General features: G+C 64.7%; 121 protein-coding genes and 2 pseudogenes (2 of these 123 cut by a window edge). 54 read left to right on the forward strand and 69 right to left on the reverse strand.

Features of this window, described 5'->3' with window-relative positions; all coding sequences use genetic code 11:
• The 4 genes from EI171_RS44945 to EI171_RS26490 form a co-directional block, all read right to left on the reverse strand.
• Nucleotides 1–7, reverse strand: partial view of a hypothetical protein gene (locus EI171_RS44945; protein WP_202633018.1) — the 5' portion only. The gene continues 140 nt to the left of window position 1, outside the view; 7 of the gene's 147 nt are visible here — the first part of the coding sequence; it begins with the start codon at nucleotides 5–7; its stop codon lies off the left edge, out of view.
• Between the two features lie 328 nt (nucleotides 8–335).
• Nucleotides 336–584 carry a hypothetical protein gene (locus tag EI171_RS26480; RefSeq protein ID WP_161535093.1) on the reverse strand — a complete coding sequence of 83 codons (249 nt, stop codon included), beginning with the start codon at nucleotides 582–584 and terminating at the stop codon, nucleotides 336–338.
• 171 nt (nucleotides 585–755) lie between these two features.
• On the reverse strand, nucleotides 756–959 hold the full coding sequence (locus EI171_RS26485; RefSeq protein ID WP_028171201.1) for a hypothetical protein: 204 nt from the start codon (nucleotides 957–959) through the stop codon (nucleotides 756–758).
• Between the two features lie 163 nt (nucleotides 960–1122).
• Nucleotides 1123–1287, reverse strand: coding sequence for a Flp family type IVb pilin (locus EI171_RS26490; RefSeq protein WP_202633019.1), 165 nt, complete (start codon nucleotides 1285–1287; stop codon nucleotides 1123–1125).
• A gap of 330 nt (nucleotides 1288–1617) precedes the next feature.
• On the opposite strand from EI171_RS26490, the gene EI171_RS26495 reads away from it, so the two are divergent.
• The gene (locus tag EI171_RS26495; protein WP_161535095.1) at nucleotides 1618–2907 is read left to right on the forward strand and encodes a hypothetical protein; all 1290 of its coding nucleotides are present in this window, start codon (nucleotides 1618–1620) and stop codon (nucleotides 2905–2907) included.
• Between the two features lie 4 nt (nucleotides 2908–2911).
• Here EI171_RS26495 and pdxY read toward each other — a convergent pair whose 3' ends face one another.
• The 3 genes from pdxY to EI171_RS26510 all read right to left on the reverse strand — a co-directional run bounded on the left by pdxY (nucleotide 2912) and on the right by EI171_RS26510 (nucleotide 5238).
• Nucleotides 2912–3724 (reverse strand): pyridoxal kinase, encoded by an 813-nt coding sequence (gene pdxY / locus EI171_RS26500; protein WP_161535096.1) that lies wholly within the window; start codon nucleotides 3722–3724, stop codon nucleotides 2912–2914.
• 135 nt (nucleotides 3725–3859) lie between these two features.
• Nucleotides 3860–4501 (reverse strand): FMN-binding negative transcriptional regulator, encoded by a 642-nt coding sequence (locus tag EI171_RS26505; protein ID WP_161535097.1) that lies wholly within the window; start codon nucleotides 4499–4501, stop codon nucleotides 3860–3862.
• A gap of 92 nt (nucleotides 4502–4593) precedes the next feature.
• Nucleotides 4594–5238, reverse strand: a complete 645-nt coding sequence (locus tag EI171_RS26510) for a TetR family transcriptional regulator (protein ID WP_161535098.1) — start codon at nucleotides 5236–5238, stop codon at nucleotides 4594–4596.
• A gap of 97 nt (nucleotides 5239–5335) precedes the next feature.
• Between EI171_RS26510 and EI171_RS26515 the strand changes: the two genes are divergently transcribed.
• From EI171_RS26515 to EI171_RS26525, 3 genes are all read left to right on the forward strand, one after another.
• Complete coding sequence (locus tag EI171_RS26515) at nucleotides 5336–6001, forward strand: O-methyltransferase (RefSeq protein WP_161535099.1); 666 nt, start codon at nucleotides 5336–5338, stop codon at nucleotides 5999–6001.
• 214 nt (nucleotides 6002–6215) lie between these two features.
• Nucleotides 6216–6560 (forward strand): multidrug efflux SMR transporter, encoded by a 345-nt coding sequence (locus tag EI171_RS26520; protein ID WP_011087001.1) that lies wholly within the window; start codon nucleotides 6216–6218, stop codon nucleotides 6558–6560.
• A complete protein-coding gene (locus EI171_RS26525; RefSeq protein WP_028171195.1) occupies nucleotides 6560–7129 on the forward strand; it encodes a TetR/AcrR family transcriptional regulator in 570 nt (189 codons plus the stop codon). Before EI171_RS26520 ends, EI171_RS26525 begins: the two co-directional genes overlap by 1 nt.
• Nucleotides 7130–7150: 21 nt before the next feature.
• Here the strand turns inward: EI171_RS26525 and EI171_RS26530 are convergent, their stop codons facing one another.
• The 5 genes from EI171_RS26530 to EI171_RS26545 all read right to left on the reverse strand — a co-directional run bounded on the left by EI171_RS26530 (nucleotide 7151) and on the right by EI171_RS26545 (nucleotide 11451).
• Complete coding sequence (locus EI171_RS26530; protein WP_161535100.1) at nucleotides 7151–7471, reverse strand: hypothetical protein; 321 nt, start codon at nucleotides 7469–7471, stop codon at nucleotides 7151–7153.
• 72 nt (nucleotides 7472–7543) lie between these two features.
• A complete protein-coding gene (locus tag EI171_RS44950) occupies nucleotides 7544–7723 on the reverse strand; it encodes a hypothetical protein (RefSeq protein WP_028171193.1) in 180 nt (59 codons plus the stop codon).
• Between the two features lie 217 nt (nucleotides 7724–7940).
• Entirely contained in the window at nucleotides 7941–8219 is a 279-nt protein-coding gene (locus EI171_RS26535) for a hypothetical protein (protein WP_028171192.1), read from the reverse strand.
• Nucleotides 8220–8381: 162 nt separating this feature from the next.
• Nucleotides 8382–9383 carry an SH3 domain-containing protein gene (locus EI171_RS26540; protein WP_161535101.1) on the reverse strand — a complete coding sequence of 334 codons (1002 nt, stop codon included), beginning with the start codon at nucleotides 9381–9383 and terminating at the stop codon, nucleotides 8382–8384.
• A 145-nt stretch (nucleotides 9384–9528) separates the two neighbouring features.
• Nucleotides 9529–11451: an FAD-binding monooxygenase gene (locus EI171_RS26545; protein WP_161535102.1), complete on the reverse strand. Its 1923-nt coding sequence runs from the start codon at nucleotides 11449–11451 to the stop codon at nucleotides 9529–9531.
• Between the two features lie 103 nt (nucleotides 11452–11554).
• Here EI171_RS26545 and EI171_RS26550 point away from each other — a divergent pair, with 103 nt between their 5' ends.
• The gene (locus EI171_RS26550) at nucleotides 11555–12019 is read left to right on the forward strand and encodes a MarR family winged helix-turn-helix transcriptional regulator (protein WP_011086994.1); all 465 of its coding nucleotides are present in this window, start codon (nucleotides 11555–11557) and stop codon (nucleotides 12017–12019) included.
• A gap of 119 nt (nucleotides 12020–12138) precedes the next feature.
• Entirely contained in the window at nucleotides 12139–12573 is a 435-nt protein-coding gene (locus EI171_RS26555) for a hypothetical protein (RefSeq protein WP_028171189.1), read from the forward strand.
• Nucleotides 12574–12603: 30 nt separating this feature from the next.
• Here EI171_RS26555 and EI171_RS26560 read toward each other — a convergent pair whose 3' ends face one another.
• On the reverse strand, nucleotides 12604–13257 hold the full coding sequence (locus EI171_RS26560) for a L,D-transpeptidase (RefSeq protein ID WP_161535103.1): 654 nt from the start codon (nucleotides 13255–13257) through the stop codon (nucleotides 12604–12606).
• A gap of 274 nt (nucleotides 13258–13531) precedes the next feature.
• On the opposite strand from EI171_RS26560, the gene EI171_RS26565 reads away from it, so the two are divergent.
• Together EI171_RS26565 and EI171_RS26570 are read left to right on the forward strand one after the other, a co-directional pair.
• Complete coding sequence (locus EI171_RS26565) at nucleotides 13532–14533, forward strand: hypothetical protein (protein ID WP_161535104.1); 1002 nt, start codon at nucleotides 13532–13534, stop codon at nucleotides 14531–14533.
• Between the two features lie 533 nt (nucleotides 14534–15066).
• Entirely contained in the window at nucleotides 15067–15297 is a 231-nt protein-coding gene (locus EI171_RS26570; RefSeq protein WP_028171187.1) for a hypothetical protein, read from the forward strand.
• A 1-nt stretch (nucleotide 15298) separates the two neighbouring features.
• Here EI171_RS26570 and EI171_RS26575 read toward each other — a convergent pair whose 3' ends face one another.
• The gene (locus tag EI171_RS26575) at nucleotides 15299–16081 is read right to left on the reverse strand and encodes an SDR family NAD(P)-dependent oxidoreductase (RefSeq protein ID WP_161535105.1); all 783 of its coding nucleotides are present in this window, start codon (nucleotides 16079–16081) and stop codon (nucleotides 15299–15301) included.
• Nucleotides 16082–16209: 128 nt separating this feature from the next.
• Here EI171_RS26575 and EI171_RS26580 point away from each other — a divergent pair, with 128 nt between their 5' ends.
• Both EI171_RS26580 and EI171_RS26585 read left to right on the forward strand, forming a co-directional pair.
• On the forward strand, nucleotides 16210–16602 hold the full coding sequence (locus EI171_RS26580) for a hypothetical protein (RefSeq protein ID WP_011086989.1): 393 nt from the start codon (nucleotides 16210–16212) through the stop codon (nucleotides 16600–16602).
• 92 nt (nucleotides 16603–16694) lie between these two features.
• Complete coding sequence (locus EI171_RS26585; protein ID WP_028171185.1) at nucleotides 16695–16946, forward strand: hypothetical protein; 252 nt, start codon at nucleotides 16695–16697, stop codon at nucleotides 16944–16946.
• Between the two features lie 19 nt (nucleotides 16947–16965).
• Here EI171_RS26585 and EI171_RS26590 read toward each other — a convergent pair whose 3' ends face one another.
• From EI171_RS26590 to EI171_RS26610, 5 genes are all read right to left on the reverse strand, one after another.
• Nucleotides 16966–17151: a hypothetical protein gene (locus tag EI171_RS26590; protein ID WP_161535106.1), complete on the reverse strand. Its 186-nt coding sequence runs from the start codon at nucleotides 17149–17151 to the stop codon at nucleotides 16966–16968.
• 178 nt (nucleotides 17152–17329) lie between these two features.
• On the reverse strand, nucleotides 17330–17611 hold the full coding sequence (gene minE, locus EI171_RS26595; protein WP_011086986.1) for a cell division topological specificity factor MinE: 282 nt from the start codon (nucleotides 17609–17611) through the stop codon (nucleotides 17330–17332).
• Nucleotides 17608–18423, reverse strand: a complete 816-nt coding sequence (minD, locus tag EI171_RS26600) for a septum site-determining protein MinD (protein WP_011086985.1) — start codon at nucleotides 18421–18423, stop codon at nucleotides 17608–17610. Before minD ends, minE begins: the two co-directional genes overlap by 4 nt.
• Nucleotides 18424–18444: 21 nt before the next feature.
• Nucleotides 18445–19140 carry a septum site-determining protein MinC gene (minC, locus tag EI171_RS26605; RefSeq protein ID WP_011086984.1) on the reverse strand — a complete coding sequence of 232 codons (696 nt, stop codon included), beginning with the start codon at nucleotides 19138–19140 and terminating at the stop codon, nucleotides 18445–18447.
• A gap of 313 nt (nucleotides 19141–19453) precedes the next feature.
• Nucleotides 19454–20458: an ABC transporter substrate-binding protein gene (locus EI171_RS26610; protein ID WP_161535107.1), complete on the reverse strand. Its 1005-nt coding sequence runs from the start codon at nucleotides 20456–20458 to the stop codon at nucleotides 19454–19456.
• 100 nt (nucleotides 20459–20558) lie between these two features.
• Here EI171_RS26610 and EI171_RS26615 point away from each other — a divergent pair, with 100 nt between their 5' ends.
• The 6 genes from EI171_RS26615 to EI171_RS26640 all read left to right on the forward strand — a co-directional run bounded on the left by EI171_RS26615 (nucleotide 20559) and on the right by EI171_RS26640 (nucleotide 25786).
• Nucleotides 20559–21206: a TetR/AcrR family transcriptional regulator gene (locus tag EI171_RS26615; protein ID WP_011086982.1), complete on the forward strand. Its 648-nt coding sequence runs from the start codon at nucleotides 20559–20561 to the stop codon at nucleotides 21204–21206.
• Between the two features lie 83 nt (nucleotides 21207–21289).
• Nucleotides 21290–22060 (forward strand): ABC transporter permease, encoded by a 771-nt coding sequence (locus tag EI171_RS26620; protein ID WP_161535108.1) that lies wholly within the window; start codon nucleotides 21290–21292, stop codon nucleotides 22058–22060.
• Nucleotides 22061–22108: 48 nt separating this feature from the next.
• Nucleotides 22109–23146, forward strand: a complete 1038-nt coding sequence (locus EI171_RS26625; protein WP_161535109.1) for an NAD(P)-dependent oxidoreductase — start codon at nucleotides 22109–22111, stop codon at nucleotides 23144–23146.
• Nucleotides 23133–23954 (forward strand): GNAT family N-acetyltransferase, encoded by an 822-nt coding sequence (locus tag EI171_RS26630; RefSeq protein ID WP_161535110.1) that lies wholly within the window; start codon nucleotides 23133–23135, stop codon nucleotides 23952–23954. Before EI171_RS26625 ends, EI171_RS26630 begins: the two co-directional genes overlap by 14 nt.
• Nucleotides 23955–23960: 6 nt before the next feature.
• Nucleotides 23961–25016: a dihydrodipicolinate synthase family protein gene (locus EI171_RS26635; RefSeq protein WP_161535111.1), complete on the forward strand. Its 1056-nt coding sequence runs from the start codon at nucleotides 23961–23963 to the stop codon at nucleotides 25014–25016.
• Nucleotides 25004–25786, forward strand: coding sequence for an ABC transporter ATP-binding protein (locus EI171_RS26640; protein ID WP_161535112.1), 783 nt, complete (start codon nucleotides 25004–25006; stop codon nucleotides 25784–25786). Before EI171_RS26635 ends, EI171_RS26640 begins: the two co-directional genes overlap by 13 nt.
• A gap of 189 nt (nucleotides 25787–25975) precedes the next feature.
• Here the strand turns inward: EI171_RS26640 and EI171_RS26645 are convergent, their stop codons facing one another.
• Both EI171_RS26645 and EI171_RS26650 read right to left on the reverse strand, forming a co-directional pair.
• On the reverse strand, nucleotides 25976–27067 hold the full coding sequence (locus EI171_RS26645; RefSeq protein ID WP_011086976.1) for a TRAP transporter substrate-binding protein: 1092 nt from the start codon (nucleotides 27065–27067) through the stop codon (nucleotides 25976–25978).
• 102 nt (nucleotides 27068–27169) lie between these two features.
• The gene (locus EI171_RS26650; RefSeq protein WP_028171175.1) at nucleotides 27170–27724 is read right to left on the reverse strand and encodes a MarR family winged helix-turn-helix transcriptional regulator; all 555 of its coding nucleotides are present in this window, start codon (nucleotides 27722–27724) and stop codon (nucleotides 27170–27172) included.
• A 244-nt stretch (nucleotides 27725–27968) separates the two neighbouring features.
• On the opposite strand from EI171_RS26650, the gene EI171_RS26655 reads away from it, so the two are divergent.
• Together EI171_RS26655 and EI171_RS26660 are read left to right on the forward strand one after the other, a co-directional pair.
• Entirely contained in the window at nucleotides 27969–28226 is a 258-nt protein-coding gene (locus EI171_RS26655) for a hypothetical protein (protein WP_028171174.1), read from the forward strand.
• Nucleotides 28223–30079: a tannase/feruloyl esterase family alpha/beta hydrolase gene (locus EI171_RS26660; RefSeq protein ID WP_161535113.1), complete on the forward strand. Its 1857-nt coding sequence runs from the start codon at nucleotides 28223–28225 to the stop codon at nucleotides 30077–30079. Before EI171_RS26655 ends, EI171_RS26660 begins: the two co-directional genes overlap by 4 nt.
• A gap of 185 nt (nucleotides 30080–30264) precedes the next feature.
• Here EI171_RS26660 and EI171_RS26665 read toward each other — a convergent pair whose 3' ends face one another.
• The 3 genes from EI171_RS26665 to EI171_RS26675 all read right to left on the reverse strand — a co-directional run bounded on the left by EI171_RS26665 (nucleotide 30265) and on the right by EI171_RS26675 (nucleotide 32134).
• A complete protein-coding gene (locus EI171_RS26665; RefSeq protein WP_161535114.1) occupies nucleotides 30265–30768 on the reverse strand; it encodes an SMI1/KNR4 family protein in 504 nt (167 codons plus the stop codon).
• Between the two features lie 91 nt (nucleotides 30769–30859).
• Nucleotides 30860–31117 carry a hypothetical protein gene (locus EI171_RS26670; RefSeq protein WP_028171171.1) on the reverse strand — a complete coding sequence of 86 codons (258 nt, stop codon included), beginning with the start codon at nucleotides 31115–31117 and terminating at the stop codon, nucleotides 30860–30862.
• Nucleotides 31118–31183: 66 nt separating this feature from the next.
• Nucleotides 31184–32134, reverse strand: a complete 951-nt coding sequence (locus tag EI171_RS26675) for a DUF2778 domain-containing protein (RefSeq protein WP_161537080.1) — start codon at nucleotides 32132–32134, stop codon at nucleotides 31184–31186.
• 192 nt (nucleotides 32135–32326) lie between these two features.
• Here EI171_RS26675 and EI171_RS26680 point away from each other — a divergent pair, with 192 nt between their 5' ends.
• Both EI171_RS26680 and EI171_RS26685 read left to right on the forward strand, forming a co-directional pair.
• A complete protein-coding gene (locus EI171_RS26680) occupies nucleotides 32327–32767 on the forward strand; it encodes a DUF1810 domain-containing protein (RefSeq protein ID WP_161535115.1) in 441 nt (146 codons plus the stop codon).
• Between the two features lie 96 nt (nucleotides 32768–32863).
• A complete protein-coding gene (locus EI171_RS26685; RefSeq protein ID WP_161535116.1) occupies nucleotides 32864–34945 on the forward strand; it encodes a methyl-accepting chemotaxis protein in 2082 nt (693 codons plus the stop codon).
• A 19-nt stretch (nucleotides 34946–34964) separates the two neighbouring features.
• Here EI171_RS26685 and EI171_RS26690 read toward each other — a convergent pair whose 3' ends face one another.
• On the reverse strand, nucleotides 34965–35555 hold the full coding sequence (locus tag EI171_RS26690) for an NADPH-dependent FMN reductase (RefSeq protein ID WP_161535117.1): 591 nt from the start codon (nucleotides 35553–35555) through the stop codon (nucleotides 34965–34967).
• Nucleotides 35556–35605: 50 nt separating this feature from the next.
• Entirely contained in the window at nucleotides 35606–36553 is a 948-nt protein-coding gene (locus EI171_RS26695; protein WP_060911788.1) for a helix-turn-helix domain-containing protein, read from the reverse strand.
• A gap of 301 nt (nucleotides 36554–36854) precedes the next feature.
• Here EI171_RS26695 and EI171_RS26700 point away from each other — a divergent pair, with 301 nt between their 5' ends.
• Genes EI171_RS26700 through EI171_RS26710 form a run of 3 tightly spaced genes read left to right on the forward strand, consistent with a single transcriptional unit; the run spans nucleotide 36855 to nucleotide 39476 of the window.
• Complete coding sequence (locus EI171_RS26700) at nucleotides 36855–37976, forward strand: DUF2336 domain-containing protein (RefSeq protein ID WP_161535118.1); 1122 nt, start codon at nucleotides 36855–36857, stop codon at nucleotides 37974–37976.
• A complete protein-coding gene (locus EI171_RS26705; RefSeq protein WP_028171164.1) occupies nucleotides 37973–38305 on the forward strand; it encodes a PilZ domain-containing protein in 333 nt (110 codons plus the stop codon). The genes EI171_RS26700 and EI171_RS26705 overlap by 4 nt, the downstream gene beginning before the upstream one ends.
• A gap of 49 nt (nucleotides 38306–38354) precedes the next feature.
• Nucleotides 38355–39476, forward strand: a complete 1122-nt coding sequence (locus EI171_RS26710; RefSeq protein ID WP_161535119.1) for an HD-GYP domain-containing protein — start codon at nucleotides 38355–38357, stop codon at nucleotides 39474–39476.
• Between the two features lie 59 nt (nucleotides 39477–39535).
• Here EI171_RS26710 and EI171_RS26715 read toward each other — a convergent pair whose 3' ends face one another.
• The 3 genes from EI171_RS26715 to EI171_RS26725 all read right to left on the reverse strand — a co-directional run bounded on the left by EI171_RS26715 (nucleotide 39536) and on the right by EI171_RS26725 (nucleotide 42827).
• The gene (locus EI171_RS26715; protein WP_161535120.1) at nucleotides 39536–39739 is read right to left on the reverse strand and encodes a hypothetical protein; all 204 of its coding nucleotides are present in this window, start codon (nucleotides 39737–39739) and stop codon (nucleotides 39536–39538) included.
• A 123-nt stretch (nucleotides 39740–39862) separates the two neighbouring features.
• The gene (locus EI171_RS26720; RefSeq protein ID WP_161535121.1) at nucleotides 39863–41878 is read right to left on the reverse strand and encodes an FIST N-terminal domain-containing protein; all 2016 of its coding nucleotides are present in this window, start codon (nucleotides 41876–41878) and stop codon (nucleotides 39863–39865) included.
• A 271-nt stretch (nucleotides 41879–42149) separates the two neighbouring features.
• Nucleotides 42150–42827, reverse strand: coding sequence for a nitroreductase (locus EI171_RS26725; protein ID WP_161535122.1), 678 nt, complete (start codon nucleotides 42825–42827; stop codon nucleotides 42150–42152).
• Nucleotides 42828–42928: 101 nt separating this feature from the next.
• Between EI171_RS26725 and EI171_RS26730 the strand changes: the two genes are divergently transcribed.
• Nucleotides 42929–43891 (forward strand): alpha/beta hydrolase, encoded by a 963-nt coding sequence (locus EI171_RS26730; protein WP_161535123.1) that lies wholly within the window; start codon nucleotides 42929–42931, stop codon nucleotides 43889–43891.
• A gap of 7 nt (nucleotides 43892–43898) precedes the next feature.
• Here the strand turns inward: EI171_RS26730 and EI171_RS26735 are convergent, their stop codons facing one another.
• The gene (locus EI171_RS26735) at nucleotides 43899–44357 is read right to left on the reverse strand and encodes a cupin domain-containing protein (protein ID WP_161535124.1); all 459 of its coding nucleotides are present in this window, start codon (nucleotides 44355–44357) and stop codon (nucleotides 43899–43901) included.
• Between the two features lie 249 nt (nucleotides 44358–44606).
• Between EI171_RS26735 and EI171_RS26740 the strand changes: the two genes are divergently transcribed.
• Nucleotides 44607–44855, forward strand: a complete 249-nt coding sequence (locus EI171_RS26740; RefSeq protein ID WP_161535125.1) for a hypothetical protein — start codon at nucleotides 44607–44609, stop codon at nucleotides 44853–44855.
• 186 nt (nucleotides 44856–45041) lie between these two features.
• On the opposite strand, the gene EI171_RS26745 is transcribed toward EI171_RS26740, so the two are convergent.
• Nucleotides 45042–45917, reverse strand: coding sequence for an MBL fold metallo-hydrolase (locus EI171_RS26745; protein ID WP_161535126.1), 876 nt, complete (start codon nucleotides 45915–45917; stop codon nucleotides 45042–45044).
• 352 nt (nucleotides 45918–46269) lie between these two features.
• Here EI171_RS26745 and EI171_RS26750 point away from each other — a divergent pair, with 352 nt between their 5' ends.
• The gene (locus EI171_RS26750) at nucleotides 46270–46503 is read left to right on the forward strand and encodes a hypothetical protein (RefSeq protein ID WP_161535127.1); all 234 of its coding nucleotides are present in this window, start codon (nucleotides 46270–46272) and stop codon (nucleotides 46501–46503) included.
• Nucleotides 46504–46572: 69 nt separating this feature from the next.
• On the opposite strand, the gene EI171_RS26755 is transcribed toward EI171_RS26750, so the two are convergent.
• The 5 genes and pseudogenes from EI171_RS26755 to EI171_RS26775 form a co-directional block, all read right to left on the reverse strand.
• Nucleotides 46573–48195, reverse strand: coding sequence for an ABC-F family ATP-binding cassette domain-containing protein (locus tag EI171_RS26755; protein ID WP_011086957.1), 1623 nt, complete (start codon nucleotides 48193–48195; stop codon nucleotides 46573–46575).
• Between the two features lie 168 nt (nucleotides 48196–48363).
• A complete protein-coding gene (locus EI171_RS26760) occupies nucleotides 48364–49125 on the reverse strand; it encodes an SDR family NAD(P)-dependent oxidoreductase (RefSeq protein ID WP_161535128.1) in 762 nt (253 codons plus the stop codon).
• A 150-nt stretch (nucleotides 49126–49275) separates the two neighbouring features.
• Nucleotides 49276–52110, reverse strand: a complete 2835-nt coding sequence (locus EI171_RS26765) for a winged helix-turn-helix domain-containing protein (protein WP_161535129.1) — start codon at nucleotides 52108–52110, stop codon at nucleotides 49276–49278.
• A 176-nt stretch (nucleotides 52111–52286) separates the two neighbouring features.
• A pseudogene (locus EI171_RS26770) lies at nucleotides 52287–52493 on the reverse strand (hypothetical protein); the annotation flags it as partial.
• 86 nt (nucleotides 52494–52579) lie between these two features.
• Entirely contained in the window at nucleotides 52580–52981 is a 402-nt protein-coding gene (locus EI171_RS26775) for a heme-binding protein (RefSeq protein ID WP_231166706.1), read from the reverse strand.
• Between EI171_RS26775 and EI171_RS26780 the strand changes: the two genes are divergently transcribed.
• Nucleotides 52946–54064, forward strand: coding sequence for a LysR family transcriptional regulator (locus EI171_RS26780; protein WP_231166705.1), 1119 nt, complete (start codon nucleotides 52946–52948; stop codon nucleotides 54062–54064). The two genes, EI171_RS26775 and EI171_RS26780, sit on opposite strands and share 36 nt — an antisense overlap.
• Nucleotides 54065–54168: 104 nt before the next feature.
• Here EI171_RS26780 and EI171_RS26785 read toward each other — a convergent pair whose 3' ends face one another.
• Together EI171_RS26785 and EI171_RS26790 are read right to left on the reverse strand one after the other, a co-directional pair.
• Complete coding sequence (locus EI171_RS26785; RefSeq protein WP_028171152.1) at nucleotides 54169–54663, reverse strand: DUF302 domain-containing protein; 495 nt, start codon at nucleotides 54661–54663, stop codon at nucleotides 54169–54171.
• Between the two features lie 192 nt (nucleotides 54664–54855).
• Complete coding sequence (locus tag EI171_RS26790; protein WP_161535130.1) at nucleotides 54856–55626, reverse strand: alpha/beta hydrolase; 771 nt, start codon at nucleotides 55624–55626, stop codon at nucleotides 54856–54858.
• Nucleotides 55627–55841: 215 nt separating this feature from the next.
• Here EI171_RS26790 and EI171_RS26795 point away from each other — a divergent pair, with 215 nt between their 5' ends.
• The 3 genes from EI171_RS26795 to EI171_RS26805 all read left to right on the forward strand — a co-directional run bounded on the left by EI171_RS26795 (nucleotide 55842) and on the right by EI171_RS26805 (nucleotide 58966).
• Nucleotides 55842–56804 (forward strand): AraC family transcriptional regulator, encoded by a 963-nt coding sequence (locus EI171_RS26795; protein WP_028171150.1) that lies wholly within the window; start codon nucleotides 55842–55844, stop codon nucleotides 56802–56804.
• Between the two features lie 1276 nt (nucleotides 56805–58080).
• Nucleotides 58081–58314, forward strand: coding sequence for a DUF3551 domain-containing protein (locus EI171_RS26800; RefSeq protein WP_074077712.1), 234 nt, complete (start codon nucleotides 58081–58083; stop codon nucleotides 58312–58314).
• A 124-nt stretch (nucleotides 58315–58438) separates the two neighbouring features.
• On the forward strand, nucleotides 58439–58966 hold the full coding sequence (locus tag EI171_RS26805) for a hypothetical protein (RefSeq protein ID WP_039184394.1): 528 nt from the start codon (nucleotides 58439–58441) through the stop codon (nucleotides 58964–58966).
• A 161-nt stretch (nucleotides 58967–59127) separates the two neighbouring features.
• Here EI171_RS26805 and EI171_RS26810 read toward each other — a convergent pair whose 3' ends face one another.
• The 3 genes from EI171_RS26810 to EI171_RS26815 all read right to left on the reverse strand — a co-directional run bounded on the left by EI171_RS26810 (nucleotide 59128) and on the right by EI171_RS26815 (nucleotide 60777).
• Entirely contained in the window at nucleotides 59128–59832 is a 705-nt protein-coding gene (locus tag EI171_RS26810) for a hypothetical protein (RefSeq protein ID WP_028171147.1), read from the reverse strand.
• A 267-nt stretch (nucleotides 59833–60099) separates the two neighbouring features.
• The gene (locus tag EI171_RS44955; protein WP_007609497.1) at nucleotides 60100–60249 is read right to left on the reverse strand and encodes a hypothetical protein; all 150 of its coding nucleotides are present in this window, start codon (nucleotides 60247–60249) and stop codon (nucleotides 60100–60102) included.
• 57 nt (nucleotides 60250–60306) lie between these two features.
• Nucleotides 60307–60777, reverse strand: a complete 471-nt coding sequence (locus tag EI171_RS26815; RefSeq protein WP_161535131.1) for a hypothetical protein — start codon at nucleotides 60775–60777, stop codon at nucleotides 60307–60309.
• Nucleotides 60778–60891: 114 nt separating this feature from the next.
• Between EI171_RS26815 and EI171_RS26820 the strand changes: the two genes are divergently transcribed.
• Nucleotides 60892–61350 carry a hypothetical protein gene (locus EI171_RS26820; protein WP_028171146.1) on the forward strand — a complete coding sequence of 153 codons (459 nt, stop codon included), beginning with the start codon at nucleotides 60892–60894 and terminating at the stop codon, nucleotides 61348–61350.
• A gap of 89 nt (nucleotides 61351–61439) precedes the next feature.
• Here the strand turns inward: EI171_RS26820 and EI171_RS26825 are convergent, their stop codons facing one another.
• The 4 genes from EI171_RS26825 to EI171_RS26840 all read right to left on the reverse strand — a co-directional run bounded on the left by EI171_RS26825 (nucleotide 61440) and on the right by EI171_RS26840 (nucleotide 64931).
• A complete protein-coding gene (locus EI171_RS26825; RefSeq protein WP_161535132.1) occupies nucleotides 61440–62261 on the reverse strand; it encodes a tetratricopeptide repeat protein in 822 nt (273 codons plus the stop codon).
• A gap of 32 nt (nucleotides 62262–62293) precedes the next feature.
• The gene (locus tag EI171_RS26830) at nucleotides 62294–62980 is read right to left on the reverse strand and encodes a substrate-binding domain-containing protein (protein ID WP_161535133.1); all 687 of its coding nucleotides are present in this window, start codon (nucleotides 62978–62980) and stop codon (nucleotides 62294–62296) included.
• Nucleotides 62981–62998: 18 nt separating this feature from the next.
• Entirely contained in the window at nucleotides 62999–63700 is a 702-nt protein-coding gene (locus EI171_RS26835) for a GrlR family regulatory protein (RefSeq protein ID WP_161535134.1), read from the reverse strand.
• Nucleotides 63701–63896: 196 nt separating this feature from the next.
• The gene (locus tag EI171_RS26840) at nucleotides 63897–64931 is read right to left on the reverse strand and encodes a glutamine synthetase beta-grasp domain-containing protein (RefSeq protein WP_011086942.1); all 1035 of its coding nucleotides are present in this window, start codon (nucleotides 64929–64931) and stop codon (nucleotides 63897–63899) included.
• A gap of 536 nt (nucleotides 64932–65467) precedes the next feature.
• Between EI171_RS26840 and EI171_RS26845 the strand changes: the two genes are divergently transcribed.
• On the forward strand, nucleotides 65468–65671 hold the full coding sequence (locus tag EI171_RS26845) for a DUF2735 domain-containing protein (RefSeq protein ID WP_161535135.1): 204 nt from the start codon (nucleotides 65468–65470) through the stop codon (nucleotides 65669–65671).
• 110 nt (nucleotides 65672–65781) lie between these two features.
• Here the strand turns inward: EI171_RS26845 and EI171_RS26850 are convergent, their stop codons facing one another.
• Nucleotides 65782–66108, reverse strand: a complete 327-nt coding sequence (locus EI171_RS26850) for an MliC family protein (RefSeq protein ID WP_161535136.1) — start codon at nucleotides 66106–66108, stop codon at nucleotides 65782–65784.
• Between the two features lie 48 nt (nucleotides 66109–66156).
• On the opposite strand from EI171_RS26850, the gene EI171_RS26855 reads away from it, so the two are divergent.
• The 4 genes from EI171_RS26855 (at nucleotide 66157) to EI171_RS26870 (ending at nucleotide 68800) form a co-directional block, all read left to right on the forward strand.
• Nucleotides 66157–66900 (forward strand): tyrosine-protein phosphatase, encoded by a 744-nt coding sequence (locus EI171_RS26855; RefSeq protein WP_161535137.1) that lies wholly within the window; start codon nucleotides 66157–66159, stop codon nucleotides 66898–66900.
• Between the two features lie 23 nt (nucleotides 66901–66923).
• On the forward strand, nucleotides 66924–67604 hold the full coding sequence (locus tag EI171_RS26860) for an SDR family oxidoreductase (protein ID WP_161535138.1): 681 nt from the start codon (nucleotides 66924–66926) through the stop codon (nucleotides 67602–67604).
• Between the two features lie 100 nt (nucleotides 67605–67704).
• A complete protein-coding gene (locus EI171_RS26865; protein WP_161535139.1) occupies nucleotides 67705–68391 on the forward strand; it encodes a DUF2161 domain-containing phosphodiesterase in 687 nt (228 codons plus the stop codon).
• 103 nt (nucleotides 68392–68494) lie between these two features.
• Nucleotides 68495–68800, forward strand: a complete 306-nt coding sequence (locus tag EI171_RS26870; protein ID WP_028171140.1) for a hypothetical protein — start codon at nucleotides 68495–68497, stop codon at nucleotides 68798–68800.
• 60 nt (nucleotides 68801–68860) lie between these two features.
• Here EI171_RS26870 and EI171_RS26875 read toward each other — a convergent pair whose 3' ends face one another.
• Together EI171_RS26875 and EI171_RS26880 are read right to left on the reverse strand one after the other, a co-directional pair.
• A complete protein-coding gene (locus tag EI171_RS26875; RefSeq protein ID WP_161535140.1) occupies nucleotides 68861–69466 on the reverse strand; it encodes a GNAT family N-acetyltransferase in 606 nt (201 codons plus the stop codon).
• 150 nt (nucleotides 69467–69616) lie between these two features.
• Entirely contained in the window at nucleotides 69617–70018 is a 402-nt protein-coding gene (locus EI171_RS26880; protein WP_038966793.1) for a PaaI family thioesterase, read from the reverse strand.
• 119 nt (nucleotides 70019–70137) lie between these two features.
• On the opposite strand from EI171_RS26880, the gene EI171_RS26885 reads away from it, so the two are divergent.
• On the forward strand, nucleotides 70138–70926 hold the full coding sequence (locus EI171_RS26885; protein WP_161535141.1) for a cobalamin-binding protein: 789 nt from the start codon (nucleotides 70138–70140) through the stop codon (nucleotides 70924–70926).
• A gap of 114 nt (nucleotides 70927–71040) precedes the next feature.
• Here the strand turns inward: EI171_RS26885 and kynU are convergent, their stop codons facing one another.
• The 5 genes from kynU to EI171_RS26910 all read right to left on the reverse strand — a co-directional run bounded on the left by kynU (nucleotide 71041) and on the right by EI171_RS26910 (nucleotide 76228).
• Entirely contained in the window at nucleotides 71041–72249 is a 1209-nt protein-coding gene (gene kynU / locus EI171_RS26890; protein WP_161535142.1) for a kynureninase, read from the reverse strand.
• 9 nt (nucleotides 72250–72258) lie between these two features.
• Nucleotides 72259–73098: a tryptophan 2,3-dioxygenase gene (kynA, locus tag EI171_RS26895; RefSeq protein WP_011086931.1), complete on the reverse strand. Its 840-nt coding sequence runs from the start codon at nucleotides 73096–73098 to the stop codon at nucleotides 72259–72261.
• Nucleotides 73099–73132: 34 nt separating this feature from the next.
• Nucleotides 73133–73942, reverse strand: coding sequence for an alpha/beta hydrolase (locus EI171_RS26900; RefSeq protein ID WP_028171136.1), 810 nt, complete (start codon nucleotides 73940–73942; stop codon nucleotides 73133–73135).
• A gap of 229 nt (nucleotides 73943–74171) precedes the next feature.
• Nucleotides 74172–75449, reverse strand: coding sequence for an ArgE/DapE family deacylase (locus EI171_RS26905; RefSeq protein ID WP_161535143.1), 1278 nt, complete (start codon nucleotides 75447–75449; stop codon nucleotides 74172–74174).
• A 53-nt stretch (nucleotides 75450–75502) separates the two neighbouring features.
• Nucleotides 75503–76228, reverse strand: coding sequence for a pyridoxamine 5'-phosphate oxidase family protein (locus tag EI171_RS26910; protein ID WP_028171134.1), 726 nt, complete (start codon nucleotides 76226–76228; stop codon nucleotides 75503–75505).
• Nucleotides 76229–76303: 75 nt separating this feature from the next.
• Between EI171_RS26910 and EI171_RS26915 the strand changes: the two genes are divergently transcribed.
• Both EI171_RS26915 and EI171_RS26920 read left to right on the forward strand, forming a co-directional pair.
• Nucleotides 76304–77773, forward strand: a complete 1470-nt coding sequence (locus EI171_RS26915; protein WP_161535144.1) for a PLP-dependent aminotransferase family protein — start codon at nucleotides 76304–76306, stop codon at nucleotides 77771–77773.
• A 67-nt stretch (nucleotides 77774–77840) separates the two neighbouring features.
• Entirely contained in the window at nucleotides 77841–78086 is a 246-nt protein-coding gene (locus EI171_RS26920; protein ID WP_161535145.1) for a DUF6719 family protein, read from the forward strand.
• Nucleotides 78087–78098: 12 nt separating this feature from the next.
• On the opposite strand, the gene EI171_RS26925 is transcribed toward EI171_RS26920, so the two are convergent.
• The 3 genes from EI171_RS26925 to EI171_RS26930 are packed head-to-tail and all read right to left on the reverse strand — an operon-like array spanning nucleotide 78099 to nucleotide 78866.
• Entirely contained in the window at nucleotides 78099–78461 is a 363-nt protein-coding gene (locus tag EI171_RS26925) for a hypothetical protein (protein WP_038966792.1), read from the reverse strand.
• A gap of 34 nt (nucleotides 78462–78495) precedes the next feature.
• Complete coding sequence (locus tag EI171_RS44960; RefSeq protein WP_202633020.1) at nucleotides 78496–78660, reverse strand: hypothetical protein; 165 nt, start codon at nucleotides 78658–78660, stop codon at nucleotides 78496–78498.
• Nucleotides 78661–78671: 11 nt separating this feature from the next.
• Complete coding sequence (locus EI171_RS26930; RefSeq protein ID WP_161535146.1) at nucleotides 78672–78866, reverse strand: hypothetical protein; 195 nt, start codon at nucleotides 78864–78866, stop codon at nucleotides 78672–78674.
• A 205-nt stretch (nucleotides 78867–79071) separates the two neighbouring features.
• Between EI171_RS26930 and EI171_RS26935 the strand changes: the two genes are divergently transcribed.
• A complete protein-coding gene (locus tag EI171_RS26935; RefSeq protein ID WP_246740266.1) occupies nucleotides 79072–79281 on the forward strand; it encodes a hypothetical protein in 210 nt (69 codons plus the stop codon).
• Between the two features lie 34 nt (nucleotides 79282–79315).
• Here the strand turns inward: EI171_RS26935 and EI171_RS26940 are convergent, their stop codons facing one another.
• Nucleotides 79316–79864, reverse strand: coding sequence for a CreA family protein (locus tag EI171_RS26940; RefSeq protein ID WP_011086924.1), 549 nt, complete (start codon nucleotides 79862–79864; stop codon nucleotides 79316–79318).
• Nucleotides 79865–80072: 208 nt separating this feature from the next.
• Between EI171_RS26940 and EI171_RS26945 the strand changes: the two genes are divergently transcribed.
• The 4 genes from EI171_RS26945 (at nucleotide 80073) to EI171_RS26960 (ending at nucleotide 84127) form a co-directional block, all read left to right on the forward strand.
• A complete protein-coding gene (locus tag EI171_RS26945; protein ID WP_161535148.1) occupies nucleotides 80073–81686 on the forward strand; it encodes a L,D-transpeptidase family protein in 1614 nt (537 codons plus the stop codon).
• Between the two features lie 135 nt (nucleotides 81687–81821).
• Nucleotides 81822–82391, forward strand: a complete 570-nt coding sequence (locus EI171_RS26950; protein WP_161535149.1) for a glutathione peroxidase — start codon at nucleotides 81822–81824, stop codon at nucleotides 82389–82391.
• A 163-nt stretch (nucleotides 82392–82554) separates the two neighbouring features.
• Nucleotides 82555–83568: a polysaccharide deacetylase family protein gene (locus EI171_RS26955; RefSeq protein WP_161535150.1), complete on the forward strand. Its 1014-nt coding sequence runs from the start codon at nucleotides 82555–82557 to the stop codon at nucleotides 83566–83568.
• Nucleotides 83569–83575: 7 nt separating this feature from the next.
• Entirely contained in the window at nucleotides 83576–84127 is a 552-nt protein-coding gene (locus tag EI171_RS26960; protein ID WP_028171126.1) for a dihydrofolate reductase, read from the forward strand.
• 33 nt (nucleotides 84128–84160) lie between these two features.
• Here EI171_RS26960 and EI171_RS26965 read toward each other — a convergent pair whose 3' ends face one another.
• Together EI171_RS26965 and EI171_RS26970 are read right to left on the reverse strand one after the other, a co-directional pair.
• Nucleotides 84161–84613 (reverse strand): DoxX family membrane protein, encoded by a 453-nt coding sequence (locus tag EI171_RS26965; RefSeq protein WP_011086919.1) that lies wholly within the window; start codon nucleotides 84611–84613, stop codon nucleotides 84161–84163.
• A gap of 354 nt (nucleotides 84614–84967) precedes the next feature.
• The gene (locus tag EI171_RS26970; RefSeq protein WP_028171125.1) at nucleotides 84968–87277 is read right to left on the reverse strand and encodes an NADP-dependent malic enzyme; all 2310 of its coding nucleotides are present in this window, start codon (nucleotides 87275–87277) and stop codon (nucleotides 84968–84970) included.
• Nucleotides 87278–87523: 246 nt separating this feature from the next.
• Between EI171_RS26970 and EI171_RS26975 the strand changes: the two genes are divergently transcribed.
• A complete protein-coding gene (locus EI171_RS26975) occupies nucleotides 87524–89494 on the forward strand; it encodes a hypothetical protein (RefSeq protein ID WP_161535151.1) in 1971 nt (656 codons plus the stop codon).
• A gap of 155 nt (nucleotides 89495–89649) precedes the next feature.
• Here EI171_RS26975 and aspS read toward each other — a convergent pair whose 3' ends face one another.
• Nucleotides 89650–91422 (reverse strand): aspartate--tRNA ligase, encoded by a 1773-nt coding sequence (gene aspS / locus EI171_RS26980; protein WP_060911765.1) that lies wholly within the window; start codon nucleotides 91420–91422, stop codon nucleotides 89650–89652.
• Nucleotides 91423–91618: 196 nt separating this feature from the next.
• Here aspS and EI171_RS26985 point away from each other — a divergent pair, with 196 nt between their 5' ends.
• From EI171_RS26985 to EI171_RS27005, 5 genes are all read left to right on the forward strand, one after another.
• Nucleotides 91619–93094 (forward strand): YdiU family protein, encoded by a 1476-nt coding sequence (locus tag EI171_RS26985; protein WP_161535152.1) that lies wholly within the window; start codon nucleotides 91619–91621, stop codon nucleotides 93092–93094.
• A gap of 207 nt (nucleotides 93095–93301) precedes the next feature.
• Nucleotides 93302–94153, forward strand: a complete 852-nt coding sequence (locus EI171_RS26990; RefSeq protein WP_161535153.1) for a phosphodiesterase — start codon at nucleotides 93302–93304, stop codon at nucleotides 94151–94153.
• 1 nt (nucleotide 94154) lies between these two features.
• Nucleotides 94155–95105, forward strand: a complete 951-nt coding sequence (locus EI171_RS26995; RefSeq protein WP_161535154.1) for a carbohydrate ABC transporter permease — start codon at nucleotides 94155–94157, stop codon at nucleotides 95103–95105.
• Nucleotides 95102–95971 carry a carbohydrate ABC transporter permease gene (locus EI171_RS27000; RefSeq protein ID WP_060911762.1) on the forward strand — a complete coding sequence of 290 codons (870 nt, stop codon included), beginning with the start codon at nucleotides 95102–95104 and terminating at the stop codon, nucleotides 95969–95971. Before EI171_RS26995 ends, EI171_RS27000 begins: the two co-directional genes overlap by 4 nt.
• An 11-nt stretch (nucleotides 95972–95982) precedes the next feature.
• Nucleotides 95983–97317 carry an ABC transporter substrate-binding protein gene (locus EI171_RS27005; RefSeq protein ID WP_028171118.1) on the forward strand — a complete coding sequence of 445 codons (1335 nt, stop codon included), beginning with the start codon at nucleotides 95983–95985 and terminating at the stop codon, nucleotides 97315–97317.
• 77 nt (nucleotides 97318–97394) lie between these two features.
• On the opposite strand, the gene EI171_RS27010 is transcribed toward EI171_RS27005, so the two are convergent.
• Nucleotides 97395–98384: a zinc-dependent alcohol dehydrogenase family protein gene (locus tag EI171_RS27010; protein WP_161535155.1), complete on the reverse strand. Its 990-nt coding sequence runs from the start codon at nucleotides 98382–98384 to the stop codon at nucleotides 97395–97397.
• 103 nt (nucleotides 98385–98487) lie between these two features.
• Here EI171_RS27010 and EI171_RS27015 point away from each other — a divergent pair, with 103 nt between their 5' ends.
• Together EI171_RS27015 and rnd are read left to right on the forward strand one after the other, a co-directional pair.
• Nucleotides 98488–99387 (forward strand): LysR family transcriptional regulator, encoded by a 900-nt coding sequence (locus tag EI171_RS27015; protein ID WP_161535156.1) that lies wholly within the window; start codon nucleotides 98488–98490, stop codon nucleotides 99385–99387.
• Nucleotides 99388–99741: 354 nt separating this feature from the next.
• Complete coding sequence (rnd, locus tag EI171_RS27020; protein ID WP_011086908.1) at nucleotides 99742–100890, forward strand: ribonuclease D; 1149 nt, start codon at nucleotides 99742–99744, stop codon at nucleotides 100888–100890.
• A gap of 197 nt (nucleotides 100891–101087) precedes the next feature.
• Here the strand turns inward: rnd and EI171_RS27025 are convergent, their stop codons facing one another.
• The 5 genes from EI171_RS27025 to EI171_RS27040 form a co-directional block, all read right to left on the reverse strand.
• Nucleotides 101088–102470 (reverse strand): aspartate aminotransferase family protein, encoded by a 1383-nt coding sequence (locus EI171_RS27025; protein WP_028171115.1) that lies wholly within the window; start codon nucleotides 102468–102470, stop codon nucleotides 101088–101090.
• Nucleotides 102471–102613: 143 nt separating this feature from the next.
• Nucleotides 102614–102784 carry a hypothetical protein gene (locus tag EI171_RS44965; protein ID WP_202633021.1) on the reverse strand — a complete coding sequence of 57 codons (171 nt, stop codon included), beginning with the start codon at nucleotides 102782–102784 and terminating at the stop codon, nucleotides 102614–102616.
• A gap of 34 nt (nucleotides 102785–102818) precedes the next feature.
• Nucleotides 102819–103382, reverse strand: a complete 564-nt coding sequence (locus EI171_RS27030; RefSeq protein WP_028171114.1) for an isochorismatase family protein — start codon at nucleotides 103380–103382, stop codon at nucleotides 102819–102821.
• Between the two features lie 25 nt (nucleotides 103383–103407).
• Nucleotides 103408–104028 (reverse strand): GNAT family N-acetyltransferase, encoded by a 621-nt coding sequence (locus tag EI171_RS27035; protein ID WP_011086905.1) that lies wholly within the window; start codon nucleotides 104026–104028, stop codon nucleotides 103408–103410.
• Nucleotides 104015–104626, reverse strand: coding sequence for a hypothetical protein (locus EI171_RS27040; protein ID WP_011086904.1), 612 nt, complete (start codon nucleotides 104624–104626; stop codon nucleotides 104015–104017). Before EI171_RS27040 ends, EI171_RS27035 begins: the two co-directional genes overlap by 14 nt.
• Nucleotides 104627–104700: 74 nt before the next feature.
• Between EI171_RS27040 and EI171_RS27045 the strand changes: the two genes are divergently transcribed.
• Nucleotides 104701–105741: a LysR family transcriptional regulator gene (locus tag EI171_RS27045; RefSeq protein WP_011086903.1), complete on the forward strand. Its 1041-nt coding sequence runs from the start codon at nucleotides 104701–104703 to the stop codon at nucleotides 105739–105741.
• Between the two features lie 18 nt (nucleotides 105742–105759).
• Here the strand turns inward: EI171_RS27045 and EI171_RS27050 are convergent.
• Nucleotides 105760–106921, reverse strand: a pseudogene (locus EI171_RS27050) (autotransporter outer membrane beta-barrel domain-containing protein).
• A 378-nt stretch (nucleotides 106922–107299) separates the two neighbouring features.
• On the opposite strand from EI171_RS27050, the gene EI171_RS27055 reads away from it, so the two are divergent.
• On the forward strand, nucleotides 107300–107506 hold the full coding sequence (locus EI171_RS27055; protein ID WP_008129967.1) for a cold-shock protein: 207 nt from the start codon (nucleotides 107300–107302) through the stop codon (nucleotides 107504–107506).
• An 86-nt stretch (nucleotides 107507–107592) separates the two neighbouring features.
• Here EI171_RS27055 and purN read toward each other — a convergent pair whose 3' ends face one another.
• Nucleotides 107593–108246 (reverse strand): phosphoribosylglycinamide formyltransferase, encoded by a 654-nt coding sequence (purN, locus tag EI171_RS27060; protein ID WP_161535157.1) that lies wholly within the window; start codon nucleotides 108244–108246, stop codon nucleotides 107593–107595.
• On the reverse strand, nucleotides 108246–108779 hold the 3' end of the coding sequence (purM, locus tag EI171_RS27065) for a phosphoribosylformylglycinamidine cyclo-ligase (protein ID WP_028171110.1). It continues 540 nt past the right edge of the window; the window shows 534 of its 1074 coding nt (coding positions 541–1074); the start codon falls outside the window, past its right edge — the gene reads right to left on this strand; the stop codon is at nucleotides 108246–108248. The genes purN and purM overlap by 1 nt, the downstream gene beginning before the upstream one ends.

Raw genomic sequence — 108779 nt, forward strand, 5'->3', positions numbered from 1 at the left:
CGGGCATGAAACGGCCTCCAGTATGATTCCAGAATTGGCCGCTCAATATGCGGCGCGCGCATCAGGCGCCGTGATCTCCGAAACAAGTATTAAGGAGATCACACTCGTCTTGAACCGCCGTACACAACGAAGCCATCGCGCGATTCTTTTTCGGCGCCGGCTTCTCGATCCGCGCACGCACGACGAAAACGCGCTGGTCCCGCCCGCAAAGAAAAACCGCGCTCCTGCAGGAGCGCGGTTCCAACGTGACGCGGAAAATTCTGAAACCCGACGGTTGCGAATTCATGCACGCGACAGCGGCACGATGCGCACGCACCGTGCCTGTCGCATGAAGCTCAGCGGGCGCTGCCCACGGTCGCGGTCTTCAGCTTGCGCGGCGACAGAACGCTGGCCTGAAGCGCCGTCACGCTGGCGGCGGGCGCCGAGGCCTGCTGCTCGACATGCGCGGCACCGAGCACGCGAACCTGCAACGGGGAGACCGGGAAACCGTTGGCCTCATAGGCCGGCAGCTCGGCGGCGAAGGTGGCAGTCGAGCCCGCGATCGTGAGGGCGGCGACTGCGATCGACAGAGTCTTCTTGTTCATTGATGATGCTCCAGGAGGAAGTTTCGGAGCACATCTAAACCTGATTTGCTGCATTGCGACATGCGCCGCTGCATTGCAACAACGCGCTTGGCGCATGGCGATATGTTTAATGCGCACAAGGCCTTGGCCGAATCCCCGCCGGCCGCGACATGACGCCTTTATAGGCGCTGCTCAGCCACCGAGCACATTGCCCCAGCCGTCGAAGACATAGGCCTTCCAGGCCACGGTTCCATCGTCGCGCGGCCGGCTGGCCCGCCGATAATCATCCGCCTGTTCGGCGGTCCAGGTGATGATCCTGTCGGAGAGAAGATCGTGCAGGATGGCGGGCTCGGTGGGGTCGAAGGCGTCCATGGGACGAAGTGAGGAATGCGTCATGGCCGCACCAACGCGCAAGCCGCCGCAAGGTTGCAGCGAAAACACCGCGTCCAGACGATGCGCACAGACAAGCCTACCCGGCCCTGTCAGAGGGGGCGCATCATGATCGTCACGAAGCGCGGGCCGGACGCCGCACGCCTCGCGCGTCAGCATGACGAATAACTTATTTCAACGCGGTCGCCAGCGCTTGCAGCTTCGCAACGAGATTGGTGCCGAGCGCGTAGATGATCTCGATGATCGCAAGCGCGATCCCCGCTGCGATCAGGCCGTATTCGATCGCGGTGGCGCCGGATTCATCGGCGGCAAAGTCGGCCAACAGGCATTTCAATTTCAAAACTCGTGTCCTTCCCAACGAATACCGGACGTTACCGGTGCGAGAGGAATGCCAGACCGCAATCCAAGATTGAGTGAATTCAGCCGGCTCAATTTGACGACAATGAAAGCAGCATTTGCAGGCCATTTCCCGCTCCAAAGCCCCACGAAGCCGCAATGGAACTCGCGTTGCATCTTCGCAACACCCGCCGGAAAAGCCCGTTTTCAGCCATTTGCGCCATTGCGCCGCCACACCGTCCTCCGAACAATCGACGCGCTGCGTGCCTTTCTGTGCAAGACTGTTCGACGAGACGCGTTCGAACAGAACCGTTTGGAGGCAGGGATCATGGACGATCGGCGGTCTCTTCTGGTGGCAGTCGCATGCCCCTCGGCCGTCATGGCCGGCTGGCTGGCGCTCTCTCTGTCCGCCTATGCCCCTGCCCTCATCGAGAACAGCGGCGCCAATGCAGCCACCGTCTCACGCGCAAAGGATCTCGGCCGCCTCGACCTCGCCGACGTCCCGCGCGCTGCGACCATCGAAGATGGCATCGCCCTGACCGCCGACATCGCCGCAGCGGTGGCTCAAGCCCCCGAGCCGGCAAGCGCTGAAGCAGCAGTGCTCGAAGTGCCCGCCCCCGCCATCAAGCTCGCCTCGGCCGATCCCGCGCTGATCTTGCCGAGCACGCCGCCCGCGCCGGAGATCTTGCCCGAGCCGGCGCCCGTCGTCAGCGAGGCCGTACCGGTGCAGGAGCCCGTCAAGCTCGCATCCGCCGATCCCACCGAGATCGTGGCGACCGACGCGCTGTCGCCCGCGGCGATCGCGACCGGGCCAGCCGCAACCGAGAGCAAGGCCTCGCCGTCCGCCGACACCGTCGCCGTGCTCGACGAATGCTTCGTGATGGATGCGTGCATCGACCGCTATCTCTGGGCGCTCTACCAGCGCACCCCCAAGGAGGATTCAATCAAGGTCGAGGAGCGCCGCGCCGTCACCGTCAAGCGCAGGGGCAAGATGGTCACGGTGATGCGCAGCTTCACGAAGCTGGTCGACGAGGACTTCGGCTGGAAGGATCCGAAGGCGGCCGAGCACGCCGGCATGTCGATGATGGATTACGTCATCGGCGGCATGGACAAGAGTTTTAAGCGGAAGCTGTTCCGCACGCTGCTCGCGGCGGAAGCCGCCGGCCTCTCGCCGGGCATCACCAGCGCGTTCCGCGACGACTATCGCCAGTCGATCGCGAGCGGCCTGAAGGCCGCCTCCGACCGCTCCTATCACGGCGGCAGCACGCGCGGCGGCTACGGCCACGGCATGGCCGCCGACATCGTCTCGACCGCCGGCAACAACCGCGCGCAGCGCTGGGTCTCGACCGAGGTGCTGTGGAAATGGGTCGATGCCAACGGCAAGGCGCTCGGCATCGGCAGGCCCTATCTCGGCCGCGATCCGCCACATGTCGGCCCGATCGACGGCGCGGAATATGTCTCAAAGCGTGGCTCGGCGGACCGCAGGGAAGCCGCCAACGCCAGGCCGAAGAAGATGCGGGCCATGGCCAGCGCCAAGCCGCCAAAGGCACAGGCCGCGCGCGAGCAGAAGGCGAAGCCGCAGAAGTCGGCGCAATCGACCGGCAAGCGGGCGACCTGAACCGTTACGGCGTCCGCGTCGGCAGCGGCACGAGACGCATCTCGGCTGATCCCGCCTCCTGCGTGCGCACCAGCACGGCAAAGATGGTCTCGACCGCGAGCCGCACCGCCGCCTCCATCGCCTTGCCTTTGGCGAGATGCGCGGCGATCAGGCCGGTGAGGAGATCGCCGGTGCCATAGGGGCGGATCGGCAGGCGCGGCGTCGCAAAGCGCGACAATTGCCCGTCGGCGCAGAGGATCGTCTCCACCTGCCCGTCCGGCGTATCCGCGAGTGTGCAGCCGGTGGCGACGACGTCGATGCGGCCGGTCCCCGCCAGCGCCACGCACGCCGCGCGCAAGTCCTGCGCGTCCGCGATCGTGATGCCCGAGAGCAGCTCGAGCTCGAACTGGTTCGGCGTGGTCAGGTTCGCCGCCGGCAGCAGGCGGTGCCGCACCACGTCCAGAATGCCGTCGGCGACATAGACGCGGCCGTCATCCCCGATCACTGGATCGCAGAGATAGACGAGCTTGGAATTGCGGTTCAAGGCGCGCTCGACGAAATCGGCGACAACGGCGGCATTGCCGGGCGAACCGAGATAGCCGGTGACGAGCACCGCGGCCTCGTCGACGAGATCGCGCTCCTCCACGCCTTTCAGGAGATCGGCGACGAGCTCGGTCTCCAGCACCCGCCCGCGCAGGCTCGGATAGCGTGGATGGTTCGACAGCAACGTCGTCGGCACCGCCGCGACGTTCACGCCCTCCGCCTGCATGGCATAGGCGGCCGCGCTGTTGCCGACATGGCCGTGGACCACCTGGCTTTGAATGGAGATGACGAGCATAGGGCGGTCCGTAAGGTCAAATGCCGAGCGAGGCAAGGGTAGCAAGCGCAGCCCGGATGGAGCGCAGCGTAACCCGGGACTGGCGCCGCGCGGTTAGCCCCCCGGATTTCGCTGCACTCCATCCGGGCGACAAGTCTAGGGCCTCTCATACCCAAGCTCCGGCCGCAGCGCCTGCATCTTCCGCGCCAGCCGCCGGTGCCCGGTCTCCTCCGACCTCGCCAGCCGGTTGGCGACCGCGACATGGTCCGCATCGCTCTTGTGCTGGTTGAGCTTGGCCTGCCCCTCGATTTGGTCCACCACGAGATCGATGACGCGGATCGCAGCCAACATGCTCTCGCGCTTGTCCGGCTCCATCTGCGCGAGGTCCCAGGGCTGCTTCGGCAACCGCGCCTCGGCGACCGCGAGCAGCGCATCGCCGTGCCCGCGGTTCTCGTCGAGCCCGCGCAGATGCGCCACGCCCGACAGGTGCACCGCCTCGTAGAGCCAGGTCGAGACGTTGTCGCGCGAGGAATACCAGTCGTTGGAGATGTAGGCATCGTCGCCGGCAACGATCAGCAGGAAACGCCTGGTACCGTCCGCGAGCGGCACGAGCGGATTCTTTGCGGTGAGATGCATCTGCACGATGACTTGCCCGTCGCGCTGATCCAGCACGAACGGCACGTGCGAGGCGCGCGGGCCGCGCTCATCCGCCGCAACGATCACGCCGAAGCCGCGCTGCCCAGCGAATTCCAGCGCGCGCTGCTCCTCGATGCGGAATTGGGGACGGAGGACATGCATGGCGCGGCGCTCGATGGCTGGACGAAAGATGTTGCGAGGCTACCTCATCATCCGGCGAAATCCGAAACGATATTGGGGTGCAAACGCGGATGTCAGGAATGATCTCGGCGCCGTGCCAGCTCGCCGAGATAGGCGCAGAACATGTCGGCGAGCCCCTCGGCATGGCGCGCGATCTCCGCCGCGCTGCGCGGCGTCTCCGAGAAGCGCTTGCCGACCTCGCTCAGCGTCGTCGTGATCAGTTCGCCGGCGAGAGCGCGCGTCGCATCCGATGTCTTGGGCAGCGCCTCCCGCATGAAGGCCGCGACGATGCCCTTGCCGGCGGCCCGCGCATCGTGTGCCTCGGGCGCATCGCGATAGAGCGGCGCGGCGTCGCTGAGCGCCGTGCGGATCGCAGCCTCCTCGCACTCGGAGCGAATGAAAGCGTGGACCAGCGCGCGCAGCCGCGCCGATGGCGGCTTCGTCCGGTCGGCGAGGATGCCGCGCAAGAGCTCGCTCGTGCGTTGCCACTCGTCGCTCTGGAGGCGGAACAGGATCGCCGCCTTGTTCGGAAAATATTGATAGAGCGATCCGACGCTCACCCCGGCCCGCTCGGCCACCCGCGCCGTCGTGAAACGCTGCGCGCCCTCCTTCGCCAGGACCTGAACAGCCGCATCCAGAATGGCCGCCACAAGCCCCGTGGAGCGGGCCTGTTGCGGCTGCTTTCGCGAGGAAATTGAACGGCTTCGACGATCGGCCATGGCGCGCCTGGGGAATGCGAATAGGAAATGCGACGAATTAGTCGTATTTCAGTCTTCGCGCAAGCACGCGCTTCTTCGCGAACCCTGGAGGCAACGAATGACCACCCCAACCATCACATCGCTTGCGCCGCTGCTGGACCGCCTGTTCCTCGAGGCCGAGGCAACACGGGGCGCAACGCTCGCAGCCGTCGCCGATTTGTCCGACGCCGACCGGGCGCGGATGATGCGAAGCAAGACCGATTACGCCGACCTCTACGGACGCCTGAAGGACGTCCCGCTCGCGGTCTCCCGCGAGACCGGCGCCCTGCTCTACATGCTGGCGCGCAGCTCCCGCGCCAGAACGATCGTCGAGTTCGGCACCTCCTTCGGCATCTCGACCCTGCACCTCGCCGCGGGCCTGCGCGACAATGGCGGCGGCCGTCTCATCACCAGCGAGTTCGAGCCGTCCAAGGCAGCGCGGGCACGCGACAACCTCTCGGCCGGCGGGCTGCTCGATCTCGTCGAAATCCGCGAAGGGGATGCGCTGAAGACGCTCAAGGCCGATCTCCCTGACACGATCGATCTCGTGCTGCTCGACGGCGCCAAGGCGCTCTACCCTGAGATCCTGGATCTGGTCGAACGCCATCTCAAGCCGGGCGCGATCATCGTCGCCGACAATGCCGACGACAGCCCCGACTATCTCGCGCGCGTGCGCATGCCCGGCAGCGGCTACATCTCCACGGCCTTTGCCGAGGATGTCGAACTCTCGGTGCGGATCAACTGACGCCACGTCGAGGCGCCGCGATGCCATGGAGCCGCTGCGCGATTCATCGCGCGGCGGCTTCGCGTTATCGGCGACAGACCGCGGAACATCACGTCCGCGTCCGTGTCGCACCCTCGTCACTCACATGTGATAGCAGCTACCGGCAAGAGCCATGTTCCACGTGCTAAACATACCTACCGCGCGGTATCTTTCCTGCGCTACGCCCGAGCCCGCCATGACCTCCGCCTTCAATGCCTACACCGCGCTTGCCCTCGCCATCGTCTCCGAGGTCATCGCGTCCGCCTTCCTGCAGCAATCCGCACAGTTCACGCGGCCGTGGCCGACGCTCGCCATGGTCCTGTTCTACGTCGCCTCGTTCTACGCGCTGTCGGTCGCGATCCGGGTGATCCCCCTGAGCATCGCCTATGCGATCTGGGGCGGGGTCGGCATCATCCTGACCGCCACCGTCTCCTTCGTGCTGTTCCGCCAGATGCTCGACGCCGCGGCGTTCGTCGGCATCGGGTTGATCGTATCCGGCGTCGTCATCATCAACCTGTTCTCGGAGACGACGGTGCACTGATGCCGGCCAGCGCCTATAGCCGCGCCAAGCAGCCCGAGCAGGTGCGGCGCGCCCTGCTCGACCACGCTGCGGCCATTGCCACGGACCATGGCGTCTCCGGCATCACGGTGCAGGCCGTGGCGGCGGCGGCCGGCGTCACCAAGGGCGGCCTGTTTCATCACTTCGGCAGCAAGCAGGCGCTGATCGAGGGCCTGTTCGCCGATCTGCTCGCCCGCGTCGATGCCGAGATTGACGCCGCAATCGAAGCCGATCCCAAGCCGCGCGGCAGCTTTACCCGCGCCTATGTCAATGCGGTGTTCATCGGCAAGGCGTTCGGCTTCACCACGCCCTGGGCGGCGCTGAGCATGGTGGTCGTCACCGATCCGTCACTGCGCCGGCTCTGGAACGACTGGATGAAGGCACGCCTGAAGCGGCATCGCGCGACCGACGGCACGCCGGAGCTCCATGTCGTGCGCCTCGCCGCCGACGGCGCCTGGCTGTCCTATGTCACGACCGGACAGACGCGCATGAACGCCGAGCTGCGCGCCGTGCACGGCCGGCTGATCGCGCAGACCTATCGGCGCGGATAGCGACCTTTTTGTCGGCGCTGGCTACTGGCTTGTCACTGGCTTGGGCGGACGCGGCGCGGATCGGGAGGATTTTGCGCCGGGCTTGGCCGCGGCTCGCGGTGGCGGCGCATCGACGGACTCCAGATACGCGGCGAGCGCCTTGGCGGAGTCAGAGCTGGTCGCGTAGTGGTCCTTCAGGAACCATGACAGCGTCAGGCTGAAGCGCCCCTTGGCAAGACCGCGCGGGCTCCGGTGGCAGATCGCGCAACCATCGGCAAACAGCTTTTCGGCCGACTTGCCGGCATCGAGATTTTGAGCGGATGCGACCGTCGCCGTCAGTGCGGCGGCGGCTGCGAGAATCATCAGGGGCGCGATCAGGTCGCGCCCTGGCCGAAAGTGCGAAGTCAAATGTCGTCCCCTAGCCCCGTCTTGCGGTCACGCCGCCAGCAATTGATCGAATTCGGGCGGCGCGTAGGCCTTGCCGTCCTGGTCGGTGATGACGACCCGCCATCCCTCGCTCGCCCACACCCTTGCCTTCGCCACGATGAGCAGGCGGCTCTCGCGGGCGAAACTGTACTTCTCGTTGTCGCGTTCTGCGATCATTTTGTAGGCCAATGCGTGTCCCCTTGCGTTGCCGCTGCACCCGCTTCCTCGTGGCAGCGGGCTTTGGCGGCAATTCGCCGGGAGCGTGGCAATTTGGTGCCATCCGCAGGCAGCATCGCACCGGCGCACCCGCAGCCGGGTGACCGGATCGAACGCGTGCCGCGTTCGGCAGCTGGGGGCCGGCCCGTCACATCAGCAACGGAACCGATCGCGCCACCTCCGAACTCCGCTAATGGACGCGGATGATGTGCGGACGGCCGAGATCGATCAGCCCCTGCACCGCCGACAGGCGATCGTCCAGGGCCGCGATCGTAAGCAGCAGATTGTTGCGCCGTTCGTCGAGAAGACCCATCTCGGCGCCGGAGAGTTTGGCGTTCGCCCGCTGCTTGTGGATGCTTTCGAGCGACTCGCGCAGTGTGGCGATCAAGCCGGTCAACTGCTTGACCTCTTTCGTCATGGACCGCTTCGCGACATTTTGGCGGCGCGTCTCCGCTTGGCTCTGTCTCATCGTCATCCTCCCGTGCCCCGCTGCCCCGAGTGGATGCTTACAGCTTTGGGTAGACATATTACGATCGATGAAATCTGCCCGCGAAGAACTTTCTTAAATTGTACGCGCAGGGAACCCGACTAACAGAAAGCCCGGCGCGAGGGCCGGGCTTTCGCAATGACGTTAGTGCTTCTCGTGACCGCCACCGGGACCGCCGGCCGGCGCGCCACCACGCGGAGCGGCGTTGATGTGCTGAGCACCGCCGCCCGGATGCGGCATCGCAGGTGCTGCCGCGCGCGGCGCCGGCATCTGCGCATGGGCATTCATCGGCGCGCCATGGCTGACGTTCGGCTGCGCCACATGCGGCGTCGCGGGCCGGGCCGCAGGCGCGGCCGACACGCGCGGAGCTTCATGAGCACGCGCCATCGGCTGCGCACGCGTTACCGGCTGCGGCTGCGGCTGCGCACGCGTTGCGGCGCGGCTCGCCGCATGCTCGTGCATCATGCGCGCCTGCGCGTCGCGCGGGTTGCGGTTCTGCTGCACGGTCGTCCGCGCATTCACCAGGCGATCGCTTCGCCCGACGCGAGTCCGGTCGGCCGCAACCGCAGCGTCGCGCTTGGCGATGGCTGCGTCATGCCGTGCCGTCACGGCATCGCGTCCGGAGATCGCGGCGGCGCCCTTTGTATTCGCGCCATTGCGCCCCAGTGCGATCGCCGCATCGCGTGTCGCCGCACGGCCGATACGGGCCGCACTCGGATCAATCGTCATCCGCGTCGCGAAGCGCTCGTGCGAGCTCCAGTAACTATTCCAGTAGGCATGGCGGCGATACCAGGGCCGCCCCTGATAATAGCTCGACCAGTACGAGCTCAGCACGAAGGGCACGACGGGCACGTCGATCTCGTCGACATAGTCGGGGAGATAGACGTAGTGATTGCGGTAGAGATATTCGAGATATTGCGACGACACCCAGCCGCGATCGTCGGAGAAGCTCACGTCGCACCAGGCATTGCCGCGCAGGCAGCCATGGATGTTGACGCGGGCGCCCTCGGGGATGCGATCGACCACGGGGAATCCCGACCCCGGTCCGGCGCGCAAGCCGGTCGAGACGGTGACGATGCCCGGCGCGGCCAGCGCGGCCGTCGGGGCGAGTAGCAGTGCTGCAACCAAAATGCTTCTGAGTCTCATGGCGTATTCCTCCTCTGCGAGTCGGAACGCGCAGAAGGAACGAGCGTTCCTCCTAGAGCTGCCGCATCAGCCGAAAGATTGAATGCGCGCGGAGTTCAATATTCATCCGCCGTTCATCGGTACGACGAGCGCAACACGGCGAACGTCAATTCACCGGCAGCATGAACCCGTCGAAGTACGACGCGAGCCCGGCAAGATCGTCGAGCCGCAGCACGTTCGCGACGTATTGATCCGGCCGCACGACGACCATACAACCGGCCTTCCGATCGATGCCGCGCATCGCAAACACATCGTGACCGCTCTTGAAATCCGGACAGAACATCTTTTCGTAGTCAAGCAAACCGTAGCGGCCTTTGCGCGGCAGCAGCAGCGGTGGCATCGCCTCGATCGCAAGCTCGCGATGATCTTGCTGAAACACCGCGCGCAGATCGATCACGGCGTCGATGTCGGCGCCTCCCGGGGTATATCGTCTCACCGGCGATTCCCCTGCCTCGGTGAGAAAATTGCACAATGCACGAATGGCGGAGCCGGCCGCCGCCGGATTCTCCGCGCCGGAAAATGCATAGATGCGGAAGCGTCCGTCGGCCTGCGCCGCGTGGCCGAGATGAACGGGCTTTGCGTCCGCCAGCCGGATCACCGGCGCGGAATGGAAGCGCTTGCCGATCACGAGGCCTTCCGCAAGATGCTGATGGGACAAGGCCCCCGTGAGGACCGAGGGCGTGTAATGCGTCGCGGTGCCGGCCGTATAGCGGCCGTGCCGGACAAAATAGTCCTGCGTCATGGCGGCATCGGCGCCACCGGCCTTGGCCGCAGAGGCCAGAATCCCCGACCATTCGCGGTCGAAGTCGATCAGCTCTTTCGCGACGGCCTGGCGCTCCGCCGAATAGGAATGCAGCAGGCTTGGCGCACTTTGTTTGTGGAGCACGGCGGCGAGCTTCCAGCCGAGATTGAAGGCATCCTGCATCGAGACGTTCATACCCTGCCCCGCCTTCGGGCTGTGGGTATGGCAGGCATCGCCGGCGATGAAGATGCGCGGCAGGCGGGTCGCGGTCTCGGCTTCCGGCACGTCGTCGAACTTGTCGGTCAGGCGCTGGCCGATCTCGTAGACCGACCACCAGGCGATCTCCTTCACCTCCAGCGTATGCGGTTTCAGGATCCGCTGCGCCTTGGCGATCACGTCATCGGCGGTGATGTTGCGGCTGGCGACGCGCTCGCCGACGTCGAGCTTGGCGAGCTCGACATAGATGCGCACCATGTAGCCGCCTTCGCGCGGAATGATCAGCAGGCTGCCGTCCTTCGCCGACTGGATCAGGGCCTTGAAGCGGATGTCCGGAAAATCGGTCACCGCCAGCACGTCCATCACGCCCCAGGCGTGGTTGGCGGAATCGCCGTGCAGTTCGCGGCCGATCGACTTGCGCACGGTGCTGCGCGCGCCGTCGCAGCCGACGACATAGCGCGCCCTGATCGTCTCGACCTTGCCCTCGTTTTCGGCGTCGACGCGTTCGAGGCGCACGGTCACGGCATGGTCGGCAGGCCCCGCGGCCGGATCGACCTGGAGGTCGAGCAGGCGGCGGCTGTAATAGGGCTCGAGCTTGGCCGGCGATTTGCGCATGACGTCGAGAAAGCCGTCATGGATGCGCGCCTGGTTGAGGATAACGTGCGGGAATTCCGACAGCCCGTCCTCCACGTCCTGCACCCGGCCGCTGCGGACGATGGTCTCGGGCCGCCGTTCGTCCGGCTTCCAGAACGTCGTCTCGTTGACCCAATAGGCTTCCTTCAGCACGCGCTCGCTGAAGCCAAAAGCGTGGAACATCTCCATGGTGCGGCAGGCGACGCCGTCGGCCTGGCCGACCGACAGCCGGCCCGGCTTCTGCTCGACGATGCAGGTCTTGATGTCAGGAAATTGGGCAAGCTGGGCCGCGAGCGTCAGGCCTGCGGGCCCACAGCCGACGATGAGGACGTCGACCTCGTCGGGCACGCCGCCCGCGGCACCGGGGGCCTGAACGCGTTCAGCGGGATCGGCGATTTCAGGGTCGCCCGGCTGAAATCCATTGAGATGGAATTGCATGAGCACCTCTCCCGTCAACGTCTTCTTCGATATTGCTCAGTATGCTGACTATCAGTATACTTGTCAACGGATCCCGCCCTCCCTGTGACCTCAGGAGAATTCGGTGAAAGACAACAACGACATGCCCGGTCATCTGGCGCGCCGCTTCCAGCAGATCGCGGTCGCGGTCTTCCTGGCCGAGGTCGGGGATGCCGGCTTCGACCTCACGCCGGTGCAATACGCCGCGCTCGCGACCATCAAGGCCAATCCGGGGCTCGATCAGGTGACGCTCGCAGGGTTGATCGCCTATGACCGCACCACCATCACCGGCGTGATCGATCGCCTCGTGCAGAAGGGGCTGGCGGAGCGCCGCGCCTCGAGCCGCGACCGCCGCGCCCGCGAGCTCGAGGTCACCGACGAGGGCCGGCGCACGCTGCGCAAGATCACGCCGGCGGTCGAGTCCGCACAGCGCATCATGCTGCGCGGCCTCAGCGCCAGGGAAGGCGAGGAGCTGATGCGTCTGATGCGCAAGGCGATCGCTGCCGGCAACGAGCTCAGCCGCGCCCCGCTCCGCGATGTGCAGGCCTAAGCCGCATTCATGCCCGTAATTGTCGCAGCGCCGCGAAACCAGGAACTAACCTTCGGCTGCTACCGTCGGCCCCATTCGGCGCTTAACGCGCGATTAACTTTGCCGTTCGGGAGTTTCGGATGTTCAGGTTCCTCATTGCGGCCGCGGCCATCGCGCTCTCGACCGGCCATGCGCTCGCAAACGGCCATGGCGGCGGCGATACCCCTCCTCCGCCCAAGCCCGAGGCGACGACCGCGCCGGCGAAGGTGGTCATCACCAAGCAGGGTCCCAAGCTCGTCGATCCCAAGGGCATGACGCTCTACTATTACGAGCGCGACACCACCGGCAAGACGTCGAACTGCAACGGTAAGTGCGCCGAAAGCTGGGTTCCGCTCGCCGCAACGGCCGACGCCAAGGCCGTCGGCGACTTCACCGTGATCAGCCGCAACGACGGCAGCAGGATGTGGGCATACCGCTATCGCCCCCTCTACACGTCACCCGCCGACAAGGCGCCGGGCGATGCCAACGGCAACGCCACAACGCTGCAATGGCGCATCGCACGGCCCGGGGAGTAGGGCCCGAGCGGCAGCGCCGTGACGCGCTGGTCACCCGCGCCAGCGCGTGCCCGTCTCGACCTGCGCGTTCTGCCCGGGCGGCAGCACCACGACCATCGAATTGAGCTTCACCCGGTCGTAGAGATCGATCACGTCCTCGTTGCGCATCCGGATACAGCCTGACGAGATCGCCTGCCCGATATATTCGGGCTGGTTGGTACCGTGGATGCGGTAGAGCGTGTCCTTGTTGCCGACAAAGAGATAGATGCCGCGTGCGCCCAGCGGATTGGCGGGACCGCCGGCGACGCGCGCCGGATACGGCCCAAGCCGTGCCTGAATGTCCGCTGTCGGAACCCAATCGGGCCATTCCGCCAGGCGGCCGACGCGCGCGACGCCCGAGAAGGCCATGGCCTCCTCGCCGACCGCGACGCCGTAGCGGATCGCCTTGCCCTCGGGCAGCACGAAATAGAGGTAGCGCGCATCGGTATCGACCAGGATCGTGCCCGGCTGCTCCTTGCGCTGGTAATCGACGATATGACGGAGATATTGCTCGGGCACGTTCGCCTGAGCGTATGGCGTATGCGCGAGCAACTGCCGGTCGCGCGGCGTCATGCTCGCATTCGTGGATGGCGAAAGCGTCGTCTGCATGCAGCCGCCGAGCGGCAGCATGGCAACAACGAAAAGAGCGAGAACAGATCTTGGCACCGCCGGCCCCCCCGATAGCGGATAGCAGCACCCCCAGCAGCGTCAGATATTGCCCAAATCGTGCTGAAAACAAGGCAATGCGGAACACGTCCGCGTGTTTTTCCGGCGGAGTTCCATCACCACAAACGGCAGAAGACCGTCGCATGATCTCCATCCCCTCGCCTTGCTTTGGTCAAACCCGGCTGGACTCGTGCGTCATCAGACTTGGGATGGGGCTCACCTCAACAGATCGGCTCGCGCCAATGCGGACGACGAAGGCTTCAAAGGAGCTGCGATGCTCGCGATGCTGAACAGCAAGCAAATCGTCGATGAGATCGTGAAGGACACGGTCAAGGACAACGATCCGCACGACGCGGTTCAGATCTCGCCGGATATCGTGCTGGCCTCGCGCCCCGTCGGCGCTGCCCCCGCGCTGGCGCCTGACATCACGCCGCGTCCGGAGCCGAAATTCGCGCCCGGGCCCAGAATCAATCCGGAGCCGAAGTTCAGCCCTGTTGTGGAGCCGCAGCCGGCGGCGCCCTCGGTCGACACCACGGTGCGCGTAACCGCCGGCGACGGTCACGGCCGGCAGAAGCGATCCGCCGCCGGCAAGTGGCTGCGCGGCGCTTTCGTCACGTTTCTCTTCGCGGGCGGCAGCGCGGCTGCCACCATCGCCTGGGAGAGGCACGGCGACGTGGCGAGGCAAATGCTCGCCGACTGGAAACCCGTATTGGCGTCGCTGATGCCTTCGACGTCACAGACGGCGCCGGTCGCCGCTGCGCAGTCCGCCCCGCCCGCGGCGGAAGCTGCAACCGATCAAACAGCCGACCAATCCCCGACGCCGGCAGCGACTCAGTCGGCGTCTGCGGCCGTGCCCGCAGCAGCGCCGCCCGAAGCAGCTCAGTCGGTGCAATCGATGACGCGGGATCTTGCCGCGATGGCGCAGCAGATCGAGCAGCTCAAGGCCAACATCGCCGAGTTGAAGGCCGGACAGGAGCAGATGGCGCGCGAGATGGCGAAGCCGTCCGCACCGAAGCCGATGGCTGCGACGATGCCGGTCGATCCACGCGCGCGCGTTTCCGCGCTACCGCCGCGGCCTCCGGCTCCACCGGTTCGCAAGCCGAAGCCGGCCGTGACGCAGACCTACATGCCGGCGTATTCGCCCGCACCGGTCGCGTCTCCGCCGCCGCCGTCACAGGCTGCCGCGGTCCCACCGCCGGTCGCGCCGGCCGCCACGACACAAGCCGTTGCCGATGACGATGGACCCGTCGTGCGTCCGCCAATGCCGCTGCGCTAGAGCGTTTTCGAGCGAAGTGGATACCGGTTCGCGTAAAGAAAACGCGTCAAAACAAGAATCTAGAGCCTTTCCCGTTCCGATTCCATCGGAACGGGAAAGGCTCTAGACCAACGCCGGGCGATCGCACAGCATCGGTAACGCAGCGTCGCTGCAAGCTGTCCGACTCGATGCGATGCGTTGAGTCCGGGCCACTACGGAGATCGATGCTTCGATCGTCTTACGACGAACGAATAGGCCAAGAGAGAAAAGGCCGTCGGGATCTATGCCGACGGCCTTCTCTTGCAACTGCCGGTTCCCGGAGCCCGGTTCTGTTGCAATTCCATGCCTCATGATCACGCTGACATATTTAATAAAATCTTAACGCTCCTGCATGCTGCACATCATTTCTGCGCCATAAGCACAGAGATTGCGCGCTTCATTCATTCGATAAAGATCGACTCAGTGGTACCATCCGGGATGTGTTGAGACTTCCGTTGAAGACTTGTTTTCCAGACTTGTCGTCGAGACTTGGGTCGTAACACCGGGGAATTCGGATGCCTTACTACTACTTCGATCTTGTGGTTGGTGAAGAGTTCAAGAACCAGGGCGGAATCATCCTCGAGGATATCGAGGTCGCCTCCGATCGCGCCCACCAACTGGCCAACGAGCTGTCGCAGGTGAAGCCGGAGCTTCAGCAAAAGGGTTGCGCGGTGCGCGTCACCGACCGCGATCACAACGAGCTCTATCGCACGCCGCTCGATCCCGTGCCGGCCTGGCAGCGCTAGGCTACTCCAGCACCGGCGCCTCGAACCAGTTCGTCAGCGACAATCCACCGTCGACGACGAAGGCCGCGCCGGTGACGTAAGCGGAGAGCTTGTTCGACAGCACCGCGAGCGCCATCGGTGCGAGGTCTTTTGCCTCGCCCAGACGCCCGAGCGGGATGTGCCGCGCCAGCGAGGCATCCGCGACGAAACCGCCGGCAGCGATCGCACCGGGCACCAGCGCGTTGACGCGAATGTTGTGGCGCCCGAACGCCTTCGCGAGCTCCTTCACCAGCATCGCCATCCCCGCCTTCGCCGTCGAGTAATGCGGCAGGTTACGCGGCGTGCCCGCATGCAGCGAGGTGAGGAACAGGAACGAGCCGGGCCGCTTCGCCGCGATCAGCCGCTTGGCGATCTCGCGCGCCAGGTGAAAACCCGCATCGAGGTTGACGGCGTGCATCTCCTGCCAGGTCCTGCGATCCACCGCGAGCGCATGATCGGCCTCGCGTCGCGGCGGCGAAGCGCTATGCACGAAATGCGTCACCTCGCCCAGCGCGGCGTGTGAGGCGGCAAGCAGCGCATCGCAGGCATCGAGCCTCGCGAGATCGCCGACCCAGGGCACCGCGTGTCCAGGCCTCTCGCTCGCGCCGATCGCGGCACTGACCCGCTCCGCACTCACGTCGGCGAACACGGTCCGGACGCCCTCGCCGACCAGCGCCTGCGCGATCGCGCGGCCGATGCCGTTGCCCGCGCCGGTGACGAGCGCCGTGTCGGTTGCGGGATCGAACGGCGCGCTGAACAGGCTCATGTCGCTCTCCGGGTCCGGGAGCAGCCAATCTAGCGCACCGCACGGAGACGCGACAATTGCGTCCCGGCGCCATTGCGGAGCGGCGCGCCGGACGCTAGCCTCCCAAAAAAATCGAGGAGGTACCAAGGATGCGCTATGGTTTTCTGATGACGGGCCTTTTGCTGCTTGCCGCGCCGGCACAGGCGGGCGACGCGCCGCCACGTTCGACCTATGTGACGATGGTCTTGCAGGCCTTCGCCGCCAAGGTCGAGTGCCCCAACACGGATCTCGTCTATCAGGACCTCGTGCAGAAGGCGCAGCAGATGCAGCTGCCCGACGGCACCACCGAGAAGGTGCGCAAGGCGATCGCCTGGATGCACACCGGCGGCAAGATGGGCGAGAAGCAGGACGACGAGCTGATGGCCGAGGTCGCGGTGGCGACGCAGGCGACCGATATGGACCAGCGCCGCCTTGGCATGCCCGGCTGGTGCGAGGCCCAGAAGACCAACCTCGCCGGCCTGATCCGCAGCAAGGGCGGCTAGAGCGTTAAGCACGCCGCGGCGGAACCGCCGCCGCGGCCAATAATCGTCACAATCCTCGCCAGCATGCGGGCCGCTTCGAACAGGAGATCCCTATGCGGATGGCTCATTTCGTCTTCGCCGGCGCCCTCGCGATCAGTGCCGTGCTGACCGCCCCGGCCTTTGCGAAGAATACCGACGCCCAGAAGGGCGAGGACAAATCGACCTCCTCGTCGTCCTGTAGCGCCTATCAGCAGGCGCCCGACGGTTCGTGGGAGCAGCTTTCCTGCAAGGAAACGAACGAGCGCGGCCAGCCGCAGACGCAACATCGCGCCCCGGCACAGGGAGCCGATCACGAAGAGCGCTGACTGTTCCCGTTCCCCATGGTCAGCTCTGGTGCGGCCCACGGATGACCTTCATGGCATCCTCGATGTGACGCCATTCCTTGGCCTCATCGGCCTCGCCGCGGCCCTCGCAGGCCAGGGCCTGCTCGGCGGCCTTCGCAATCGCAGCAAAGCCGTGCCGTTCGAGCATCTGGCGTGCGACGGTGTGGACCTGGAGCTCCGACATCATGGGTGCTCTCCCGTTTGATGAAACCGCGATGCACGCTTGGTGGAGCCGCGGATTTCCTACAACGATCAAGTCGCGGGTCTCGTTCCGATCACCCGCAGCAACGATAAAAGGCGGCCCGCCATGCCCGGCGGACCGCCTTCTCACCCACCCCAAAACCTGATGTCGTCGGCCGCGTCCCCTACGCGACCGCCACGCGCTTGCGCTCGAGATCGTTTGGCACCTCGATATCGACCTCCAGGGTCGACACCTCGTCGCCGCGCTCGAGCCGCACGATGACCTTGGTCGGATCCAGCGTGACGTGCTTGGACACGACGGCGAGAATTTCCTCACGCAGCACGCCGAGCAGGTCGGGCTGGCCGCGCATTCCGCGTTCATGCGCGAGCAGAATCTGCAACCGTTCGCGTGCGACGGGTGCAGAAGCCTTGTTGCCGCGGAGAAGTCGGAGCAGACCCATGCTCATGCAGCCCTCCGTCGCAGCAGACGATCCATGAAGCCCTTGCGCTCCGACGGCACCTGCATGGCGACGGTCTCGCCGCACAGCCGCCGCGCCGCATCGATATAGGCCCGTGCGGGTGCGCCGTCCGCGTTCGACAGCGTCACCGGCGTGCCGACGTTGGAGGCCTTCAACACGTCCTGGCTCTCGGGAATGATGCCGAGCAAGGGCGTTGCCAGGATTTCGAGGATGTCGTCGATGGTCAACATCTCGCCGCGCGCCGCGCGGGAGGCATCATAGCGGGTGATGAGAATGTGCTTCTCGACCCGCTCGCCCTTCTCGGCCCGCACCGTCTTGGAATCGAGCATGCCGATGATGCGATCGGAATCGCGCACCGAGGACACTTCCGGATTGGTGACGATCACGGCCTCGTCGGCAAAGCGCATCGCCATGGAGGCGCCGCGCTCGATGCCGGCCGGGCTGTCGCAGATCACCCAGTCGAAGCGGCCGCGCAAATCGTCGATGACCTTGCCGACGCCCTCTTCCGTCAACGCGTCCTTGTCGCGGGTCTGCGAGGCCGGCAGCAGCCAGAGATTCTCCAGCCGCTTGTCGCGGATCAGCGCCTGCGGCAGCTTTGCCACCCCCTGCACCACGTTGATGAGGTCGAACACCACGCGGCGTTCGGCGCCCATGACGAGATCGAGATTGCGCAGGCCGACGTCGAAATCGACGACGACGACCTTGTCGCCGCGCTGCGCCAGCGCAGCCCCCAGCGCGGCGGTCGTCGTGGTCTTGCCGACCCCGCCCTTTCCTGATGTCACGACCAGTACCTTACTCATCTGAAATGTCTCCTTTGCTGGTCAGTTCAGTGCTGTAATTCGCATGGTATTCCCCTGCAGCCAGGCCTGCGCCGGCTTGCCGCGCAAGGCGGCATCGATGTCGTCCGCAGTCTGGTAAAACCCATCAATTGCAAGCAGTTCGGCCTCGATCTTCTGGCAATAGATGCGGGCGCTCGTGTGCCCGTTAACCCCCGCCATGGCCCGGCCGCGCAGCGCGCCGTAGACGTGTATGGAGCCGCCGGCGACGACCTCGGCGCCGGAGCCGACGGAGCCGAGAATGGTGACGTCGCCTTCGGGGAAGATCACGGTCTGGCCCGAGCGCACGGGGTTTTCGAGCAGGAGCGAGGTTGGCTTGGCTTCCGCCTTCTCGACCTTCTTTGGCGCGCTCGGCTCGACTACGCAGCTGCGCCCGCCCGAGAGCAGCGGCGGCATCATGGGGGTCAGCCGGCCCTCCTCCACGCCCTCGATCCCGAGCACGCGGATGTTGCGGTCCTGAAGGCTGGTGAGCAGATGATTGATGCCGGACTGGCTGAGATCGACCGAGGACAGGTCGATCACCACGGGCCGGCCGGCGAAGAAGCCCGGCGAACGGGCGATGGTGGCGTCGATCTCCTGGAGCCAGTCCAGGATCGGAACCGTCGGCACGAACACGAAGGCCACGTAGGAGCGCCCGCGCAGGCGCACCATTTGGCGTTGGACTTTTGCTGCAGCCTCCATCGGCCGACTCGTTCCCTGTTATTGAATGGTTAACGATGCGGCGGATGTGGTTAACGGCCGGTTAATTTCTCCGTGGGGTTACATGAGTTGGGTGTGGGTCTCGGGCGGCTCGTCCGCACGGGACAGCCGCCGTGACCTCCGGTGTCGTCCTGGCGAAGGCCAGGACCCATACCGCGGAATCCATCGATTACGGACGGTGGGAGTACCGAACGACGAGTCTTCGCCAAACGACGTCTTGGGGTAATCGCGGCGAGCGCGAGCGCTCAGCGCGGGGGTCCTGGCTTTCGCCAAGACGACGATATGGAAGCCCCCCCTACTTCTTCACCTTGCTCGCATCCATCTTGATGGCGGGATCCAGCATCTTGGTCGTGAACGCCGTCGTCACGTCGAACGGCTTCTCCATGCCGAGATAGGTCTGGACCAGTTCGTAGTCCTTCTTCATCCGCTCGCCGTCGATCCAGCCGAGGCTCTTCGTCGTCGTGAACTCGTCCGTCATCAGGAACTTGATGCGCTCCCACTGGCGCTCCTGGTTCTCCTTGTCGAGGCCGGAGACCTGGTCGAGCAGCGCCTTCAGGCACGGGGTGACGTCGGCGACGCAGGCTGCAAGGGCCTTCTGCGTGACGCGAACGAAATCCTCGACCACCTTCGGGTTCTTCTGCAAGTAAGCACCGTTGACGATCAGCGAGTTGCCGTAAGGGTTGAGCCCGATGTCCTTCCAGTTGACGTAGCCGAGGTCCTGGCCGAACTCGATCGCCTTCACATCGTGCTCATTGTAGAAGTCGCTGATGATGTCGACGGTGTGGCTCTTCAGCGCCGCGACCTTCGCGGTGGGCCCGATATTGACGAAGCCGACCGCATCAGGCGCAAGGCCTGCGGCCTTCGCAAACGCCGGCCACATCACGCGCGAGGCGTCCCCGGGCGGATTGCCGATCTTGTGGCCGGCGAAATCCTTCACCCCGTTCACGCCGTAGCTCTTCAGCCAGTAGAAGGTCTGGCCGGTGTTGGCATAGACGCTCATCACCGCGACCGTGTCGGCGCCCTTGCTCTTGGCCACCAGCATGGTGGCGAGGTCGGCGACGCCGAACGGCGAGCCGCCCGAGCCGACCTTGGCGGCGGAGACGCCGGAGCCCTTGCCGGTCTCGATGGTGAGGTCGATGCCGGCCTTCTCGTACCAGCCTTGCGCCTTCGCGTAATAATAGGGCGAATGGTCGGCCGTGGGCGTCCAGTTCAGGATCAGGTTCACCGCCTCGCCCGCGTTCGCGGGCATGCCCGCCAAGCCGAGCATCAGGGTCACAACCGCCGCCTGCAAACGCTTCATCGCTTGTCTCCTCATTGCCGCGACCCGGCTTGTCGCTCTCCCCATGTGAGGCTACCAATGCAACAAGTCCGCCCTCCAATTGTCAACTGTTTGGTTGGAAATGCCCGCAAAACGATCTGGCGACACCGTGCCGCAGCGGCGCGACCCGGTCGCCACCCGCAAGAAGCTGCTGACCGCGGCGCGCCTGGAGTTCGCCCGGCACGGCCTTGCGGGCGCCCGCGTCGACGAGATCGCCGAGCGCGCCGGCGTCAACAAGCAGCTCGTCTACCACTACTTCGGCGACAAGGACGCGCTCTACCTCGCCGTGCTCGAATGGGTCTATGAGGACATCCGCGAGCAGGAGCGCAGGCTCAATCTGGAAGGCCTGCCGCCCGACAAGGCGATCCGCCGGCTGATCGAAGCCTCGTTCGACCACCTGGCGGCAAACCCTGATTTCATCGTGCTTCTGAACGACGAGAACCGCGGCGGTGCCCGTCATGTCCGCGGGTCCACGCGGCTGGAGGCGATGCATTCCCCGCTGGTGAAAAGCGTCTCCCACATCCTCCATGAGGGCGTGCGTTGCGGGCTGTTCCGCAAAGGGATCGACCCCGTCCAGCTTTACATCTCCATCGCGGGCCTCAGCTATTTCTTCTTCTCCAACACGCCGACGCTGTCGGCGATCTTCGGCAAGGACCTGTCGAGCCGCGCTCAGCGCCGTGCCCGGCGCAGGCATGTCGTCGATCTGGTGCTCCAGTCGCTCCGGCCATAATCAACCAGATGGTTGAAACTTGCCCCGGGGACGGTTAGGCTTGCCGTCGTGGCGGAGAGGCCACGAGCAACGGGGAGCGAAAGGTGGCAGGTGACGGAGCAGGCCCGGCCCGCAACTTTGCGATCATCCTGATCGTGCACCTCGCCGTGCTCGTGCTGTGGCAGGTCGCGGTCGATGCCTTCCACGTGCCGAAATTCATCCTGCCCTCACCGCTCGCGACCGTGCAGACACTGGGAACCGCGAGCTACGCCTGGGGCTCCAACACGCTGGTGACGGCGATCGAGATCCTCGGCGGCTTCGCACTCGGCGCATTCGTCGGCATCACCCTCGCGGTGATCTTCAGCTGGGCGCCGCTGGTCAGCATGGTGCTGCTGCCGCTGTTCGTGACGCTGAACATGATCCCGAAGGTTGCGCTCGGCCCGCTTCTGATCGTCTGGTTCTCCTACGGCATCGTGCCGAACATCCTGATCGCCTTCAGCATCTGCTTCTTCCCGATCCTGCTCACCACCGCCCGCGGCCTGCGCGAGGTCGAACCGGATCTGCTCGATCTCGTCAAATCGCTGCGCGGCTCGCGCTGGACGCTGTTCCGCAAGATCCAGCTGCCGGGATCGCTGCCTTACGTGTTCTCCGGCATGAAGGTCGGCGCCATCCTGGCGGTCGCCGGCGCCATCGTCGGCGAGTTCATCGCCTCCGAGCGCGGGCTCGGCTACCTCATGATCCAGGTGCAGTCCTCGCTCGACACCCCAGCGATGGTGATGGCCGTGGTGCTGCTGACGCTGCTCGGCGTCGCCCTCTACGGCCTCGTGCTCGCCCTCGAGCGCATGTTCGTGGTCGGCGATGCAAGACAGACTTGATAACGGCAGACCTGAAAACGGAAAACCTGACTGACCAAGGACCGACCGATGCTCCTCACCCGCCAGACGCTGCCGAAGACCATTCCTGACATCGCCGCGCTCGACGATCTCCTGTGCCGGCCGACCCAGGCGCTGATCGACGACCTCAACAAGGTCGAGGGCGACATCATGATCCTCGGCGTCGCCGGCAAGATGGGCCCGACGCTGGCGGGGCTCGCCAAAGCCGCCGCGCCGAATCGCCGCGTCATCGGCGTCGCGCGCTTCAGCGAGGCGGGCGTCAAGGACTGGCTGCATCGGCGCGGCGTCGAGACGATCAATTGCGACCTGCTCGACGAGGCCGCGATCAACGCGCTGCCGAAGGCGCCCAACATCGTCTTCATGGCCGGCCGCAAGTTCGGCGCCGAGGGCGATCTGTCGCTGACATGGGCGATGAACGCGCATGTCCCGGCCCTTGTCGCGCAGGCCTTTCCGTCGTCGCGGATCGTGGCGTTCTCGACCGGCTGCGTCTATCCCTTCGTGCCGGTCGACGGCAAAGGCGCGACCGAGGACATGGCGCCAAATCCGCCCGGCGAATACGCCCAGTCCTGCGTCGGCCGCGAGCGCATGTTCGAGTATTTTTCGCGCAAGTTTTCGACGCCGGGCCGGCTGTTCCGGCTCAATTACGCGATCGACATGCGCTATGGCGTGCTGCACGACATCGCCACCAAGGTCCTCACCGGCACGCCGATCGACGTCAGCCTGGGCCATGTCAATTTCATCTGGCAGGGCGATGCGTCCGCGCAGGCGCTGCGCTGCCTCGCCCATTGCACGGCGCCGACCTCGCCGATCAATGTCAGCGGTCACGAGATCCTGGCGGTGCGCGATCTCGCGGCGAAATTCGGCGCAAGGTTCGGCCGCGCCCCGATGCTGACCGGCGAGGAGGAGCCGACGGCGTGGCTGACCGACACCTCGCAGGCGGTCGAGCTATTCGGCCTGCCGGTCGTCGACACCGAGCAGTTGATTGCCTGGACCGCCGACTGGGTGTCCCGCGCCATGCCGAGCCTCGGCAAGCCCACCAAATACGAGGTGCGCGATGGCCGCTACTGACACCCCGCCCATCATCAAGCTCGGCGTGAACGATGCCATCGCCGGGCTCGTGCTGTCGGTCGAGGCGCACTGGAACCAGACCGAAGAGGACTGGCGCATTTTCCTGCGCGACGGCGTCGTGTTCGGCATTCGCGATGGCATGCGGCTGGTCGCGACAGCGGCACTGCTGCCCTATTCCGGCAGCAACGCCTGGATCAGCATGGTGCTCGTATCAGGCACGCATCGCCGCCGTGGCCTTGCGACGCGCCTCGTCGACGCCTGCCTGGAGACGGCGCGCAGGAACGGCCTGACCAGCTGGCTCGACGCGACCCCCGACGGTGCTGCCGTGTACGGGCCGCTCGGCTTCACGCCGACCCTGCAATTACGGCGGCTGAAATTGGTCAATTCAGCGCAAGCGTCGGCGCGACCGCCTTCGGCCGCGACGCTTGACGCGCTTTGTGCGCGGGACCGGCGGGTCACCGGCTTCGACCGAACGACCCTCCTGACCGCCTTCGCACGGCGCTCCGCCTCGCGGATCGTCGCAGCGAATGGATGCATCGCGCTGGTCCGCGACGGCAGAACCGCGCGCCACATCGGTCCCTTGTTTGCAGATCATGCCGTCGAAGCGCTGGCCCTGGTCCAGGCGATCGCGCGATCCGAGACCCGCCCCCTCCTGCTCGACGCCGTCGCCTCGCAAGGCGCGTTCTTGGAAGGATTGACCGCCTCGGGCTGGACCGTCGAACGGCCGTTCCAGCGCATGCGCTTCGGCCCTGCCACCACTGCCGCCGAGGAAATGCCATTCGCCGTCGCCGGCCCTGAATTTGGATAGGACATCATGCACCACAGCCAGATCAATGCCGACGTTCGCAAGCTGATCGCCGACGGCACCGTGCTGCCGGCGCACCCTCTCGCGCTCACCGCCGAACGAAAGCTCGACAAGAAGCATCAGCGCGCGCTGACGCGCTACTACATCGACGCCGGCGCCGGCGGCCTTGCGGTCGGCGTGCACACGACGCAGTTCGCGATCCGCGACGTCGGCCTCTACCGTCCCGTGCTGGAGCTCGCCGCCGAGACCGCCGCGAGCTGGACCAGGCGTCCGCTGGCGATGGTCGCGGGACTTGCCGGTCCGACCAGACAGGCAACCGCTGAAGCGCGCACCGCGCGCGACATCGGCTACCACGCCGGCCTGCTCAGCCTTGCCGCGATGAAGAGCGCCTCCGAGGACGAGATTATCGCGCACTGCACCGCGGTCGCCGCCGAAATTCCGTTGGTCGGCTTCTATCTCCAGCCGGCCGTCGGCGGCGTCATCCTGTCGAGCCAATTCTGGCAACGCTTTGCCTCGATCGACAATGTGATCGCGATCAAGATCGCGCCGTTCAACCGCTACCGCACGCTCGACGTGCTGCGCGGCGTGGCAGCGGCAGGCGCGCTCGACCGCGTCGCGCTCTACACCGGCAATGATGACCATATCCTGCTCGATCTCATGCTGCCGTTCGACCTGCGCGACAACGGCGTCACCACGCGCACCTATTTCAAGGGCGGACTGCTCGGCCATTGGTCGGTGTGGACGGCGAGCGCCATCAAGCAATTCGATCGCTGCAAGGCGGCGCGGCACAAGGACAGCGTGCCGGCCGACCTGCTCGCGCTCGATGCCCGCGTCACCGATTGCAACAGCGCCTTCTTCGACGTCGCCAACAATTTCCACGGCTGCATCGCCGGCTGCCACGAGATCCTGCGGCGTCAGGGCCTGATGCAGGGGCTGTGGTGCCTCGATCCGGCCGAGGGCCTCAGCCCCGGCCAAAAGGAGGAGATCGACCGCGTCTGCCGCGAGCACGCCGACCTCAGCGACTATGACTTCGTGGCCACCAACCTCAGCAAATGGCTGGCATGACGGACGAGCCCTTCATCAGCCTGCGCGGCGTCCGGAAAGTCTACCGCAGCGGCGGCGCGGAGTTTCTCGCCGTCTCCGACGTCACCATGGACGTGCAGGAAGGCGAGCTGGTCTCGCTGGTCGGCCCGTCCGGCTGCGGCAAGACCACGGTGATGAAGATTTTGGCGGGCCTGCACGGCGCCGACGGCGGCACCGTGAAGATCGGCAGCGCCAGGAGCCCGTTCGATCCGACCCGCGACATCGGCATGGTATTCCAGCAGGCGCTGCTGCTGAAATGGCGCACGATCCTGGACAACGTGCTGCTGCCGGCCGAGATCGTGGGGCTACCGATGAAAGCCGCGCGCGAGCGGGCGCGCGACTTGCTCAACCTCGTCGGGCTTGCCGGCTACGAGCAGAAATATCCGCAGCAGCTGTCAGGCGGCATGCAGCAGCGCACCGCCATCGCGCGGGCCTTCATCCACGATCCCAAGCTGATCCTGATGGACGAGCCGTTCGGCGCGCTGGACGCCTTGACGCGCGAGCAGATGAACCTGGAGATGCTGCGGATCTGGCGCGAGAGCGGCAAGACCATCATCTTCGTCACGCATTCGATCCAGGAAGCGGTGTTCCTGTCCTCGCATTGCGCCGTGCTGACCGCGGGCCCGGCGAAGATGGCCGACTACTTCCCGATCGACCTGCCCTTCCCGCGCGACCTTCCGCTCAAGACAACGGATGCGTTCGGTGCCTATGCGCGGCGCATCTACGCAAAGCTCGGGCTGGGCGCGGCGTAGACCGCTCCCTCCGCAGTCATTCCGGGGCGCGACGAAGTCGCGAGCCCGGAATCCATCGGGCGGCAAGACACGCGGTGAAATGGATTCTCAGATGCGCAATTGCGCATCATAGCTCCCGCCAAGAGGCGCGCCCCGGAATGACAGTGTCCTTCGGAGCACGCCTGAAAACACCGCGCCCTCTTGCTGCAATCAGGTCTTGTTGCGCATCTTGCTGAGCAAATAGTTGTCGTAGAAGTTTTCCGCGATCTGCGTGTAGAACAGCAGCTCCTTCATATACGCGTCGTGGCTCTCCTTGGTCCGCTTGAACAGGTCGCTCTTGGCCGCGAGCTCGTTCAGGTGCTCCTGGGTCGCGTTGTAGCAAGCCTCCAGCACCGGCTGCGGGAACGCCTTCAGCTCGGCGCCGTTGGCGATCAGCCGCTTCAGCGCCGCCGGGTTCACGCTGTCGTACTTCTCGAGCATCCAGGCGCCGGCCGCAGAGGCGGCCTGGTTGACGATGGCCTGGTAGTGCTTGGGCAGCGAAGCCCACTTCTCGTCATTGACGATCATGTGCAGCATGGCGCCGCCTTCCCACCAGCCGGGGAAGTAGTAGTATTTGGCCACCTTCTGGAAGCCGAGCTTCTCGTCGTCATAGGGACCGACGAATTCGGCGGCGTCGATCGAGCCCTTCTCCAGGGCCGAATAGACGTCGCCGCCGGCGAGCTGCTGCGGCACGATGCCGAGGCGCGCCAGCACATGGCCGCCCATGCCGGCGATGCGGAATTTGAGGCCCTTGAGATCGTCGACGGTCTTGATCTCCTTGCGGAACCAGCCGCCCATCTGGGTGCCGGAGTTGCCGCAGAGGATCGCATGCGCCTTGAACGGCTTCAGCGCCTCGTTGGCGAGATCGGCGCCGCCGCCGAAATACCACCAGGACTCCTGATGGCGATGGTTCATGCCGAACGGCGCGCCGGTGGCATAGGCCAGCGCCGGCTCCTTGCCGATGTAGAAGTAGAGCGGCGTCTGCGCCATCTCGACGGAGGCCGCGCTGACGGCGTCGAGCGCCTGCAAACCGGGGACGAGCTCACCGGCCGCAAAGGTCTGGATCTGGAATTTGTTGTCGGTGGCGTCAGCGACGTATTTCGCGAAGGTCTGCGCCGTGCCGTAGATCGTGTCGAGCGATTTCGGGAAGCTCGAGGTCAGGCGCCATTTGATCTCGGGCGCGCCTTGCGCAATCGCAGGTGCAGCAACCAGCGTCGTCGCGCCGGCGACCGCGCCACCCTGGAGGAATGTACGGCGTTTCATGATGGGGTCTCTCCCTAAAGCAAGGCTTCAAATGGATGGCCTGGGCCACGGTCCTCGCAGACCGTTTGCCCGTTCCCGTCGCCGAGTTCAAGGTGTTCCGGATCAAGTGTCCTGGAGGAAGATCGACAGCGCTCGCTGCAATTCCTTGTACGCGCGCGGCCCGATCTTGGCCGCGAGGGTCTTCTCGCTTTCGGCGATCGACGGCCGCAAGCGGCCGAGGAGCGCGGCGCCGGTCTGGGTCACATACAGCACGTAGTAGCGGCGGTTGACGGCGGAGGCCGAGCGCTGCACCAGCCCGCGCCGCTCCAGATGATCCACCAGCCGCCCGAGCCCCGCCCGCTCGATCGACAAGGATTGCGCGATGGCAAGCTGATTGACGCCGGGATTGGCTTCGATCACCGACAACACGGAGAACTGCGCCGGACTGATGTCGAAGGCGGCCAGCCGCCGGCTGACATCCCTGAACACCCAGAGCTGGGCCCGCCGGATGCGATAGCCGAGTGAACGGGACAGATCGTCCGAGGCAAGCAGCTTTGGCCGGGCGGGCTTTCCGGCCGGCGCGGCACGCGAGGCGGATCGCGCCGGCTTTGCAACCTGCGCCCTGCGCGACGCTCCCTTCGGGGATCGCTTCCTGACGCCAGCCTTCTCCGGCTCCATCGACGACCATCTTTCACAAGCCGGCGCGGCGGCATCCGCCCGGTGGTCCGGGATTCGAACGCCAAGTCTATCGCAGCGGACCGGGATCGAGAAGCCGCGCGGCGTCGCGCCTTGCCGATGCAGCTTCTACGACAGGTTGCACCGCGGACTCGCGTGTTGCGTCATGTTGACACGGCAACATCGCTTGCCTAAGGATCAAGAAAACCTGCCGTCACACGAGCAGGCTTCAGGGGAGCTAACGTCGGTGCCTGCATCAGGGAACGGCGACGATCCGCATGCCATCGCGCATCGCGGCGACACGATTGCGGCCGTCGGCGCATTGCGTTCCGCGCGCTGCGATCCGCATCGCGAAGCTCCCCGGCCTCCCGACGACCAGGACGTCCCGACCGACAGCGACATCGCTTGCAGCCTTGACGACGCCTGCCGCAACGGCCGGCGCCGCACGATGTCGCGTGGACGACCGCTGCTTTCGACAATCATCAAGCTGGAGGGCATGACATGAAACGATTACTTCTCGCCTCGACCATTGTTGCCGGTTGGACGGCTTTCGGCCCGCAGGCAATGGCCCACGGCCTGCCGCCGAGTGGTGTTGCCCCGCGCGCGTCCTGCACGGCCCTCACCGGCCTCACGCTGCCGAACACGCAGATCCTGAGCGCGACCCAGAAGGCGGGCTACTGCAACGTGATCGGCATCATCAACAAGCGCGTCTCGACGCAGGACCCCGATCATTTCACTTACGGGATCGGCTTCGCGCTCAATCTGCCCGATACCTGGCATGGCCGTTTCGAGATGATGGGCGGCGGCGGCACCGACGGCAGCCTCCAGGCCGATCCGCAGGGCGCCGCCGGCGTCGAGCTCGGTCAGGGCTGGGCCGTGGCCGCCGACGACGGCGGGCATGAAGACAACGCCAGCAATCCGGTCGGCGGACATCAGGACGACGATGCCAATGCCGGAGGCTCCGCGCATTTCGCGATCGACGCCCAGGCGCGCAGGGACTACGGCTACAACGGCATCGAAAAGACCGCGACGATCTCGAAGCAGATCATCTCCTATTACTACGGCCTCGACACCGTCTATTCCTACATCATGGGCTGCTCGAACGGCGGACGTGACGCCATGATGGCGTCGCAGCGCTTCCCCTGGCTGTTCGACGGCGTGATCTCGCAAAATCCCGGCTTCAGCCTGCCACAGGCGGCCCTTGCGGAAGCCTGGAACGAGCAGGTGCTCGGCACGCTCGCCACCAGCAAGGACGTCAACGGACAGCCCTTCATTCCCGACACGTTTCCGGTGCAGGATCTCCAGGTGGCCTCGGCCGCGATCCTGAGCGCCTGCGACGCGCTCGACGGGCTGGTCGACGGCATCGTCGACAATTATCACGCCTGCACGGCGAAGAAGGTGTATCCGGCGCTCGCCAGCTACACCTGCGGCACCGGCTCGCACGGCAGCACGCCGCATGGCGGCACGTGCCTGACCGGCGCACAGGTGGACGCGCTGAAGAAAATCTATGCCGGGCCGGTCAATTCCCGCGGCCAACGGCTCTATTCGAACTGGTTCTGGGATGCCGGCATCTGGACGCCGCCCACCGCGCCCGGCGCGGGCTGGCAACTATGGAACGTCGTCACCGCGCCGGTGCCGAACGTCAACACCGCGATCAACCTGACGCTCGGCGCAGGCGCGATCCCGATGATCTTCCAGACCCCGCCCGTCGTCACGCCCGTCAACGGGCCGAACGGCCAGGAAGCCTTCGTGTTCCGCTTCAACTTCGACACCGACGCGCCGAAGATCTTCGCGAAGACGCAAGCCTATCCTGAAAGCAGCATGGACTTCATGGCCGCGGTCTCGACCGACCTGCGGCCGTTCAGGGCGCGCGGCGGCAAGCTGATCGTCTCCTCCTCCGTCAATGACGGCATTTTCTCCGGTGCTGCCATCGCCCGCTGGTATCGCAACATGGACAGGCGCATGAACGGGCGCGCGACCGACTTCGCGCGGCTGTTCATGGTGCCGAACATGGCCCATTGCGGCGGCGGTGCGGCCACCGCGAGCTTCGCGCAGAACGAGGTCAAGGCCATCACCGACTGGGTCGAGAAAGGCATCGCGCCTGAACGCATTGTCGCGACCAATACCAACGCCACCTCGCCCTACCCGACCGGCGGACTTTTTGATCCGCGCATTGCGATGAACTTCCCGGCCAGCGGCACGAGGCCGCTATGCGTCTATCCGAAGATCGCGGCCTACAAGGGCAGCGGCATGACCAACGACGCCGGCAATTTCGCCTGCATCGACCCCGGCTTCAGGCCGGGCGGCGACCACGACTTCCATGATGACGACGATGGGCATGGCGACGGCAGGCACTGATCGTCCTGCTTCCTCTCGTGCCCCGGACGCAGCGCAGCGTCTCCCTCGCGATGCGAAGCATCGTCGAGCGCGATGCGCTGCAGAGCCGGGGCCCATCTATCCGCCATGCCGAGTGGCCATCTGGGTCCCGGCTCTGCGCCGCAACGCTGTAAGCGTTGCGGCTTGTCCGGGACCCGAGCAGATTCTCACGAGGCCTCAGCCTGCTCATACAATCCGGCGACGAAATCGCCGAATGTCGGTGCGAGCGGCAGCACGTAACCCCATTCGTTCGACATCGCCTCGGCAAGCGTCCAGGGCTTCTCGTATTCGGCGACCTCGTGATCGATGAACCAGATCTTGCCGAAATGCGCCTTGTCGATCGTCATGCAGATCGGGTTGCCGCCGTGGTCGCTCATGATCCAGAGGAGTTCATCGACGGTCGGCCATTGCGGAGTCTGACGCGTCTGGACCAGCGAGCATTCATCGCGCCGCAATCCCAGCACCTCCTGGACCGCGCCGGCCCAGTGCCCTTGCGGCCAGTTGAACTCGGCAGAGCCCTGGAAATAGCCGCCGGCGCAGACCATCAGGAACTGGCGATACTCGTCCGGCAAGCGGCAGCCGATGGATTTTTCGAATGCCTCGAGCGCTGCGAGCGTCGGTTGCTCCGCGCGGGCGCGATCAACGCCGGCAATGAAGTCTGCGATATTCATGCGATCCCGTTCCTCGGCGCAGAAGCGCGCCACGCCTTCGTCGCAGGCATTCGGGAGCGGGTTCGACGATTGGAGGGGAGTAACGGTTGTCTCAGAGCAGCTTCGCGCTGACGAACAGCGCGCGCACGGCGTTGGTCGCCTGCACCGCGAGCATGGCGTTGCCGGCGGCGCCTTCCAGGGCCGAGATGGCTTCCTCGTGCAGCGTGCGGAATTCCATCCACTCGACCGACTTGAAGTTGGTGAGGAATTGATAGGCCTGGCCGACGGTCGCGATCGCCAGCGTGTCACCGTTCAGCTTGATCTTGAACGTCGTACGCAGCGGGGTCTCGGAATTCTGGGGATCACTCATGGGCTGCTTCTGGACAAGGACGGCTTAACGAAGGGGAAACGGCAGCCCCGCCGCGGCAGGCAAATATCAGGAGTCGGTGCTGCCGCGCTGCGAGGCGGTCGCCGATCCTCTCAGGCTCGGCACCACGACCAGGCGGTTGAACTCGCCGTTGTCGTAGGCCTTGAGGAAGCGCTCATAGTCCTTGATCGAGACGCAGCCGTTGGAATCGCCGCGCGGCCCGAGCATGTAGCTGTGGGTGAGAAGGCCGACGCGGCCGAGCGCGCTGGTGCCCTCGGCGGGCGTCAAGCGCAGCGCGCGGATGCCGTGGAACAGCTTTTCGCGCGGCTTCAGATCGTAGGTCGCCGGCGGGGTCGCGCCCACCATGCGCTGGTCCACATGCTGGGGGTCGTCCATCAGCGCGCCCATGCCCGAATGCGCTTCCAGCGCGAGGCCGCTCGGCAGGTAAAGCGCCTTGGCCGAGATGTCGTAGACCGCCGTGCGCGAATCATAGCCGAGGGCGGCGAGATCCGGCGCCTTGCTCAACAGGCCATCGCCGGGGGTCAGCGAGGCCAGCTTGATCTTGTCGGTGAATTTTTCGAAGAAGTTGCGGTTGTCGACCCTGGGGGTGGTGTCGGCATAGGCCTGGCTGGACGCGATCTGGGCCGAGAAGTCCGCCTGCACCGGCCGCGAACGCGGCATCGGGACCGCGTCGGCACGCTCCGAGGGCCGCCTCTCGTCAACCGCCGTCCGGTCATCTTCGGTCAGGGTCGAGCGCCAGTCGTCGCCCTGGAGTTTCTGAGCCAGCATCGCCTTGGCATCGCGCAGCTTGAGCTGGACCGCATTCAGGGCAGAGCGCTCCAGCGTCCGCAGGCCGAGCTCGCGGGCGGGCGCGGTGCCAGATGCCGAAGCAAAACGGTCCTCGAAGGAAGGGGCATTGGCCGGCGGTAGCGCGGCGGAAACCAGCGGGGTCGAATCGCCCATATCGGCGACCCAGGCGGCGGCACCGAGCGACAGCGCAACAGCGGCCAGAGACAGCAGAATCGTCTCGGCCCGCCCGATACGGCGGCGCGACAACAGCCTCTCGGCTCTTGCGGTGTCGGAAACCATCAGATCCCCAAATCGACCCCCGGGGAGACCCACCCCCACCCGGAGACTCTCTATACCAGCTACCACATTGGGAGCCAAAAGTTAGGCATAATCACGGCCGTCAAGGCACCCCCAAGGTATCCAATGACCGCTCCTTTCGATCTAGACCGGTTCGTCCAGGCCCAAAATCCGGTCTATCCCACCGTGACCGGGGAACTGTCCCGGGGCCGGAAGCAGAGCCACTGGATGTGGTTCATTTTCCCGCAGGTCGCCGGCCTCGGCTTCAGCGCCATGGCGCAGCGCTACGCCATCGGCTCGCGCGCGGAGGCCGAGGCCTATCTCGCCCACCCTGTCCTTGGCCCGCGCCTGATCGCGTGCACCAGACTCGTGCTCGCCGTTCAGGGGCGGACCATCAACGCGATCCTCGGCGCGCCCGACGACGCCAAATTCCGCTCCTCGATGACGCTGTTCGGCGCCGTGTCCGACGATCCCATTTTCAGTGAGGCGCTCGCCCGGTATTTCGCCGGCGAGCGCGACGGCGCGACGCTGGAGATCCTGTCGAAGCTCGATCAGCCGTCCAGCTGAGCTCGCGCGGCGGCAAGCAGCGTAAACCCGAGATTAACACGGGCGACCTATCGTCCGTGGAAAATAATTCTCCCCGCGCCAATTGCCGGACAGAACATGAAAATCGGAACGCTCCTGACCACCGCCATCGTCTCGCTCTCGACCGTCGGCGGCGGCCTCGCCGTCTACGTCGCCGTGACGAAGTACCACACGATGGAGCGGATCACCGAAGCACAGGGGCGGCTCGCGATCGTCCGCGCCGTCGGCGACATCCCGCGCTATCTCAACCCCGAGCGCGGCTTTTCGACCAACATCCTCTATGGACCGGCGACGGTGGACCCGGCGCTGCTCGCCGAGCAGGACAAGCTGCGCAAGCAGACCGACGGCGCCCGCGACCGGATGAACGCGTTGCGCAAGGACCTTCCCGGCCCGTTCGACGACGGCGCCACCACCGGCAACAACATCGACGGCATCAATTCGAAATTCACCGCGCTGCGCGAGGCCATCGACAAGGCGCTGGCGGGACCGGCGGAGGCGCGCAAGGACGCCGCCAAGAAGATCGTCGCCGACAACGCCGTGCTCAACGGCGCCGTGACCGCGCTGCTCAACGAGCAGGTCCGCCGTATGGCGATCCTCAACGGCGACGCCTACCGGCAGGCGAGCTACGCCAACATCGCGATGACGCTGCGCGACGTCGGCGGCTTCAACTCCAGCCTGCACAAGAACCTCGTCGGGGGCAAGAAACCGGCGACGGACACGGAGAAGGCCGAGATCAGCCGCTCGCAGGGCCGCAACGACCAGATCGTGATGGCGCTGCTGGAATTGCGCGGCAATCCGGCAACGCCGGCGAACGTCGCCGCTGCGCTGGAGAAGTTCAACGCGGTCTATATCGAGGAGTTCGGCCGCGAGCTCAAGCTGGTGAAGGACGGTGCGATCAGCGGCAAGTACGAACACGACATGGACACCTATTACGCCGCGACGCAGCGCGGCCTCGGCACCATCATCGAGGTCCGCGACGCGCTTTATGACAATGCGGAGCAGATCCTGGCGGGCGCCTCCTCGGCTGCACGCACCAGCTTCACTGTCGCGCTCCTCGGCCTTGTCGCCGTGCTGATCGCCAGCATCGGCCTCGTCGTGACGGTGCGCCGCCGCGTCTGCGCGCCCATCGTCGGCCTGACCACGCGGATGTCGCGGCTTGCCGAAGGCAACGTTGCCGAGGAGATCCCCGGCGCCGAGCGCTCCGACGAGATAGGGGCGATGGCCGCGGCCGTGCAGGTGTTCAAGGACAACATGATCCGGGCCGACCGGCTCGCCGCCGAGAAGCAGGCCGAGAACGACGGCAAGATGCGCCGCGCGCAGGCGCTGGACGAGCTCGCCCGCGCGTTCGAAGCCAAGGTCACCGAGCTCGTCGGCGGGCTTTCGAAAGCCTCCTCCACCATGGAAAGCACGGCGCAGTCGATGACCTCGACCGCGGCCCAGACCAACAGCCAGGCCGCGGTCGTCGCCGCCGCCTCGCAGCAGACCTCCAGCAACGTCCAGACGGTCGCCAGCGCGACCGAGGAGTTGACCTCCTCGATCTCCGAGATCGGCCGTCAGGTCGCACAAAGCACCGAGATCGCGGCCCGCGCCGTCGACAACGCCCGCCGCACCGGCGACACGGCACGCGCGCTCGCCGAGGGCGCGCAGAAGATCGGCGACGTCGTCACCCTGATCCAGAGCATCGCCGAGCAGACCAATCTGCTGGCGCTGAACGCGACCATCGAGGCCGCCCGCGCCGGCGACGCCGGCCGCGGCTTTGCCGTGGTCGCATCCGAAGTGAAGTCGCTGGCCGGCCAGACCGCCAAGGCCACGACCGAAATCTCCGAGCAGATCACGGCGATCCAGTCTGCGAGCGACGAGACCGTGGCCGCGATCCGCAACGTCGCCGACGTCATCGCCGAGATCGACCAGATCGGCACCGCGATTGCCGCGGCGATCGAGGAACAGGGTTCGGCGACCAAGGAGATCGCCCGCAGCGTGCAGGAAGCCGCCCGCGGCACTCAGGAAGTGAACACCAACATCTCAGGCGTGCAGCGCGCCGCCGACGACACGGGAGCTGCCGCACGGGAAGTGCTGGGCGCGGCCGAGCAGCTCTCGACGCAGTCGCGCGATCTCGCCGGACAGTTCGACCGCTTCCTCGGCGAGGTCAGGGCCGCCTGACGCTGCCGCTCGCTCAAGCTCAATAAGGCGGCGCCTTGCGCGCCCGCTGCGCCTTGGCCGCCTCGATCCACCAGGCGAGGTCGTCGGCAAAGCGCGGGAACGAACGCTCCAGCGCCTTGCCGACCTCGCCGATCGGCTCGGAATCCGCCGACAGCGTCTGCGCGATCGGGCCGACGCCGATGGTGCTCGACACCACCACCATGCCCATTTCCGACAGCGTGCCGTGCCAGGCGGTCGAGGCGCGCGCGCCGGACAGGCGGCCGGCGGAGTAGCTGACGATCGCGGCCGGACGCCAGAACCACTCTTCGAGGAAATGGTCGGTCAGATTCTTCAATCCGGGCTGAATGCCCCAATTGTATTCGCCGGTGACGAAGACAAAACCGTCCGCGCCGCGGATCTGCCCGGCCAGCTTCTCCAGCGCCTCGGGCGCGGCGCCCTTGGGATATTCCTTGTACATGCGGTCGAGCATCGGCAGGCCGATCGCCTTGGCGTCGATGAACTCGACATCCTCGCCGCGCTCGCGCAGGCGATTGATGACAAAATTCGCAAGGCGGATGCCCATGCGGTCGGAACGGTAGGAACCGTAGAGGACGAGGATGCGATTGCTCATGGCTGAAGGCTAGCACAAAACCGGAGTCCGGCCCCAACCCATTTGTCGTGCTAGCGCCTGCGTCCGCGCTCCAGCGTTTCCGACGGCGCCTCGCCGAACCGGTCGCGATAGCTTCTGGAGAAATCGCTGAGATGCCAGAAGCCGAAGGCCAGCGCGACGGCCTTGACGCTATCGGCGCCCGCCAATAGCCGCTGGCGGACCAACCACAGCCGCCGCAGGCGCAGGTAACGGTGCAGGCTCATGCCGCGATAGCGGCGGACGACATCATGCAAGGTGCGGACGGAAAGGCCGAGCTCGCGCGCGATCTCCTCGCTGTAGATGGGCTGGGCGAGATCGCCGGACAACAGCGCGCGGATGTCCTGAAAGATCTTGAACTGCCGCTCGTCGTTCGGCCTCACCGTCCATCGCGCCGAAACCAAGTTGGCGAAGACGGCGTCGACCGCGCCGAACAGGGACTCCTTCATCGCCGCCGCCTTCAGCGGCGCCTCGGTGGGATCGATGGGCTCGGACGCGGCGGCCACCACCTCCCTGACCACGTTCCGCAACCCATTCAACGCCAATGTGCTGGTCTCAAAGATCTTGAAATTGGAACGCGTCTCGGGCCAGCCGCGGTTCTTGACCTCTGGTCGGAAGACGACCGAGGCGATTTGCCGCTGCACTTCCTCGATGGTGTTGTAGGCCGCGCCGCCGCTGCCGATGACGACGACCGCGCGGTCGCGTTGCGCACCGTTGAAGCGAATGGGAACGTCGAGGTCGTCCATCGCAAAACCAACCGCCGTGCAATCCGCGATGAGTTCAGCGTCCACAACCCGCGGAAAAGCGCGCGTCACGTTCACGTCGCAGCCTGGCAATTGCAGGATGATCTGCTCAGCCGCGATCCTTCGCACAAACGGTGTGAACTCGAAGTTCAGACCGCGGATCGCGTTGCGAAACTCATCGACGTCGGAAAAGCGAAATATCTTTGGCGCCAGTGTTGGCGCATCATCATCGCTGGTCATGGCAAAATGAAAACCGCGTCAGGAAAAATACGCGTGTCCGGAGTGAAAGCGCGGACCTGAATTCCCCCCTTTCGGTTGCCCCGTTAGACCGAAAAAATCATCCTAGTCTGTCTCGATCAGTTGGCGAGGGTCCAATTCAAAGGACAAGTTGACGGTTGGCGTCCTGCCAAATTTCGATAGCGTTTCCGGTAAAGCGGGCGGTGCGCTGATACCTGAAGGGTCAAGGTCTAAAATCCAAATTAACAACTTTAAGGCGCAATAGAACTCGTTCATTCGTTTTTTTTGAGATTCAGGCCCTGCCGTGATGGCAAATTCGCCTGCAGATATTCTTTTGGAGTTGGAAGAGGCGATCGCGGCCTGCTCGCCCGAGCGCTGCGGGCGTATCCTGTCAGGCATTGTCCATCTGCTCACAACCAGCCGCGACCGGCCTCAGGAGCTGCTCGTCAACGTCGTCGACGGTGTCCTCCTCCGACTGGCAAACCGGGTCGCTCCGGATTCGCTGATTCAGCTCAGCCGAGCGCTCGCCGCGCTGCCTGTTGCGCCGCAAGAGACATTGAGGCACCTCGCCTCGCACGAGGACTCCGCCGTCGCATGTCCGATCCTGCTCAAATCGCAGGCGCTGTCCGCCGCTGACCTCGAGACGGTCGCAACGTCCTGCGGCGAAAGCCATCGACTTGCAATCGCGTCTCGCGCGCGCGTCGAAGCGGCTGTAGCCGAGGCGCTGGTCATACGCGGCGGCCGCACGGTCTGCCTTGCGCTGCTAAGGAACCCGGGAGCCCGGTTCTCCGACGCGGCCTATACTGCACTCGTCGAGAATGGCTCGGCGGATGACGCGATCACGAAGGCGCTGGCGCTGCGGCCCGGTACACCAGATCTGGTCGTGCGCAGGCTGCTCTCCATCTCGCCAGGCAAGGCCTTGGCCAAGCCCAGCGCCTTTGCCGCACCGGGACAGGGCGCCGCACCGGGCGTCGCGGCCGCCCTCATTGCTCCAAAGCGGCCTTGCTCGGCCGACTATGCGAGCGCAAGGCCGGAAATCGTCGCCCTCAACCGGGTCGGCAAGCTCAACGATTCGACAGTGAACCGCTTTGCGATCCGCGGCGAGACCGCCAACCTGTTCACGGCGCTCTCCGTGCTCTCGGGAGCCCCGATCGAGATCGTTGAGCATGTCATGATCGATGACGACTGCGAGGCCCTTGTCATGGCCTGCCGCGCTTCGCGCCTGAACTGGGCGACCACGCTCGCGATCCTGAGCAACCGAGGCGGTGCACGTCTCTCCTTTGCCGAGCGCGAACGCGCGCAGCAGATCTTCGAAACGCTCCTCTTGTCGACCAGCCAATGGACGGTGCGGTGGGGGGAAATCGCGGCAGGTGCCAACACCAGCGATGGGAGAAATCGCTGTACAAAAATGGGGGTTAGCCGATGAGGTTCGACGGTCGCAAGGCGCTTCGCGTACGGATGGATCACAAGCAGCCTGTCAACCTGATGGGTTCGGACGGCACCTGGCGACGCAGTTGCGTCCTGCTCGACGTCTCGCAAACGGGCGCCAAGCTCGAGGTCGAGGGCACGCTGGACGTTCTTCAGGCCAAGGAATTCTTCATGCTGCTGTCGTCGACGGGACTAGCCTACCGTCGCTGCGAGCTGGTCTGGATCGACGGCACCATGGCCGGCGTGCACTTCATCACCTCAGACGGCAAGAAAAAACCGGCCAGCGCACCGGCGGCCGCCGCGCAGACTTCCGTTCAAAGCAAATAGGCCCAGGGATCATCGATTTCTTTGAACTCCCGGTAGAAACAGGTGCAACGTGCAGAACGCGCGAACCATATCCCGCCCCGTCAAAGGCGACGGCGGCATTCGAGAGCCGGATGCGATACGCCCGTTCGTGCATGTTCTGGCCGATTCCTCCGACAAATTGTGGGGCGTCTGCTCGATGCTCGAGCGGCAATTTGCCGTCGCCGGCGAACGGCTCGACGCCGCGCCCAAGCTGTCGCAAGTTCCCTTCGCAATCGTCGTCCGCGCCGAGTTGCGTGACATCGAAAGCATCGCGGCTATCAAGAAGCGGGCTGCCAAGCTGGCGAAGGCCACGAAGCGGATCTTCCTAGTCGAGCACTCCTCTCACACAACTGTATCGCAAGCCTACGCGCTCGGCGCCACGCTCGTTCTCCCCGGGGCGATCAACAGGATCAAGCTGCTGGCAGCGCTGGCTGATCCGGCCGAGCCTGTGTCTGCTTCCTCAAGCGGCACAACGCAGCTGGACAATGCGGCAGCAGCCGCGGCAACCGCCATCGCGTCGATGTTCACGGCCGTCACGCTCGGCGAGCCGCTTGATGTCGCCGGCACCAGGAAAGCCGGTCGCCAGATTGCCGATCGTATCACCCAGCACGGCCTGTCGGAATGGCTCACGACGGTGCGGCGCCACCACGAGGGCACCTATCAGCACTGCCTGCTCGTGACCGGCGTCGCCATCGACTTCGGCCTCAGCCTCGGCGTCGGCAGGGCCGATCTGGAACGCCTCTACTCGGCCGCCATGTTCCACGACATCGGCAAGGCTCAGATCCCGCTCGCCATCCTCGACAAGCCGGGCCGCCTCGACGCCGAGGAGCGCGCTCTGATCGAAACGCATCCGACCGCGGGCTATGCGTTTCTGAAAGGGCACGAGGGGATTTCGCCTGAAATCCTCGATGCCGTGCGTCATCATCACGAATATCTCGACGGCAGCGGGTATCCGGATGCGCTCTGCGCCGAGAGCATCGGCGATATCGTGCGGATCCTCACGATCTCGGACATCTTCGCAGCGCTGATCGAGCATCGCCACTACAAGCCGACGATGCCGCGCGTGGAAGCCTACAATATTCTCTGTGGGATGACTGGAAAGCTGGAGAAGGCGCTGGTCGCCTCGTTCAAGCAGGTCGCGCTGACGCGATAGCCCGGAAAACCGGCGAGCGCCTCCATGCGATAATTGCAGCCGACAATTGCTGCCGAACGCTAGTGCGTCGCCCGGTATTTGGCGCGGCGGGGGATGGAGCGGCAGGCGAGGCCCTCGGCCAGCAGCTTCATGTCTTCTCGTTTGCCGCTGCGGATCAATCGGCCGAACTCGTCGGCTGAGAAAGGAAGACTTTGATCATCATCGATCGGGCGCCGCACTCGCGGGCCGAAGAACCTTAGAATCAGGCTAGCCAGCCGCCGCATGCCTATTCCCTCGCGCCAGCAACAAACCTCTCACGAGGCACATTGTTCCTGCTGGCGCGAAGAGAATGCAAGTGCGATCTGAACGGTCGTCACCGAAATTTGCGAAGCGGCAGGCTCTGTGCCCTACCCAATCCGCTTGAGCGTCTCGATGTCGCTCATGGCGCTGGTCAACGCCCCGTTGCGGTCGCGCACGAAGCTCTCGAGGTCCGATAGCACGGTGTTGATCATCTGAAGATTCTTGAACATCTCCTCGATCTGCGTCACGATGCTGTTGTAGCCTTCCTGGGTCTGGATCAGCTGGCCCCGGGTGTCGTTGATATTGGCTCCGAGCGACTCGAGCGATGTTTCCATGCCTCCGATCGAGGCGTGGGTACGCGTGAGGCTGGTTTTAGTGTCCTGCGCGAGCTTCTTCACCTCGGTCGCCACCACCGAGAAGCCCCGTCCCGCTTCGGCCGCGCGCGCCGATTCGATGGTCGCATTGAGCGCCAGCAGGTTGGTCTGGCCCGCGATCGTGTCGATGATCTTCAGGATGTCCCGCAGCCCGTTCATGGCCTGAGTGAGGCCGGCGAACTCCTGCGACAATGTCGTCGTGTCGGTCGCCCGCGCCGCCGATTGTGCGCTCGCCACGATGACCGAGCGGATTTCCTCCACGATCGCGTTGATCGAAGCCGTCTGGCGCAGCGCGCCCTCGACCTTCCCGCTCAGCGTGGCGCTGGCGCTGAGATATTCCGTCAGACGATGCACGATGTCGTCCTTGATCCGGTTCAGCATGACCATGCGGTTGAGATGGGTGCGCGTGAAATATTCGACGAAATGCGCGTAGTGGATCGGGAACGTCTCGATGAACGGATCGTTCAGCGGCTTTTCCCTGACGTCGAAGAACACGATCGCGGTCAGCGTCTGATTGATGTTGATCCCGAACAGCTCCCCGAAGGTGGAAAAACCCGCGACCGGCATCGGCCACATGCCGCTCATGTTGCGGAGCTGGCTCTCGTTGTTCAGGCGGCGCAGGATGCAGTCGTTGAGGATCGCGCCGATCGCCGGCGGCTTGTCGCGCAGGAAGGCCTCGAGGTCACGCCGCGTCTGGTCCACGAAATCGGTGGCTTCCAGCAGCTCGAGTCTGTCGCCCGAATTGACGTCGCAGAAGAACGACACGACGCCGCTGTCCGCATCGATGCCCGCGACCGAGCGCACGAACAGGTCTCCGCCGACCTCGATGCCGAAGGAGTGCTTCGTCATCATCGACATGAGGTTCGCCGGAATCGTGTTCAGCGCCTTCGCCACCACGGAGGCGAACGGCTTGATCTCGCTCCCTTCCATGACGCCCGAAGCGGTGCGACGATCCGGATCGGCGTCCATCACGACGAAGGATTTTCCGGTCTTCTTGAAGTTCTGCGTCTTGAAGATACCGTAGGCGCGGCCCGGCGCCAGCTTCATGAAGACGATCAGCGCATGGTTCTCGAGCACCTGCCTGCCGTCGTAGAGATGAGTATGCTCGAAGTCGAGCTTGCCGCCGGCGGATCCTCCGACGAAACCGCACGGAAACTTGCCGCTCCTGTACACGGCCTCCATGAAGTAGCTCTCCGACGCCGACACGCCGTCCACGAGCGCGAAAGCGATCGTATCGCGCACGTCGATCGCGAAGGGCGTCCTGATCGCGGCGACCTCGCGCGTGATCGCTTCGATGCGCGCGTCATGGGCCCTGGACGGCTCTCCCTTGCGGATGTCGTCGTTGTGGAGGCGGACGCTGTGGATGCTGACGGACTGAAACAGATCGGCCGGAAAAACCTGCACGACGACGGACGACCAGTTCGACCCCGTCGGCTTGTAGAGCGACTGGCCCGCCGAGCACAGCTCGCCCGCGGTCGACATCGCGATCACCGGCGTCGACCCCGCCAGCCTCTGCAACGACGATGCAACGCGCGCGAAGTCGCAGTGGGGTGAGATGAACGCGAGAACCAGCGGCGACCGCGCGCCCTCTACGACGAAGTCGCCCTCGGAAATATTTTGCAGCCGGTCGTCGCTCTCCAGCACCCGAATCGCGCAGGCCTCACGAACCGCCGGAGCCCCTTCCTGTGCCTCCGCAACGATCGACGGCGCGGGCTGCTTGTGACTTGCCTGGGAAAACAACGAGAGCATGGCAATATCCTTGTTCGACGCGCGACGCGTCTCAAAGGAGTGAACTACGGATTCGAAATTGCCATTCGGTTAGGAAGCGCGCGGCGCAGGCGCGTTTGTGCTGTGAATGCGCACCGTAGGATTACGGCGTCGCATCGTTTCGCGGGCTCATGATACCGATCGCATCGGTGCATTTGATCCAGATCAAATCCGCGCGGCGCCCTCGCGCCGGCGACATTGCAACGGACATCGGCACGATTCCGTATCGCCGACAAATCCACGCCTGCGTGCACTACTCGGCGAATCCGACGAAGCGGACGAAGTCGCTGTTCGCCTCGCGATCCGAGCGCACCGCGTTCGCGGCAAAGCCGTCGTCGGGATGTCCCATCGCGACGCAGGTCATGATCACCTCGTCCTCCGGAATCTTCGCAACCTCGCGCACGATGTCGGAGCGCATGATGCCCTGCCCGTTGATCACCGAACCGAGCCCGCGGTCCCAGGCTGCGAGCACGATGCCGTAGCAGAGCGCGCCGAGATCGAAATGGCAGACCGCGCCGGGATCGAGCACGCGGTCATAGGTCAAGACCAGCGAGACCGGCGCGTCGAACTGGCGGAAGCCGCGCAGCACCCAGTCCTGTCGCATCGGCTTGTCGTCGCGTGCGATCCCCATCGCGCCGAACAGCTTCTTGGCGATGTCGACCTGCCGGGTGCGATGCACGCCCTGGTACTCGCCATGGCTGATGATGTCGCGCTTGACCTTGGCGCCGCCGACCATCTCTTCCATGTTGCGGCGGCGCAGCTCTTCAAGCGGGCTGCCTGTCAGCACATGAACGTGCCAGGGCTGGGTGTTCATCGACGACGGCGCGCGCTTGGCGCTCTCGATGATCGCTTCGATCACCGTGCGTGCCACCGGCTTGTTCTTGAAGCCGCGCACGCTGCGGCGCGACTGGACCAACGTTTCGAATTCCAACCTCAACCTCCCTGGCGCAGACCCGTCCGGCAGTTGCCGATGCGGCGCGAAAAATCTATGCTAACCCGCAAGCAAGACCAAGAACCGTGGAAGGACCCGCAATGGCCGCACCGCTCGATCCCGTCATCGCCCAGATCATTCCGCTGCTGCCGCTTCGCGATCCGACCACGATGACGCCACAGAGTGCCCGTGATTCCTTGCGCGCACTGGCTGCCGCGCGTGCGGCCGTGCCGCCGCCATCGGTCGATACGGTGCAGGATATCAAGGTGAAAGGCGGTGCCGGCCCGCTCGATGCACGCCTCTACCGCATCGGCACCGATCCCGCGCCGACCGTGGTGTTCTTCCACGGCGGCGGCTGGGTCGCGGGCGATCTCGAGACCCATGACCGGCAGGCACGCAACCTTGCGATCGAGACCGGCGCGGTCGTCGTCTCCGTCGACTATCGTCGCCCGCCGGAGACGCGCTTTCCCGGCGCCTTCGAGGATGCTTTTGCCGCGGCGCGTGACATCTTCAACCGCGTCGCGGAATTTGGCGGCGACTCAAGGCGCCTCGGCGTCGCCGGCGACAGCGCCGGCGGCAATCTCGCGGCCGCCACCGCGATTGCCTGCCGCGATGCCGGCATCAAGCTCGCCGCGCAGCTGCTGGTCTATCCCGTGACCGACGTCGCAGGCCACTATGCCGATGCGCGCGAGAACGCGCGCTTTCCCTCGCGCACGGAGAATGCCGACGGCTACTTCCTCTCCCGCGCCGTGATGGAATGGTTCTGCGGCCATTATCTCGCCGATCCCGGCCACGGCGCCGACTGGCGCGTCTCGCCGCTGCGCGCGGCTTCGCTTGCCGGCCTCGCACCCGCGATCGTTGCCACCGCCTGGTTCGATCCCCTGCGCGACGAGGGCGCCGCCTATGCACGGGCGCTGGAGGCCGCCGGCGTGCGCGTCAAGCACCATGAGGGCCCAGGCTTGATCCACGGCTATTTTGGTCTCGGCGACGCCTCGGACGTCGCGCGGGCCGAGGCGCAGCGTGCACGCGCCGACTTCAAGGCGCTGCTCGCGCGCGGCATATGAGGACCGGCTAGATGCGCGGCGCCCGCTGCGCCGCCGTGTGCCCCCACGTTTCGTCCCAATCCTGACCGGCGGCATCGACGACGCGGCCGTCGGCTTCAAAAAACTTGTTCGGCACCTGGAAGATCGCAAGGATCAAGGCCCCGTCCGGACACCAGGCAGCGTGGCGGCTGCCCGCCTCGCGCCAGATGAATTCGCCGGCCTTGCAGGCGATGCCCTTGGCTGGGCCCTCCTTGTCGACGAGAGCGCCTTCAATGACGTAGCTCTGCTCGATGCCGACATGCTCGTGATCGGGCAGCACCGATCCCGGCGCGAAGCGCATCAACGCCGTCATCAGGCCCGTGCCGCGATCGAACAGCAAGGTCTTGGCCTCGCAGCCGGGAAAGCGCGTCTTCTGCCATACCATTGTCGAGGGTTGAACCAGATGAGAATGCTGGTCGGCGGTCTGCGGGCTCGTCACGGCGTCCATGGCAACGCTCCGTTCCTGCTGGAAATGGGATCAGCCTAACAGGTCTCGGCCGCGCGGTCAGCGCGCAGTGCAGCAAGCGGCGGGCGCGAATCCGAAGGCCGGCCCGGATCCGCGCGCGTCAAGGCGAAATGCATTCATCACGCGCTGCGAAAATATCAGCGCCCGCGCCCGGCACGCGCCGATCCTGCTTGATTGCGCCACGATTCCCGGCTCCAATCTCCGCACCATTTCTGGTTTAGGGAGACACCCATGCTGAAGCGTATTTTCCTGGTTGCGATCGTCGCCACCTTTGCAGCAGGCTCGGCCTTCGCGGAGGACACCTGCGAGAGCAAGGCCGTCGGCAAGGACGGCAAGCCCTTGGCGGGAGCGGCCAAGACCTCGTTCCTGAAGAAGTGCAAGGCCGACGCCTGCACGCCCAAGGCCGTCAGCGCCGACGGCAAGCCGCTGGCCGGTGCTGCCAAGAACAGCTTTATGAAGAAGTGCGAAGTCAGCGCGTAACGCGGGCTGCGCCACTCTCGTGCCCCGGACGCAGCGCAGCGCTTCTTCATCGATGCGCTACAGAGCCGGGGCCCACGCTTCCACGTGCATTCCGAGAGATGGGTCCCGGCTCAGCGGAGCGTCACTGCGCGCCGCACCGCGTCCGGGACACGAGACCTGCCTAAGCGCTTACGGGTTTCGCCGTCATCACTCCCGCTTGAACCGATAGTCGAACGCCCCGTCCAGCGGCTTGATCAGCCCGACCGTCGGCGCCGGAAAATGAATCGGCAGGATCAGCGTGTCGGTGTCAGCGACGGAGGCGAAGAACTTTCGCCGCGAGACCGCCGACTGTTTCGCATCCCAATCCGGCATCGCCGACCAGTCCGGCTCACGGCACTGGATCTGGTGATGCATGAGATCGCCCGCGACCACCGCGCGCTGGCCCTTCGAGAAGATGTTGACGCAGCAATGGCAGGGCGAATGCCCCGGCGTCGGCGTCAGCGTCACGGTGTCATCGAGCGCGTAGTCATCGTCCACCAGCAGCGCCTGCCCGGCCTCGACGATCGGCAGGCAATTGTCGCGGAAGACGGTGCCGGGCGGGTTGCTGCCCTTGGCGTTCTCGGCCTCCCAGGCCGCATACTCACCCTTGTGGAAGACGTATTTCGCATTCGGGAACGTCGGCACCCAGCGGCCGTCACGCAAGGTCGTATTCCAGCCGGTGTGATCGATGTGAAGGTGCGTGCAGAAGACGTAGTCGATCTGGTCGAAGGAGATGCCGAGCGCGAACAGTTCGTTGCGCCAGCGCTCCTTGCCGGGAAAGTCGAACGGCGGCGGATGCCCCTTGTCCTCGCCGGTACAGGTATCCACCAGGATTGTGTAGCGCGGCGTGCGCACGACGAACGTCTGATAGGTGATGACCATCATGCCGCGCGCGGCGTCGAACACCTCCGGCTCCATCGTCGGCAGATGGCGGGCAAACACGCCCTTGTCATAGGCCGGGAAGAAATCCTGCGGCCGCCGCCACGGCCCTTCCCGCTCGATCACCGCGTCGATGGTGATGTCGCCGATCCGCAGTTGCTTCATGGTTGTTTCGCTCCTTTTTTAAGGGAGCGTAGCGCGAGGCATCGACGCGTCAAGGCATGTATCGGAATGCTAGCTCAGCCCCCCGGTACATCGTTGTGCGAGCCGAACGGCATGTCGCTTCTTGGCAAACTCCACACCAATGTTAGCATAGCACGGTGCCCCTCGGAGAGATGCTGTGGCTGTCCCAGTCGAATTGCTAGCTCGGGTGATCGGTTCGCTACCGGCGAGCGAAGACGCCGAGGCGGCTCTTGGCTTCCTAAAGCGGTCGGACCTGACCAGAATCGTTCCGTCTGGAGAAGAAGCTAGCTTCGGGCAGGCAGACGAGTCCTTGCGAATTTGCAGGATTAGGCAAGTGAGCGCGACAGAGGCCGGCATTGTCACATACGGCTTTCATTCGCTGCTGTCCGCTCTAGAGAAATTGCATCCGACGGAGATCCTTACCCTCACGGCGTTCGCCACCGCCGAGTGGTACGGCACCTTTTGGTTGGACCAAGCCGATCGACTTGTGGGGTTCGTCCTCGTCCAGCGCCGCCCCCCTGAAGAAGAGCAAGAGCGCCTGGAGTGGCTTCGGCGAAACCTGACATAGAACGCAAGACGAGCGCCAACAGCGTTTTGATCCCGGAGCGCTACGCTCCATCCGGGCTACAGGCCGCCGCTACGACCGCAACCCCGGCGCTTCCTGCCCGGTCCGCGCGACATATTCGGTGTAGCCGCCGCCGAACTGGTGGATGCCCTCGGGCGTCAGCTCGAGCACGCGGTTCGACAGCGTCGCCAGAAAATGCCGGTCGTGCGAGACGAACAGCATGGTACCCTCGAAATCCGACAGCGCCGTGATCAGCATCTCCTTGGTGGCGAGGTCGAGATGGTTGGTCGGCTCGTCCAGCACCAGGAAGTTCGGCGGATCGAACAGCATCTTGGCCATCACGAGGCGCGCCTTCTCGCCGCCCGAGAGCACGCGGCAGCGCTTCTCGACGTCGTCGCCGGAGAAGCCGAAGCAGCCGGCGAGCGCGCGCAACGAGCCCTGCCCCGCGGTCGGAAACGCGTCCTCCAGCGACTGGAATACGGTGCGCTCGCCGTCGAGCAGGTCCATCGCGTGCTGGGCGAAATAGCCCATCTTGACGCTGCCGCCGACCGCCACCGTACCCTGATCCGGCTCGCTCGCACCCGCGACGAGCTTGAGCAGCGTCGACTTGCCGGCGCCGTTGACGCCCATCACGCACCAGCGTTCCCTGCGGCGGATCATGAAATCGAGGCCGTCATAGATGCGCTTGCTGCCATAGCCCTTGTGGACGCTCTTGAGCGCCACGACGTCCTCGCCCGAGCGCGGTGCCGGCGGAAAATCGAACGCGATGCTCTGGCGGCGGCGCGGCGGCTCGACCCGCTCGATCTTGTCGAGCTTCTTCACCCGGCTCTGCACCTGCGCGGCATGCGAGGCACGCGCCTTGAAGCGCTCGATGAACTTGATCTCCTTGGCGAGCATCGCCTGCTGGCGCTCGAACTGCGCCTGCTGCTGCTTCTCGTTCAGCGCGCGCTGCTGCTCGTAGAACTCGTAGTCGCCGGTATAGGTCGTGAGCGAGCCGGAATCGATCTCGATCACCTTGGAGATCACACGGTTGATGAACTCGCGGTCATGCGAGGTCATCAGCAGCGTGCCTTCATAATCGTGCAGGAATTTCTCCAGCCAGATCAGGCTTTCCAGATCGAGATGGTTGCTCGGCTCGTCCAGCAGCATGACGTCGGGGCGCATCAAGAGGATGCGGGCGAGCGCCACGCGCATCTTCCAGCCGCCCGAGAGCTTGCCGACATCGCCGTCCATCATCTCCTGGCTGAAGCCGAGGCCGGACAGCGCCTCGCGCGCCCGGCCGTCGAGCGCATAGCCGTCGAGCTCCTCGAAGGCGTGCTGCACCTCGCCATAGCGCGCGATGATCTCGTCCATCTGGTCGGCCTTGTCAGGGTCGGCCATGTCAGCCTCGAGCTGGCGCAACTCGGCTGCGACCTCGCTGACGGGACCGGCGCCGTTCATCACCTCGGCCACGGCGCTGCGGCCGGACATCTCGCCGACGTCCTGGTTGAAATAGCCGATGGTGATGCCGCGATCGGTCGAGACCTGCCCTTCGTCGGGCAGTTCCTCACCGGCGATCATCCGGAACAGGGTGGTCTTGCCGGCGCCGTTCGGCCCGACGAGGCCGATCTTCTCGCCCTTGTTGAGGGCGGCGGAGGCTTCAATGAACAGGATCTGGTGGCCGGCTTGCTTGCTGACGTTGTCGAGGCGGATCATGAGGTCTTTTTGGGGGGAATTTTGCGTTGCAGCGTCATAGGCCATGCGGGCTCCCAGGGGAAGCCCGGCGGGGCCCGGAGGCACCGGTTGCCAGCGGGTAAATATTGCATGGCAGGGCTGGACCGCAGCAGGAGCCGGTCGGAGCGGCCGTCTGCGCCTCCTGGCAGGCTAAATCGCCATGCCCCCCGAAACCTCAATCCGCTGCGCATTGACCCAGCGATTATCGTCAGACAGCAACGATGCGATCATCGGGCCGATGTCATCGGGAACGCCAGCCCGGCCAAGGGCCGTCATCCCGGCAACCTGCTTGTTAAGCTCCGGATTGTCCCGGACCATCCCTCCGCTGAAATCTGTCTGTACCGCACCCGGAGCCACCGCGTTGACGGCAATCCCGCGAGAGGCGAATTCCTTTGCCTGGTAGCGGGTCAACACGTCGATCGCGGCCTTCAGTGCGCCGTAGGGACCGCTTCCGGGAATGATGATCCGTGCGAGCCCGCTCGAGAGGTTCACGATCCGGCCACCGTCATTCATCAATGGAAGCAATTTTTGGGTGAGAAAGAAGACGCCTTTGAAGTTCACCCGGTATATGTCGTCGAGCTCTGCTTCGGTCGTCTTCTCAAGTGAATTATGGTGGGAAATACCGGCATTGTTGACGAGATAGTCGAAACGGATCGCTCCAATTTCGCCCAGTGCCTCTCGAACTTGCGAGACGAAGGTCTCGAATGTACTCGTTCGTCCGACGTCGAGTTGCAAGGCCTTGGCTCTGCGCCCCATTTGCTCGACCTCTCGCGTGACCATTTCGGCCTCGGCGACGGCCGAGTGGTAGGTGAACATGACATCGACGCCTCGCCGTGCGAGATTAAGCACCGTGTTTCGCCCGAGGCCTCGGCTTCCGCCCGTGACCAACGCAATTCTCCCTCGCTGCTTCATCACGCTCTCCTGATAACCCCAATCCGGGAGATTGACGCTACCGCCGCTCCGAAGCGCGGCGCGCGTTAGAAGCTGTTAGAAAATGAAAAATTCCGACGTCTGCCGGGTCACCTGGAGACTGGCCAGATCGACATCTTGCACCCGAAGCGCTCAATGCAAGGGACGGGCAGTCGACCTCGATACTTCTGGACGTGCCTCGAAGACCCGTTGAAGCAGCGCGTGCGCATCAGCTCCTCGGCCTCGATTCTTCATCGACCGCGCCAGCGGAACAGCGGCCTTCAGCTCCCACCCTGATGCTCGTTGGCTTCTTGCACTATCCATCGATCGCCGAAGCGCCAGCTCTGCTGCCTTGCGGTCGGGATTTGGGCTCGTCAGGATGATTTGCGCCTGCGTGCGTAGCAATTCCGGCATCCAGAACGTCTGGCGCATCCGCTCCGCAAATAGAATTGCCGATTGAATGGTCTCGCGTGCCTCGTCGTACCTTCCGCTTCGAGCAAGTCCATCGGCGAGCGCGCGGGATGCCGCCGGTATGACCATGTGAAGTTGCTCACGGTGGAGCCCTCTCAGCGCCTGGCGCAGCGCCTCGACGCCGTCGGCGGGCCTCCCGCTCATGAAAAGCCACTCTCCCCTCAGAGCCTGAGCGGCTGCTGCATGACCTCGGAGAGAATGCTTCTCAGCCAGTGAGATTGCACGATCGACATGGTCGGCAACGTCACCGGTGTTCCCGCTCCAACGCAGCACCGGGACGGAGTGGACCACCGCCATGCAATAGTTCGCCGCCGGAGCCAACCGAGCTGCCTCGTTCATCGCCTCAAGCGCCTGCTTGCGAGCTTGCTTGCGGGAGCCCAGCAACCAAAGAGAACGTGCCAGTGCGATCTCGGCGCGCAGACGGTGATCATATCCAAACAGATTGATGTCGAGCCGACCAATTGACGTCTCCAGCTCGAAACCGCACTTGCAATGCGCCACCGCGGCGACTTGATCGCCAGCGAGGTGGCAAGCCGCCGCCAGCATCCATTCGGCAATAATTCTGTCGCTCAATGAACCGCTTAGCTCGGCTACAGTTCTGCATCTCGTCGCTGCAGCCAATGCTCCTTCAAAGTCGCCGAGCCTTGTGAGGAAAAGGTTGAGTCCGGCCAGCAGTCGCAGCTGTGGCAATGCTTCTTCGCTCGCCTCGTGAAGTGCCAGCCCGCGCCGTATGGCGGCCTGAACTTCGGTCGTATTACCCAAGGTATGCAGTGACGAGACTGCGTATGCCTCCTGCAAGCGTGCCTCTCGATGCGAGAGTCGGCCGAAATTCGCAATCGCTTTCAGTGCCAACCCCGACCAACGCCGGCACTCGACCAGCAACCACAGACCGAGAAACAAAGGGGCGGAATCTGCGGCAAGCTCGATGCCGATCGAGCGATCCTCTTTTGAGAAGCTCCACTCGAGTGCCTTCCGCACGTTTCCGATGTGAGGCGAATAACGTCCGATGTCAGCGTAAGCCCCCTGCTCGAGCGCGATTGCCTTGAAGAAAGCACCGAAATAGAGCGCGTGGCGCAGGGAAACCGGTTCAGCCTGCCCGATTTCCACGAGCTTGGCCGCAGCATACGTGCGCGTCACATCGGGTAAACGATAGAACACGGTTTCACCGACCAGATGAACCCAGACGAGCGATTTGTCCACCAACCTCGCAATCGCGATCTCGACTTCGGCGCTTTTTCGCTCCCCACTTCCGGCAACGGAGCAGGCAGCCTCAATCGTGAACAGACCGACAAATATGGAAAGATGGGAAAGAACTCGCTGTTCGCTTTCGGCAAGCAACCTGAAGCTCCAATCGAGCATCGCTTGAAGCGTGCGGTGTCGTGGGACAGCGTTTCGCTGGCCTGTCAGTGACAGCTCCATATCGCTGGCCAGCAGACCCGCAACACCCCGAAGGCCATAGGTCCCCACTCGGCTGGCGACCAGTTCGATCGCCAGCGCGATGCCATCGGTACGGCGACATATTTCGGAAACGACCGGCGCATCAGCGTCGTTCAGCGCCCCCTCAAAACCAGCGGATGAGGCTCTATCCATAAACAGCCTCACCGCCGGGGTCGCCATCGCATCCGCGGCGCTCGGAACGTCGTCGATTGGGCAAGCAAGAGGGCTGAGAAGGTGCACAATCTCGCCCTCGACGTTCAATGCTTCCCTCGACGTGACAAGCAGACAAACGCCGGAAGTACACTGAAACAGTTGGCTGGCCAAATGCGAGGCCGCATCGAGAAGATGTTCGCAACTGTCCAGCACGATTAGAATTCGCTTATCGGCAACGAACCCCAGAAGTTCCGCAAGGGGCTCGGCTCCTCCGAGCGGGCAGCCGACCGCGGAGAGAACCGCCCCAGCGACTAGGCCAGGTTCGTCAACAGCGCCCAAATCGACAAAAACGGCGCCTTCATCGCCAAATTCGGCATGTAGCCGGCGAATGATAGCCCCGGCCACGGTAGTCTTGCCGATACCGCCAGCTCCAACGACGCTGACAAAACGCTGCTTCACGATGAGCGCACAGAGGTCGTCGACGACTTCGTCCCGTCCAACGAACAATCTGGGAATCGACGGGAATTGGCGTCCATGCCTGGGGGGCGGAACGTATCCAGAAGATGCAAGCCCATTGCTACGTTTGCGCTCGATCGGAGCCACAAAACTATAGCCCCGACCGGAAACAGTGACGATGTAGCGCGCGCCATCCTGACCTTCGCCCAAGGCCCGGCGAAGGGAGGCCACGTGCACTCTCAAGACGGCCTCGTCGACGACGACGTCACGCCACACGGAGAATAGGAGGTCGCGTTTGCTGACGAGTTCGCCGGCGCGCTCGGTCAGCGCAATCAGTATGTCGAAACCGCGCGAGCCGATCCGAACTTCAACTCCATCCTTCAGGAGTTGCCGACGACGCTTGTCCAGTTGGAAGCGACCGAAGAATACTTCCGCATCGGAACTTTCAGCAGAGTCGATGCTCATGACCATACCAGGCCTTTCCTTGAGCTTTCGTGCACAGGAATAGCCGCTCGTCTCGCAATCCTGCGCGTCAATCGGCAGTGGGCAGCAGTTGACGCACTGCTTTCAAATCATCGCAGTGCCGCGAGCGCTTCTTCCATGTGACAGTCAGTCACATCTTGGCGTCTTTGCAAATTCGCACGTTTTTATGACGCGCTTCGCGAGGTACATGCGGCCCTTCGCATCAGCTTGAGCAAGGCGGCAAGGCGCAGGCTGCGCTTGCCGGCGAGCGCGATGCCTTCGAGCTCGCCGCTACCCGCCGTGCAGGTCCCGGAGAAGCCGATCCCGACCTCATAGCCGCCGAAGACCGGATTTTCGCCTTTCGCCGGCGTGTGCTCCTGGTCGCCAAATTCCCGCAATATGCCCCAAGGTTTAGGGCTCATAGATCAGGGCTTGTGGAGCCCGACCCTCTGCACCAGGCCCATCTCCTCATGGTTCGTCATGTCGCCGTGGCGCTTGACGACACTGGTGAAATCGGGGACGCGGCCGCAAGACCTGCCGCGGCGACTTGCGCATCCTGGGTTGACTGCATGCCCGATACGCCGATCGCTCCGATCACCCTGCCGTCGCGCAGGATCGGAAGGCCGCCCTCCAGAGGCGTCAGGTTGGTCATGCCCAGCAGCCGCCAGTGAAGGCCGCCGTCCGCCAGCGCGGATTCGAACGCGCCGGTCGGCCGCCTGAAATCGACGGCGGTCTTCGCCTTCTGCTGCGCGACGAGCACGCTGCCGTGCTGCGCCTGGTCGAGACGGTACAACAGCACGAGATGACCGCCGCTGTCGGTAATGGCGATGACCATGGGCCAGCCATGACGTTGCGCCTCGGCACGCGCCGCATCGGCCACCAGCGCCGCCTCATCAAGGGTGATCGGGGCACCATAGAGCGGCGTCAGGGCCGCGAGGGGGACGTTTGCCACGCAGGCATCAGGCTTCGTCATGGGAAGCTCCAGGTGATCGGGAGCCCATTCCCAACACATGACACTTGTGATGATAATAGCCGCAGATGCGGACATATTATCTCACTTTTCGGGAGAATAGCGCTGGCCTCGCTTGCGGATTATGCGACGTTCCTCGCCGTCATTGACGAAGGCAGCCTGACGTTCGCGGCAACGCGTCTCGGCAGATCGCTGCAGTCGGTGAGCCGTTCGCTTGCGCGGCTCGAGGACGATCTTGGCGTGGAGCTCGTATCGCGAACGACGCGGCGCCTGCACCCCACACCCGCGGGCCTCGAATTCGCCGGCCGCATCCGCCTCGCACTGACGACCATCGACGCCGCGCGCGAGGACCTGCTCGCCAGCGACCGGCGGCTTGCCGGGACCATCCGCATCGGCACCTCGAGCCTTTTCGGCCCCGAATTTGTCACGCCCGTCCTGAGCCAGTTCCTGGCGCGGAATCCGGAGATCGACCTCGAGCTCGTCCTCTCCGACGAGCGTGTCGATCTCGTCGCCGAGAAGCTCGATTTTGCCGTTCGCATCGGCAACCTGCCAGACTCGAATTTGCGGACTCGCCGGATCGGTGGACTGAGCTGGGCGGTGTTCGCCTCGCCGGCCTATCTCGCCGCCCACGGGCGTCCCGAGCATCCGCAAGAATTATCCCGTCATGAATGCGTGTTGCGAGCGAGCGATGACGACAGGTGGGCATTCGGAGGCAACAAGAAGCGTATCGAAGTCCATGGTCGCTTTCGGTCGGAAAGCGCCGCGGCACGCAATGCGGCCGTCGCGTCCGGCTTTGGCATCGGGCTCGCTCCGCTCTGGCAGGTCCGCAGGCTCATCGATCAGGGGATCGTCGAGCAAATCCTCGTCGGCCACGAGCCGCCGCCCATCCCGCTCCAGATTGTCTGGCCCACGCGAGGAGCCGGCGCGATGCCTCGGCGGGTCCGCGCAGCCATCGACTTCCTCGTGGCCCGGCTTTCCGCCCTGCGGATATGAGCTGCGGCTTTCGCGCTGGCAGCGACCGCTTGCGCGACCTCGTCGCGTTCCGCGATTGGTATGAATTACTCACTTCCATCAGCCAAAGACGTCATCAAAACGTTTCAGCCTGCACATTCGCGTAGCAAAGCGGTGATTTTCGCATCGAGATTTTGGGCGACGGCAAGGGCTTCCGAACTGCCATAATGCCGCAGATAACTCTCCATTTTATCATAGGAGACGTGCACGCCGTCGGCACGCTCATCAATGAGCACTGTGACCGGAGCGTAAGATCCGGCGTCGGGCACGTGCTTGACCATTTCTTTCATGATGAGTGGATTTCCGACCACAAGCCGTATGATCCTCGGCGTCCTGGATCCATTTTCCCGACGCAAGATGTCGCCCAAGTCGAACTCAGCGAAGAGCATAAGGTCGGTGCGACCCAGGCCGCTCTGTACAATGCGCTTTAAATCCGGGAAGGATTCTGTGGCCCTCGTCGCCCTGAAAAATTCGACAATGTCAGGCTGACCGATCGCCGACTTGAGCGCAGCCACGACGGCGTCGAACGGCTTTGAACTCGTGAGGCTGAAGCGCTCAACTTCGACTTTTTGGATTTTCATCTTATCTTCCGTACCAACTGTCATGGATGAAGTGGCTCGATCGCATCGGAACGCGCCGGGTAGCGCGGCGATCGAAACCTTCCTTCAGGATATCGCTGGCGCTCCTGCGGCTTGGCCGACTCGCGCCGTCGCCCTTGCAGGCGCTCTGCGAGCGTGGGCGCTCCCGGCGCGACTGCGCCGGGAGTCGTACCGTCACTTCACGAGCGCGGCCTTTTCGATCACCTCAGCGACCACCTTCGCATGCACGACAAGCGAGGCATGGCTACCGGCGACTTCCGTCGTCTGAGCCTTCATCCTTGTCGCGAAGAATTTCTGGGCCTCGGGCGCGATGACTTTGTCCTTCGTGGTGATGACATCGAACGTCGGCTTGTCGTGCCAGGCCGCAATGCTGACGGGGGCTTCGAACGCAACGTGATTCAACGGAAGCTGCGAGTTGGCCAGGTGCTCAGCGATCTCCGGAGGAAGGTCAGCCGCGACGGCCGACGGAAAAATCTTGGGATCGATGTACAGATTGCCCTTCGCGTCGGGATGGATCGCGTTGCCGCCTTCGGTCGGCGGGCCGGCCTTTGCCAGCGACGCCAGGGATTCGCCGACCTCCGGCGCGAAGGCGGACACATAGACCAGCGCCGAAACCTTGGGATCGTTGCCGGCTTGCGTGATCACCATACCGCCCCAGGAGTGGCCGACCAGAACGGTCCTGCCGTCCTGTCTCGCCAGCGCCTGCTTGGTGGCATCGACGTCAGCGACGAGCGAGGTGAGCGGATTTTCCACGAGCGTGACGTTGTAGCCTTTCTTCGTGAGAATATCGGCAACCGGCTGCCAGCTCGTCTGGTCCACGAAAGCGCCGTGCACGAGCACGATGTTGTGCGCTGCTCCCTTGGGCAGTTCGGCGGATTGGGCGGAGCCGACCAACGTCGATCCGGCCAAGAGTACAGTGGCGGCTGAGAGAAGGATACTTCGCATTGAATGTTCCTGTTGGCGTGTCGGACGAAATCAGTCCGGGGGGATGGACAGGCGTTTCCAGCAAGGTCGCGGTTCTTCCATCTGCCGTCGGCGAAATGGTTGCCGCACCTACCGTCGGCCCGCTGCGACATGATCTATTCTGCGGGCATTTCGGACGATAGGGATCAATCGTCCGCATGTTGTGTCCGATCGTCCACCGGTCTAATCTGGACCGCATGGACATCCTCACCCAGGTGCTCGATCGGGTTCGTCTCGGCGGGACGCTGCTCTTTCACTTCGAGCTCGGCCATCCCTGGCATCTTGAGTTGCCGGCGCGCCCCTACGCCCTGTTTCACTATCTCAGCCAGGGTTCGGCGACCCTCGCGCTCGAACAGGGAGAGGAAATCCAGATGACCGAGGGCGATTTCGTCGTGATCACGCGCGGCGAGCCCCATGTATTTTATTCGGATCGCCGGGCCGAGCCTTTGCGCATCGCGGATATCGAACGGTCGTCGCCACGCCTCGGATTCCTTCGTCACGGCAGCCGTGCAAAGCCGCTCTCGACCATGCTCTGCGGCAATTTCACCGTGTCGCGGCCGATGTTTGGCAGCGTGCTGGAGTTGCTTCCACCCGTGCTCTTGCTGAAGCCGACGGCGGACCGTGGTTGGCTTGAAGCCATCCTGCGCCGCATGATGAGCGAGTCCGCGCTCGAGCGTCCTGGCCAAGGCGTCGCGCTTTCACGACTGACGGAAGTGCTCTTTGTCGAGGTGCTGCGAAGCTGGATCGCGTCGCTCAGTCCCGGACAAGGCGGCTGGATCGGGGCCATTTCTGATCCCCATATCGGACCGGCGCTGAAGCTAATTCACGAAAGTCCGGAGCAGCTCTGGACGCTGAGCGACCTTGGCCGTCGCGTCGGGCTCGGCCGCTCGGCATTTTCGGCGCGCTTTACCAGGCTCGTCGGCCAGTCCATGCACCGTTATGTGATCGAACGCCGAATGGCCGAGGCGGCGTTTCTGCTCGAAACAAGCGATGAGCCCATCGCGCGGATTGCCAGCCGGGTTGGCTACGAGACAGCGGCGGCGTTTTCGAAGCTGTTTCACCGGCATCACGGACATTCGCCAGGCCGCTACCGAGCCTCTCGACGCGCCGACGGAGGCTACGCGCAATCGGGCAATTCGGAAGTACACGTATCCGATTGACCTCGAGCACGCGCGCCGTCGCCATGTCTGCAAGTGGCCCATCGCCGACAACGTCGCCTTCCAACAGCAAAGCAGACGCGACGAATTTATGAGTACCCGCCCTACGCCCGCCGCATCAGCTTGAGCCGAAGCCGCCAGCCGCAGGCTGCGCTTGCCGGCGCGCTGGTCGATGCCTGGGTGAAGACCGGGGCGGCGTGTCCGGCTCCGTGACGAGGCGCTAGGGCGAGTACTCATGACCGTCGGCTTCCGAAGATAAAGCGGACGTCGCCCCGCTTGGTCATCATCGCCGGCTTATGACCCATATCCGACGTACTACGGCCGTTGGCCCGATGTCGGCTTCTTGACCCTCAAGGACATTGAGGCTGAGTTAGGATATTGCAGCCCGGCAATGTCGCCCCTTCGAAGGATGCATGTTGCGATAGCTGACACTTGACGACATGGATCAAGCCGTTGTCGTCCAACGGCATGCACGTGATCATGCGAAATCCATGGCAAAGCGAGACTTGTAACTTTCGTGAAGCCCAAGCCAAACAGAACCGCGCCCGGAGGCCGGTCATTCATCTTCGATCACGAGAACAGAAAGGTCCCAATCAGCAGGCCCGCAGCGAAAGCGAAAAGCCCCAATGTGCAGCATGAAACGATACGGACGAGGATGCGAACTTGCTCCTCGTACTCCTCTTCTGCGGTCTTGTGGGACTGAGCCGTCACTGCAACTGCCCTGCCATCACCCAGATTTGGCAAATATACGCTCGAAATCATGGTCAGCGCGAGGCATTTTAGTCCCGCCGCGATGCCCTGTTCGTGATCTGGCAGGCATCCCTTACGGGAAGGATCATTGAAGCCTCTCTCGAGGCTACTCTCGGCTCAGCGAGTTGGCGGGCAAATTGAGCACAATTGAATGTCCGCCGGTTGATGTCCGGCTTTGCCCCAATGCGGAGCGGGCTGCTTTCATTCCCCTGCGACGCAGATGTCGAGTGCAAGCGCCGACGAGGTGATCAAATAGCAGATCTCCGCAGCTAGCGCCGAAATTGTTCGCTTATCGGGGTAGAGAGAAAGCAACTGGCCGACCTTCCAAACGGCGCTTTTGACCCCAACCGGCCCTCCGGCATGAAAACTCCGCACCGACGCAGGATCTCGGGAAATTCACTGCGAACTCTACGGGTTTGATCGGATGATCATCCGGAACGCTGAAGCTACAGTCGACCTTGGTCCCGGTGCCTTTCCAACCCAGTGGAGCACAGGTGAGCACTCACCCAACGAGTACAGGAGGACTCCGATGTGCCGTATTCTGTTTGCTGCGGTCTCCACCATTTTGATCTTGGTCACAGTCGGATCACTCTCGCCCGCGGTCGCAGATCGCTACTGCCTACAAGGCCGCCGCTGGGGCCATCCCGGCAACTGCCAGTTCTCGACTCTCCAGCAGTGCAGGACGGCTGCCTCCGGCACACATGCGTCCTGCGGGGTCAATCCGCGCCATGCATTCGGACGCTCGCGGCAGGGCAGACAGTAGTTGAGCGCCGCGGGCGCACCGGGCCGATAATTGTTGGTGGGTGCGGCTTGATTATTGAGAAAATCGTCGACCTGGATGAGTCCCGTTCTGCCTGAATTTCAAGGAATCAAATGGAGGGATGAGAATGTCGGTCCCCTGCAAGTTCGAACGCAGCCTCCTCAGCCACGAAGAATATGAGACGATCCGCCTCACGCACCATCCTGCCATCTATGACGTCGAAATCGCTGAGCTTGAGGCCATGCGACCCCGCTTGCGCAAGATGCGCAATAAGGAGCGAACGCTCGGCCGACAAAGGCAGCGACAGGGGCGCGGAAAAGCCGAGGCTCGCGGAGCCAGCTTTCCAGGAACCGCCGAGCATGCATCAGAACGCAAGCAAGTCTTCGCCGCGGCGCTGAAGCGGTTGAACAACGAGCTTCGGCGTCTTCACAACCTGGCAGCTCGGACCGCGCATGTCGAAGCGGCTCGAAAGGCTCTCGCGCTGCATCGAGCGGCGAACTTCACGATTTATCCCCCAGCCGGAGCCACCGCGAACGAAGGCATGGTGCCGAAGGCAAGCACACGCCGAAGAAAGACCATTGCAGGCGCAAAGATCGGACGAGTGTCGCAGGCGACGAAAGTCGCGCAGGCGGTACGCGACGCGCGAGGCGGATGAGCCTGAGTTGACCCATAACGAACTTGATGCGCAACGCATGCCCTTGTGATCGACGAAGGGCGTGATGTCGCCTGTTGGCCCACGGCCGACATCCAGACGTATCGGATTCAACGTCGCCTTCCAACAGCAAAGCGGACGCGACGAATTTATGAGGACACGCCCTAGGCCCGCCGCATCAGCTTGAGCGAGGCCGCAAGGCGCAGGCTGCGCTTGCCGGCGAGCGCGATGCCTTCGAGCTCGCCGCTATCCGCCGTGCAAGTCCCGGAGAAGCCAATCCCGACCTCATAGCCGCCGAACACCGGATTTTCGCCTTTCGCCGGCGTGTGCTCCTGGTTGAGCATCTCACCCTTCCAGCGGCCGTCGGCCGATGAATAGGAGCCGAGATAGTAGAAGAACGCATCGCCGCCGAGGATGCGGCCGTCGATCAGCAGCATCACGCCGGAGAGTCCGGCATCGACACCGTCAAGCGCGCGCAGGCTCATCCCATAGAGCCCGTTGACGATGCCGCCAGGGCCGACCGCGCCGCTCGGAGGCACCGCCTCGTCGTCGAGCCGGGTGAGATTGGCCCAGAATTTTGCGCCCGGCATGGTGTCCGCGCCGCCCTCCAGACGGATCTGGTTGCCGTGCAGCCTCCCGCGTGCCCCGATCGAGGCGACGTCGGCGCCCATCAGCGGCTTGTAGTTCGGATCCAGATTATGCCGCTCGGTGATGACCTCGGCGATGATCTCGCCGTCGCGCTCGACATAGGTGCCAAGATGCGCGAAGCCCGAATTGCCGCCCAGCATCTTGCCGTCATGCAGGCACATGATGCTGCGGCCGAACGCATCGTTGACGCCGTATTCAACCTTGTAGAGTCCGTCCAGCAACGCAATGAACCCGCAAAATCGGAAAGGAATCGGAAGGCTACCTAGCACCGCCGCCGCACCAAGGCCATCCGGCTTTTGCGCGCAGGGCTGCTCGCCGGACCCTCCGCTGCATGATGCCATCATGCCCCTGTTTTGCCCGACGGGTCAACCGAGATTCGCCAAATCCGCAATCCGTGATTTCGTTGCGATTTCAGTGCCCCGGCTACTGTGCATGGGGTTGTTTTTCGACTTTTTTGTTCTGCGTGGTCCCGGCCGCCTCGCGGCGCGCTAGTGACGCTTGAAATATTGCACCTCGCGCTCGTGCTTCTCGGCCGCCGCGCGGCTCTTGAAGGTGCCGAGGTTGCGACGCTTGCCGGTCTTCGGATTCACCTTGCGTGAGTAAAGGCGATACTCGCCGGATGCCAGTTTGCGGATCATGATCACGCCTCCTGTCGGGTTTTCGGATTCAACCCGCTGCGCGCGAAATCCGTTCCGTCACGGCTTGGATGGCGGCGCAAACTGCTGATTGGCGAATGGCGCCTGGTCGGAAGGAACCTTCATGACGACGAAGTTGCGCTTCATCGACCGGTGGCAGGTGTTGCAGCCCTCGGTCAAATCGCCAAGGGCCTTTGCGAATTTGCGGCCGTCCTTCGCCGTGAGCGCGTCGGACATCGATTGCAGCGATGGCTCCAAGGTCGTGACATTACCGACGGGAATGCCTGAATAGAATACGGCGGCCTCGACCAGGCTGGCCTTGAGCTGGCGCAGCTCATAGGCCGCGAGCTCCCAGTTCTGGGCCTTGCCGGCCAGCCAGAGTTTCTGGTGACGCGTCTGCGCGGCGCCCATGATGTCGCCGAGGCGCGGCACATACTGGTCCGAGGATGGCGATTTGAGGTCCTGCGCCGTTGCCACGGCGGTTAGCGCGCCAAAGCCGGCCAGCGCCAGCATCCACCCCCGAAGCCTCATCGCAGGTCTCCATTTCCCGTGAGAAGCAAGTGTACGCTGGCGCGGTGCCCGGGAGCCTTGCGCTCGATCAAGGGCGGCGTCGAACCCGTCGGCGCACGCGCACGACAAAGGGGCATGAACCGGACCGAACCATCCGCCGAAGAGCAGATCGAGGCCTTCATCGCCAGCGCGGCGAAGCAACCGCTGCTCGATGCCGCGTTCGAACTCTGGCGCTGGCGCTACCGACTGGATTCGATCGAGGGGCGCCCGACCGCCGAGGAGGTCCGCATCAATCGCACCCTCTCGCCGCAGCAGATGGCCGAGAAATATCGTTACGACCGCGACCATGCCCATGAGGGGTCGATGTTCGGCTATGTGAAGCGAGCTCATCCTCGCGCCGACGACAACGCGATCAGGCAGGCCATCATCACCGCCGTCAAATTCGAGGGCGCGGCCGAGGCCCATTTCAAATGGGACGGTGATTTCTGGGACTGCGTCGTACGCGCCGTGGCGCAGGCCGCCGCGGAATATCCCGATTTTCTCGAGACGACCTATCGCGACGCCCGCAACAATCTCGCCTACTACATGAAGTGAGCTACAGCATGATCCGGAAAAGCGGGCAGCGGTTTTCCGAAAGGATCATGCTCAAACAATAATTCTAAAGCGCGATCTCATCGCGCGCTTTAGAAGCACAGCGTGGTGACGAGCTTGCCCTGCTTGTCCTTGATCGCGTAGGGGCAGCGCAGCCGCTCCAGCGCGGCCTTGGCGTCCTCGTCGCCGAGCGCTGCAGCGCGCTCGTAATAGGCTTTCGCGGCGTCCTTGTCCTTCGGCCCGCCGCGACCTTCCTGCGCGAAGGCGCCCATCCGCTCCAGCGCGCCGGGATGGTTTTGCGCGGCCGCCTTCTCGAACAGCGCGCGCGCCGCGACGTCGTCCTTCGCACCGCCCGTGCCTTCGGAGAGCATCAGGCCGAGCTGATACTGCGCCTCCGCGTTGGTCTCGGCGGCCTTGCCCAGCAGTGCGCGAGCCTGCGCGGGATCGGCCGGCGCGGCGCCACCGGCGCCGCCGAGCGCGGCAAGATTGCTGACGCCGCGGGGATTGCCGGCCTGCGCCGCCTTCTCGAACAGCTTTCGCGCCTGCGCTTCGTCCTTTGCAACGCCTGATCCCGTGCCGTAGAGCACACCGAGCTCGACCATGGCCGCGCTCGATCCCTTGTCGGCCGCCTTGCGCCAGGCGGCGATCGCCTCCGCCATCTGACGGCCGGCGGCATAGGCGCGGCCGAGCTCGAACATCGCGCGCCGCGAGGATGGCGCGGCCTGCCTGCAGAATTTGATGGCGGTCGCGACGTCGGAGGCAGCGACCTCCGCCACGCCCTTCACGTCGGCCGGCTTGTCGGGATCGCTGGGATCGGCCGCAACCCGGTCGCACAGGACGAGGTCGGCGGATTGCGCATGCGCCGCGAGGGGCGCGGCAAGCGCAAGGAGAATGGCAAGAAGATAGGTCCGCATGGGCACCACGTTGCGTTCCCGGCCCGGCAAATTCAAGGCTCGAGTCCTGATTGACGGAGAACGGACACGACCTCCGGTGAAGCCAGGTAGCGCAGCAACCGGTCCGCGGCGTCGGCCTGTTTCGCGTTCGCCATGCGGCCGGCGGAGAACACGGCCGGTGTCTGCAAATCGTGCGGGACCGGGCCGACGATTTCGATGCCGTCGACCTGTTTCAGCTCGCTGATCTGCTGCACGGCGAGGTCCGCCTCGCCGTTGACGAGCCGCTCGGCGGTAAAGCCCTGTTCGACGATGGTGGCTTTGGCGTTGATCTCGGCCGCGATCCCCATCCGGACGATCAGCTGGGCGAAGTAGACGCCGCTGGCGCCCAGCCGCGAATAGGCGACGGACCGCGCCGCAAGCAGCGTCTTGCGCAGCCCAGCTTCGGTGGCAATGTCGGGATGCGCCTGCCCTGCCCGCACGGCAATGCCGACGAAGGAGCGCGCGAGATCGGCCGCGCTCTCCGCGACGACGCGGCCCTCGCCGATCATCTCGTCGAGCCCCTCGCGCGTGAGGATGACGAGATCGGCGGCCTCGCCGTCGCGCAGCCGCTTGAGCAGCGCCAGGGTCGGCGCGAAGTCGGATTCGACGTGGATGCCGCTAGCGGTCTCGAAGGCGGTGGACAGGCTGCGCATCGCGCCCATCAGGCCGAGCGTCGAAAGCATGCGGATGGTCTTTTCCATGTGTCTTCCCGGATGAGATCAGGCGCGGTGCATCAGCTTGAGCGCTGCGGTCAGGCGCAGGCTGCGCTTGCCGGCGAGCGCGGTTGCCTCCAGCACCGCCTGCTCCGCGTCGTAGCTGCCGGAGAAGCCGATGCCGACCTCGTGGCCGCCGAAGATCGGATCGTCCTTGGCCGGCGTGTGCTCCTGATTGAGGATCTGGCCCTTCCAGCGGCCGTTCGCGGCGGTGTAGCTGCCGAGATAGTAGAACGCGGCATCGCCGCCGAGAATGCGACCCTGGTTGAGCAGCATCACGCCGGTGAGGCCGCCGTCGACGCCGTCGAGCATGCGCAGGTGGATCGAATAGAGGCCATCGGCGATGCCGCCCTCGCCGACGCCGCCGGCGATCGGCACCTCGTCCTCCGTGATCGGCGACATCACCGACTGGAACGGCACGCCCGGCAGCTCCTTCAGCTCGCCCTTGAAGCGATAGAGATCGCCGTCGGCCCGGCCTTTCGCCAGCAAGGTCGCGTCATCGGTGCCGGCCATGGCGCGGTAGTTCGGATCGGGGTTGTGGCGGACGGTCTTGATGACGATGTCGACGCCGTCATCGGTCTTCTCGTAGGTGCCGATATGGGCGAAGGCCGAATTGCCGCCGAGCATCTTGCCATTGCCGGCATGCATCACGCTCCGGCCAACGGCGTCGCCGAGCTGAAACCGCACCTTGTAGAAACCCTCAAACACCAGCCGTCCCCGGCCCTGCGCACATCCGGGCACAGTCTATCCCGCTTTCGATGACGATGGACAAAATTCACGCCATCACAGCCGGCGGACCACAGGAACGGCCGTCATCAAAATGCAAAAAATCCGCCGGAGCCTTTCAGCTCCGGCGGATTGAATGCCAACCCGGGCCAGCCCCCTCGCCCGGGCCGGGAGGATCTTAGGCGACCGCCTTCTTCTCGGTCGGCACGGACGAGATCGTCTTCAGGATCTGCGAAGCGATCTGGTATGGGTCGCCCTGCGAGTTCGGGCGACGGTCTTCCAGATAGCCCTTGTAGCCGTTGTTGACGAAGGAGTGCGGCACGCGGATCGAAGCGCCGCGGTCGGCAACGCCGTAGCTGAACTTGTTCCACGGCGCGGTCTCGTGCTTGCCGGTCAGACGCTTGTCGTTGTCCGGGCCGTAGACGGCGATGTGGTCCATCAGGTTCTTGTCGAAGGCGGCCATCAGCGCCTCGAAGTACTCCTTGCCGCCGACCGTGCGCATGTACTCGGTCGAGAAGTTGGCGTGCATGCCGGAGCCGTTCCAGTCGGTGTCGCCGAGCGGCTTGCAGTGGAACTCGATGTCGATGCCGTACTTCTCGGTCAGGCGCAGCATCAGGTAGCGGGCCATCCACATTTCGTCAGCGGCCTTCTTGGAGCCCTTGCCGAAGATCTGGAATTCCCACTGGCCCTTCGCGACTTCCGCGTTGATGCCTTCATGGTTGATGCCGGCCGCGAGGCAGAGGTCGAGATGCTCTTCGACGATCTTGCGGGCGACGTCGCCGACGTTCGAGAAGCCGACGCCGGTGTAGTACGGGCCCTGCGGCGCCGGATAACCGGAGGTCGGGAAGCCGAGCGGACGGCCGTCCTTGTAGAAGAAGTATTCCTGCTCGAAGCCGAACCAGGCGCCGGCGTCGTCGAGAATGGTGGCGCGCTTGTTGGAGGCGTGCGGGGTCTTGCCATCGGGCATCATGACTTCGCACATCACGAGCACGCCGTTGGTGCGCGCGGCGTCCGGGAAGACGGCGACCGGCTTCAGCACGCAATCGGAGCTGTGGCCTTCGGCCTGCTGGGTGGAGGAGCCATCGAAGCCCCAGAGCGGAAGCTGCTCGAGCGTCGGGAACGACGCGAATTCCTTGATCTGAGTTTTGCCGCGCAAGTTCGGAGTCGGCGTATATCCGTCGAGCCAGATGTACTCGAGCTTATACTTGGTCATTGAGCCTCTCTGTAGATGATGCGAAAGGTTGGGGGCCCGGGGGCCCCCCACGTTTGTACCCGGCCACCATCGGCCGACCGTTTACAAGCATTTAGCGTGCCAAAAGGCCGCATTGCGGGAGGTTTTCCACCGCGGCCGCCCCCTCCCCGCGAGCGGCCGGCCGTCCCGGGCGGCGTGCGTCATAGCGGCGCACCTTTGCGTGAAGCTGCACTGCAAAAATCCCGCGGAAAACGCCTGATTCTGGAGCAGGCCGGGCGGTGCCGGAGGTTGCCGATGAAACGCGCATCAACGTCCGGCAATTTTCGCAAAGTCTTCGCCCCATCGCCGGCAACCTTCGCAATGGCCCAAGCGTTAGTCACCAAGCTGGTGCCTTGGAGGATGCATTGCACGCTGCCTAGAAAATAAGCTGAAACTGATTTCCTTTTCAGCACTTTGCATTTCGGGGCGCGCGGCCGATATGGGGATTCCAGTAACCACAATCGAACGAGTCAGGCGCACCATGGAGGCCAAGCGCTTCGACCCGAGGAGATACCGCAATGATGAACAATGGTCTGAGTGAGGGATCTGCAAAGATCTATCAATTCCCCGCCGGGGGCCGCGCGGCTCTCGGAGGTCGCCGCTACGGTGAGGCCTGCCTTCCTGCCGACCGTCTCTCGCTTCCTGTGAACGAGACGATCTGCAGCGGAAGCTGGTACCACCAGGAGGCCGTCGACGAAGCCAAGCCGAAATGGGATCGCTAATGCCTGCGTTTGGTTCAATCCCGCGACGCTCCCTGGAGCGACCGGCAGCAGTTTGAAGAGGGTCGAAACAATGAGGTTTCGACCCTTTTTGATTCTTGATGGCAGCGCGGCTAGAGCCCGGGCTTTTCGACCATTGCGCAGGCCGTGACCGGCCGTTTCAGATGCTTGACGGTGGTCGCTCCCGTCTTGCCTATCCTCAGCGTGACCCCCGCCCCCGAATAGCGTGCGCCCGAGACCGTCAGCCGCTTGGCGAGCGTGACGGGTTCGCCGTCGATCTGGAGGAAGGCGCGCTTGTCCGCGTCATAAAACCCGACGATGAACTGCGTACCATCGGCGCAGCGGTAGGTCTGGAACGTCTGTGCACCGGCCAGCCGCATGCCGAAGATTCCGCTCGCCAGCATGGTGATCGCCAAGACAATGGCCTTGTGCCGGTTCATGATCGCCCCCTGTAATGATCCGCCGGCAACATAACAAAAGCATATCCGATGTCAGAGCCCCCTGCCCGCCACCTCGCCTTGCAAGGCGCCAGCAATTTCCGCGATCTTGGTGGCTATCCGACCATCGATGGCCGCACCACGCGCTGGCGGCACATCTTCCGCTCCAACCATCTCGGTCAGCTCACCGCCGATGACATCGAAATCGTCCGCGCGCTCGGCGTCAGGAGCGCGTTCGACTTTCGCGGGCTGGAGGAGCGCGCGGCCGGTGTCTGCGTCGTGAACGAGATCACCGTGCACTCGCTGCCGATCGAGCCGACGGTTGTTGCCGCGCTGCGCGCCGAGCTCGCCCGGGGCACATTGACGGCGCCGGTTGCGCTGGAGCTGATGCGCGAGTCCTATCGCAACTATGTCCGCTACAACACGCACAGCTTTCGCGCGCTGTTCGGCCATCTGCTGGAAGACCGCGCCCCGCTCGTGATCCACTGCACCGCCGGCAAGGACCGCACCGGCTTTGCCAGCGCGCTGATCCTGCATGCGCTCGGCGTTGCCGACGACGTCATTGCCGAGGACTACCTCCTGACCAACCGGCACTACCGGCGCGATGCGTCAAACGCCTCCGATCTTCCCGCCGACGTGCTCGACGCGATCGGCTCCGTCGAGGCCTCGTACCTTGCGGCGGCTTTCGAAGCCGTCGGCAGCGACTATGGCGACCTCGAAACCTACTTGCGCGACGGGCTCAAGGTCGGCACAGCAGAGCGGACCGCACTGAAGGCGCGCTATCTGCAATCGTAGGCGGCCGCGCCGGGAGAACGACAATGCAAGGCAAGGTTCTGATCGTCACCGGCGCGCTCGGCGCTCTCGGTAAAGTGGTTGCGGAGATCGCGCAGTCTCGCGGCGCACGGATCGCCGGCATCGATTACGCGCCCTCGCAAGTACCAGCGACGCCCGAGCGCATCGAGATCGGCGGCGTCGATCTGTCCGACGCGGCGCAGGCGAAGACCGCGGTTGATGCTGCCGCGAAGCACTTTGGCCGGCTCGATGCGCTGATCAACATCGCCGGCGGCTTTGCCTTCGAGACCGTCGGCGACGGCGACACCAAGACGTGGCAGCGCATGTATGCACTCAACGTGCTGACCGCGCTCAACGCCTCGCGCGCGGCGCTGCCGCATCTCGCCGCATCCAGCGCCGGACGCATCATCAACATCGGCGCCATGGGCGCGCTCCAGGCCGGCAATGGCATGGGTCCCTATGCGGCGTCGAAAGCCGGCGTGCATCGCCTCACCGAGGCGCTGGCCAGCGAGTGGAAGGGCAAGGTGACGGTGAACGCGGTGCTGCCGTCGATCATCGACACCACGGCCAACCGCGCCGACATGCCGAAGGCGGACTTCACCAAATGGGTGACGCCGCAGGAGCTTGCCGAGGTCATCCTGTTCCTCGCCAGCGACGCCGCGAGCGGCGTCACCGGCGCGCTGATCCCGGTGGCCGGGCGGGTGTAGTCGAAGTCCGATCCGGTCGTCTGATGAGTGCCGGCTCTGATTCAATCGGAACCCTGAACGCTCTAGACTGTCCACAATTGATTCTCCGATCGGAACACCTGTGGAAACCGCGCTCTACCTGCCCGTCAAACGCTTCCTCGAAGAGCTCGGCTTCACGGTCAAGGGCGAGATCGGCGGCTGCGATCTGGTCGGCCTCAGCGCCGGCGATCCGCCGGTGGTGGTGATCGGCGAGCTCAAGCTCGCCTTCAATCTCGAGCTGATCCTCCAGGCGGTCGACCGCGCGCCGGCCGGCGACGAGGTCTGGATTGCGGCAAAGATGTCGGTGCGCGGCAAGGGCCGCGAGAGCGACTCGCGCTATCGCAATCTCTGCCGCCGCCTCGGCTTCGGCATGCTGGGGGTCACCGACCGCGGCCAGGTCGAGGTGCTGGTGAAGCCGCCGACCGCGGCGCCGCGACGCGAGCCGAAGAAGCGCTCGCGCCTCGTTGCCGAGCATCAGCGCCGCCAGGGCGATCCGGCGCTCGGCGGCAGCACCCGCGCGCCGATCATGACCGCCTATCGGCAGCAGGCACTGGCCTGCGCCGCGGCGCTCGCCGACGGCCCACGGCGCGTGGGCGAGCTGCGCGACCGCTGTCCGGATGCCGGCAAGATATTGCTTAACAATGTGTATGGCTGGTTCGAACGCACCGAGCGGGGAATCTACGGGCTGACCGCGGCTGGACATGCCGCGCTGAAGCGCTGGCCGCAGCAACGGATCAAGATCGACGCCGGTGCTCCGTCACCGTCCTGACACGGGATCGATGCAAGCCGTGAATAGCTGAGCTGCCACACCAAATTCGTATTGCAATGCAACATAGGCGGCACTAGGTATCCCGGATCGAAACGAGGCCCCCATGAGCGCAGACTGGAATACCAAGTACGGCACGCGGCGCGTGCGTCACGATCCGCCCACCCTGGACGAGGCGATCTTCGCCGCCGTCGGCATCACCGACGACCAGGAGCAGCAGGCCGAGATCGCCGCAGCTCTGATGGGGATGCCGCTCGATGTCGTCCAGGCCGAGGTGAAGAAGCAGGCCCGCACCAACAGCCGCATCACCGCCACGCGCGTGATCGCGGGCGAACAGGGCGCACAGCGCTCGGTGGTGGTCGAGCGCCGCGTCGTCCGCCGCTTCGGCACCGGTACACGCACCGGCACCTGAGCGCCTCATCCACACTCCCCAATACAAGAGCGGACCGGTTTTGCCGGTCCGCTTTTTGATTCAGGCGGCGCGATTGCCGTACATGCTGGAGATGATCTTCCAGCAGGTCGAGTTGAAGCTGAGAAGCGCGCGCCCGGCCGTGAACGGCGCGGCCGCGAGGTCGGCCAGCTCGGCTTCCGGCGTCTTGGCGAGATCGATCGTGCCGGTCGATTCGCCATGGTGGAAAGCGAGATGGGCGCCGAACTTCCTGGCGAGCGCCCGCATCGCGTGATTCTCCGCGCCGGTGGTGATGCGCAGGCGCTTGTAGCCTCTCCAGCGCGCTTCCGCGATCAGGCGGCGGAACACCACGGTGCCGACGCCCTGGCGGCGTGCGGAGGCCTCCACGCTGAAGGCGACTTCGGGCAGCGAATCGTGCTCCGGCGGATGCAGCTCGGCCGCACCGCGGACCACGCCGTCGACGATATAGGCGACGATCACGGTGCCGTCTTCGGCACAGCGGGCGGCGTAACGCTCGATGAAGCTGTCGTCGAGAAAACCGTTGAAACGATCATGCCGGCTTTCGGCATCGAGCCTCAGCAGGTGGTCGCGCAGCAGCGGCAATTCTTCCTGCTGGATCAGGGTCCGCACATAGCCTGGGGCGGTGCGGAGCGTCTCTTCAAGTACCACGTCAAAACTCCTCTTGGTGTCCCTCGAGGAGGCGTTCGAATCCCTAGGCTCCCTATGTTGTGCATCGCACCATAATTTTCAAGACTGGAACCTGCCCAAGTTAATGGCATCGGGAGCGACTATTTCGTTAACAAAATCAAAGGCCCGTAGTTATACGAGGACCAGCTGCGTCTGGGTCACCACCGCGACCAGCTTGCCGTCCTCGGTTTCCAAACGGGTGGTCCAAACCTGGGTCCGCCGGCCCCGGTGGACGGGGGTGGCGGTTGCGATGAGCGTGGTTCCCTCCTTCGCGCCCCCGATGAAATTGGTCTTGCTCTCCAGCGTGGTCGTCCCCTTGGCGTCCTCGGGCAGGTTGATGACGGTCGCCGCCGCGCCGACGGAATCGGCCAGCGCCATCACCGCACCGCCGTGGATGGTGTGGTGGAGGGTGCAGAGATCGGGGCGGACGGTCATCCGCGCCACCACGCGGTCCTTCTCGGCCTCGACGAATTCGACGCCCTTGAGCTCGGCGAACGGCATCTTCATCGCTTTAAGTTTCTCGAGCGGCGTCATCGGATTTCCTCCCAATTCGTTGTTGTCCCAGCGTGAATTGCTTCGCGCGCCAAAGCAATGACGTCCGAGGTCATGGCCATGCTGACATCGGCGCCCGCATTTGTGCATATGCTGCTCCCATGCGTCACTTCCCTCCCCGCCGCATCGTCTGCCTGACCGAAGAGACGGTCGAAACGCTCTATCTGCTCGGCGAGCAGGACCGCATCGTCGGCGTCTCCGGCTACGCCGTGCGCCCGCCGCAAGTGCGGCGCGAGAAGCCGCGGGTGTCGGCCTTCGTGTCGGCGGACATCCCGAAGGTTCTGGCGCTGGAACCGGATCTCGTGCTCGCCTTCTCCGATCTCCAGGCCGGCATCGTCGCCGATCTGGTGCGCGCCGGGCTCGACGTCCACGTCTTCAACCAGCGCGACGTTGCGGGAATACTGGCGATGATCCGGACGCTGGGCGCGCTGGTCGGCGCCGCCAAGCGCGCCCAGGAACTCGCCCAAGGATTCGAGCTGCGTCTCGCCGCGATCGCCGCAACGCCCCGTCCCTCGCCGCAGCCAAAGGTCTATTTCGAGGAGTGGGACGACCCGTTGATATCAGGCATCGGCTGGGTGTCCGAGCTGATCGAGATCGCCGGCGGCGCGGACGTGTTTCCGGAGCTACGGCATCGGCAGGCGGCCAAGGATCGGATCGTCTCGGCGGACGACGTGCGTCAGGCCGCCCCCGACGTGATCCTCGCATCATGGTGCGGCAAGAAGGTTGTGCCTGCCCGCATCCGCGCGCGCGAGGGGTGGGATGAAATTCCGGCCGTGCGGGACAACCGCATCGTCGAGATCAAGTCACCGATCATTCTCCAGCCGGGGCCGGCCGCGCTCACCGACGGGCTCGATGCGATCGTGCAGGCGCTGTGGGGCGAGCGCTCCTGATCTCTCCTGCGTCATTGCGAGCGAAGCGAAGCAATCCAGAACGTCTCTGCGGAAGGATCCTGGATTGCTTCGTCGCAAGGGCTCCTCGCGATGACGGATGGGCGGGCACCGTCCTCACGTCACCGCGTTCACGACCTGATATTCCGGCCGGCGCCATACCTCGCCTGCGATCACCTCCTCGATGATCTCAGCCGCCCTCATCACTTCGCTCCCGCCGATATACAGCGGCGTGATGCCGAAGCGCATGATGTCGGGAGCGCGGAAATCGCCGATGACGCCGCGGGCGATCAGGGCCTGCATGGCGGCGTAGCCGCCATCGAAGGCGAAGGAAACTTGCGAGCCGCGGCGCTCATGCGCGCGCGGGGTCACCAGCTCTAGGGACGGACAGCGGCGCCCGACTTCCGCGATCAGGAGATCGCCGAGTGCCAGCGAGCGCGCGCGGACCTCGGCGATATCGACGCGGTCCCATATGTCGAGCGAAGCCTCCAGCGCCGCCATCGCCAGCACCGGCGGGGTGCCGACGCGCATGCGCTCGATGCCGCCGGCGGCGACATAGGCGAGTTCAAACGCGAACGGCTTCGCGTGGCCCATCCAGCCCGACAGCGCGGCGCGCGCACTGTCGGCGTGGCGCGGCGCGACGTAAAGGAAGGCTGGCGCGCCGGGGCCGGCGTTGATGTATTTGTAGGTGCACCCCGCGGCGAAATCGGCACCTGACCCTGCAAGATCGACCGGCAGTGCGCCGGCCGAATGGGCGAGATCCCAGACCGTGACGATGCCGAGCGCATGGGCTTTCGCCGTCAGCTTCGCCATGTCGTGCCGGCGGCCGGTGCGGTAATCGACCTCGGTGATGTAGAGGACCGCGATCTCCTCCGACAACGCAGCCTCGATCTCCTCCGGCGCGACCAGTCGCAATTGATGCCCGCGCCCGAGCGTCGCGATCAGGCCTTCGGCCATGTAAAGGTCGGTCGGGAAATTGCCGGTGTCGGACAGGACGACCTTGCGCGATGCGCTCATGTCGAGCGCGGCCGCAAGCGCCTGGTAGACCTTCAGCGACAGCGTGTCGCCGACCATCACGGAGCCGGCTTCCGCGCCGATCAGCCGGGCGATGCGATCGCCGACATGGCGCGGCTGGGCATACCAGCCCGCGGTGTTCCAGGCTCGGATCAGCGCGTCGCCCCACTCGGTGGTGATGACGCGGCTGACGCGCTCGGCAACGCCCAGCGGCAGCGCGCCGAGTGAATTGCCGTCGAGATAGATCACGCCGTCAGGCAGATGGAACATCGCCCTGGTGTCGTCATAGACGCGAAGCTTCGACTTGGTCATGGGACATCTCTAGAGGATGGTGCGGACGCGCCAAAGTTCGGGGAACAGCTCGACCTCCAGCATGCGCTTGAGATAGCTGACGCCGCCGGTGCCGCCGGTGCCCCGCTTGAAGCCGATGACCCGCTCGACCGTCGTCACGTGGTTGAAGCGCCAGCGCCGGAAATAGTCCTCGAAGTCGACCAGCTTCTCGGCGAGCTCGTACAGCATCCAGTGCGTCTCCGGCGCTTCATAGACGACACGCCAGGCCTGTAGCACGCCCTCGTTGAAGCTGTGGGTCTCGCGGACATCGCGCGACAGCACCGCCGCCGGCATCGTGAGTCCGTTGCGGTCGGCCAGCCGCAGCACCTCGTCATAGAGGCTCGGCGTCGCGAGCTCGGCCTCGAGCAGCTTCGTCACCTCGGCATCGTGCGCGTGCGGCTTCAGCATGGCGTGATTGCGGTTGCCGAGCAGATATTCGATCAGCCGGTACTGCCGCGACTGGAAGCCCGAGGACTGGCCGAGCTGCGAGCGGAAGCGCGTGTATTCGCTCGGCGTCATCGTGCGCAGCACGTCCCAGGCGTTATTGAGCTGCTCGAAGATGCGCGACATCCGCGCCAGCATCTTCATCGCGGGTTGCACCTCGTCCCTGGCGATGGCACGGCGCGCGGCGCTGAGCTCGTGGATGGCGAGCCGCATCCACAGCTCCGTAGTCTGATGCTGGATGATGAACAGCATCTCGTCATGCGCTTCCGACAGCGGATGCTGCGCGCCGAGGATCGCATCCAGCGCCAGATAATCGCCATAGGACATGCGCCGGGAGAAGTCGGTCTCGGCGCCTTCGCTTGCAGGATCGTAATCGCTGGACGTCATGGCTGGCCCTCCCGATCGATCATTCCGGCCCGGCTCAGTCGAGGCCGATCAGGCGCGCGGTAATCTGCGACGACGGATCCTTGAGCCCGTCGATCACGGTGAAATGGTTCAGCGCCGGCTCGACGACGAGGCGCGTCGGCACGTCGAAGCCGGTCCAGACATTGGCCAGTAGATCGGACTGGCGGATGAATTCGGGCCGCTCGCCGCCGCCGACCCAGGCGGTCACAGGCGAATGCCCGCGCGGCAGATGCAGCGCCGCGCTTTCGAGCGTCGCCTCCTCCATGGTCATGCGCAGCGTCTCGTTCATCTTGGTCTTGAGCAGCGGACGCAAGTCGTGCAACCCGCTGATCGAGAGCGTGCCGGCAATGCGGTTGTAGACGGCGGGCTCCAGCCGGCTGTCATCGCACAGCATGCGCGTGACGAGATGGCCGCCGGCCGAGTGGCCGGCAAGGCGGATGGGACCTGCGACAAGCGAGGCCGCTGTCGCAATCGCGGCGGTGATCTCAGCGGTGATGTCGGAGACGCGCGCAGCCGGCGTCAGCGTGTAGCTCGGCAGCGCCACGGTCCAGCCCTGGTGCCGCGCGCCTTCGGCAAGATCGGTCCACGCCGACTTGTCGAAGCGCATCCAGTAGCCGCCATGGACGAAGACGACGAGGCCCTTGCTGTCGCCGTCGGGCAGGACCAGGTCGAAGCGCTGGCGTTCACCGGCGCCATAGGCGATGTCGGCGCGAAACTCCTTCAGCCCGGCGCGGTAGGCCGCCGCCCGCTCCGCCCACTGCGCCGGCATCTTGTCTGAGCCCGGGATATGGGCCGAATTGGCGTAAGCGTCGTCCCAATCGCGCATCGTTACTCCCTCGACGGACTCAAGGCGGCCGCCAGTCTGCCACCGGGAACGGCCGCATCCTAGTCTTTATTTTAAGCTTAAAGTATCTGGACGAGGCACCGCTAGCCTCTCCACTCGTCATTCCGGGGCGATGCAAAGAATCGAACCCGGAATCTCGAGATTCCGGGTTCGCCCTTTAGGCGCCCCGGAATGACCAAACGTTTTGTTCGCAATGACGTCGGAGAGTGACCTACGCCTTCTCCACCCCGCACCACTCCGCGATGAACAGCGCCATGGCCTTGGTCGTCTTCTTCAGCGACTCCAGATCAACGTATTCGTTGAAGCCGTGCATCTCGCCGCCGCTGGCGCCGAAGCACAGGCTCGGGATACCGTGATTGAGGCCGTAGAAGCGGGTGTCGGTGAGCGCGGTGAAGACGAGGTCCTCGACTGCGCCGCCATAGACCTTGTTGAAGGCCTTGCCGAATGCCGCCTCGGGCGCTGCCGCGTCGGTCAGCTCATAACCTTCCGACAAAAAGCCCGACCATTCGACCTCCGGCGGGTTGTTGGCGAGGAAGCGGTGGTTGCGCGAGGCAGCAGTGACGCAGGCCATGATCTCCTTCTGGTGATCGGCCACCGACCAGCCCGGCAGGATCGCGATGCGGCAGTCGACGTCGCACCAGGCCGGGACGCTGGAGGCCCAGTCGCCGCCCTTGATGATGCCGGGGTTGAAGTTAATGGGATGGTTGATCGTCCCAAAATGGCGATCGGCCTTGGCCCGCTCGTTCCATTCGATCTCGAGCTTTTGCAGCGCATGGACCAGATGATAGGCCGCCATGATCGCATTGGAGCCGGAGCCGGCGAACGCGACATGGGTCGGATGGCCCTTCACGCGCAGGCGAAACCAGATCACGCCGACCTGCGAGCGCACCATCTTGCCGCCGGTCGGTTCCGGGATGAAGCAGGCGTCCGCGCGGTAGCCGCGCTGCAGCGTCGAGAGCGCGCCGACACCGGTGCTCTCCTCCTCGATGACGGACTGGAAGTGGATCCGCCCTGTCGGCTTGAGGCCGGCGGCCTTGATGGCATCGAGTGCATAGAGCGCGCCGATCGTGCCCGACTTCATGTCGCAGGCGCCGCGGCCGAACATCTTGCCGTCCTTGATGACGGGCGAGAATGGCGGGGTGTCCCACAATTCCAGCGGGCCTGCCGGCACCACGTCGCAGTGGCCCTGGAGGATCAGCGATTTGCCGCCGCCCGTTTGTGGACGGTAGGTGCCCACCACCGAGCGCGCCTTGGAAAAATCATGCTCGATCGGACCGAAGCCGCGCAGATCCTTCAAATCGTCGACATTGATGTGCCAGTCGTCGACCTCGTAGCCGCGCGCGCGCAGGAGGTCGCCGATCATGTCCTGGCACGGCCCCTCGGCCCCGCGGATCGAGGGGATCGCAACGAAATCACGGGTGGTCGCAAGCTGGGCTTCGAAGCCGGCATCGACGGCGTCAACAATCCTCTGCTGCGTTTCGGCATTCATCAGGCAACTCCAGGCATTCGAATGGTCCCAAGGAGCGCGCAAGCTAGCCGATTTCAGCCGTTCGGGTACTCCACAAAATATGCATCCCGCAATGCATCTTCGAGCAGGCGGCCTTCCGAATAGCCATCGAGCGTCGCCGGGCGCGTCACACCCTCCAGCAGGCGCGGACACGGCTCCGGAGCACCGAGCACGGTGCGCACGGGAATGCGCTCGGCGTAGATCGGCAACGCATAGTCCTCGTCGTCGTCCGCAACACCCTTGGCGCGGATTTTTGCCGAGGCCTCCTCGATCTCCATGGCGATGAAGGAGGTCGCCTTGATCTCCTGCGTGTTGCTCGCCCGCAGGCTCGCGGTGCGGTCCGGGAAAAATCGGTCGACCATGGCGATCACCGCCCGCTCCTTCTCCTCGGGGTCGGTGACGAGATAGGCGGTGCCGAACGCCATCACCGCGCGATAGTCGGCGGAGTGGTTGAAGCCACAGCGCGCCAGCACGAGGCTGTCGAGATGGGCGACGGTGAGACACACGCGCTCGCCCCTGGTCTGGTTGCGCAGCATGCGGCTGGCGCTCGAGCCGTGCCAATAGAGCTTCGTCCCCTCGCGCCAGAAGAAGGTCGGCGTGCAATAGGGCTGGCCGTCGATGACATAGGCGACATGACAGAGCATCGAGGAATCCAGGATGCGATGAACCGTGTCGTGATCGTAGAAGCCGCGGTCGTGACGGCGCTTCACCTGGTTGCGCGCTGAGGTCGGATAGGAATTTGAAGTCTCGGTCTGGCTCACGGCCGCTCCTGTCGTGAATGGAACAGTTCCAGGGCAGTTGTAGCGGCCGATTTGGTCTGCGATAGTGCCAATTCCATGCAAAAAATTCCGACCAATTCGCCCTCGCCCGCCAAGGCCGAACTGCCGCTCGACCTCACCGGGGCGCACATCACCGCCGGCGCATCGGCGGCGCACAGGCTCTACCAGGCGCTGTGCGAGATGATCGTCTCCGGCCTCGTCAAGCCTGGCGAGCCGCTGCCGCCGTCGCGCACATTGGCCAAGCAAACGGGCTTCCGACGCAACGCCGTCGTCACCGCCTATGAACGCCTGATCGCCGACGGCTTTGCCGATGCCACCGTCGGCTCCGGCACCTTCGTCGCCGCGCGGATTCCAGCGCGTGCCGCCGAGCCTAAGAAGCCGAAGGTGATCGTCGAAGCACCGCAGCAAGGCGCGTTCTCGCTCGGCTGCACCCATATCGACGAACGCGCCGTGCAGCGCTTCCGCGCCTTTGTCGGCCGGCGCATGCGCGCGTTCGGGTCCGAGCATCTTCATTATGGCGATCCCCGCGGCAGCCGCGAGCTGCGGGCGGCGATCGCCGATCATCTATTGTCGGCGCGCGGCCTGCGCTGCGATCCCGACCAGATCATGCTCACGTCGGGCACGCTGCACGCCCTGCGCATCGTGCTGAGTGCGATCCTGAAGGCGGGCGACCAGGTCTGGTGCGAGGACCCAGGTTACCCCGCCGCGCGCAAGACCATCGCGCATTGCGGCTATCGCGCCGTGCCCGTCCCCGTCGACGAGCACGGGATGCGCATCGCCAAGGGCCGCACGTCGGCACCGTCCGCGCGCGCGGCCTATGTGACGCCGTCGCACCAGTTTCCGCTGGGCGTGCAGATGTCGATGCCGCGCCGGCTCGAACTGCTCGACTGGGCCAAGCAGGCCGGCGCCTTCGTGCTGGAGGACGATTACGACAGCGAGTTCCGCTATGACGGCGCGCCGCTGATGTCGCTTGCCGGCATCGATCATCTCCAGCGCGTGATCTACATGGGCACGTTCGCCAAGACGCTGTTTCCGGGCCTGCGCATCGGCTATTGCGCCCTGCCCGAGCGCCTGATCGCCGACGTGACAGCCGCGCGCACCGCGCTCGACCGCTTTCCCGGCACGCTGATGGAAGGCGCGGTGGCCGACATGCTCAACTCCGGCGCCTTTGCGGCGAACCTGAAGCGGGTGCGAAAGCTCTATCGCGAGGCTCGCGACGCGCTGGCTGAGACGCTGGAGGCCAGATCCGACGGTGTGCTGTCCGTACCGGTCCCCTCGCAGGGCCTGCATCTTGTCGCAAGGTTCGATCCGTCGGTCGATCTATCGGTCGCGGCCGAGGCGAAGCTGGCCGCCGGCGCCGAAGGCTGGCTGTTGGCCGACACCTATTCGCGCACACGTCCCCTGCCCGGCTTCGTGCTGGGATTTTCCGGGCATGCGGTTCCGAAGCTCGTGGCATCCGCGGAACGGCTCGCGCGGGAATCGCGTGCCGCGTTGCGCGTGAAGGGCAGATCGGCCCGGCGTGCGTGACGAAGCTTTGCTATCAGAATCGGCGACCGCTCCCTACATTGCGGCATCGATTCCGGGAGCCCTCATCATGTCACTCCGCCGCGCAGCCTGCCTCTCGCTCCTGATCGTCATCGCGCTTGCCTCGACGGCGCGCGCAGGCACCGTCGGGCGCGAGCAGGACATCGTGGATCTGAAACTTGGCCAGCGCGTGCTGGTGGATGACGGAACCTGCCCGGCCGGACAGGTCAAGGAGGTCCGCGGCGCGAAGATGACCGACAAGGGGATCGCGCAAACGAGTTCCTGCGTGCCGCGGCACGGGCCGAAATCGAAATGATAATCGGAGAGGCTACTTCGCCGGATCGAACATGCACTGCAAGGTGGGCTTGGCGATCTTGGTGAAGGTCGGGCCGATCTCGCCCTGCTTGGACGTCGGCACCCAATCGGTCTCGATCGTCGGAACGCCGGTCTCGCTGATGCCGCGCAGCAGCGCCTCGCGCAGATCGCGGTCCTCGACGACCGCGGCGGCATGGTCATGCAGACAGCCGCAGACTTCCTCCGGATGCTCCCAGCGCCCGAGCATGCGTGGCGCGCACTGCCGCACGAACTCGGTGCGGGGATCAGGCAATCTGGAGGGAGAGCGCACTTGCGCCTGGACGGAACTGATCGTGAGAAGGGAAATGAGCGCTGCGGCGCAAATGCGAAGATTCATGATGGCCTTTAACGGCTGATTTTCTTGTTGGCGATCAGAAGCGCGCGGCGACCACGATCGGCTGCGGCGACGGGGTAATGACCGGCGAGCCGCTGTACTGGAAGGTGCCGATGCCCGGCAGATTGCCGTCTGGCGCGCCTGCGAACGAGGAACCGGCGAGGACAAAACCGAAAGCAAGGATGAAGCTGAGCGCGCGCATGGTCTTGTCCCTCAATGTCGCCGGCGGTGCACCGCCGTCGTTGTGAAGCTGATAACCATGGGTGGTTTCGCGCGTGATGCGCCAAAGGCGGAAAATGGTTTCATCTCCGTGAGAATTGTTTCGTCCGGTCCGATGCGACGAAACAATTCTCGGAAAATGCCAATCATTTCAGTCAGGTTGCGCCGCAACTCAACGTAACCCGGCAAGTCCTTGTTCCAGCACGAACATGCGCCGGGGGCGCGCTGTCACGCGCGCGCCTTGCACGCTTCATACGCATTTTACGTTTTTCTGCTGAAGAGAAGCCAAACGAAGGTTGGGCCCTGTCGAACCGGGGGCGCTTCGGCTGCGACCCAAGCCATCGAAACCGAGACGCCCGGATCACCGGGCGCGATCACGTGAGGGATGGCCATCATGATGGCGGGAAAACGCGCAACGACGCGCGAAGCGGAGCAGCGGACGGACCGCGGAGATCAACGACCTGTTCGCGGCCCCGTCACTTCGACGAGCGAAATGGCGCTGCAATCGAGCCGCGGCTTTGAGGCCGCGCCGCAGATGTTCGTGCGGCTGACCGGCTCGCATCTCGCAAAACCGCGCGTCAACCGTGCTGTCGTCACCGAGTGAACGCAAACGCGTCACTGAGTGAACGCAAACGGCGTCACTGAGTGAAGAATTCGCCGCACTTCTGGACGTTGGCGTCCGCCGGTCCCCACGGCATGATCGGCACGGTCGAGGTCGAGTTCTTCGGCGAGCCCTCGATCAGCTTGTCCGAATAGACCATGTAGACCAGCACGTTGCGCTTGGCGTCGCAGCCACGCACGATCTGCATCTTCTTGAAGAACAGCGAGCGTCGCCTGCGGAACATGTCGTCGCCTTGTTCCATCTTGTCCTTGAACTTGATGGGCCCGACCTGGCGGCAGGCGAGCGAGATGTCCGAGACCTCCTCGGCAAGGCCGAGCCAGCCCTTGAAACCACCCTTCTCCGGCACGGTGAAATGACAGGCGACACCTTCCACCTCGGGATCATCGAGGCCGTAGGTCGCGAGCTTGTCATTCGGGCTGACCCATTTGAAGACGGTCGAGCGGCGGAAGATCAGATCCGGCTCGTCGGCAGCCTGGGCGGAAGCCACCGGCACGACCAGAGCCAGGAGGAATAAAGCAAGGCCTTTCAAGCGGATGCCGGAAAGACCGGGGAAACGAGATGACATGAAGTTCTCCGGTAACAAGTACCCGCAATGTAGGGATGAGACAGCCAGACAGGAAGGCGACTGGCCGCGAGGAGCGGCCGCCGTTTACCGCTCCGTGAGGCTTTTTTGCTACGTCTTGGACAAATGTAGCTGATGGCAGAACTGCCTTGCCGGTGAACGCGTATCCCCTCTACGAGACTAATGTCTGATTTGGATTATGGATTCGAGGATGAATAGCGTGAAGGGGTCCGGTTCTTCTGCCAAGCCGGCGCGGCTGTGGCAGGTCGCCATTTTGGCGACGGCTGGTGCGATCGGTACGGCAAGCCAGGCGGACGCAGCATTTTACTACTGGACGGATTATTCCGACGGGTCCTACGCCTCCCGTCAGGATCGGCATCTCGAAGTCCCGCGCCAGAAGCCGCAGAAGCGCGGCGCGGCCGGCAAGAAGGACGCGGTTGCCGAGAAGGAAGTCGGCACCAAGCCGCAAGGGCCGCTCGTCATCGTCGTCTCGATCGACCGGCAGAAGGTGACGGTCTACGACACCAACGGCGTGTTCGCGGAATCCCCGGTGTCGACAGGCATGAAGGGCCACTCGACGCCGATGGGTGTGTTCAGCGTCATCCAGAAGCACAAATTCCACCACTCCAACATCTATAGCGGCGCGCCGATGCCGTACATGCAGCGGATCACCTGGTCCGGTGTCGCCATGCATGCCGGCGTGCTGCCGGGTTATCCGGCCTCGCATGGCTGCATCCGCATGCCGATGGCGTTCGCGGTGAAGATGTGGAATTGGACCAAGATGGGTGCACGCGTCATCGTCTCGCCCGGCGAGATGACGCCGCACAGCTTCCAGCACCCGCTGCTCGCCTCCGTGCGCGTGCCGCCGCAGCCCGCGGCCAGCGTCGAGCCTCAGACCAACATCGGCGACAAGGCCGACAAGGGCGCACCAGCCAAGGTCACTGAAGCCAAACCGCCCGAGACCAAGACCGCCAGCGCCGAGAGCGTGCTCGAGCTGCGCTCGTCGGTCGGCCACACCGTGATGTCGGACATGACGACGGGCAATGCGCCGGCCCGCGCGGAAGCGGCCGCACCGGCCGACAAGCTTGACGCAACGAAAACCGCCGAAGCGTCTGACGCGGCCAGGCCGGCAAACGCCGATGCGAAGCCGACCGATTCCGCCGAGGCACCCAAAGCGACCACGGCCTCCGACGACAGGCCCGCCGACAAGGTCGAGGCCGTCAAGTCCGAGCCCGTCAAGACTGACGCGGCCGACGCCGCAAGGAAGCCTGATGCCGCCGTGACGGCTACGGCACCCGCGCCGGACGCCAAGAAGGACGAGAGCCGCGTTGCCGATCCTGCGCCTGCGGCGAAGCCGGAAGCGCCCAAGCGGGCCGGCCAGATCGCCGTCTTCATCAGTCGCAAGGATTCCAAGCTCTACGTGCGGCAGAATTTCGCGCCGCTGTTCGAGGTGCCGGTTACGATCGCCGCGAGCGACCGGCCGCTCGGCACGCACGTCTTCACCGCCGAAGTCGACAAGACCGACGCCAATGCATTGCATTGGTCGGTGGTGTCGCTGCCCGTCTCCGCTCGCGCCGCCGCGCGCGAGGATGACAGCCGCGTGACGCGCCGCCAGCGTGGCGCCGCCGTGATCCCCGTCGCCGCAAAGCCGGTGGTCACGCCGGACAACCCGGCTGAGGCGCTCGACCGCATCGCGATCCCCGCCGACACCATGGCGAAGATCAACGAGATGCTGACCTCGGGCGGCTCGGTCATCGTCTCCGACCAGGGCATCAACCAGGGCGAAACCGGCGAAGGCACTGATTTCATCGTCCGGCTCTACTAGAGCGTTTTCGAGCGCCCGATCCATCGGAACGGAAATGGCTCCAGGCGCTTCGCCGCTCCCGATAACGCGGTGTTGACGAGGCCGATCGCAGCGGCGGAGTAACATGCATCCCGGATCGTTTCGGGGGACGCCGTCATGATGAACCGAAGGACCATGCTCATCGCGGCGCTTGCAGGCGCCGTCGCTCCGGTGACGCGCGCGGTCGCCGATGGCGGCATGAGCCGGATCTCGGCCTACGCCTTCTCCTTTTCCGCGTTGTCCGGCGACGACATCCGCCTCGCCGCTTTCACCGGCAAACCGCTGCTGGTGGTCAACACCGCCTCGCTCTGCGGCTACACGCCCCAATACGCGGGGCTGCAAGAGCTCTGGAGCGAGTTTCGCGAGCGCGGGCTCACCGTGATCGGCGTGCCCTCCAACGATTTCGGCGGCCAGGAGCCGGGCGGAACGAGCGAGATCACGGAGACCGCGCACCACCAATACGGCGTTACCTTCCCGATCGCGGCCAAGGCCACAGTGATCGGCGCGAGGGCGCATCCGTTCTACAAATGGGCGGCCGACGCGCGCCCGAAGGATGTTCCGCGTTGGAACTTCCACAAATACCTGATCGGGCGTGACGGCTATATCGCCGAGGTATTTGCCTCCGCCATCGAGCCGACCGATACGCGAATCAAGACGGCGATTGCCAAGACGCTGGCCGACACTTGATGCAACGCGCCCCATCCGGTTGGGCACAATTGTGGCGGGATGCCAAACAGCCGTTGCAATGGCGATGGCCCACCATCTAGGCTAAGATCGTTTGGGGCAGGATGGTTTTGCCGGAGGCGAAAAGTCACGGCGGAACAACGGGATCAATCTCGAGGACAACACCATGCGTGTGGCGGCAGGACTGATTTTGGCAAGCGCGATGTCTTTAGGCATGACCGGCGCGGCATGGTCGCAGGCCCCGGCCGCGAAGCCCGCCGCCGCAACGGGTGCCGCACCGGCCGCGACGCCGGCTGCTCCAGCGGCAGCACCGGCTCCTGCAGCGGCCGCCGCGCCAGCGGGCTTCGTCAATCCGCCGCCGCCCAAGCAGGCGCCGCAGCCCGCACGCGCGGCCTGCAACACACCCGACGCGCTCGGGGTCGCCCGCACCGTCGAGATCGACACGACAGGCGGTCCAGGCTTCGGCTTCGAGCACTTCAAGGAGCTCGACTTCCTGCGCGACAAGGAGGTGGTGTTGACCTTCGACGACGGCCCCTGGCCGAAGAACACGCCCGCCGTGCTGAAGGCGCTCGCCGATGAATGCACCACCGGCATCTTCTTCTCGATCGGCAAGCACGCGACCTATGAGCCGGAAATCCTGAAGCAGGTCTACGCTGCCGGCCACACCGTCGGCACCCACACCTGGTCGCACGCCAATCTCAACAACAAGAAGCTCACGGAAGCGCAGCGCAAGGAAGAAATCGAGAAGGGCCTGTCGGCGGTGAAATGGGCGCTCGGCGGCATCTCGCCCTCGCCGTTCTTCCGCTTCCCGGCACTCCAGCATCCGCCGGAGATGGTCACCTATCTCGGCAACCGCAACACGGCGATCTTCTCCTGCGACATCGACTCGTTCGACTTCAAGGCCTCGAAGCCCGAGAAGGTGATCGAGACGGTGATGAAGAAGCTCGACAGCAAGGGCAAGGGCATCGTCCTGATGCACGACTTCCAGAAGCATACGGCAGAAGCCCTGCCCGAGCTCCTCAAGCGCCTAAAGGCAGGCGGCTACAAGGTGGTGGCGATGCGCGCCAAGTTCCCGGCGTCTTCGCTGCCCGAATACGACCAGGAGCTGCTCAAGGACGTCAAGCTGCCGACGGTGAGCCAGCGCCCGGTCAATTCCGTGGTGACGACCGTTTCGGAATAGCCGGCAATTGTCTTTCTGTATCGAAGGCTACGTCATCGTCTCCGCGGACGGCATGCTCGCCGACGCGAGCCATGTCATGCCTGACAGCCTGAAGTTCGAAGGCGACAAGCTGTTCTTCGAGCAGGCGCTCGATCGCGCCGCGCTGATCGTGCACGGCCGGCACTCACATGAGCAGCAGCCGAACTCTCCGAAGCGCAAGCGGCTGATCACGACCCGCAAGATCAAGGCCCTCACCGTCGATCCGGAGATGCCGAACGCGACATTGTGGAATCCGGATCACGCGAGCTTCGAGGAGGCCTGCGCCTTCGCCGATGTCGCCTCCGGCATGGTCGCGATCATCGGCGGTCCCGTCGTGTTCGACATGTTCATGGACCGTTACGACACGTTCTGGCTGTCGGAAGCCCCGCATCTGCGCCTGCCCGGCGGCGAAGGTTGTTTTGTCGGCGTGCCCGAGCGGACCCCGCACGAGGTGCTGGCGTCACACGGGATGAAGCCGGACGCGCCCTATGTGCTCGACGCGGCGCATGACGTCACGGTGACACCGTGGCGTCGGGCGTAGGTGCACTGCAACAACGCTCCCTGCAAAAACGCCCTACACGTCCCCGTAAGCCGCCTCGACCGGCCGCGTGGCGCGGCCATAGCCGATGATCATGCAGAGCGCACCGATGATCGAGAGATTCTTCAGCGCATCGACCAGCATCTTTGCGTTGTCGGGCGCCGCCAGATTCCAGAAGTCGTAGAACAGCACGGTTGCGACCGCGACGTAGACGATCAGCAGCATGGCGAAGAACCGCGCCCCGAAGTTCAGCGCGATCATCAAGCCGGCGATGATCTCGAGCGCGCCGACCGCGATCGCCAGCAGCTGCGGCGTCGTCATGGCGGTCGCCGTCTCGATCTGCTTGGCGTAAGGCGCGATGATGTCAGGCACCACGACCTTGGTGGCAATGAAATCGGCGGTCGCCTGGATGGCGAACAGTTTCGTCGCGCCCGTGTAGATGAACAGCACGGCGAACAGAATTCGCCCGAAAGTCACGAACGCTGGCATGATCGGCCTCTTGGCTCAGGCTTTCTAAGATCGGAACTTGGACGAAAGTCCTGAGCGATTATGAAGAGTCGTTGGCCGGTTTACAAACGGGGAAATGGAGAACTGTTTTGAAAAGATTGAAGGGCGGATGCGCCGGAGGTGTGCTCTCTCGCCCCGCTCTTGTCCGCCGAAGCCTTGGCGAAGGCGGATGCGGGGCCGCGACGAGCTTCGCTCGCGCTGAGAGGGTTGGGGTGAGGGGAGCCTCCACGGGGGCGGTGAGAATTGGACTCGCGGAGAGTCCCCCTCACCCGGATCGCATCTGACGATGCGATCCGGCCTCTCCCCGCAAGCGGGGAGAGGCGAAGAGGTCCCGCCTCAGGTAAACAACGTCGGCTGCTGCCGCGCCGCGCGCTCCTGCGCTTCCACGACGGCGACCGCAGTCATGTTGAGGATGCCGCGCGCGGTCACCGAGGGGGTGAGGATATGCGCCGGGCGCGCCGGGCCGATCAGGATCGGGCCGACGGGCAGTGCATCCGCGAGCGACTTGATCATCTGATAGGCGACGTTGGCGGTGTCGAGCGTCGGCATGATCATGATGTTGGCCTCGCCCTCGAGGTTGGAGTGCGGCAGCACCATCTTGCGCGCAGCGGCCGAAAGTGCCGTGTCGCCCTGCATCTCGCCGTCGGCCTCGATCTCCGGATGCTTCTCCTTCAGGAGCTGGGTCGCCCGGCGCATCTTGCGCGAGGACTCGGTGTCGTAGCTGCCGAAATCGGAATGCGAGACGAAGGCGATCTTCGGCTTGATGTTGAAGCGCTGGACGTGGACCGCCGCGAGCGAGGCGATCTCGGCGAGTTCTTCCGCGCTGGGGTTGGGGCGAACCTGCGTATCGGCGATGAAGAACGCGCCCTTGCTGGTGATCAGCAGCGCCAGCGCCGCATAGTCGCTGATCCCTGCTGAGAAGCCGACGATCTCGCGGACATGGCGCAGATGGCTCATGTAGCGGCCCTCGACGCCGCAGAGCATCGCATCCGCCTCCCCGCGCGTCACCGCGAGCGCGGCGATGACCGTGTTGTTGGTGCGTACCACCGTGCGCGCCGCATCCGGCGTCACGCCGCGGCGGCCGGCGACTTCGACATAGGACTGCACGTAGGATCGGTAGCGCGGATCGTCCTCGGGGTTGACGAGGTCGAAATCCTTGCCGGCCTTGATCGACAGGCCGAAGCGCTTGATGCGCGCCTCCACCACGGACGGACGACCGACCAGGATCGGCGTCGCCAGCTTCTCCTCCAGCACCACCTGCGTGGCGCGCAGCACGCGCTCGTCCTCGCCCTCGGCATAGATCACGCGCACCGGCTGGGTCTTGGCCTTGGCGAACATCGGCTTCATGACGAGGCCGGAGCGGAAGGCGAAGCGCATGAGCTGCGCGGCATATTCGTCGAAATTGGTGATGGGGCGCGTCGCGACGCCCGACTCGATCGCGGCCTTCGCGACCGCCGGCGCCACGCGCAGGATCAGCCGTGGATCGAACGGGCTCGGAATCAGCGAGCCCGGACCGAAGCCTCCCATCTCGCCGGTGTCGACCCCTTGCGCCACCGCATCCGACGGCGCCTCGCGCGCGAGCTGCGCGATGGCTTCGACGGCGGCGTGCTTCATCTCCTCGTTGATGGCGCTGGCACCGACGTCGAGCGCGCCGCGGAAGATGAAGGGAAAGCACAGGACGTTGTTGACCTGGTTCGGATAGTCCGAGCGGCCGGTGCAGATCATGGCGTCGGGGCGCACCTTCCGCGCTTCCTCCGGCATGATTTCGGGCGTCGGATTGGCGAGCGCCATGATGAGCGGCTTGTCGCCCATCGCCTTGGCCATCTCAGGCTTGAGGACGCCCGGTGCCGACAGCCCGATGAAGATGTCCGCGCCGCCGATGACGTCGGCGAGCGTGCGCTTGTCGGTCTTCTGCGCATAGACCGCCTTCCAGCGGTCCATCGAGGTGTTGCGGCCCTCATGCACGAGGCCGTCGATGTCGCAGACCCAGATGTTCTTGCGCTGCGCGCCCATCGACACCAGAAGATTGAGCGTCGCAATCGCGGCAGCACCTGCCCCTGACGCCACGATCTTGACGTCCGACAGCTTCTTGCCGTTCAGCCTGAGGCCGTTGGTGATGGCGGCGGCGACGATGATCGCGGTGCCGTGCTGGTCGTCATGGAAGACCGGGATCTTCATGCGCTCCTTCAGCCGCGCCTCGATCTCGAAGCACTCCGGCCCGCGGATGTCCTCGAGATTGATGCCGCCGAAAGTCGGCTCGAGCGCCGCCACGGTCTCGACCACCCGGTCGATGGTGTCGGCGGCGATCTCGATATCGAACACGTCGATGCCGGCAAACTTCTTGAACAGGACCGCCTTGCCCTCCATCACGGGCTTGGAGGCCAGCGGGCCGATATTGCCGAGGCCGAGCACCGCGGTGCCGTTCGAGACCACGGCGACCAGGTTGGCGCGGGTGGTCAGCGTCGCCGCCTCGGCCGGGTTCTTGGCGATCTCGGTGCAGGCAGCCGCAACGCCCGGAGAATAGGCAAGCGCGAGGTCGCGCTGGTTGGCAAGCGGCTTGGTCGCCTGGATCTCGAGCTTGCCGGGGCGCGGCAGACGATGATAGGCGAGCGCCGCCTGGTGGAGGTCATCAGAATAGGACGACATGCGGTCTCTTGCCTCGCGTTACCGGCCTCAAACTACGTTGTCCTGACCGGTCTGTCGCGGGTCGCGGTATTCCGGGTCATGGAAACGGGATGAAGCACGGCCGGCGCCCCGGTGGCAACATCCGATTCCGCCCCCATCAACAGGCCGCACGGTCAAATATTTGAAAACCATAGCTTTCCCTGGACCGCCCCGCGCTTTGCGAATATGGCAGGTTGCGCAGTGCAAAACGAGCAACTGGAGCTGAGAATGAAGCGGATCCTGATCGGCCTGATCGCACTCGCCGTGCTCGCCGCGGGCGGATGGTTCGGCTTCAACCTCTATGCCAGACATCGCGCCACCGCGGAGATCGAGGCCGTCTTCGACCGGATCCGCAGCCAGGGCGGCAAGGCAAGCCACGGCAAGGTGGCGTTCGACGTGACGAGCCGGACGCTGACCATCGAGGACATCGCAGTCGATCCCGCCGGGCAGCCACAGGCACACGTCAAGATCGCCGGCATCAAGGGCGTGGGCCTCCGCCAGACCGATGAGACCCGCTTTGCGGCCGACAGCATCGATATCTCCGGTTTCGAGGTTGCGCTGGACGAAGTCGGCCCCGGGAAGCTGAAAGCCTCCTACAAGATCCCGCAGATGATCATGCGCGATTACGCGGGCCCTGTTCACGTCCAGAATGCGCCGGCGTCAGGCGCCCTGATCGACTTGTACCGATTTGTGCTCGATCAGTATGCGAGCGTGACCGCATCTTCAGTCACGGCACCGACCCTCACCATCGCCTTCGATGCCGGCAAAGGCGCCGCCGGCAGCGGCGAGGTCGTCTATTCGGGGCTCGCGATCCAGAAGCTCGGCAAGGGCAAGGTCGACGCGATGAAGGCCGACCGCGCCTCCTTCACGATCAACGTGGAGCAGGCCGGCAAGGCGGACAAGCTGAGCGGCGAGATGTCCGACCTCATCATCAATGATTTCGACTCGACCGCAATCGCCGCCGCCCTCGATCCGCAGAAGGCCAACGACGACAGCTACCATCGCGTTTACGGACAAATGTCGAGCGGCCTTTACGTGGCGACGTCGACGCACGGCGTGCGGATGCAGGTCGACGGCATCGCGATCGCCGATATCGCGGTCCAGCCGTCAAAATTCCGGCCGGTCGAGATTCTGGCACTGCTGCCGACGGACCGCTCCGTCCAGCCGACCCCGGCGCAATCGCGCGAGATGATGGAGAAGCTCGCCGGCCTCTATGACGGCCTTCGCGTCGGCAAGATCGAGATCGGCACCATGTCGATCACGACCCCGCAAGGGACGCCCCGGCTCAGGGCGATCAGATACCAGGAGGGCGAGTTCGCGCTCGAAGGCCTGGATGCGCCGACGCCGCAAGGCCAAGTGAAGATGGAGCGCTTCGCGCTCAAATCGCTCAGCCTGGCGAACCTGTTTCGTTGGGCCGCGAGCCTCACCACGCCCGGGCAGCCGCCCTCGCCCGATCAGATGCTGGGCCTGTTCCGGGTGCTCGAAGGCGCCGAGATCAAGGGCGTGGTCTCGCCCTACAAGAACACGCGGCAGCTCGTCACCATCGACACGATCAGCCTGAACTGGGGCCAGCTGGTCGGGTCGATCCCGAGCAAGGCCAATCTGGTCGTGAAGATGGTCGCCCCCACCGATCCGGCCAATCCCACGCAGCTGCCGCTGACGATGGCCGGCATCGACAAACTGGCAATCAACCTCGATCTCGGCGCGGCCTGGACGGAGTCCTCGGGCGCGCTGGCGCTCGCGCCGGCCACCATCGACCTCGGCAACCTCGCCAAGGCGCAGGCCCGCCTCGCACTCGCCAACGTGCCGCGCGGCGTGTTCACGGCCGACCCTGTGCAAGCCATGAGCCAGGCCGGGCAGATCGAAGCCGGCGCGATCGAGCTCTCCCTGCGCGACAGCGGCGTCGTCGATCTGCTCGTGGCGCAGTTCTCCCGCATGCAGAATGTCAGCCGGGACGCGGCGCGCGGCGCCATCGTCGAGATGATCCGGGCACAGGGCGAGAAGATCGCGGCCGCCAATCCCGATGCCAAGACCGCGGTCGATGCCATCGCCGGCTTCGTCGAGACGTCAGGGCAAACGCTCACCATCAAGCTGACGCCGCTCGGCAAGGTGCCGCTGCTCCAGCTCATGCACGCCCTGAACAGCGAGCCGATCGTCGCGCTGGCGCAATTCCGGATCGAGGCGTCGACGGGGTTGTAGGCGAGCGTTCGCTCGGCGGTCTCGTGTCCCGGACGCGGCGCGGCATGAAATGACGCGACGCAGAGCCGGGACCCAGGGTCACCGTCCGTGAAGTCTGGGCCCCGGCTCTGCAGCGCACCGCTGGAAAAGCGCTGCGCTGCGTCCGGGGTACGCATTCACTTCTGCGGCAGGTTCACTCGCACATGCAGCTCGCGGAGCTGCTTGGTCGTGGCTTCCGACGGTGCGCCCATCAGGAGGTCCATGGCCTGCTGGTTCATCGGGAACAGCGAGATCTCGCGCAAATTGGTGGTGCCGCACAGCAGCATCACGATGCGGTCAACGCCCGCGGCCATGCCGCCATGCGGCGGCGCGCCGTACTGGAAGGCGCGGTACATGCCGCCGAAGCGGTCAACCACCTCCTGCTCGCCATAGCCGGCGATCTCGAACGCCTTCACCATCGCTTCCGGCACGTGGTTGCGGATGCCGCCCGAGGCGATCTCGTAGCCATTGCAGGTGATGTCGTACTGGAACGCCTTGATGGTCAGCGGATCCTGGCCCTTCAGCGCCTCGAGGCCGCCCTGCGGCATCGAGAACGGGTTGTGCGAGAAGTCGACCTTCTTGTCGTCCTCGTTGTACTCGTACATCGGGAAATCGACGATCCAGGCGAGCTCGAACCGCTCCTTGTCGGTGAGGTTCAATTCCTCGCCGACCTTGTTGCGGGCAAGGCCCGAGAACTTCCAGAACTTGTCGGGATCGCCGGCGACGAAGAAGGCGGCATCGCCTTCTTTGACGCCGATCTGCGCGCGGATCGCGGCGGTGCGCTCGGGTCCGATGTTGTTCGCCAAGGGACCAGCGCCCTCGCCGCCCTCGCGCCACATGATGTAGCCGAGGCCGGGCTGGCCCTCGCCCTGCGCCCACGAATTCATGCGATCGCAGAAGGCGCGGCTGCCGCCGCCCGGCGCCGGGATCGCCCAGACCTGATTCTTGGGGTCTTCGAGCATGCGCGCGAACACCTTGAAGCCGGAGCCGCGGAAGTGCTCGGAGACGTCCTGCATCTCGATGGGGTTGCGCAGGTCCGGCTTGTCGCTGCCGTATTTGCGCAGCGCTTCGGCGAACGGGATGCGGCGCCAGTTCTTGCTCACCGGCTTGCCCTTGGCGAACTCCTCGAACACGCCGGTGATGACAGGCTCCATCGCCGCGAACACGTCTTCCTGCGTGACGAAGCTCATCTCGACGTCGAGCTGGTAGAACTCGCCCGGCAAGCGGTCGGCGCGCGGGTCCTCGTCGCGGAAGCACGGCGCGATCTGGAAGTAGCGGTCGAAGCCCGACATCATCAGCAATTGCTTGTACTGCTGCGGCGCCTGCGGCAGCGCGTAGAACTTGCCGGGATGGATGCGCGAGGGCACCAGGAAGTCGCGCGCGCCTTCCGGCGAGGACGCGGTCAGGATCGGGGTGTTGAACTCGAAGAAGCCCTGCCCCTCCATGCGCCGACGCATCGACTTGATGATTTCGACGCGCGTCATGATGTTCTGGTGCAGTTTTTCGCGACGCAGATCCAGGAAGCGATATTTGAGCCTGATATCCTCAGGATATTCCTGATCGCCGAACACCGGCAGCGGCAGGTCGCCGGCCGGGCCCAGCACCTCGATCTCGCTGACATAGATCTCGACCTTGCCGGTCGGCAAATCGTCGTTGTCGGTGCCTTCAGGGCGGCGGCGGACCTTGCCGTCCATCTTGACCACGAATTCCGAGCGCAGCTTTTCGGCCAGCGAGAACGCTGGCGAGTCCGGGTCGACCACGCACTGGGTCAGGCCGTAATGGTCGCGCAGGTCGATGAACAGCACGCCGCCATGGTCGCGAACGCGATGGACCCAGCCCGAGAGGCGGATCGTCTCGCCGATGTTGCTCTCGCGGAGCGCGCCGCATGTATGTGACCGGTAGCGATGCATGGTCGTCCCAAATTGATGTCTGAGGAAGCGAATCGGACGACTGAGGTGGCCGGTCCGAAAGTTGCGGCAGGGTTTACCCGACGAGGCCCAAAGCGGCAACCAAGGGAACGGCCTGTTTGGGGCCCGGAAGGCCCATTTTTGGCCGATCTGGGCTCAAGCCTTTGCCATCAGGCGTTCCCCGCCTATCTTTACCTCCATGACCGTCCATTTCCCCTTCCAGAACTCCTATTCGGCGCTGCCGGACAGCTTTTTTGCCCGGGTCGCGCCGACCCCGGTCGCAGCCCCCCGGCTCATCAAGCTGAACCGGCCGCTGGCGGTCCAGCTCGGCCTCGACCCGGATATGCTGGAGACCCCTGAGGGCGCCGAGATCCTGGCGGGCAAGACGGTTCCTGATGGAGCCGACCCCATCGCCATGGCCTATGCCGGCCACCAATTCGGGCAGTTCGTGCCCCAGCTCGGCGACGGCCGGGCGATCCTGCTCGGCGAGGTCATCGACCGGGACGGCGTCCGCCGCGACATCCAGCTCAAGGGAAGCGGTCCCACCCCGTTCTCCCGCCGCGGCGACGGCCGCGCTGCGCTCGGGCCCGTCTTGCGCGAATACATCGTCAGCGAAGCGATGTACGCGTTGGGCATTCCGACCACACGCTCGCTTGCCGCCGTCGTCACCGGCGAGCACGTCATCCGCGAGACCGCGCTGCCTGGCGCGGTGCTGACCCGCGTCGCCGCGAGCCACATCCGCGTCGGCACCTTCCAGTTCTTTGCCGTCCGCCGCGATACCGACGCGATCCGCCGGCTCGCCGATCACGTCATCGCCCGTCATTACCCAGAGTTGCTCGGCACCGAGCGGCCGTATCACGCGCTGCTTGCCGGCGTCGTCGCGCGCCAGGCCGAGCTCGTCGCGCGCTGGCTGCTGGTCGGCTTCATCCACGGCGTGATGAACACCGACAATTCTTCGATCTCGGGCGAGACCATCGATTACGGCCCCTGCGCCTTCATGGATGCCTACAATCCCGCGCAGGTCTTCTCCTCGATCGACGAAATGGGCCGCTACGCCTACGCCAACCAGCCGCGCATCGCGCTGTGGAATCTGACCCGGCTGGCCGAGTGCCTGCTGCCCCTGTTCGGCGAGGAGCAGGAGAAGGCGGTCGAGCAGGCACAGGACATTCTCAGCGCATTCCCCGAGACATTCAGCAAGGCCTATCAGGCGGGCCTGCGCAAGAAGGTCGGCCTGTTCACGGAGCGCGACGGCGACGAGGCCCTGATCCAGGACCTGCTCGACGCCATGGCGAAGAACCAGGCCGACTTCACCCTGACCTTCCGCAGGCTGGGTGACGCCGCAGGCGATCCGGCCGCGGACGACGCCCGCGCAGAGTTCATGGACCCCGCAGCCTTCGATGAATGGGCCCGGCGCTGGCGCGAGCGTCTCGCGGCCGAGCCGCAATCCGCCGCCGAGCGGCAGACTGCCATGAACGCCGTCAACCCGCTCTTCATCCCGCGCAACCACCGCGTCGAGGCCGTGATCCAGGCCGCGGTCAACGATGACAACTACGCGCTGTTCGAGGAATTGGTGAAGGTGCTGGCCAAGCCGTACGAGGACCAGCCGGACTATGCGGCTTATGCCGATCCGCCGCTACCGGACCAGCGGGTGTTGCAGACGTTCTGCGGGACGTGAGCTGGCACGCCCCCGCATCACCACCTCTAATTGATTCGCTGCATGGATTGCGCCTTGCGCTAATCCATTCCTGTCCGGTGGACGTTGTGGACACGTCCTGCCCGCGGGAACCGCTGTCATCAAACTGAAACACTCGCGCTCTAACGGCCTGTCAGCGCCGTCTTGCCGGAGGCGCCCATCCTCCAACAAGTCCCGACAAAGCGCGCCATGGCCTTCAAATTCATTCACATCACCGACACGCATCTCGCGAACCCCGGGCTGAAGCTCTATGGGCTCGATCCGCGCGCCCGGCTGGACGCGGCGATCGCCGACATCAACAAGCACCAGTCCGACGCCGCATTTGCCGTCGTGACCGGCGACCTCACCCATTGGGGCGAGCCTGAATCCTACGCCAATTTCGCAGACGCGATGGCTGCGCTGAAAATCCCGTACATCGCCATGGTCGGCAACCACGACAAACGCGTAGCTTGCCTCGACGGCCTGAAGGCCGCACCGCGCGATTCCAACGGCTTCGTGCAGGGCACGCGCACCACCGAGCACGGCCTGTTCGTGTTCCTGGACACGCTGGACGAGACCAGCCACGCCGGCGAGATGTGCGCCAAGCGTCTCGGCTGGCTCGCAAGCACGCTGGCCGCCGCACCGGCTGACATGCCGTTCGTCGTCTTCATGCACCATCCGCCTTTTCCGGTCGGCGTCCACGCGATGGACGAGATCGCACTGAAGCAGAGCGCCGAATTCGCCGAAGTCATTGCGCCCTATCGCTCGCGCATCCGTCACCTCTTCTTCGGCCATGTCCACCGGCCGATTTTCGGCAGCTACGGGAAGATTCCGTTCTCGACGCTGCGCGGCACCAACCACCAGGTCTGGTTCGAGCTTGACGCTGCCGCCGCCGAGCATCTCGCCAGCCATGAGCCGCCGGCCTATGGCGTGGTGCTGATCGACGGGGAGAACCTGGTCGTGCACAGCCACGACTTCCTCGATGAAAATCTGCGCTTCCCCTTCGAGCCACCGGCGGGAGTGGACGGCCGCGACTATGCGCTCAACTTCCCGGCGCGGTGAGATGAGCCTCGCTGAACCCGCGGCTCTCCCGGTCGCGGCAACTGCGCCGCCGCGCCTACTTCTCCTGAAGCGGTTCTCCGCCCGCTTCAAAACCTCGCTGCCGGCCTATCTCCTGCTGTTGCCCTCGCTGATCTTCCTCGCGCTGTTCACCTACGGCGCGATGGGACGCGTCTTCGTCGACGCGCTCTATCAGCGCGCCACGCCCAAGGCGCCGGTCCGCTTCGTCGGCTTTGAGAACATCAACGCGGTGCTCGCCGACCCCGCCTTCACCGGCGCGGTCGTCAACAATCTCGTCTATGCCGTCGGCACCGCGATCCCGAGCATCGGCCTGGCGCTCTTGTTTGCGCTGGCGCTGTCACGCACCAACGCCTTCAACAGCGCGCTGCGCGCCGCGCTGTTCCTGCCGGTGCTGATCCCGATGGTCGCGGCATCCGCGCTGTTCCTGTTCATCTTCCTGCCGAATGTCGGCCTGCTCGACTATTACATCGGCCGCCTGCTGCCGGTGCTGCCGAACTGGCTCGGCGATTCCGACATCGCGCTTTACGCCATCATGGTCATCACCATCTGGAAGAACGCCGGCTACTACATGCTGTTCTTCCTCGCCGGCCTCCAGGCGGTGCCGGAGGACGTGATGGAAGCCGCCCATCTGGACGGCGCCGGTCCGTACCAGCGCCTGCGCCACATCATCCTGCCGGAGCTCAAGCCCACCTTCCTGTTCGTCACTGTCATCGCAACGCTCAATGCGGTGACACAGGTCGACCACGTCTTCGTCATGACCAAGGGCGGGCCGTCCAACGCGACCAATCTCGTGCTGTTCTACATCTACCAGCAGGCGGTCGAGCACTACGACATCGGCAAGGCCTCGGCGGCCACGCTGCTGACACTCGCCGCACTGATGGGCCTCACCGCGCTCTCGTTCCGGACGATGGCGAACCGGGAGGGCGGGGCATGAAGCTGATCGACTGGCTGCTCAAGGACGCCCCGCTCGCCACGCGCCGCGAGATCACGCCGAAGCTCGGCTTCGTATTGACCGTGCTGCTCGCGATCATCTGGCTCATCCCCTTCCTCTGGATGGGCGTTGCGACACTGCGCCCCGCCTCGGACGGCATCAACGCCATGGCCGAGCTGATGCCGAGCCTGAAGCCGACGCTCGACAATGTCAGGGATGCCTGGGAGATCGGCGATTTCCCGCGCTACGCGCTGAACACCACGATCATCTGCACCGGCATCCTGCTGGTGCAGCTCGTCACGATCACGCTGGCGGGCTTTGCCTTTGCGCGCCTCGCCTTCGCCGGCAAGACGCTGATCTTCTACCTATTCCTGATGCAGCTGATGCTGGTGCCGGTGCTCTTGATCGTGCCGAACCTGACGCTCGTGGCGCAGCTCGGCCTCTATGACACGCTCACCGGCGTGATGATGCCGTTCTTCGCCTCCGCCTTCGGCACCTTCCTGATGCGGCAGGCTTTCGAGGCGATCCCGACCGAGCTGGAAGATGCCGCGCTGATCGACGGCGCCAGCCTGTTCCAGCGCATTCGCCACATCTACGTGCCGCTGTCGATGCCGAGCTTCTCCGCCTTCGCTATCATCTCGGTCACCAGCCACTGGAACGACTTCCTGTGGCCGCTGATGGTGATCAATTCGCCGGACAAGCGGCCGCTCACCGTCGGCCTCTCCGTCTTCACCGCAACGGCCGAAGGCACCCAGGCCTGGGGCACCATCGCCGCCGGCACGCTGATGGTAATCGCGCCGCTGCTCGTCACCTTCCTGATCTTCCAGAAGCGCTTCATCAGCTCTTTCGTCACCTCAGGCATCAAATAGGAGATTTTCCGATGCTGTTTTCCCGCAGGCTCATGCTCGGCCTCGCCATGGCAGGCACTATGGCAGGCGCCCTCGCCTTTCCCGCGCTCGCCGGCGAAGGTCCGACCGAGATCGACCTGTTCTTCCCCGTCCCCGTCGACGGCAAGCTCGCCCGCGACATGGGCACCTTGATCAAGGAGTTCAACGAGACCCATCCCGAGGTCAAGGCGACCGCGGTCTACACCGGCTCCTATGACGACACGCTGATCAAGACGCGCGCGGCCATCAAGGCCGGCAAGCCGCCGTCCGCCGTGATCATGTCGGCGAACTTCCTGCTCGACATGCAGATCGAGAACGAGCTTACCAATCTCGACGGCCTGATCGCCGCCGACGGCAAGACCAAGGACCAGTTCCTCGGCCAGTTCTTCCCGGCGCTGCAGGGCAACGCGGTGATCAACCGCTCGGTCTATGGCGTGCCTTTCCACAATTCGACGCCGCTGCTCTACATCAACGCCGACAAGGCCAAGGAAGCGGGCCTTGATCCGAACAAGCCGCCGCAGACCTGGGCGGAGCTCACCGACTGGGCCAAGAAGCTCACCAAGCGCGAGGGCGACAAGGTGACCCAATGGGGCATCGCAATCCCCTGCGCCTATGACTATTGCGGCTGGATGATGGAAACGCTCACCATGACCAATGGCGGGCGCTACTACAACGAGGAGTTCGGCGGCGAGGTCTATTACGACACGCCCTCGATGCTCGGCGCGCTGACCTGGTGGAACGACCTCGTCTACAAGCACAAGGTCCACGCGCCCGGCGCGACGCCCGGTCCCGCCGTCAGCACCTCCTTCATCTCCGGCAACGCCGCGATGATGATGCTGTCCACGGGCTCGCTGACCTATGTGCGCGACAACGCCAAGTTCAACTACAAGGTCGCTTTCATCCCGCGCAACGTCCGCAACGCCGTGCCGATCGGCGGCGCCTCGCTGATCGTCCCGGCCGGTCTCGAAGCCGACAAGCAGAAGGCCGCCTGGACGCTGATCAAGTGGATGACCTCGCCCGAGAAGAGCGCCTGGTGGAGCCGCGCCACCGGCTATTTCGCCCCTAACATGGCCGCCTACAAGACGCCTGACATGGTCGACTTCCTGAACAAGAACCCGGACGCCAAGACCGCCGTCGAGCAGCTCGACGTCGCAAAGCCCTGGTTCGCGACCTACAAGACCGTCCCGGTCCGCAAGACGCTGGAGGACGAGGTGATGCTGGTCCTGAACGGCAAGAAGCAGCCGAAGGAGGCGCTCGCCGCCGCCCAGAAAGCGGCCGACGAGACGCTGAAGCCGTACAACGCGGAAACGTCGCTGAAGCTGCCGTAAGGCCGACGGTAACGTCCAAACGAACTTCGGCGCTCCGTCATGCGGGGCGCCGAATGCGTTTCGCGAAATGCGCGCGTTTAGATCGTCACCACGATCTTGCCGAACTGATCGTTCGACTCCAGGAAGCGATGCGCCTCGACGATCTCCTCGAACCGGAATGTCCTGGCGATGATCGGCTTCAGCGTGCCGTCCGACAGCCCATCAAGAATGAATGCCTTGGCCTTCGCAAGGCGCACGGGATCGCGGATGATCTCGTGCACGAGGTAGCCGCGCAGGACCAGACTCTTGGTCAACACGTTGAAGAGCGGGAACGGCGTCGGCGCCGGGCTGAGCCCGCCATACTCGATCAGAATGCCGCCCGGCGACATCGCCGCGGTCAGCGGCTCGAATGCGGGACCGCCGACGGCGTCAAACACCACGCGGACGCCGTTTGAACCGGCGATCTCCGCGAGCCGCGCTCCGATGTCCTCCTCGTCCGAGGCGATCACGTGCGCGGCGCCGGCATCGCGCAAGGCGCGCCGCTTGGTCGAGGTCCGCGTTAGTGCAACCGGGACAGCGCCGACCCGGTTCGCGATCTGAATGGCCGCAAGCCCGACGCTGCTCGATGCCGCCGTGATGGCGACGACGTCCCCTCGCCCTACTCCGGCGATATCGACCAGCGCGCCGTAGGCCGTCAGATATTGCATCCAAATCGCGGCTGCGACCTCGAAGCCAAGCTCGGGCGGATGCTTCACGACGAGCTCGGCCGGAAACGTCGCGAGCTCGGCATAGGCCGGCCATCGCACCATCGACAGCGGCGGCACGATGCTCACAGTGTCATCAGGCGCAAAGCCGGCCACGCCTTCGCCGACAGCCTCGACGATGCCGGCCGCCTCCAGACCCAGGCCGGACGGAAATTTCGCGGACTCGATATACGTGCCCCTCCGCAGCAGCGCCTCGGCGCGGTTGAGACCGAGTGCCCTGACCCGGATCTGCACCTCGCCCTTTGCCGGCGGTGGAACGCTGGCGGTCTCGATGCACAGCACTTCGGGACCGCCGTGCCGATGAAAGCGAACGATGCGGGTCATGGGATATACTCCAAATCAGTTGAGCTGAATGGAGCTATGCCGGTCCCGTGGAAGCGGATAAATCACCCAAACAAGCGAACAGTCGAAACCAGGAGTTTTCAATATGGACCGCCTGACCAGCATGGCCGTGTTCGTCAAGGCCGTCGATCTCGGCTCGTTCGCAGCCGCCGCCGACGCGCTGGAGCTGTCGGGGCCGATGGTCGGCAAGCATGTGCGCTTCCTCGAACAGCGCCTCGGCGCCCGCCTCCTCAACCGTACCACGCGGCGCCAGAGCCTGACCGACGCAGGGCAAGCCTATTACGAGCGCTGCCGTGTCGTGCTCAACGCGGCTGAAGCGGCTGACGCCCTAGTTGCCGACGAATTGTCCGAACCGCGCGGCAGGCTGCGCGTGACAATGCCCGCGCTGCTGGGGCGGCACTGCATCGCGCCCTTGTTGATGAAGCTGGCGCGCAAACATCCGCATCTCGAGCTCGACCTCTCCTTCGGCGACCCGATCGCTGACATCGTCGAGGGCGGCTACGATCTTGCGATCCGGACCGGTGATCTCGATAACCAGTCCGGCCTGATTACGCGGCGCATCGCTCGCCAGCGAATGGTGGTGTGCGGCGCGCGATCCTATTTGCGCGCCCATGGCAAGCCGAAATCGATCGACGATCTCGCCGCCCACCAGGCGATCATCTATCGCCGCTCCGGGCGGGTCCGGCCTTGGCTGTTTCCGCGGGACGGTCAGCCTCCGCGCGAGATCATGCCCGCCGGCAGGCTCAGGCTCGACGATCTCGAGGCGATCGCGGACGCCGCGGCACAGGGCATGGGACTCGCCTGGCTACCCTGCTGGCTGGTCCGCGAACGCCTCAACAACGGCGCGCTGGTCGGTCTCTTCGGGGGCCAGCCGGAATTCCTGTACGACTGCCACGCCCTGTGGCCACGTTCGCCGCGGATGCCGCTCAAGGTCCGCGCCGCCGTGGACGCCCTCGCCGCCGCCTTGCCGAAACTGATGCCGTGATGGTGGTCGTCCGCGCCATTAACCCGCTGTCCACCATCCGGCCGCCCGCACCGCCGGTAACCATTGGAATTAACAGACCGTCAACACGCTCCCGACAAGTCTAACGGTTCTGTCGGGGGATTTTGCCGTGGATCTGTTGGTTTTCGAGTTCCTGGGACTGGCGCTGGTCGCCATGTGCGTGGTCGTGGTGGCGCTGCCCTGCGCCCGAAAACCCTCGCAAAGGGTCCGTTACGAATAGGAATTTCGTCGGAAGGAGCGATTCCGGCCCAATTGCAAGGCTCGAATTCGCTTCGAGCCCCTTGACATCACAGCGCTTTCGGCAGAACGGCTGATATCAAGTGTCATGGGCCGTTCATGGATTTGATTACCACCACCGCTGACCTTGCGGCTGCCTGCAGCCGACTGGCCAAGCACCCCGTCATTACTGTCGATACCGAGTTCCTGCGCGAGACCACCTATTACCCGCTGCTGTGCGTGGTGCAGATGGCCAGCCCCGAGGAAGCGATCGTCATCGACACCCTGGCCGTGGGCATCGACCTCAAGCCGTTCTTCGAGCTGATGGGCAACGAGGCCGTGCTGAAGGTGTTCCACGCCGCCCGGCAGGACATCGAGATCATCTGGCACCAGGCCAACATCATCCCGCATCCGGTGTTCGACACCCAGGTCGCGGCCATGGTGCTCGGCTATGGCGACAGCATCGCCTACGACCAGCTGGTCGAGAAGGTCACCGGCCACCGCCCGGACAAGACCCACCGCTTCACCGACTGGTCGCGCCGCCCGCTGACCAAGGAGCAGATGCACTACGCGGTGTCCGACGTCACCCATCTGCGCGACGTATTCGCGGCGCTCGATGCCGACCTGAAGAAGCGCCGCCGCAGCGAATGGGTCTCCATCGAGATGGAGGTCCTGACCTCGCCCCGCACCTACGACTTCCACCCCGAGCGCGCCTGGGAGCGGCTGAAGACGCGGGTGCGCAAGCCGAAGGACCTCGCGGTGCTGATGGAGGTCGCGGCCTGGCGCGAGCAGGAGGCGCAAAGCCGCGACGTGCCGCGCGGCCGCGTGCTGCGCGACGAGGCCGTCAGCGACATCGCCACCCACGCCCCCAACACGCTGGAAAAGCTCGCCCATCTGCGCTCGGTGCCGAAGGGGTTCGAGAAATCCAAATGGGGCGCGGACATCGTCGCCGCGGTCGAGCGCGGCCTGGCGCGGGATTTCTCGACGCTGCCGAAGCTGGAGAAGCCGCGCAACAATTCCAACGGCGCGGCCATCGTCGAGCTTTTGAAGGTCCTGCTGCGGATGACCGCGGAGCGCCATGCGGTCGCAAGCAAGGTGATCGCGACTGTCGACGATCTCGAGGAGATCGCAGCCAGTGACGAGGCCGACGTCCCTGCCCTGCGCGGCTGGCGCCGCGAGCTGTTCGGCGATGCCGCGCTGAAGCTGAAGCGCGGCGAGCTGGCGCTGGCGATCGAGAAGGGTCGCGTGATCGGGGTCGAGCGGGCGTAAGCGCGCCCCGCTCTCCCTCCGTCGTCGTCCTGGCGAAAGCCAGGACCCATTACTCCATGGCGGAGTTTGGCGAAGACTCTGCGTTCGGTACTCCAACCGCCACAAATCGATGGATCACGCGGTATGGGTCCTGGCTTTCGCCAGGACGACACCGGTGAATGTGGTCGGCTGCTCCGGCCACATTGAAACGCTCGACCTTACGCCGGCGTCAGCTTCGCCACTTCGCCCTTCATATCCTCCAGCACGCCCGATATCGCCGCCACCAGTTCGTCGATCTGGGTCTTGTTGACGATCAGCGGCGGGCAGATGGCGATGGCATCGAGCATGTTGCGGGAGATCACACCGCGCTCCTGGAGCATGCGGCTGGCAATGCCGCCGACGGCGCCGGGTGTCGCCGCTGCCGTCTTGCGCTGCTTGTCGAGCACCAGCTCGAGCGCCGCGATCATGCCGACGCCGCGGACCTCGCCGACCAGCGGGTGGCTGGCAAGCTCACGCAGCTTGCCCTGCATGTAGCCGCCAAGCTCGGCGGCATGCGCGACCAGGCCGCGTTCCTCGATGATCTTGAGGTTCTCCAGCGCAATCGCCGAGCCGACCGGATGGCCGCCCGCGGTGAAACCGTGGCCGAGCACGCCGATCTTGTTGCTCTCATCCGCGATCGGCTCGAACATGCGGTCGTTCATCAGGATCGCCGACAGCGGGAAATAGCTCGAGGTGATCTGCTTGGAGACAACGATCGCGTCCGGCTTGATGCCATAGGTCTCGCAGCCGAACATCTTGCCGGTGCGGCCGAAGCCGCAGATCACCTCGTCGGCGACCAGCAGGATGTCGTACTTCTTCAGGACCGCCTGGATCTTGTCCCAATAGGTCGCCGGCGGCACGATGACGCCGCCCGCTCCCATCACCGGCTCGCCGAAGAAGGCTGCGATCGTATCCGGCCCTTCCTTCTGGATCAGCGCGTCGAGCTCCTCGGCCCGGCGCGTGGCAAACGCCTCCTCGCTCTCGCCCGGCGCGCCGTCCTTGTAGAAATGCGGCGAGCCCGTGTGCAGGATGTTCGGCAGCGGCAGGTCGAACGAGCGGTGGTTGTTCGGCAGGCCCGTGAGGCTGGCCGACGCGATGGTGACGCCGTGATAGGCGCGCATCCGGCTGATCACCTTCTTGCGCTGCGGCTGGCCGAGCGCATTGGAGCGATAGGCGATCAGCTTCAGGACGGTGTCGTTCGCCTCCGAGCCGGAATTGGTGAAGAACACCTTGCTCATCGGCACCGGCGCGAGCGCCACCAGCTTCTCGGCGAGATCGATCGAGGGCCCGTGCGATTTGGCGGAGAACGTGTGGTAGAACGGCAGCGCCAGCATCTGCTTGTGCGCAGCCTCGACCAGGCGCTTCTCATTGAAGCCGAGCCCGACGCTCCACAGGCCGGCCATCGCCTCGAAATAGCGCTTGCCCGATGCGTCGAAGACGTAAGGGCCCTCGCCGCGCTCGATCACCAGGGGACCGGCCTGCTGATGGGTGCGCGCGTTGGTGTAGGGATGGAGCTGGTAGGCCACATCCCGGGCCTCTTGCGAATTCGGCAGCATGGACATTTGCGAAAGATCCTCAAGGTCGTCACATCGCCGGCGCGGCCAGCGTCATCTCTTGGCTATTGCGACAACGCAGAACTTGCAACGCCAATTCGTCGGCAGCAGGCGCTCAGCAGCGTTGCACAAAGCCGCACACGGAACAGCTCTCAGGCCGCGCTGTCATCATCACCATCGTCGGCGGCAGCAGCGGCTTCCCGCACCTCCACGAGCGCCATCGAGAGCAGATAGACGGTCGTGGGCAAGCCGACGCGGCGCGCCGTCTCGACGGCACGCGACAGGTCGCTTGCCAGCTCCTTGAGCTCGTCTCCCCGTGACAATGTCCCACCCCATCCATCCGCCGATCGCGGCCGCCTATACCGCAACGGCGCCGCTGGTTCTGATCAGTTCGGCGCTGGACTGGATTGTAGCAAAGTTACCGATGACATTCACTACCGCATGCTTGTAGGCGGCGGCATCGCCCGCGCCCGGCTGGCGGCAGGCCACGGCGTCGGCCACCACCTGATAACGATGGCTGCGGTGAAACCCGTCAATGGCGGTGGCGAGGATGGTCTCGTCCAGGGAGAAGCCGACCAACACGCAGCGCACATTGCGGATATTGGACATGTAATCCACAAACCGCGCCGAGCTGTAGGCCGAGGGCAGCGGGTGCTCGAACGTCATCTCGCCGGGCCGCGGCTTGGTCTCGGCGATCCAATCGGTCAGCCTGGATGCCGGATTGAACCAGGCCGCCTGGGCGATGCGCTTCAGATGCATCACGGGCCAGAGATTGTCGCGCCACAGCATCAGGAGTTCCAGGCAGCGCGCAGTGGCCGCCTCGCCGTCGAGGATGACGTGGCGACGCCCTGGGGTCAGATATTCGACCTGGAGATCCGCACAAACCAGGATTGGCGGATCATCGGTGTTGGAAGTCAGCATTATCTTGCGCAGAGCTGCACCAGTTTCAGTGATCGGCGAGCGCGAGATCCCGCAGCGGCGAGGTCACCGCCCGCCCCGCCGAGGCGTCAAGCACGCCCGGCCGGTCCCAATCGCCCTCGGGACGGATGATGACATAGGGATCGCTGTCCAGCGTGATGGCATCCGGACCCGGCTCGATCTCCAGCAGCATTTCCGTGTAGGAAAAATCCGAGAAGGTGATCTTGCGATTGTGGCCGAGCGGCTTGGCGCCGAAATGGGCCCAGAAATCGACCAGCCGGTCCTGCGCCTGGCCGTAGATCTTGCGAAACCCTTTGCGCTTCACATAGTCGACGCTCGCCTGCACCAGCTTGAACGAGACGCGCGATCGCCGATATTGGTGTCGCACCGCGAGCCGCTCGACCTTGGCGAAATCGCCGAAGAAGCGCACCCGCAGGCAGCCCGCAGGCTCGCTGCCGACAAAGCCGATGAAATGCGCGGCTACCATGTCGTTGCCGTCGAACTCCTCCTCGAACGGACAATCCTGCTCGGCGAGATAGACCGCCGAGCGGATGGCGGTGACCAGCATGAGATCGTTGGGATTGCGCGCAAGGCGGATGGTGATGGCGCGGGAGTCGGGCTTCGCCGGGGGAATCCTAGTGCCGTGCATCTGCAAAACTCCTTGCTTGGATGATCGCGCCCGGCATGCGCATCGGCCGCCGGTGCCATGGGCGCTCGTAGCACCACAGGTCGGGTTGGAAGCTCGGGACAGGCTCGAAGCCGGTCGCCCTCATGATGTCGCGTCCGGCCACGGTTGAAGGCTGCGCATAGCAATCCGCGCCGCGAAATCTCGGCTGTCGGAGGTGCGCCGCGGCCTTGCCGAGACCAGCGATGCCACGGCCCGTCGCCGCGACCGCCCAGATGTAGATGGCAGCAACCTCCTCCTTCGCGGAAGCCAGATAGTGCGTCTCCGGCGCGGTGAGGCAAATCTCGTCGAGCAACAAGGCATCGTGCCCGCGGTCGCTCAGGAACAGGAAGGCCATGCCACCGAGCAGCTTGCCGTTCCGGCTGAACGTCAGGATGCTCTGAGGATCGAAGGTGAAGTATTTTGCAAGCTCCGCGGTTCCGAGCTGCACGCCGGGCACCAGCCGGCGCGCCATCTCGGAAAGTGCCGCAATTTCAGAAAATTGCGCGCAACGGACGTCGACATCCGGACTGAGCGGCAGCGCGTCGAAATCATGCCTTGCGGCAAAGGAGCCCCTTTCCATAGCCTGATCGCCCTTCTATCGTCTGCGGCTTTCGTGCCCCGCTATGTCGAGCTTAGCGGTTGGGGACCTGGAGTATGCAGCAGTTATTGCACCGGGGTGCTGCGATGACGCAGCACCGTGAAGAAGCCCTGGACGCGTCCTGGGACGATTTGAAGCTATTTCTAGCGTGCGCAAAATATAAAAGTTTCCGCAACGCCGCCGAAGAGCTCGGCCTCACCTCGACGACGCTGATGCGCCGGATCGACCGGCTCGAAGAGAGCATCGACTGCAAGCTGTTCCTGCGCGATCAGAGCGGGCTCACGCTCAGCGACGAAGGCACGGCAATGATTGCCGACGTCGCGCATATGGAGCGTCATGCCTTCAACGTCTTCCGGCGCGCCTCGCGCTCGTCGAACGACACGTCGGGCACCGTGCGCGTCGCAGTGACGGAAGGCCCCGGCAATTTCTGGATCCTGCCGCGGCTGATCGATTTTCAGAAAACCTATCGCAAGATCACCGTCGATCTGCGCTGCGCGATGGAGCAGGCCGACGTCGCGCGGCTCGAGTCCGATATCGCGATCCAGCTCGAGCCGCCGACCAACCCCGATCTGATCGTCGCAAAGCTCGGCCGTCTGCACATCTATCCCTTCGTCTCCAAGGAGTACGAAAGCCTCTACGGCCTGCCGGCGACGCTCGCCGAATTGAAGAACCACCGCATCATCAAGCAGAGTGCTCCGCAGGTCGACGACACCGCCTACGCCCGCGTGCTCGGGCTGGAAACGCTCGAGGGCATCGTCGGAATCAAGACCAACTCCTCGGTCGGCGTCCTCTATGCGGTTGAGCGCGGCGCCGGCATCGGCTTCCTGCCGACGGTGTCGATCGCGCTCGGCGCACCGTTCATTGCCGTCGATCTCGGCGTGAGCCACCACGCCGACCTATGGCTCACCTATCACAAGGAGTTTCGCGATTCCGAGCGCCACAAGATCGTGGTCGACTGGCTGAAGAAGATCTTCGACCCCAAGACTTATCCCTGCTTCCGCGACGAATTCATCCATCCGAATGCGCTGGTGCCGATGATGACGGCCGCGCGCGAAGGCTTTGGATTGAAAGGCTATGTCGCGACGACGCCGACATAGGCGCAGGCGAGCTGTGCCTCACCACCGATACTCGAAGCCGACCGTGCCCTGGTGCGAGGTGAGCTCGTTGCGGAACTTGCCGTCGTAATTGACGTAGAGCCGCGCGGTGTTGGTCAGGCTGAGCGAGGCTGAGGCGCCGGCATCCATGCCGTAGCGGCTCTCACCGATGCCGGGGACGACGATGCTCTGGGTCCCGAGGCTGACCTGGACCGAGCCGAGGTTCTGGTAAAAATTGTCAACGAACTTGCCGTACGCTGAGAGATCCAGAATCTTCTGGTCGAAGATGAAGTAGCGCCCGACCTCGGCCCCGATCATGACACGCGCGCGCGAGAGCGCCGTCGAGCCGACGTTGAGCGGATCGAGGCCGCCAGCCTCCTGGAATGCCGCACTGGTGGCGCGGACATATTCGAGCGCACCCTTGGGCACGACGCGCATCTGATCCTTGGTCCAGTAGTAGCTGATCTCGGTCAGTGCGCCGTCGACCGCGGCGCGATAGCCGGCGGAGGCAACGCCAAAGCCGGTATCCCTGCTGGAACGGACCTTGCCGAAACCGTGCACCACCGCGAACGCCCAGGTCCACGGGCCTTTGTCGATCGAGCCGTTGAAACCGACCTGGGTCAAATCGAGCGTCGCCGACTGGAGCGCGAGCGGCACGTCGATATCGGTGTGGCTCTGATCGACGGAGAAGCCGAGATTGACGCCAGGCGCGAGCCGCGCGCCGAAGCCGGCGACGCCGCCAAACGTCTTGCGCTTGTCGCCGACGAAATCCCCCTGCGCATCGGTGCGGACCGAAATACCGTAGCCCTCGAACCAGGTGCGGTAACGGGGATCTTCCGTGCTTGCGGACGCGCCGCCGCCGCCCGGATTGGTCCGGAACGCCCGGTTGAAACCACCCGACGCCTGGTTGCCGAGCCGCTCCAGAAACCCCGACCCGAGATTGAGCGTGCTGTTACCGACCGACTGGTCGTAATTGGTCGAGGTAGGCATCGGAATTTGTCGGCGACGGCGTGGGCGTTGGGGTTGGGGTCGGCGTTGGCGTCGGGGTCTGCGCGTAGCCGGGCGTCGCCGCCAAAATCGCCACGACGAGCGCAAGCAACATCGCGATCGCTGCCGCGCCCCGGCGGACGCGGTTCAGCCCGATCGTCTGCCGTGTCCCGGAGGGCTGCGATGTGCAGCGCATGACGACAAATCCCGAAGCAAATGGCGGCGCGCAAAAATGCAACACGAGCGGCGCACGCATGCTGCGATTTGCGCCGAACTGTTACGGAGGGTCAACCGGCTGGCGCCTTGAGACGGGGGTGATTGCTCCCGATTGTGGTTCCGCGGCCACAGGTCGGAAATTGCAGACGGGCACTCCCGGCCCGGCCTTGAAATTCGCGCATGGCTTGCTAACGCGCGATTTTCGTGTTGCAATATCCGACACAATCGGAATTGGCGCTCGGCTGTGCGTTTCGCGACATTGAGACTCAAGACTCGAACAGACTTCCGGAAGCCCGTTTGTGGCGTGGCACGCGAAAAGCGGCCGCGTCTTTTTTGTATCTAGCGGAGGAGACGAACGATGCCACAAAAGGGCACCGTCAAGTGGTTCAACCCGACCAAGGGCTATGGGTTCATCAAACCGAACGGCAGCGACAAGGACGTGTTCGTCCACATCTCCGCCGTCGAGCGCGCTGGACTCTCCACCCTCAACGAAAACCAGGTGGTTGAATACGACCTCGTGGAGAACCGCGGAAAATCATCCGCGGAGAACCTCAAGGTCTCCTGATCTCTCGTTCCACACGCGAGACATCACGACGATGCCCCCGGCTCTGCCGGGGGATTTTGTTTGCGACGACGAAACGCGACGGCGCCTCAGCTCGCCACGGGCGCAATCAGGAAATTCTCCGACGGCCCGCTGCCCGCCGTCTTGCAGACATCGCCCGCGATCTGGACCTTGCCGGTCGCCAATAGCCGCAGCGCGGCCGGATAGATGCGGTGCTCGACTTCGAGGATGCGTTCCGAAAGCGTGTCCGCCGTATCGTGGTCGCTGACGGGAACCGCGCCCTGCATCACGATCGGGCCGGCATCGGTCTCGGGGATCACGAAGTGCACCGTCGCGCCAGACAGTTTCACGCCGGCGCGCAGGGCCTGACCGTGCGGGTCGAGGCCGGGGAAGGACGGCAGCAGCGAGGGATGGATGTTGAGCATCCGCCCGTACCAGGCCCTGGTGAATTCGGCCGTGAACAGGCGCATGAAGCCGCCAAGACAGATCAGCTCGATGCCGTGCTGATCGAGCGCGGCCTGCAGCACCGCCTCGAAGCCGGCGCGATCCTTGCCGAACGGCTTGCTCTCGATCACCAGCGTGTTCACGCCGCTCGCCCTGGCCCGTTCGAGCCCCGGTGCATCGGCCTTGTTCGAGATGACGAGGGAAATTTCCGCCGGAAAATCCCGCGCGCTGGCTGCCTTGATCAGCGCGACCATGTTGGAGCCGCGGCCGGAAATCAGAATGGCGACGCGGCGCTTCATCACGGCGCCAGATCGAGATGGCCATTGTAGACGACGCGATGCTCGCCCTCGGCGGGGATCACGGTGCCGAGCTGCGCCACGCTCTCGCCTGCTTCGGTGAAGACCTGCACGACCCGGTCGACCTTGTCCGGCTCGACGATCGCGATCATGCCGATGCCGCAGTTGAAGGTGCGCAGCATTTCGAGCTCGGCGATCCCGGCCTGCGCGGCCAGCCATTTGAACACCGGTAGCACGGGCAGCCGCGCCAGATCGATGCCGACGCCAAGGTTCTTGGGCAGCACGCGCGGAATGTTGTCGGTGAAGCCGCCGCCGGTGATGTGGGCGAGCCCCTTCACCGCGCCGGTCTCTCGGATCGCGCGCAGGCAGGATTTGACGTAGAGCTTCGTCGGCGTCAGCAGCGCGCCGCCGAGCGTCATGACAGGCGCGAACGGCGCCGGCGCCTCGAAGCCGAGGCCGGACTGCTCGACGATCTTGCGCACCAGCGAGAAGCCGTTGGAGTGCACGCCCGACGAGGCAAGACCGATCACGGCGTC

The sequence above is a fragment of the Bradyrhizobium sp. LCT2 genome (assembly GCF_009931255.1).
In the GTDB taxonomy this organism is placed as follows: domain Bacteria; phylum Pseudomonadota; class Alphaproteobacteria; order Rhizobiales; family Xanthobacteraceae; genus Bradyrhizobium; species Bradyrhizobium diazoefficiens.

What these genes read in the sequence shown, in the direction of transcription:
- EI171_RS26480 (WP_161535093.1), bottom strand. Translation starts at nt 584, where the DNA reads ATGAACAAGAAGACTCTGTCGATCGCAGTCGCCGCCCTCACGATCGCG.
- EI171_RS26485 (WP_028171201.1), bottom strand. Translation starts at nt 959, where the DNA reads ATGACGCATTCCTCACTTCGTCCCATGGACGCCTTCGACCCCACCGAG.
- EI171_RS26495 (WP_161535095.1), top strand. Translation starts at nt 1,618, where the DNA reads ATGGACGATCGGCGGTCTCTTCTGGTGGCAGTCGCATGCCCCTCGGCC.
- pdxY (WP_161535096.1), bottom strand. Translation starts at nt 3,724, where the DNA reads ATGCTCGTCATCTCCATTCAAAGCCAGGTGGTCCACGGCCATGTCGGC.
- EI171_RS26505 (WP_161535097.1), bottom strand. Translation starts at nt 4,501, where the DNA reads ATGCATGTCCTCCGTCCCCAATTCCGCATCGAGGAGCAGCGCGCGCTG.
- EI171_RS26510 (WP_161535098.1), bottom strand. Translation starts at nt 5,238, where the DNA reads ATGGCCGATCGTCGAAGCCGTTCAATTTCCTCGCGAAAGCAGCCGCAA.
- EI171_RS26515 (WP_161535099.1), top strand. Translation starts at nt 5,336, where the DNA reads ATGACCACCCCAACCATCACATCGCTTGCGCCGCTGCTGGACCGCCTG.
- EI171_RS26520 (WP_011087001.1), top strand. Translation starts at nt 6,216, where the DNA reads ATGACCTCCGCCTTCAATGCCTACACCGCGCTTGCCCTCGCCATCGTC.
- EI171_RS26525 (WP_028171195.1), top strand. Translation starts at nt 6,560, where the DNA reads ATGCCGGCCAGCGCCTATAGCCGCGCCAAGCAGCCCGAGCAGGTGCGG.
- EI171_RS26530 (WP_161535100.1), bottom strand. Translation starts at nt 7,471, where the DNA reads ATGATTCTCGCAGCCGCCGCCGCACTGACGGCGACGGTCGCATCCGCT.
- EI171_RS26535 (WP_028171192.1), bottom strand. Translation starts at nt 8,219, where the DNA reads ATGAGACAGAGCCAAGCGGAGACGCGCCGCCAAAATGTCGCGAAGCGG.
- EI171_RS26540 (WP_161535101.1), bottom strand. Translation starts at nt 9,383, where the DNA reads ATGAGACTCAGAAGCATTTTGGTTGCAGCACTGCTACTCGCCCCGACG.
- EI171_RS26545 (WP_161535102.1), bottom strand. Translation starts at nt 11,451, where the DNA reads ATGCAATTCCATCTCAATGGATTTCAGCCGGGCGACCCTGAAATCGCC.
- EI171_RS26555 (WP_028171189.1), top strand. Translation starts at nt 12,139, where the DNA reads ATGTTCAGGTTCCTCATTGCGGCCGCGGCCATCGCGCTCTCGACCGGC.
- EI171_RS26565 (WP_161535104.1), top strand. Translation starts at nt 13,532, where the DNA reads ATGCTCGCGATGCTGAACAGCAAGCAAATCGTCGATGAGATCGTGAAG.
- EI171_RS26570 (WP_028171187.1), top strand. Translation starts at nt 15,067, where the DNA reads ATGCCTTACTACTACTTCGATCTTGTGGTTGGTGAAGAGTTCAAGAAC.
- EI171_RS26575 (WP_161535105.1), bottom strand. Translation starts at nt 16,081, where the DNA reads ATGAGCCTGTTCAGCGCGCCGTTCGATCCCGCAACCGACACGGCGCTC.
- EI171_RS26580 (WP_011086989.1), top strand. Translation starts at nt 16,210, where the DNA reads ATGCGCTATGGTTTTCTGATGACGGGCCTTTTGCTGCTTGCCGCGCCG.
- EI171_RS26585 (WP_028171185.1), top strand. Translation starts at nt 16,695, where the DNA reads ATGCGGATGGCTCATTTCGTCTTCGCCGGCGCCCTCGCGATCAGTGCC.
- EI171_RS26590 (WP_161535106.1), bottom strand. Translation starts at nt 17,151, where the DNA reads ATGATGTCGGAGCTCCAGGTCCACACCGTCGCACGCCAGATGCTCGAA.
- minE (WP_011086986.1), bottom strand. Translation starts at nt 17,611, where the DNA reads ATGAGCATGGGTCTGCTCCGACTTCTCCGCGGCAACAAGGCTTCTGCA.
- minD (WP_011086985.1), bottom strand. Translation starts at nt 18,423, where the DNA reads ATGAGTAAGGTACTGGTCGTGACATCAGGAAAGGGCGGGGTCGGCAAG.
- minC (WP_011086984.1), bottom strand. Translation starts at nt 19,140, where the DNA reads ATGGAGGCTGCAGCAAAAGTCCAACGCCAAATGGTGCGCCTGCGCGGG.
- EI171_RS26610 (WP_161535107.1), bottom strand. Translation starts at nt 20,458, where the DNA reads ATGAAGCGTTTGCAGGCGGCGGTTGTGACCCTGATGCTCGGCTTGGCG.
- EI171_RS26615 (WP_011086982.1), top strand. Translation starts at nt 20,559, where the DNA reads ATGCCCGCAAAACGATCTGGCGACACCGTGCCGCAGCGGCGCGACCCG.
- EI171_RS26625 (WP_161535109.1), top strand. Translation starts at nt 22,109, where the DNA reads ATGCTCCTCACCCGCCAGACGCTGCCGAAGACCATTCCTGACATCGCC.
- EI171_RS26630 (WP_161535110.1), top strand. Translation starts at nt 23,133, where the DNA reads ATGGCCGCTACTGACACCCCGCCCATCATCAAGCTCGGCGTGAACGAT.
- EI171_RS26635 (WP_161535111.1), top strand. Translation starts at nt 23,961, where the DNA reads ATGCACCACAGCCAGATCAATGCCGACGTTCGCAAGCTGATCGCCGAC.
- EI171_RS26640 (WP_161535112.1), top strand. Translation starts at nt 25,004, where the DNA reads ATGGCTGGCATGACGGACGAGCCCTTCATCAGCCTGCGCGGCGTCCGG.
- EI171_RS26645 (WP_011086976.1), bottom strand. Translation starts at nt 27,067, where the DNA reads ATGAAACGCCGTACATTCCTCCAGGGTGGCGCGGTCGCCGGCGCGACG.
- EI171_RS26650 (WP_028171175.1), bottom strand. Translation starts at nt 27,724, where the DNA reads ATGGAGCCGGAGAAGGCTGGCGTCAGGAAGCGATCCCCGAAGGGAGCG.
- EI171_RS26660 (WP_161535113.1), top strand. Translation starts at nt 28,223, where the DNA reads ATGAAACGATTACTTCTCGCCTCGACCATTGTTGCCGGTTGGACGGCT.
- EI171_RS26665 (WP_161535114.1), bottom strand. Translation starts at nt 30,768, where the DNA reads ATGAATATCGCAGACTTCATTGCCGGCGTTGATCGCGCCCGCGCGGAG.
- EI171_RS26670 (WP_028171171.1), bottom strand. Translation starts at nt 31,117, where the DNA reads ATGAGTGATCCCCAGAATTCCGAGACCCCGCTGCGTACGACGTTCAAG.
- EI171_RS26680 (WP_161535115.1), top strand. Translation starts at nt 32,327, where the DNA reads ATGACCGCTCCTTTCGATCTAGACCGGTTCGTCCAGGCCCAAAATCCG.
- EI171_RS26685 (WP_161535116.1), top strand. Translation starts at nt 32,864, where the DNA reads ATGAAAATCGGAACGCTCCTGACCACCGCCATCGTCTCGCTCTCGACC.
- EI171_RS26690 (WP_161535117.1), bottom strand. Translation starts at nt 35,555, where the DNA reads ATGAGCAATCGCATCCTCGTCCTCTACGGTTCCTACCGTTCCGACCGC.
- EI171_RS26695 (WP_060911788.1), bottom strand. Translation starts at nt 36,553, where the DNA reads ATGACCAGCGATGATGATGCGCCAACACTGGCGCCAAAGATATTTCGC.
- EI171_RS26705 (WP_028171164.1), top strand. Translation starts at nt 37,973, where the DNA reads ATGAGGTTCGACGGTCGCAAGGCGCTTCGCGTACGGATGGATCACAAG.
- EI171_RS26715 (WP_161535120.1), bottom strand. Translation starts at nt 39,739, where the DNA reads ATGCGGCGGCTGGCTAGCCTGATTCTAAGGTTCTTCGGCCCGCGAGTG.
- EI171_RS26720 (WP_161535121.1), bottom strand. Translation starts at nt 41,878, where the DNA reads ATGCTCTCGTTGTTTTCCCAGGCAAGTCACAAGCAGCCCGCGCCGTCG.
- EI171_RS26730 (WP_161535123.1), top strand. Translation starts at nt 42,929, where the DNA reads ATGGCCGCACCGCTCGATCCCGTCATCGCCCAGATCATTCCGCTGCTG.
- EI171_RS26735 (WP_161535124.1), bottom strand. Translation starts at nt 44,357, where the DNA reads ATGGACGCCGTGACGAGCCCGCAGACCGCCGACCAGCATTCTCATCTG.
- EI171_RS26740 (WP_161535125.1), top strand. Translation starts at nt 44,607, where the DNA reads ATGCTGAAGCGTATTTTCCTGGTTGCGATCGTCGCCACCTTTGCAGCA.
- EI171_RS26745 (WP_161535126.1), bottom strand. Translation starts at nt 45,917, where the DNA reads ATGAAGCAACTGCGGATCGGCGACATCACCATCGACGCGGTGATCGAG.
- EI171_RS26755 (WP_011086957.1), bottom strand. Translation starts at nt 48,195, where the DNA reads ATGATCCGCCTCGACAACGTCAGCAAGCAAGCCGGCCACCAGATCCTG.
- EI171_RS26760 (WP_161535128.1), bottom strand. Translation starts at nt 49,125, where the DNA reads ATGAAGCAGCGAGGGAGAATTGCGTTGGTCACGGGCGGAAGCCGAGGC.
- EI171_RS26765 (WP_161535129.1), bottom strand. Translation starts at nt 52,110, where the DNA reads ATGGTCATGAGCATCGACTCTGCTGAAAGTTCCGATGCGGAAGTATTC.
- EI171_RS26780 (WP_231166705.1), top strand. Translation starts at nt 52,946, where the DNA reads ATGACGTTGCGCCTCGGCACGCGCCGCATCGGCCACCAGCGCCGCCTC.
- EI171_RS26785 (WP_028171152.1), bottom strand. Translation starts at nt 54,663, where the DNA reads ATGAAAATCCAAAAAGTCGAAGTTGAGCGCTTCAGCCTCACGAGTTCA.
- EI171_RS26790 (WP_161535130.1), bottom strand. Translation starts at nt 55,626, where the DNA reads ATGCGAAGTATCCTTCTCTCAGCCGCCACTGTACTCTTGGCCGGATCG.
- EI171_RS26795 (WP_028171150.1), top strand. Translation starts at nt 55,842, where the DNA reads ATGGACATCCTCACCCAGGTGCTCGATCGGGTTCGTCTCGGCGGGACG.
- EI171_RS26800 (WP_074077712.1), top strand. Translation starts at nt 58,081, where the DNA reads ATGTGCCGTATTCTGTTTGCTGCGGTCTCCACCATTTTGATCTTGGTC.
- EI171_RS26805 (WP_039184394.1), top strand. Translation starts at nt 58,439, where the DNA reads ATGTCGGTCCCCTGCAAGTTCGAACGCAGCCTCCTCAGCCACGAAGAA.
- EI171_RS44955 (WP_007609497.1), bottom strand. Translation starts at nt 60,249, where the DNA reads ATGATCCGCAAACTGGCATCCGGCGAGTATCGCCTTTACTCACGCAAG.
- EI171_RS26815 (WP_161535131.1), bottom strand. Translation starts at nt 60,777, where the DNA reads ATGAGGCTTCGGGGGTGGATGCTGGCGCTGGCCGGCTTTGGCGCGCTA.
- EI171_RS26820 (WP_028171146.1), top strand. Translation starts at nt 60,892, where the DNA reads ATGAACCGGACCGAACCATCCGCCGAAGAGCAGATCGAGGCCTTCATC.
- EI171_RS26825 (WP_161535132.1), bottom strand. Translation starts at nt 62,261, where the DNA reads ATGCGGACCTATCTTCTTGCCATTCTCCTTGCGCTTGCCGCGCCCCTC.
- EI171_RS26830 (WP_161535133.1), bottom strand. Translation starts at nt 62,980, where the DNA reads ATGGAAAAGACCATCCGCATGCTTTCGACGCTCGGCCTGATGGGCGCG.
- EI171_RS26840 (WP_011086942.1), bottom strand. Translation starts at nt 64,931, where the DNA reads ATGACCAAGTATAAGCTCGAGTACATCTGGCTCGACGGATATACGCCG.
- EI171_RS26845 (WP_161535135.1), top strand. Translation starts at nt 65,468, where the DNA reads ATGATGAACAATGGTCTGAGTGAGGGATCTGCAAAGATCTATCAATTC.
- EI171_RS26850 (WP_161535136.1), bottom strand. Translation starts at nt 66,108, where the DNA reads ATGAACCGGCACAAGGCCATTGTCTTGGCGATCACCATGCTGGCGAGC.
- EI171_RS26855 (WP_161535137.1), top strand. Translation starts at nt 66,157, where the DNA reads ATGTCAGAGCCCCCTGCCCGCCACCTCGCCTTGCAAGGCGCCAGCAAT.
- EI171_RS26860 (WP_161535138.1), top strand. Translation starts at nt 66,924, where the DNA reads ATGCAAGGCAAGGTTCTGATCGTCACCGGCGCGCTCGGCGCTCTCGGT.
- EI171_RS26870 (WP_028171140.1), top strand. Translation starts at nt 68,495, where the DNA reads ATGAGCGCAGACTGGAATACCAAGTACGGCACGCGGCGCGTGCGTCAC.
- EI171_RS26880 (WP_038966793.1), bottom strand. Translation starts at nt 70,018, where the DNA reads ATGACGCCGCTCGAGAAACTTAAAGCGATGAAGATGCCGTTCGCCGAG.
- EI171_RS26885 (WP_161535141.1), top strand. Translation starts at nt 70,138, where the DNA reads ATGCGTCACTTCCCTCCCCGCCGCATCGTCTGCCTGACCGAAGAGACG.
- kynU (WP_161535142.1), bottom strand. Translation starts at nt 72,249, where the DNA reads ATGACCAAGTCGAAGCTTCGCGTCTATGACGACACCAGGGCGATGTTC.
- kynA (WP_011086931.1), bottom strand. Translation starts at nt 73,098, where the DNA reads ATGACGTCCAGCGATTACGATCCTGCAAGCGAAGGCGCCGAGACCGAC.
- EI171_RS26900 (WP_028171136.1), bottom strand. Translation starts at nt 73,942, where the DNA reads ATGCGCGATTGGGACGACGCTTACGCCAATTCGGCCCATATCCCGGGC.
- EI171_RS26905 (WP_161535143.1), bottom strand. Translation starts at nt 75,449, where the DNA reads ATGAATGCCGAAACGCAGCAGAGGATTGTTGACGCCGTCGATGCCGGC.
- EI171_RS26915 (WP_161535144.1), top strand. Translation starts at nt 76,304, where the DNA reads ATGCAAAAAATTCCGACCAATTCGCCCTCGCCCGCCAAGGCCGAACTG.
- EI171_RS26920 (WP_161535145.1), top strand. Translation starts at nt 77,841, where the DNA reads ATGTCACTCCGCCGCGCAGCCTGCCTCTCGCTCCTGATCGTCATCGCG.
- EI171_RS26925 (WP_038966792.1), bottom strand. Translation starts at nt 78,461, where the DNA reads ATGAATCTTCGCATTTGCGCCGCAGCGCTCATTTCCCTTCTCACGATC.
- EI171_RS44960 (WP_202633020.1), bottom strand. Translation starts at nt 78,660, where the DNA reads ATGCGCGCGCTCAGCTTCATCCTTGCTTTCGGTTTTGTCCTCGCCGGT.
- EI171_RS26935 (WP_246740266.1), top strand. Translation starts at nt 79,072, where the DNA reads ATGATGGCGGGAAAACGCGCAACGACGCGCGAAGCGGAGCAGCGGACG.
- EI171_RS26940 (WP_011086924.1), bottom strand. Translation starts at nt 79,864, where the DNA reads ATGTCATCTCGTTTCCCCGGTCTTTCCGGCATCCGCTTGAAAGGCCTT.
- EI171_RS26945 (WP_161535148.1), top strand. Translation starts at nt 80,073, where the DNA reads ATGAATAGCGTGAAGGGGTCCGGTTCTTCTGCCAAGCCGGCGCGGCTG.
- EI171_RS26950 (WP_161535149.1), top strand. Translation starts at nt 81,822, where the DNA reads ATGATGAACCGAAGGACCATGCTCATCGCGGCGCTTGCAGGCGCCGTC.
- EI171_RS26955 (WP_161535150.1), top strand. Translation starts at nt 82,555, where the DNA reads ATGCGTGTGGCGGCAGGACTGATTTTGGCAAGCGCGATGTCTTTAGGC.
- EI171_RS26965 (WP_011086919.1), bottom strand. Translation starts at nt 84,613, where the DNA reads ATGCCAGCGTTCGTGACTTTCGGGCGAATTCTGTTCGCCGTGCTGTTC.
- EI171_RS26970 (WP_028171125.1), bottom strand. Translation starts at nt 87,277, where the DNA reads ATGTCGTCCTATTCTGATGACCTCCACCAGGCGGCGCTCGCCTATCAT.
- EI171_RS26975 (WP_161535151.1), top strand. Translation starts at nt 87,524, where the DNA reads ATGAAGCGGATCCTGATCGGCCTGATCGCACTCGCCGTGCTCGCCGCG.
- aspS (WP_060911765.1), bottom strand. Translation starts at nt 91,422, where the DNA reads ATGCATCGCTACCGGTCACATACATGCGGCGCGCTCCGCGAGAGCAAC.
- EI171_RS26985 (WP_161535152.1), top strand. Translation starts at nt 91,619, where the DNA reads ATGACCGTCCATTTCCCCTTCCAGAACTCCTATTCGGCGCTGCCGGAC.
- EI171_RS26990 (WP_161535153.1), top strand. Translation starts at nt 93,302, where the DNA reads ATGGCCTTCAAATTCATTCACATCACCGACACGCATCTCGCGAACCCC.
- EI171_RS26995 (WP_161535154.1), top strand. Translation starts at nt 94,155, where the DNA reads ATGAGCCTCGCTGAACCCGCGGCTCTCCCGGTCGCGGCAACTGCGCCG.
- EI171_RS27000 (WP_060911762.1), top strand. Translation starts at nt 95,102, where the DNA reads ATGAAGCTGATCGACTGGCTGCTCAAGGACGCCCCGCTCGCCACGCGC.
- EI171_RS27005 (WP_028171118.1), top strand. Translation starts at nt 95,983, where the DNA reads ATGCTGTTTTCCCGCAGGCTCATGCTCGGCCTCGCCATGGCAGGCACT.
- EI171_RS27010 (WP_161535155.1), bottom strand. Translation starts at nt 98,384, where the DNA reads ATGACCCGCATCGTTCGCTTTCATCGGCACGGCGGTCCCGAAGTGCTG.
- EI171_RS27015 (WP_161535156.1), top strand. Translation starts at nt 98,488, where the DNA reads ATGGACCGCCTGACCAGCATGGCCGTGTTCGTCAAGGCCGTCGATCTC.
- rnd (WP_011086908.1), top strand. Translation starts at nt 99,742, where the DNA reads ATGGATTTGATTACCACCACCGCTGACCTTGCGGCTGCCTGCAGCCGA.
- EI171_RS27025 (WP_028171115.1), bottom strand. Translation starts at nt 102,470, where the DNA reads ATGTCCATGCTGCCGAATTCGCAAGAGGCCCGGGATGTGGCCTACCAG.
- EI171_RS27030 (WP_028171114.1), bottom strand. Translation starts at nt 103,382, where the DNA reads ATGCTGACTTCCAACACCGATGATCCGCCAATCCTGGTTTGTGCGGAT.
- EI171_RS27035 (WP_011086905.1), bottom strand. Translation starts at nt 104,028, where the DNA reads ATGCACGGCACTAGGATTCCCCCGGCGAAGCCCGACTCCCGCGCCATC.
- EI171_RS27040 (WP_011086904.1), bottom strand. Translation starts at nt 104,626, where the DNA reads ATGGAAAGGGGCTCCTTTGCCGCAAGGCATGATTTCGACGCGCTGCCG.
- EI171_RS27045 (WP_011086903.1), top strand. Translation starts at nt 104,701, where the DNA reads ATGCAGCAGTTATTGCACCGGGGTGCTGCGATGACGCAGCACCGTGAA.
- EI171_RS27055 (WP_008129967.1), top strand. Translation starts at nt 107,300, where the DNA reads ATGCCACAAAAGGGCACCGTCAAGTGGTTCAACCCGACCAAGGGCTAT.
- purN (WP_161535157.1), bottom strand. Translation starts at nt 108,246, where the DNA reads ATGAAGCGCCGCGTCGCCATTCTGATTTCCGGCCGCGGCTCCAACATG.